We start from the raw sequence: 113,706 nt of genomic DNA on the forward strand, positions 1-113,706 counted from the left end.
GTAGCCCGGGAGCCAAAACGATGACGTCGTGGTCGTCGTAGGCCCGGCGCTGACCGCACACTCCGGTGGCGAGCGGGGTTTCCAGATCGATCTCGATCGGGCGCCCGCGCTCTCGGGCGACTGTCTGCACCACCGTAAGCAGTGACACAGCCTCCGACGACGCTGCTGCGTCACATACGGCATCCACCGCGGCCAGAACGCGGCGATGTGAACGTCTGTCCGGCACGACTCACGCACCTCCCTGTGATCCGGGTGCCAGGAATTCGGCACGTGCGGCAGCCAAACGTGCCTTCTGCAACGATGCTCCGCGGAAAGTCATTGCTCCCGCACCGGCCGCTACGACTGCCATTCCGCCCACACCGCCGGCGACGGCGGCAGCGTTGAGAATCGGTGGAAGGCCTTGAGTGAACGCCGTCGGGAATGCCTGCGGGTTCTCACTGGGACTCGCGACGTTCGGAGCGTTCGACGGTACCTGGGGAGCTACGGGTGCCGGTGCGGCCAGAACCTCGGGCGCGGACGGTGCTGCGACTGCGCCCGGCGCAGCGTTCGCCGGTCCACCGGCAGAGGGTGCAGGTGCTCCGCCGCCCGCTGACGGCCCCTGCGGATCAGACGGTCCAGCCGGCGGAACCGCGGCCTCCGAGGATGGCTCGGAACTCGACTGCGACTCGGAAGGGGACTGCGTCTCGGAGGGTGCTTCGCTAGATGAACTCTCAGTCTGCGAAGTTGCGTTGGTCGCAGGGGAAGCGCTGCTGCTCGGACGTTGCGACGCCGAAGGGTTGGTCGAGGCCTCAGTTGTCGTGGGCTCAGTCGTCGTCGTGGGCTCAGTCGTCGTGGGCTCAGTCGTCGTGGTCGGCTCAGTCGTCGTGGTCGGCTCAGTCGTCGTGGGCTCAGTCGTCGTGGTCGGCTCAGTCGTCGTGGGCTCAGTCGTCGTGGTCGGCTCAGTCGTCGTGGGCTCAGTCGTCGTCGTGGGCTCAGTCGTCGTCGTGGGCTCAGTCGTCGTGGTCGGCTCAGTCGTGGTCGGCGTCGGAATTACCGTTGTACCGCAGTTGTGATGGTGGCAATGCCAGCCGTAGTTGCCGTTGCCGTTGCCGTTGTTACCGCCACCGTTGCCGTTGTTGCCGTTGTTATTGCCGCCGTTGTTGCCGTAATTGCCGTTTCCGTTGCCGTTGTTTCCACCGCCACTGTTGCCGCCAGGTTGGGCGGCGACGATGGCAGGGAAGACCGATACGGCAAGGACGCCGATACCCATCAGGCACATCACAGCAACAAGCATCATCGCTAGCCGTCGTGGCTGGCTCATCGACATTCCTCCCCGACACATACGTCCGACCTGCGGAAAACTGCGGCAGACTCATCGTGCCTATCGCACCGGACACACCCTCGTTACATTTCCGGCAAACATGTATCCGCCCAAGGATCATCCCTCACTTGGAAGCTCAACGGTCCGGATCAGCGGTCGCAATCGTATGAAACGGCGCACACTCGAGCTAAATATTCACAATTCGGGCAGGCTCTGAAAATGCAGGAAAGGGCCGTTCAACTTTCGTTGAAAGACCCTTTTTGCTGGTACTTCTTGGTGGAGCTGAGGGGAATCGAACCCCTGACCTCTTCGATGCGAACGAAGCGCGCTACCAACTGCGCCACAGCCCCGTGCCACCGCCTCAGCGGTGCTCGGCAACTCTAACAGGAACGAATACTCCCGTTGGAATCACCCGACACGAACTTTCGACCTGACAAGATCGGCCCAGAAGGTCACTGACCGGATGCGCGACGCATCTCGGTGTGCCTGATCTCTTCTTCGTAGTGATCCAGGTGATCGAACGCCGGATCTTCGTCGTCGACCTCGAGGACAACCGCTCCTGGTCGGCGCAGTCGCGCCGGAATCAGGCGCAACTCTTCGTCGGTGTGCGATTCGACTCCGAGTCGCGATCGGTTGAGGCGTTCGGTACGACGGCGGCGAATCTCCTGCTCGATACGAACCTGCCGACGTAGGTACGCCATGTACCCACCGAGGCCGCACACGGTCAGCACAAACAACCACCACACCATCGGCGAGATGATCAATGCGAGAGCACCCGAGAGAATCGCGACGAATGCCAGGCCCAACAATGTCCGCTGACGGAATGCGTACCGCGCCTCCCGGGCGATGGCATCCGCTTCGGGGTCGAACCCGCCTCGGCCGCGCCGAACGGGAACAAATTCTCCGACCGGTGCACGACCGCCGGCGTAGTCGTCTTCTGCGTGAGTGTCCATCTGGTCCTCCGCGTCGTAGCTGCTGCGCACTGGTTCTGGTTGCCAGTTCGGATCGCTTCGATGTCCTGCTGCCGGCCCGCGCTGAACAGGGTTGCTGTCGCCGCGGTGGAGTACTCGAGTCGCGAGCGCCGCGTCACTCGTCTGCCGGATCCTGGGGCGCTTGTTGACAAGCATCGGCACCAGGACGAACAGCCACACGGCCACCAGCCCGATCCACACGAATGAGCTAGGCATGCCGCGGCCTCCTCCCGATCACCTACCAGCACCTATGCCAGCCGTTGACGAGTCAAGGTTAACGGCCGACGCCCTCGCATCGTTGCCGACGCGCCGAACCCCACCATACTCATGTGTCACACGCGTACCGAACTGAACTTCCGGTTCAGTCCCAAAAGTCTCAAGTTCTGGTTGAATCAAAAACCACATTTTTCCGGTCGAAAGTAGGACTACTCAGCGGTAACTGCCGTTTAGCTCGCGTTTCTCACGCTCGTGGCGCCGTATTGGTCACACCCACGAAGCGCGTCCGGACCGCACCAATCTGTCGACGACGGTGGTGGGTACTTCCTCGATGGTCATTCCGACCAGAAGATGATCACGCCATTGGCCGTCGACATCGAGATAGCGCTTGAGAAGACCTTCCTCCCGGAACCCAACATTTCGTAGGACTGCTCGACTCGACGCGTTCTCCGGCCGAACGGTCGCCTCCACTCGATGCAGACCGACCTTCGAGAATGCGTGATCGAGTGTGAGCGCCACGGCCGCTGTGGCTACGCCCCCACCGGTGACGTGCGAGGCGACCCAATAGCCCACCCAGGCGGACCGCAGAGCGCCGCGCACGACATTTCCGATCGTGACCTGCCCGCAGTACTTCCCGTCGAGTTCGATCACCAAGGGAAGGATCCGGCCCTTGCGCGCCTCGGAGCGAAGATTCCCGCACAGGGACGGCCAGACAGTGATGTGGTGGCGAACATCCCAGGGCGACTCTCCGGTGGGCTCCCACGGCTCCAGGTGCTCGCGATCGCGAATGCGGAGGCGACTCCACACAGCAGCGTCACGGAGCTTCACGGGGCGGACGGTCACCACTCCCGCGGGCACTCGCAGTGGGCCGAGATCTTCCGGCCATCCTGGATGGACTGACATCACACCCCACTCGGGTCGGCGTTACCCACGTTGGGCGAGAAAAGCTACGTCGACTTCTTCACCGATGTGCACTTCGGTGACGTCTCGATCGACAAGAACCAAGCAATTGGCTTCCGCCAAGGTCGCGAGGAGATGTGAGGACGCACCGGGCGCACCCCCGAGTGCCTGCACCAGGTACTCCCCCGTCGCTTCGTCACGCATCAGCTGACCACGCAGGAAACCCTTGCGATCGGCAATCGACGTGATCGTTCCCACCGTGCGCGCCTTCACTACTCGCCGCATCGGTTGGCGGCGTCCGAGCGCGATTCTGATCAGCGGGCGAACCATGACTTCGAATACCACCAGTGCGCTTACCGGGTTGGACGGTAGGAGAAAGGTCGGAACCTCGTCTCGTCCCAGCTTGCCGAAGCCCTGCACTGATCCCGGATGCATGGCAACGCGCTCCACCTCGAGTGTCCCAAGGTCGGCAAGCGCCTCACGAACCTCGTCGGACGCTCCGCCGCCCACGGCACCGGCGATGACAACGATTTCCGAGCGAATCAGCTGTCCCTCGACTACTTCGCGAAGACGGCGCGAGTCGTTGCCTGCGATTCCCACACGGTTGACGTCGGCGCCGGCATCGCGCGCTGCGGCGGCGAGGGCATACGAATTGACGTCGTAGACCTGACCAGGCCCCGGCGTGCGATCCACGTCGACAAGTTCTCCACCGACGCTGATGACGGAGAGACGCGGACGCGGATGGACGAGCACTTTGTCGCGACCGACCGCGGCAAGCAAACCGACCTGCGCGGCTCCGATGATGGTGCCTGCCCGAACGGCCACGTCGCCCGGCTGGACGTCGTCGCCTGCACGGCGAACGTAATCGCCCGAACGCACCGGCTCGAAGATCCGAACGCGAGCGCGACCACCGTCGGTGTTCTCGAGCGGAAGAACTGCGTCGGCCAGCGTGGGCAACGGCGCGCCCGTGTCGACTCGCACGGCCTGACGCGGTTGCAACCGGATCGGTTGGCGTGAGCCCGCCGTCACCTCGCCGACCACCGGCAAGCTGAGGTCCGTAGGCTCGCCGTCCTCGCCGCGGAGGTCGGCTCCAGCGCCGGCGACATCGACACTGCGAACCGCGTAACCGTCGATGGCAGCTTGATCGAATCCCGGCAATGGGCGTTCGGTCACCACTTCCTCGGCACACAGCAGTCCCTGCGCCTCCGAGATGGCGACCCGAACCGGACGGGGTGCCACTGCAGCAGCGGTAACCCTGGTCTGCTGCTCCTCAACCGACCGCATCTGGTCCGCGTCCTCCTGTGTCTGGAAATTCGGTGATATCCGTCAGCTCATGATGCCTTGCCTTCGAAAAGGGACAAGCACATTGATACTGCGTTATCGGGCGATCAACCACCGTGGCGACACGCTCAGCGGTCGAGCCGATCCGCGAGCCACTTACGCAAGGACGGACCGTAATCGTCGCTGTCGAGTGCCAGGTCAACCGAAGCGCGGAGGTACCCGCCGGGGTTGCCCAGGTCATGACGCGTTCCGCGGTGCACGACCACGTGAACCGGATGACCCTCGGAAATCAGGAGAGCGATGGCGTCGGTGAGTTGCAACTCACCGCCGGCTCCCGGCTTGATGCGGCGAAGTGCGTCGAAGATCGCACGATCGAGCAGATAGCGACCCGCAGCGGCAAAGGTCGACGGCGCGTCTTCCACAGCCGGCTTCTCGACCATGCCGACGACCTTGAGGACGTCGGGATTGACCGCGTCGGGAACGATCTCGACGTCGAAGACGCCGTAAGCGCTCACTGCGTCCTTGGGAACGTCGATTGCACAGAGAACGGATCCGCCGCGCTTGGCCCGAACTCGCGCCATGATCTCCAGGACGCCACGCGGGAGTACGAGATCATCGGGCAGAAGGACCGCGATGGCATCTTCGTCGTCGTCGAGAACCGACTCGACGCAACCGACTGCGTGCCCGAGGCCGAGGGGCTGCTCCTGAATCACGGAATCGACTTCGAGCAAACCCGGCGCTTTGCGCACCTTTGCCAGGGCAGCAAGTTTTCCGCTCGCTTCCAGCTTGCTTTCGAGCACGAGATCCTCGACGAAGTGCGCAACCACTCCGTCTTTGCCCGGGGACGTCACGATGACGAGCCGCTCGGCTCCCGAGTCCGCAGCTTCACCCGCCACCAGTTCGATACCCGGTGTGTCCACGACCGGCAGCAATTCTTTCGGAACCGTCTTGGTGGCAGGCAGGAAACGCGTACCAAGTCCGGCTGCGGGAACCACGGCCGTACGGAAGGCCCTCGTGCTGCTAGCGACAACGTCTGTCATGCCAACACCTTAGCCGCCGCTTGTTACCGCTCGGTCAGCACGACGAATATCGTTGCGGGGTGACACCTCAGACAAAAGCACAATGGCGACAAATCGCACTCGCAGCACGTGATGCAGTCTCCGAGCACACTCGAAATACGGAAACTGCGGCGTTGATCACGCACATACGTTCAGTGATTGTCGACGGCTCAACCGTCTGTGCGTACGTCCCCACCCGCACCGAACCAGGATCCACCGACTTGCTCGACGCCGTTGCCGAGATCGCGCAGCGTTTACTACTTCCGATCACCGGGGAACCCGGACCGTTGTCCTGGGTTCAATACAGCGGTGCCGACGGTTTACGCCCCGCGAAGTACGGCATTCGGGAGCCCGCCGGACCCGTCCTACCACCGGAAACCCTGTCCGACGTGGAATGCATGCTGATCCCTGCTCTCGCGGTGGATCTTCGTGGAACACGCCTCGGCCGCGGCGCAGGCTTCTACGACCGGACGCTCGGGTCGGTCGGACCGCAGACTCGGCTCGTGGCAATTGTCAGAGACTCCGAACTCGTCGAGACCTTGCCTGCCGACGACCACGACATTCCGATGGGATGGGCATTGACGCCGAGCGGCGGTCTCACGCGGCTCCAAGGCGATTGATCTGCGGGAATAGATCCCTGATTAGCGCTGTTGGCACTGTCACTTGTAGAGTGCTAAAGGCTGCGGTGTAAATACGCGGCTGCTCGAACATCACAGTGCGGAGGAAGCCCGGTGCCCACCTACTCATACGCATGTACGGAATGTGACAACCGTTTCGACATCGTCCAGTCCTTCAGCGAAGATTCGCTGACGGTCTGCCCAGCTTGCTCAGGCAAGCTCCGCAAGCTGTTCAACTCTGTTGGCATCGTGTTCAAGGGCAGCGGCTTCTACCGCACCGACAGCCGCGGCGGCTCCGGGACTGCGAGCGAGCCCGCCAAGAGTGATTCGGCACCCGCTGCGAAGTCCGAGTCCAAGTCGGACTCCTCTTCGACATCGAGTTCGTCGACCAGCACGCCGGCGCCCGCGAAGGCTGCCGCAAGCTGATTTCCACAACCTCCGGGTTGTCCACAGTTTCACATCGTTAGGGCCGGAAGCACCGCTTCCGGCCCTAACGTGCATGAATGCCGTCAGCACGTTCTCGCTCGCCGAGGCGCTCCGATCCACTGCGCGCCCAACTCGATCTCACCCAGAGCACCTTCGATCGCGTCGTCGAACTGACGCGCGGCACTCGGTTCCGCACGGCGACAGTCCGCAAGATCGCAGCCGTTGCGCTGGCCACACTCGGCGTTGTTCTCTTCTTCCGAGGCGATCCCGCAACCGATACGGTCGCCGTAGTTGTCTCGAGTCGCGATCTCACTCCCGGACAGGTGATCGCGGATTCGGATGTCGAGATCCGAGAGATCGACTCGAAACAGCTTCCCGAAGGAGTTGTCTCCGATACCGACCTGGTAGTCGGGAGAACCGTTGCCGGCCCGATTCGCTCCGGAGAAACCGTCACCGACGTGCGCGTTCTCAGCCCACGGCTGGCCGGGTTGTCCGTAGGAACCGACGACGCCCGTATCGTCCCCGTCCGATTGGCCGATGCAGCCGTCGCGGATATGTTGCGCAGCGGGGATGTCGTCGACGTACTGACCGTCGGCCCTGACACATCCCGCACTGACACATCCCACCCCGACACACCCAACGAATCAATTGCCGACAAGGCCCCGCAGATTCTTGCGGCGGGAGCAGTAGTCGCGCTGGTCACCACGTCGGAAAGTACACGTAACCAGCAGGAACAGGTGATTCTGCTGGCTCTGCCGACACCGGCAGCCAACGTCGTTGCCGCGGCATCCCTGTCCAATGCGATCACCGTGACATTCCGCTGACCGCACAAAGCGTCCGAAGCTCCTCTAGGATTTTTCCAGTCGGTTCGGTATCAACGGACCATCTGGCACTTGCCATCGGAGACTCGAGGGGACACCGACATGCTCAAGGGATTCAAGGATTTCCTGCTTCGCGGAAACGTGCTCGACCTGGCCGTCGCAGTCGTCGTCGGCGCAGCCTTCACCGCCATCGTCACGGCATTCACCAGCAACATCATCAATCCGCTCATCGCCGCAATCGGCGGTTCAAACGAGTTGGGCTGGGGCCGCGAGATCATCTCCGGCAATCCGGAAACCTTCGTGAATATCGGCGCTGTGGTCACCGCGATCATCAACTTCATCATCATCGCGGCGGTCGTCTACTTCGTGCTGATCGTTCCCGCGAATGCGGCGAAGAAGAAGTTCGTCTCCGAGCCCGAGGACAAGGAAGCCAGCGAAACCGATCTGCTCATCCAGATCCGCGACATCCTCTCCGCCAATGCCGGTGGCGCCGACACGGGAGCCCACGCCAAGACGCTCGAATAGGCAGCGCTCACAGAACAAATCAGGCCCTCGGACATTGTGTCCGAGGGCCTGATTTACTTCTCAACCGCCGTGGTGCGGGGGCCGCTGACTGCGCAGCCAGTCGTCGTCCGAGGATCGCGAGGAACCTTCAGGCCCCCGCTCGTCCGACGTCGTCTCGGGAAAGACGTCCCCGAAGATGCGTGCCAGGCGCTTCTTGTCGACTGGCGGCTTCTTCGGGGTATCTGGTTGCTCCGACAAGCTGTCTCAGCCCTCGAGGCTGGACAGCTCGGCGATGACGTGACTCGCCAAAGCCGTCAGGGTTGCCATGCCGTCGCGAATTGCCGGCCTGGTCGACGCCAGATTGGCGACCACGGTGCTTCCCGAAACCCCGACGAGGCCGCGGGACAATCCTGCTTCGAGCGATCCGGCCGACAGACCGGAAGCGCGAAGTGCTTCGGCAATTCCCGGGATCTCGCGATCGAGAACCTCTGCGGTCACGTCGGGAGTCACATCACGCGGGGATACCCCGGTACCGCCGACCGAGATGACGAGGTCGACGCCACCGATGACTGCGGTGTTGAGAGCGTTGCGGATCTCCACTTCGTCGGCGGCGACGGCGACCGTCGCATCGACGAGAAAACCCGCTTCGTTCAGCAGTTCCGTAACCAGTGGACCGATGGAGTCGGTGTTGTCGCCGTGGGCTGTGCGATCGTCGACGATGACGACCAGAGCGCGGCCGGCCGATGTGGCTTCGAGTTCCATGACTCCTACCGTAGTGTCCGATCCCGACGCCGTTGCGATCTGGCCGAAGATCGGGTCGATCGTCTGCTGATCGCCGAACATCATCGGCCGCCCTGCGCTGCCGCGGTTCCCAACGTGACGTCGACGGTCTTGGTCTGCCCGCCGTCGCTGTACGTGATCGAGACCTTGTCGCCGGGAGCATGTGAACGCACTGCCGCGATCAGCGAATCGCCATCTGCGACAACACGATCGTCGACTTTGGTGATGACTGCACCCTTCGGGATACCGGCCTTGGCGGCCGGCCCGTCAGCAGTGACATCCATGACGGTTGCGCCGTCGGCGTTGTCCTGCGACGGCACGGTCACGCCGATCATGGCCTGAGTCGCCTTGCCGGTCTTGATCAGTTCGTCGGCGACGCGGCGTGCCTGATCGATCGGGATGGCGAAACCGAGGCCGATCGAACCGCCCTGTGTACCCGACGAGGCTCCGAGCGAGGCGATCGCCGTGTTGATCCCGATCAGCTGGCCGTCCATGTTGACGAGGGCGCCGCCGGAGTTGCCGGGGTTGATCGCCGCGTCGGTCTGCAGAGCGTCGATGACGGTGTTCTGGTTGCCGGACTCGCCGCTCGTGGACACGGGGCGATCGAGTGCGGAGATGATGCCCTCGGTGACCGTGCCGGCAAGGCCGAGCGGGGACCCGACGGCCACAACCTGCTGTCCGACCTGAACGTCGCCGGAGTTCCCGAGATCGATGGGGGTGAGGTCGTTGCGGCCGTCGACCTTGATGACGGCGATGTCCGAGACGGGATCGGCACCGACAAGGGTGGCCGAGGCCTTGGTTCCGTCGGAGAACGCGACGCGAAGTTGCGCTCCCTGAGCACCGGCAACGTGGTTGTTGGTCAGGATCAGACCGTCGGAGGACAGGATGACACCGGAACCCTCACCGCCCTGACCCTGCGCGGTGGCCACCTCGATCTGCACGACGCTCGGCACCACCTTCGAGGCAACGGCCTGAACCGAGCCGGCGGGAGCGTTGGACGTGTTGGTCGCAGTGGGCTTCGGAGCGTTCAGAGAGTTGGTGACCGTCGCGGTTCCACCGTTGCGGTCCGCGACGACGGCACCGACCACGCCACCGACACCACCACTGACCAGGACCAGGGCGAGAGCGCCGGCAACCAGCGCCATGCGTCCCGACTTCGGCCTTGTGGTGGTCGAACCGGAGTTCGGCCCCTGTAGCGGTGCGGGGATCTGGTTGTGGCCGCCCGGACCGTTCGGGCCGCCGGGGCCACCAGGGTTGGGTGCGCCGTACGGGGCGCTCTGCTGGTACGCGGCCTCATGGGCACCGTGCGGGTGGCCGAAAGCCTGCGTGGGCTGCTGCGGCGCCTGCCCGAAGGCTTCGGTGGGTCGGCCTTCGGTGGGTCGGGCTTCAGTGGGTCGAGCAAAGGATTCGGTCGGCTGGTACGGCTGCTGAGGCGCCTGCCCCTGAGGCTGCTGTGGCGGCACGGGAGGCTGTGCTTGAGGTGCTGTCGGCTGCGCCTGGGTGGTGGGCTCGCTGTTGGGCTGCTCGGGCCGGGTCGGCCCGACGTTACGGTCCTCGGTCATCGGCTCGCTTTCGTCTACGGTGACCACCGGACGGGCAGTCACAACTGTTCTGCCGACAATGCTGCCTTGCGCTGCTGAGAAGGCGCTGAGACGTGCCTGTCACTTTACCCAGAGTTCGACGTGAAAATCCGGTGTTGTCGGTTCGGCGCGAAAGACTCTCGGGCCGAACGCATTAACTCGTGACGACAGTCACCGAAGTACGGGACCAACGGGTCTACAGAACACGCTACTCGGCACTCGGCCCTGGTTCGCCGGGAAGCACGATACGAACAAGCGCTCCCCCACGATCGGATTCGTCGATCGCGATGGTGCCGCCGTGCTTGACGACGACCTGACGCACAATCGCAAGTCCCAGACCCGATCCCGGCATCGAACGTGCCGCGGTCGACCGGTAGAAACGATCGAACACCAACTCCCGATCCTCCTCCGGAATGCCGGGTCCCGCATCACTTACGGTCAATTCCAACAATCCTTGGCCGACCGGACGCATTTCGACGCGTACCTGTTCGCCCTTCGGACTCCATTTCGCAGCGTTGTCGAGGACGTTCAGCACCGCACGCGACAGGCCCGCTTGATCTCCGTAGACGTACCACGGAGTGGTGACCGCTTCGAACTCGATTTCGTTGCGCCTGCGCCGCGCTCGTTCGAGCGCACGCTCGACGACGTCGCTGACGTCTACGCGCTCGTACACGGTTTCGGGCGCGTCTTCGCGGGCCAGATCGACAAGGTCACCGACCAGAGTCGACAGTTCCTCGATCTGCGCGACGACGTCGGCACGAAGTTCCGCCATGTCCTCGTCGGGAATCTGCGGCGCACCGGGGCGACTGGACGCGATCAGCAATTCCATGTTGGTACGCAACGAAGTCAACGGTGTGCGCAACTCGTGTCCGGCGTCCGCAACGAGGCGCGACTGACGCTCACGAGACTCGGCGAGCGCCCGCAGCATCGTGTTGAAACTCTCTGTCAGGCGCGCTAATTCGTCGCTGCCGGTAACGGGGATCTGCGTCAGATCGTCGGTCCGTGCAACGCGTTCGGTGGCGGCAGTCAGCCTGGCGATGGGCCGTAAACCGGTGCGGCCCACGGTAGTACCCGCCACCGCAGCAAGTATGACGCCACACCCGCCGACCACGAAGAGAACCCAGGCCAGCCGATCCAGTACCGCAACGGTCGGCGCGAGCCGCTGACCGATCACCAAAGTGCTTCCGTCATGCGTCCGTTGAGCCAGCACTCGCTGACCGTCGACGGTTCGCAGCGAAGAATCCGATTCACCACGCGCAACGGCATCTTCGGCCTCGCCGATCGGCACGTCGGAACCGGGCGGCTGGTACGTGCTCAGGTCCGAGAAGATCAGGGCCACACTGATGTCGGTGGTGTACAGCGTCGCACCGGAGATGTAGCGAGGATCGAATCGCACGACATTGCTGTCGATGAGCACCGCCGCCCTGGTACGCAACTGGTGATCGACGTCCGCGTAGAGCGCACGCGAAACCACCGCGTACGCCGCGATCGCCATGACTGCGACGGCAATGGCCACCACCGACGCAGCGAGGAGCGTCACACGCCAACGCAATGACACCGAACGGGTCAGTGGCATCGGCGGGCGCATTTCGACGGACGCTTGGGTGGTGGAGGATTTCTTCGGTTCGGCGTTCTTGCCGAACGGAGCGGTGATCACGGAGGCGTCTCCCGCAGGACGTAGCCGACTCCGCGGACAGTGTGGATCAACCTCGGTTCGCCGTCGGCTTCCGTCTTGCGACGCAGGTAGCCGACGTACACCTCGAGCGCATTGCCGGACGTCGGGAAGTCGTACCCCCACACCTCTTCGAGAATGCGTCCACGGGTGAGCACGCGACGCGGGTTGGCCATGAGCATTTCGAGGAGGGAGAACTCGGTGCGGGTCAGGCTGATGGATCGCTCTCCGCGCTTGACCTCACGGGTGACCGGGTCGAGGGTGAGGTCCTCGAAGGCCATCATTTCGGAATCGGCGTCCAGATCGGGCGCGGTGCGACGCAGTAGTGCACGCAACCTGGCAAGCAACTCTTCCAAAGCGAAGGGCTTGGGCAGGTAGTCGTCCGCTCCGGCATCGAGGCCGGCGACTCGCTCGCTGACCGAATCGCGGGCGGTGAGCACGAGGATGGGCAGGTCGTCGCCGGCACTGCGAAGACGTCGGCACACTTCGAGTCCGTCGAGTCGCGGCATCATGACGTCGAGCACAACGGCGTCTGGCCGGTTGGCGAGGATCTTCTCGAGTGCGTCGAGCCCGTCGACCGCGAGCTCGACCGTGTAGCCGTTGAAGCTGAGCGACCGCCGAAGCGACTCGCGAACCGCCCGGTCGTCGTCGACCACCAAAATACGCATACCGACAGTTTGGACTGAAGTGCTGAGATGCGGCTGAGAGGGTCCGATTCCGGCCTCCGGCGTGTCGCGGTCAGTCCCGGGTTCGCCTGGGCCCGGGCAGGCTCCAATGACGCCATAACGCAAGCAGTCTGAACACCGCGGCGAACGCCGTGCCGCACACCAGCGCGGCGTTGGTGGACAGTCCGGCTTGCGAGACTGTGACCACCAACGCAGCGCCGAGCAGTGCGGGAACCGCGTACAGGTCTTTGTGCAGAAGCAGCGGTACCTCGTTGACGAGGACGTCGCGGATCACTCCGCCGCCGATCGCCGCGGTCGCACCGATCAATGTCGCCGCCAGCGAACTGGCGTTGTTGTCCAGCGCGATGACGGCGCCGGTACTCGCGAACAAGCCCATCCCCAGTGCGTCGAGCGCCAGGATTTCACGACGCAGCCGATTGAGCGGCTCGTGTAGGTAGAACACGGCGAGTGAGGTGGCGGCGGCCGTTCCGAAGTACGGCCAACTGCTCAGCGAACTGGGCGGATGGACGCCGAGAAGGACGTCGCGGACGATACCGCCGCCGATGCCGGTGAACACACCCACCGAGCACACCCCGAAGATGTCGAGTCGCTTGGTGACGCCCACCAGGGCACCCGAGGCCGCGAACGCCACGATGCCCACCAGTTCGAGGATCCTCAGCAGCACCGGCCAAGGATCGCACGGTCAGATGCGGCTCGGGTCGATCACCCCGAGCCGAACTGCTTTGACCAGTCGCCGAGGAACCCGGTGGGTCTGGCCGAAGGCCGTGACCTCGACCAGATCGGGTGCCGTCGCCTTCCACTGGGCACGGCGACTGCGGGTGTTGGAACGCGACATCTTCCGCTTGGGAACGGCCATCAGAGTGCCTTGCGCTTTCCGTAGCGACGCTCGAACTTCTCGACGCGTCCGGCGGTGTCCATCACTCGTTGTGCTCCGGTCCAGAACGGGTGCGAGTCGCTCGTGACGTCGACGACCAACAGCGGGTATGTGCCGCCGTCTTCCCATTCGACGGTGCGCTCACTCGTCACGGTCGACCGGGTCAGGAAGCTCTTGCCGGTGCTGGCGTCCTGGAACACCACGGGGTGGTAGTCGGGGTGCATCTGCTTCTTCATTCGTTTCCCTCTCGCGTTGATTCGGTTTCGGCATAAGGTGATTCGGATTCGTCGCACGGGTCTTCGTGGAACTCTCCGAACGGGTCTTCCCAGGTGGTCCACGACGCTTCGTCGGCCAACTCCTCGTCGGTGACCAGGGCGTGCTGCAGTGTTCGGTCGATCTCGAGCGGGTTCGCACCGCACGTCAGAACGACCATCGAGGTGTCACGGTCGCCGAAACGCTCGTCCCATTTCAGGGCCGCGAGCGCACGGCGCTCGGCTGGAACGCGCTCGCGTTGCTGCGGCGTCATCGCGGCCAGCCAGGTGTCCGCGCTGGCAACTCGCAGGCCACCGCCCGCCGATTCGAGCCAGAGCGCTTCGCCCGGTTGCGTCGCCACCCAGACGCGCCCGCGGGAGTACACGACACCTTCGAGCAGGACGTCGATCGCCTCGTGCAGACGCCCGGGGTGGAACGGCCGGTTCGCAGTGAACTCGACGAGCATCACGCCGCCGTCGTCGTCGAGCGGCGGCTGACGACGCAACAGCGGTGAGTGAGCGTCGGCCAGCTCACCGCGTCGCGCATCCGCAGGCACCTCGAGGAGCAGTGCCTCGATGTCGTCTCCCTCATCGAAGACGGGTACGCGCGGAGCAATGCGCGCGAGAACCGCGTTCAAGCGGGACCGCTGCCAGCCGTCGAGTCCATCGGACCCGCGCAGTACGAGAGCGTCGGCGAAGTCGACCTGCCCGACGACGACCTGAGCCAGGGTGCGGTCGTCGTCGAGGGCTTCGTCGCCGGTGGCGTCGGCAAGCCAGGTCTGGGCGTCGATGCACGTCACGACGGCGTCGACGCGGCAGTCACGCTGCGCCGGTCCGTCCAATTGGCCGACGACGCCGGTCACGACGACATGCTCGATCGCCCAGCACAGCGCTTCGGGTTCGAGTTGGCGGTCAAGCAGCAAGACGATCCGCTGAACCGAACTGTGCGAGTGAAGGCGACGCAGCAGCGGCAGCAAGTCTTCGCGCAGGGTGCAGGAGACGCAGCCGTGCGCGAGCTCGAGGATCGTCTCGCGTTCGGACACCGTCCCGGCAGACCCGGTGCCCCCGGTCATCGAGGTGACCGTCCGCCGGACCACCCCTTCACGGACGTGGCTCAGGTCGTGGTGAACCAGAACAGTTCCGGTTCGCAGCAACGCTCGTGCGGTGTGTGGAGTGGATTCGCTCATGCCGGCGACCAGGACCAGCGGAGTCCTGCCGTCCAGGATCGTGTTCACAGCGGACCTTTCTGGGAATGATTGTCATTACCGGGGATGAACGCTACATTGATCTCACCGCATTGTCGAAAATGATTGTCATCTGCAAGTTGAAAGGAACACCCATGTCGGCTCACTGCCAAGTGACCGGACGTGTGCCGGGGTTCGGAAAATCCGTCTCGCACTCCCACAAGCGTTCGAATCGTCGCTGGAACCCGAACATCCAGCGCAAGACATACGTATTGCCCAGCGAGGGTCGTCGCATCACGCTCACCCTCTCGACCAAGGGCATCAAGACGATCGACCGCGACGGCATCGAATCCGTCGTCGCCCGGATCCGCGCGCGCGGCGAGAAGGTCTGAGCAGATGGCACGCAACGAGATCCGCCCGATCGTGAAACTCAAGTCCACGGCGGGCACCGGGTACACGTACGTGACCCGCAAGAACCGTCGCAACGACCCCGATCGACTCGTACTGAAGAAGTACGACCCCGTGGTGCGCAAGCACGTCGATTTCCGAGAAGAGAAGTAGGCATGGCCAAGAAGTCCAAGATCGCCAAGAACAACCAGCGACGGGTCATCGTCGAGCGATACGCGGAGCAGCGATCGGCGCTCAAGGAGACAATCCGCTCCCCGAAAAGCTCACCCGAGGAGCGCGCGACGGCCCAAGCGACCCTGCAACGTCTACCACGCGACGCCAGTCCGGTACGATTGCGCAATCGAGACGCTGCGGATGGACGTCCGCGCGGCCACCTGCGGAAGTTCGGGCTCTCCCGGATTCGCGTGCGAGAAATGGCGCACCGTGGGGAACTGCCTGGCGTACACAAGTCGAGCTGGTAAGGAAGTCGGATGGCAGTCAAGCGTTCACCGTCGAAGAAGCCACGCCCCGTAGAGGGTCGTAAGCCCAAGAAGAACCCGTTGTTCGCAGCGAAGATCACGCATGTCGATTACAAGGACATCAACTTGCTTCGCACGTTCATCTCGGACCGCGGCAAGATCCGCAGCCGTCGCGTCACGGGCCTGACCCCGCAGCAGCAGCGTCAGGTCGCCGTTGCAGTGAAGAACGCACGCGAAATGGCGTTGCTCCCCTTCACCGCCGCACGGTAGTCATACGTGCTCGGTAGTCACACGTAGAAGTACCGAAGAGGTCGCGCAGTCACTCGACTGCGCGGCCTTTTTGTTGCCCGGACTAAGATTTCCCGAAGTCGTTCATTCCAGTCGAGAGGTGCCCGCAGCGTGTCGGGAGTTGTTGCGGGTTTCACCGTCATTTTTGTCGTCATCGCGGTCGGGTATCTGCTCGGCCGTCTCGGCACCCTCGGTAGCCAAGGACAGTTCGTTCTCGGTCGACTCGTCTTCTTCGTCGCGACCCCCGCCCTGCTGTTCACCACCCTCGCGTCGTCCGATCTGTCGGTGATCTTCTCGCCGACGCTCGCGGTTGCGTCGGCTACTGCCTTTGCCGTCGGCGCTCTGTACGTCGTCGTTGCAAAGATCTGGCTCAACCGGCCGCTGCCCGAACTGACTATCGGCGCGCTGTCGGCGTCGTACGTGAATTCGGCCAACCTCGGAATCCCGATCGCGGTGTTCGTGCTCGGCGATGCCACCTTCGTCGCGCCGCTCCTGCTCTTCCAGATCGTCGTGTACTCCCCGATCGCCTTGACGATCCTCGATCTCACGGCATTGCGGGGCGAAGCCGAAAAACTGTCACTGATCGACACTGTCACCGCTCCGTTCAAGAATCCGATCGTGCTCGCGGGCGCTGCGGGGTTGATCGTGGCGTTGATCGGTTGGGTACCGCCGAGACCGCTGATGCAGCCTTTCGAATTGATCGGCGCCACGTCGGTCCCCGGCGCACTGCTGGCATTCGGGCTCTCGTTGTACGGCGTACGAGTGCTCGAGAAGGGCTCCAGTCCGCGCCGCGACGTCGCGCTTGCGTCGACCCTCAAGATCGTCGTCCAACCGGTGCTGGCTTACCTGATGGCGCACTTCCTCCTCGGCATCGACGGCCATCAGTTGTTCGCCATCGTGGTCGTCTCGACGTTGCCGACGGCACAGAACGTCTTCATCTATGCAAGCCGATATCGGCGCGGAATGGTCCTCGCCCGAGACAGCGCCTTTGTCACCACTTTGGCGTCGATACCGGCGATTGCGCTGGTCACGGCGCTACTCGCTTGAGCAGGGTTACGGTGGATTCATGCGTGTACTAACCCTCGCCGTTCTGGCCTGCCTTGCTGTGGCCGGATGCTCCGTCGGGGCCCAGACAACGGGGCCGGTTGCTGCGCCGAATCCGATGGCGGCCAACGAAGCAAGTCCCGCCGACTGGTCGCTCGGAACCCCCGTTCCCGACGAGGTCGACGACAGCGAGATGGGCACGGAGTTCGACAGCCGCACCGACATCGTGGGTGCGGCGGCCACCATGTTCGAATCGTGGTCCGAGGTCGACGATCACACGGTGGCAGTCCACTTCGTGACCGGCACTCCGGAGTGCTACGGCGCGTACGCAACCGTCGAAGAGACTGATACGACGGTGATCGTCACGCTCCGAACCGGAGCATTGCCGGAGGCCGCGGACAAGATGTGCATCTTGGTTGCCGTGTTCGGCAGCCTGGACGTTCCGCTGAGCCGACCGCTCGGCGATCGCCACGTCATCAACGGCTAGCCGCGCCTAAACGGCACAAGATCAACGATCGAACACTCCGTTTCGTCAGGTGTGGTGTGCGTCTCGTCGGGACAGACTGAAAACCGACACCCGTGCACTCGCTCGTCGGCAGCTTTCGACTCGAGCGGTGCTCAACATGAAGGAGCTCGCAAGTGCCTACTCTCCAGAGAGACGTTGCAATCGTCGGCGCCGGCCCCTCTGGCCTGGCAGCTGCAACCGCGCTGCGCAAGGCCGGTTTGACCGTCGCTGTGATCGAAGCGCGCGACCGCGTCGGCGGCCGCACGTGGACCGACACCATCGACGGAGCAGTTCTGGAAATCGGCGGCCAGTGGGTCTCCCCCGACCAGACCGCGCTGATCTCCTTGCTCGACGAACTCGGTCTGAAAACTTTCGAGCGCTACCGCGAGGGCGAGTCCGTCTACATCTCGTCGGCAGGTGAGCGGACGCAGTACACGGGTGATTCCTTCCCCACGAACGACACCACGAAGAAGGAGATGGACCGTCTCATCGACGAGATGGACGATCTCGCAGCACAGATCGGCGCCGAGGAACCGTGGGCACATCCCCTCGCCCGCGATCTCGACACAGTCTCCTTCAAGCAGTGGCTGATCAATCAGTCCGACGACGCCGAGGCACGTGACAACATCGGCCTCTTCATCGCCGGTGGCATGCTCACCAAGCCCGCCCACTCGTTCTCTGCCCTGCAGGCCGTACTCATGGCCGCTTCGGCAGGCTCCTTCTCCCACCTCGTCGACGAGGACTTCATCCTCGACAAGCGAGTGATCGGCGGAATGCAGCAGGTATCGATCCGCATGGCGGAGGCTCTCGGTGACGACGTCTTCCTCAACGCACCCGTGCGAACGGTGAAGTGGAACGAATCCGGTGCAACGGTGTTGGCGGACGGCGATGTTCGCGTCGAGGCAAGCCGAGTGATCCTGGCCGTGCCGCCCAACCTCTACTCCCGGATCTCGTACGATCCCCCGCTGCCGCGTCGTCAGCACCAGATGCACCAACACCAGTCCCTCGGCCTCGTCATCAAGGTGCACGCGGTGTACGAGACGCCTTTCTGGCGCGAAGCCGGCCTCTCCGGCACCGGCTTCGGCGCGTCCGAGGTAGTGCAGGAGGTGTACGACAACACCAACCACGAGGACGATCGCGGCACCCTGGTCGCTTTCGTCTCCGACGAGAAGGCCGACGCGATGTTCGAGCTTTCCGTCGAGGAGCGTAAGGCCACGATTCTGGCCTCACTTGCCCGCTACCTGGGCCCGAAGGCCGAAGAACCTGTTGTGTACTACGAATCCGACTGGGGCTCGGAGGAATGGACCCGCGGTGCGTACGCGGCGAGCTTCGACCTCGGTGGCCTGCACCGATACGGCGCGGATTCCCGCACACCCGTCGGCCCTATCCACTTCTCGTGCTCCGACATCGCGGCCGAGGGGTACCAGCACGTCGACGGTGCTGTTCGGATGGGGCAGCGAACCGCCGCCGACATCATCGCCCGCAGCAAGGCCTGACGGCCACTTTGCCAAGTCTCGATCATTGCCCGGCAGTCACGACTGCCGGGCAATGATCGAGAGCAGCAGTTCCGCACGAACTCTCGCTACCTCGAGTCGACAGTCGATCAAGCTCTCCACCTTCGCCATTCGGCTTCGCAGAGTGTGCCGGTGGACGCCCATCGTGATGGCTGCCGCTTCCCAGTGCCCGTTGGCCTCGAGAAATGCCCGCAACGACGCCAGCAGTTCGGTGCCGTTGTCACGGTCGTAGTCCTCGATCGGTGTGATCATCGTTTCCGCCAGCGTGTTGAGCACTTCACGCGTCGAATCGAAAGACAGCAGCACACTTCCGGTCAGCGCCGCGAATTCCAAAGGCTCGCCGCCGATTTCCGCGGCAGACGCACACAGCTGAGACTGCTCGACGGCGACCGCCAGCGCAGCGACCACCCGTCGCGCGCTCAAGCCGACTCGAAGCGCGCGAAGATCCGACCTCGATACCCCACCCAGTAGCTCTCGGGCGAACTCGACGTCGTCGGTTCCACGCAGCAGCACCGTGACGCGAGTGTCGTTGATCCGCGAGAACAACTGCCGCCCTGCCTTGTTCATGAACTCGGCAATCTCGACTCCGACGCGTCCCGCTACGTCGGACGTGTCGGCAAGAACTGTCAACCCTCGGATCATTCCCTCGCCGTCGGCGGCTTGCCGGATCTGTTGCCACGCCGGTGCCGGGTCGCGGTCTTCGGTGAGCAGCAGCCCGAGGGCATGCGAATTCAACTGATCCTGAGTGGCGCGCAGGCGCGCAGGTTTCTCGAAGTCCAACGCCAGCAACGAGTTCGCGTGACCGAGCAGTATCTGATCGACGTAGCTGAGCGCCGAAGCACTGATCACCGCCAGGTATCCGTACGGCGTTCGCCCGACGCTGATCTGCTGCACCGCGATCGACGCTCCAGACCTTGCAAGCGTCACGCTGCTGGATGCGCCGCCCCCGAGAGTTGCTCGCAGTTCGTCGATCACGTCGGCCGTCGGCAGTTGAGGTGCGCTCTCGAGAACTCGTCCGGCGACGTCGAGAAGAAGCACCGTCGCCGAGGTTGCGATCGCCAGTTCACGCACGGTTGCGGCAGTTCCGCCGGAAATGACGGCACGCGTCATCCGCGGTTGCGCCCGCGACGCCCGGAGGACAGCTTCATATTCCTGCTCTGCCAACCGGCTCATAACGCGCTTGACGACGGCAGCAAACGGCGTCGGCAGCGGCACCTCGATCAGCGGGAGTCCGATCTCGTCGGCGACGGCCACCAGATCGGCCGGGACCTCGGGGTACGACAGCCCGGTTCCGAATCCCACCGCCGCCACACCCGCCGCATCGAGCATCCGGAGATAGCGGCCGCGCTTTTGCTGAGTGGACGGCAATCGGATGCCGGTGGTGAGGATGAATTCGCCGCCGGTCAACCATCGAAACGGGTCGAGCAGCTCCGTGGCGTGCGCAAATGTGATCTCGCGACCGACACCCCGCGCCCCACCTTTGAGTTCCAGCGCGAGATCCGGCTGCGCCAACATCCACCGCACAGCGATCGTCATGGGCAGGACTGTACAACTCGGCGCGTCGGGGATCAAAGATTTCACCTTTTTGGCAGCTGCCTTTACTTGTGAGTCAGCGCACACTTGCTCACACACGCCCCACAAAGTGCGAGTTCCGTGCTGATCACCTCGGCCGGAACTCGTTCGACCTCGAGAGGAACCGGTACCGATGTCGATCGTCGTACTCGAGAACTACATCAACGGTGAATTCGTCGCCTCGGCCGCGACGGAAACACTCGACCTGATCAACCCCGTGGACGAGAGTGTGGTCGGGCGTACGCCGGTCTCCACCAAGGAAGACGTCGACGCCGCCGTCGAAGCAGCACAGCGCGCATTCGAGACCTGGGGTAAGACGACACCAAGCGTGCGGCAGGCCGCACTCCTCAAACTCGCCGACGCCATCGAAGCGCACAGCGACGAAATCGTCGCAGCCGAAAGCGCCAACACCGGCCAGGCCCACCAGATGATCGCCGACGAAGAGGTCAAGGTCGGAGCCGATCAGATGCGGTTCTTCGCCGGAGCCGCACGACTTCTCGAGGGCAAGGCGGCCGGAGAGTACATGGAGGGTTTCACCTCGTACGTCCGTCGTGAGCCGATCGGCGTCGTCGGTCAGGTCACTCCGTGGAACTACCCGTTCATGATGGCGCTGTGGAAGATCGGGCCCGCCCTCGCGGCCGGCAACACGATCGTCCTCAAGCCCAGCGACACCACACCGGGCAGCACGCTGGTCCTGGCGAAGCTCTCGAAGGGCATCCTGCCGGACGGCGTGTTCAACGTCGTGCTCGGCAACGGCGGAACCGGCGCGACGTTGGTGGAGAACCCGGCCCTCGGTCTCGTCTCGATCACCGGTTCGGTGCGGGCGGGCATCGCTGTCGCCGTGTCCGCAGCGCAGCAACTCAAGCGCGCGCACCTCGAACTGGGCGGCAAAGCGCCGGCGATCGTCTTCGGCGACGTCGACATCGAGAAGACCGCCACCGGTATTGCCGAGGCAGCGTTCTTCAACGGTGGCCAGGATTGCACCGCGGCCACTCGCGTGATCGTTCACGAGTCCGTCCACGATCAGCTCGTCGAAGCCCTCGTCCGGAACGCCGAGAAGCTGCGCCCCGGCGCGCCTTCCGATCCTGATGCTTTCTACGGCCCGCTCAACAACATCAACCACTTCAACGCCGTGAGCGACAAGATCGCGAACCTGCCGGCGTCGGCCAAGATCGTTACCGGCGGAAAGCGTTCGGGCGAAACCGGATTCTTCTTCGAGCCGACCGTCATCACCGGCGTCGCGCAATCGGACGACATCGTGCAGGAAGAGACTTTCGGTCCCATCCTCACCGTCCAGAGCTTCTCCGACGAGAAGGAGGCGATCACGCTTGCCAACGACGTTCGGTTCGGCCTGGCCTCGAGCATCTGGACCAAGGATCACGGTGTCACGCAACGCGTCTCCGCCGCTCTCGACTTCGGTGCGGTGTGGATCAACTGCCACATCCCGCTCGTTGCCGAGATGCCGCACGGCGGCTTCAAGTACTCCGGCTACGGCAAAGATCTCTCGGCATACGGAGTCGAGGACTACACCCGTCTCAAGCACGTCATGAGTTCGCACGACTGAGTTGCCACCCCTCCTGCTGTGCGCCTTTATTAACCCCCCGCGGTTAATAAAGGCGCACAGCAGATTCCTCCAATCCGGAAAAGAGCCACCATGCGCCTTATCGTCGGATACCTCGCCACACCCAGCGGTAAAGACGGGCTGGTCCTCGGGGCCCAGCTCGCGCGCAGTCTCGGCGCGCAACTCGACATCTGCATGGTCCTCCCACCGGATCGGACACTGCCGGCCAAGGTTCCCTCGGAAGCCGGCTACGACGACATTCTCGCCGCACGTGCACACGACTGGCTCGCCGAGGCGAAAGCATCGGTGCCCGAGGACATCCAGGTGGAAGTACACCTGAGCTTCCACGAGTCGTTTGCTCAGGGCCTGCTCGACGAGGTTGACCGACTGAGCGCGCTGGCGATCGTGGTGGGAGCTTCCGGCGACGGTCTGCTCGGCCGTCACGCGATAGGTTCGGTCTCGACCGAACTGCTGCACTCCGCCCACGTCCCGGTAGCACTGGCGCCTCGGGGAACGCGGCATTCGGCGGCTACCGCAATACGAGAGGTCACCTGCGCGCTCGGTACCCGCGTCGGCGCCGACGTCGTCTTGAACACCGCCGTACGTACCAGTGAACTGATGCAGGTTCCGCTGCGACTGGTCTCGCTCGTGGCACTCGACCCCCAGAACGATCTGCGCGATCACCGCGACACCGCCGAGTCCGCCAGGGAGCGTGCACGAAATCACGCTCAGGACACGCTTGACATCGCAAGAGCGGCGCTCCCCGCCGAGTTCCCCATCGAGGTCATCATCGCCGACGGTTCAACAGTGGAATCCGCAGTGCGTCAACTGGACTGGCAAGACGGCGACCTCGTGATGGTCGGTTCCAGCCGTCTCGCGCAGCCCCGCAAACTTTTCCTGGGCTCCACCGCCGCCAAGATGCTGCGCGTGCTGCCCGTTCCCATGGTCGTAGTGCCCAAGCACGAATTCACCCAGCCGGAGGCACTGTCATGACCAGCACCGAACTGAGTTCCAAAGGACTCGCTACCGGCAAGATCGGCATGATCTCCGGCGCCGTACTCGGAATCTCCTCCGTGGCACCGGGTTACACCCTGACCGCCAGTATCGGATTGATCGTCGCCGCGGTCGGCCTCAAGATGCCCGCCATCTTCATCGCCGGCTTCATCCCGATGTTCCTCACCGCGTACGCGTACCGCGAATTGAACTCCGACACACCTGACTGCGGCGCGTCATTCACGTGGTCCACCAAGGCATTCGGACCGTACGTCGGTTGGATGTGCGGCTGGGGCATGGTCATCGCCACCATCATCGTGCTCTCGAACCTTGCTGCCATTGCCGTCGACTTCTTCTATCTGTTCATCGCGCGGGTGGTCGACAATCCGTCGATCGCCGATCTGCCGGGCAACAAATTTGTCAATGTCGGCACCACACTCGTCTTCATCGCCCTGGCCACGTGGATAGCGAGTAGAGGAATCACTACCAGCGAGCGCGTGCAGTTCGCACTCGTCGGCTTCCAGATGGTGCTGCTGGTCGTCTTCGCCGTCGTTGCACTGGTTCACGTTGGCGCCGGCGATGCCCCGGCCGGATTGTCCTTCGACCTGAGTTGGTTCAACCCGTTCAGCGGACTCGCCATCGGTGCGTTTGTCATCGGACTCACCGGATCGATCTTCGCGTTCTGGGGCTGGGATACCTGTCTCACGCTGGGCGAGGAGTCGAAAAACCCCAAGAAGACCCCAGGCCGCGCCGGTTTGCTCTGTGTCGCAACCATTCTCCTGACCTACCTGCTGGTCGCCGTTGCCGCGATGATGTACGCCGGCGTCGGCGAGGAAGGCCTCGGTCTCGGCAATCCCGACAACTCCGAGAACGTTTTCGGCGCTCTGGCCGACCCGGTCCTGGGCAACTGGGGCGGAATGCTCCTCTTCCTCGCAGTCTTCGTCTCTTCCGTTGCGAGCCTGCAGACCACGTTCCTGCCCGCCGCACGAACCATGCTCGCCATGGGCGCATACGGAGCTTTCCCCAAGAAGCTCGCCGAGGTCTCGCCTCGATTCCTGGTGCCGTCGTACGCCACCGTCGTGGCCGGCGCGGTAACCGCAGTGTTCTACAGCGTCGTCACGTTCCTCTCCGAAAGTGCGCTGCTCGACACGATCGCCGCCCTCGGCATCATGATCTGCTGGTACTACGGCATCACGGCATTCGCGTGCGTGTGGTACTTCCGCAAGACGCTTTTCGAGAGCGTACGAAACTTCGTCTTCCGGCTCGCGTTCCCACTCATCGGTGGTCTCATGCTGCTTGCGGTGTTCGTCATTTCGGTCCAGGAGAGTATGAATCCGGACAACGCCAGCGGAGCATCCATCGGCGGAATCGGCCTGGTCTTCTTCCTCGGCTTCGGAATTCTCATCCTCGGCGCGGTACTGATGATGGTCATGCGAGTGCGCAATCCCGAGTTCTTCGAGGGCAAGACCCTCAACCGCGACACGGAGGCTCTGCGCGACGAGAACGACCTCAGCGTGTCCTAGGAGACAGTAGGTTCGGGGGCCTGCGCGATCAGGCCCGCCATCAATACGCGCAAGCCGAATTCGAAGGCGGCGTCGGCACGTTCGGGATTTTTCCCGGATGTTGCCAACGCCGCCTTCATCGCGTCGTTAGCCTCGGGCCCCGACGCCCACTGGACATCCGGCGCCGCCAGATCCAATGCCGAACCGAGAACAAAACTGTCGACGGTTGTGATTGCGTGCAGCGTTTGAGCCGGGTCGAAGCCACCATCGGCGAATGCCTGCGCCAACGCGTTGTACAGGGTGAACGCCACACCGGCCTGCACCGTCTGGGCGGTGAAGAGCGGAATCAGGCGAGGATGTGCTGCGTAGCTTCGCCGGTACTCGGCTGCCAGCGCAGAGACGGTCTCGCTCCAGGATCCCGAGGCCGACTCCACGTCGATTCCCGCCATCAGCTGAGCCCTCATCAGTTCGACGATCTCGGCCCGTCCGGAAACGTGGTTGTAGAGCGACGACGGTCGCACCTTCAGTCGTGCGGCGAGTCCCGGCATGGTGAAGTCGCCGGATTCGTCCACCGACTCGATCGCTGCCTCGGTGATGATCGCCGGTGAGAGCAGTCGTTGCGATGGCCGCGGCATATGTCCTCCTGTAGTGATCCACACCGTTCGGGGCGCCGCAAAAAACAATTCCTCGAAAGTCCTTGATCAATCAGCGCTCACCCACCATACTTAACGAATCACATTCGTTTTACGTTGAACGTCGAATACCCGAGCACCGAGGAAACCCCATGCTGACGATCACCGCCCTCACCCCACCCGAGTCTCTGGCCGCGACTACGCCGTCCACGTCCACACCTCTGCGTGTAGGTCTCGTGCAACATCGCTGGCACGAGGACCAAGACGACCTCTACACCGAATTGAGCGAGGGCATTGCGTCCGCAGCGAAGCTGGGCGCTTCCGTGGTCTTTCTTCCGGAGCTGACGCTCAGCCGCTACCCCGCCTCCACCCCGGCCGGCGACAATCCCGGACGCGAAGCGGAAGACCTGCTCACCGGACCCACTCTCGCCTTCGCCGCCAAAGCCGCCGCCGAGAACCAGGTCCTCGTCCACGCATCGCTGTACGAGCGCAGTGAGGCCGAGGACGGACTGGGGTTCAACACCGCGATCCTCGTCTCGCCCGAAGGTGAGCTTCTCGCCAGAACCCGCAAGCTCCACATTCCGGTGACGGCCGGATACTACGAGGACACGTACTTCCGCGGCGGTCCGGCGCAGGACGCATACCCCGTCCACGAGGCACTCGGCGCGAAGTTCGGCCTCCCGACATGCTGGGACGAGTGGTTCCCGGAGGTCGCACGTGCATACTCCCTCGCCGGTGCCCAGGTTCTGGTGTACCCGACGGCGATCGGCTCCGAGCCCGATCACCCGAACTTCGACACCCAACCGCTGTGGCAGCAGGTGATCGTCGGAAACGGTATCGCCAACGGCACCTTCATGGTTGTTCCCAATCGCCACGGCAGTGAAGGTCTCATCACCTTCTACGGTTCTTCCTTCATCTCGGATCCGTACGGACGCATCCTCGTTCAGGCTCCCCGCGACGAATCAGCAGTGCTGGTCGCCGATCTCGATCTTCGGCAACGTGAAGACTGGCTTGCGCTGTTCCCGTTCCTGTCCACTCGCCGACCCGACACCTACTCGGCCCTGACCGCACCGGTGAACACTGCAGGAGCCAACCGATGACCTGGCGCATGCCCGCGGAAAGTGAACCGCACGAACGCACCTGGATGGCGTACCCCAGCGCCGGATACTCCCTCGGCCACACCGCCGAGGAACAGCACGAAGCGCGCTCGACGTGGGCGGCCGTCGCCCACGCCGTCGCCGAATTCGAGCCGGTCACCGTCGTCGTCGATCCCGCCGAAGTCGAAGAAGCACGAAAGTATCTGTCCGAGAAGGTCGACATCGTCGAGGCGCCTCTCAACGACGCGTGGATGCGCGACATCGGGCCGACGTTCGTCCTGTCCGACGAAGGCCGTCTCGGCGGAGTCGACTGGGTGTTCAACGGCTGGGGCGCACAGGAGTGGGCGCAGTGGGACAAGGACTCGAAGATCGGCGCATTTGTCGTCGAACAATCCGGTGCCCAGTTGATCGACTCACCAATCGTCAACGAGGGCGGCGGTATTCAGGTCGACGGTCTCGGCACCGTCTTGGTCACCGAAACCGTCCAACTCGATCCGGGACGAAACCCCGACCTGACGAAGGCCGACATCGAGGCCGAACTCGCCCGCACCATCGGCGCCAAGCACGTGATCTGGCTTCCCCGCGGGTTGACTCGCGATCAGGAGACGTACGGAACGCGCGGACACGTCGACATCGTCGCTGCCATCTCTTCCCCCGGAGTGGTACTCGTCCATGACCAACGCAATCCGGTGCACCCCGACTACGCCGTCAGCAAGACGATCATCGAGTTGTTCGAAAGCTCGACGGACGTCGGCGGCCGGCCGTGGAAGGTAATTCGGGTGCCCGCTCCCGAAATTCTGCGCGACGACGAGGGATTCGTCGACTACAGCTACATCAACCATCTCGTGGTCAACCGTGGAGTGATCGCCTGCAGCTTCGACGATCCGGCCGACGCCGAAGCGGCCCGGATCCTGTCAGCCGCTTACCCCGGACGCACTGTCGTCACCGTCGACGCCAGACCGCTGTTCGAACGTGGCGGCGGCATCCACTGCATCACCCAGCACCAGCCCGCTGAACAAGACTGACGGCGGCAGAATTAGCGGCGACCTCGCATGTAGTCACTCACGACGGCTGCGCCGAGGCCGTCCAGGTCCGGTGCGATGACGCGTCCACCCACCCGGTGCGCCATCCGGTCGACCACCCTGGCCAGACCTGGATCCTCACCGAGGCGGAAGAACGTGACCTTGGCACTCAGCCTGGCCACGGCGTCGAGTGCTCGAACCGTCAAACCGAGGGTTCGCGCACTCGGCGGGTAGTCGAACCTGGCTTCTCCGTCCGCTTCGAGATGAGCCGTCGGCTCACCGTCCGTGACGATCAATACCACCGGCTGCGCATTGGAATGGCGTCGAAGGTGTCTGGCCGCCAACAACAGTGCGTGGTGCAGGTTGGTTCCCTGGTCCCACGCGCCGTCCAAACCGGCGAGCTCCGACGGGCTCAGTACGTGCGCGTGGCGTCCGAAGGCGATCAACTGCAGCTCGTCGCTGCGAAACCTCGTGCTCACCAGATGATTGAGTGCCAGAGCGGTGCGCTTCATCGGCACCCATCGATCCTCCATCACCATCGAGAACGACGTGTCCACCAACAGAGCCACCGCAGCCTGACTACGCTGCTCGGTTTCGGCCACCTCGACATCGACGACGCTCAGCCGCACCGGCATTCGGCCCGGGTCACGTAGGACGGCGTTGGTGATGGTTCTCGTGACGTCCCAGGGTTCGGTGTCCCCGAACTCCCATTCGCGGGAAGCTCCGGTCGGTTCGCCCATCGCACCTGCCCGACGCGTATCGCGTTGGCCGGTTCGCGACGACAGTTGCCCGGCGACGTCACGCAGAGCGGTCTGTCCGAGCTGTCGCATGGCTTTGGGCGACAAGCGCCATTGACCGTCTGGTGCGCGATCGAAGAAACCCTGTTCCTGCAAAGCCTTTTCGAGATCGGCCAGGGTGCGAGCATCAGCGGCGGCTTCGTCGCCGAGTTGCCGCGCAAGTAGCTCGGGGTCGATGTCGTCGAGCGCTGCGCCTGCATACTGCTGCGACAGTTGATCTGCCAGCGATTCCAGCTCGGCGATGTCCTGCAGGGCACCGGTCCCCTCACCCAACCCCATTCCGTTGTCGCCGCGGAACTGTTGCGAACCTTCCCAGTCCTCACCCGGCCGAGCCGCCTGAAGGAACTGGTCGAGTTGACTCAGCTCACTCATCAGGCTCGGATCGCCGAACGCCTGCTGCGCCAACGCATCCAACTCGTCACGCTGCTCCTGCGAGAGCGAGTTACGCAATCGTTGTGCGGCCGCCGCGCGCTGCGCCAACGAATCCAGAAGTTCGTCGACGTTGCGCGGGTTGTCCGGGAAATACTGCCCGTGCTTGTCCATGAACTCCGCAAACTGCTCCGGAGTGTCGACGCCCCGAGAGTGCGCATCGAGCAGTTGATTCAGATCTGCCAGCATCTGGCGAATCTGCTCACGATCCTCGTCGGTAGCGCCCTCGAGTGCCTGCTTCATTCCCGAGAAGCGTTGATCGAGGACCTCACGTCCGAGCAGATCACGAATCTTCTCGTAATCCGCGCGAGCCTGTTCGCTGCGCCAGTTGTAGTCGGCCAGATCTTGCACGGCCTGAGCTGTCGACGGTGGCAACTCCTCGATCCGCATTTCGTTGAATCGTGCGTCGTCGTCGAGAGCACGTGCCAGTTCTTTGCGCTCTTCGAGCACCGCCTTGTCGAGAAGCTTACGAACCTCGTCGAGCGTTCCGTCGAGATTGTTGCGGCGTAGCAACTCACGTCGACGCCGGTTCGCCTGAGCAGCAAGGTCGTCGAGCCCGCGCAGGTCTCGGTTTCCGCGGCGCAGGAGTTCCCGGAGGGCATGGCGCGGCGACGTGCCTGACAACACGTCGTCGCCGATTGCTGCCAAGGCATCGCGCAGATCTACCGGAGGCGCCAGCGGATCGGGACCACCGTCGTACGGCCCGTACCGCGGATTGTGGATCATCACTGCCCCTTACGAATACACCGAGCGGCCGCCCGGGCCTTGATCTTTGGAGATCCGGCGCGCGAGGTAAAGCCCTTCGAGGGCAAGTTCGGCACCGGCGGCACGCTCGCCGTCGGATTGCGCGCCGAGGCGTTCGGCTACTTCGTCCAGGACCTCGAGGTCCGGAAGCTCGTCGAGAAACGCCTTGGCCGTGACAGATTCACCGGTGACGATCGTATTGCCCGTCTCCACAGCAGCAACCAACATCCCGAGGTCGATTCCGCCGAGTCGTACCCGAACCGTATCGGCGGTCGCGCGACGCAGCAGGTGCTCGAGCACCTCCAGTTCCCGTCCCTCTTCACCGGATTCGAATTCGACCTTGCCGCGAAGAACCTCGACCACGGACTCGAGATCGACGGGCCGTGCAACAGGATCGGCCTCGCCGAGCACCGCCGCGCGTCGTACCGCCGCTGCACTGACGGTTTCCGCGCCGGCGACGGCAAATCGTGCCGACACACCCGATCGCTGATCCACCGAGGTGGATTCGCGTAGCAAGCGCGTGAACCTGGCAAGAATTTCGAGAAGGTAGTCAGGCACCTCCGCGGCCAGGTGCGCCTCCTGCTCGATCACCGCGATCTCGCCCGCCAACTCGGCGGGGTAGTGAGTGCGGATTTCGGCGCCGAAGCGGTCCTTAAGCGGTGTGATGATGCGCCCGCGGTTGGTGTAGTCCTCAGGATTTGCGCTCGCGACCAGAAGGACGTCCAACGGAAGCCGAAGCGTGTACCCGCGGACCTGGATGTCCCGCTCTTCCATCACGTTGAGCAAGGAGACCTGGATGCGCTCGGCGAGGTCGGGAAGCTCGTTGATGGCCACGATTCCGCGATGCGCGCGGGGCACGAGACCGAAGTGAATGGTCTCCGGATCGCCGAGGCTCCTACCCTCGGCCACCTTGACCGGGTCGACGTCTCCGATCAGGTCGGCGACCGAGGTGTCCGGCGTTGCCAGTTTCTCGGAGTACCGCTCGCTGCGGTGTCGCCAGGCGATCGGGAGGTCGTCACCCAGTTCCTTGGCTCGACGTATCGAAGCCGGTGTGATCGGCTCGTACGGGTGCTCCCCCAGTTCCGAGCCTTCGATGACGGGCGTCCACTCGTCGAGCAGGAGCCCGAGAGTGCGAAGCAACCTCGTCTTTCCTTGACCTCGTTCGCCGAGCAGAACCACGTCGTGGCCGGCGATCAGCGCCCGCTCGAGTTGCGGGGCGACCGTGTCCTCGAACCCGACTATCCCGGGCCAGGGGTCACGGCCGTCCCGCAACGCGGCGAGAAGGTTCTCTCGTAGTTCTTCCTTGACACTTCGCTGTACGTGTCCGGAGGCGCGTAGCTCTCCGAGGGTTTTTGCGACAGTCACCACTCCACGCTACGAGTGTTTGCGGGGTTTCGCCTCTCGCCGAGGAAGTTCGGTCGCTCAGCCCTCGATGTTCTCGGGATTCATCCAGATGATTTCCCAGATGTGGCCGTCGGGATCCTGGAAGCTGCGGCTGTACATGAAACCGTGATCCTGCGTCGCGTTTCCTTCGGAACCGCCGGTCGCGAGTGCCTTGTCGACGAGGGTGTCGACGGCCTCACGGGTCTCGGCCGAGAGACCGAGCAGCGCTTCCGTCGACGTCGAGGTGTCGGCGATGCCCTTGGTGGTGAAGGTCTTGAAGAAGGGCTCGGCCAACAGCATCACGACGATGGTGTCACTGATGACCATCGACGACGCATTCTCGTCGGAGAACTGCGTGTTCTTGGAGTATCCGAGGCCCTCGTAGAAGGTGGTGGCCTTGCCGAGGTCCTTGACGGGCAGGTTGAGGAAGAACATCGGCTGCGGGTTTGTCGCCATGAAAGGTCCTTTCCGAGACTTTGCTGTGCGCCTTTATTAACCGCCGGCGGTTAATAAAGGCGCACAGTAGACCTAAACTCCACCCATGGATACCTGGGTGTTGCCCGCCATGCTCGGTCTCGGACTCGCCGCAGCGTCCGGAATGCGAACCTTCCTGCCGCTGCTGATGCTCAGCGCTGCCGTCCACTTCGAACTGTTCGGGATCACCGTCGGCGAGTCGATGCGGTGGATCGGATCCACCGGCGCGCTGGTGGCATTGGCGATAGCCGCTGTGGTCGAACTGGGTGCCGACCTCATTCCCTTCGTGGACAACGCACTCTCGGTGATCGGGAACGTCACCGGGCCCATCGCCGGAGTGATCGCGGCCTGGGCGGCCTTCAGCCATCTCGACCCTGCGATGGCCGCGTTGGCGGGCATCATCGTCGGAGCGCCGACGGCGCTGACATTCAGCGCCGCCCAGACAGGCACTCGCGCGGTCAGTACGGCCACTACCGGTGGACTGGCGAATCCCGTCGTCTCCGTCATCGAGGATGTGCTGACTTTCTTCACCTCCATGATCGCGATGATCTTGCCGCTCCTGATCATTCCGCTGCTCGCCGCACTCTTGTGGTTCAGCTGGCGCGGATGGCGACGTGTCCGGAGTCTGCGCACCGCCTGAACCTGTGGACCTGGTAGACAAGTCGTCATGTCCGACACCGAGATCTCGTTCCAATCCGGCGACGTCACCCTGTACGGGAGTCTTCGCCTGGCAGCCTCACCCGACTCCTCGGCGCCTGCCGCGCTAATTCTGGCCGGCAGTGGCCCCACCGATCGCAACGGCGACAGCGCACTCCTCGAAGGCGACATCGGAACTCTGCGGTTCATCGCGGATCTTCTTGAAAATCAAGGCATTTCAAGCCTACGTTACGACAAGCTCGGCAGCGGCGAAACCGCCCTCGGCGACTACGAGATCGAGGACATCGCCGATCTCGGCTTCAACACATTCGTCGACGCCGCCTCCGACGGACTTGACTACCTCGCCGGACAACCCGGCGTCGATCCCGAGCGCTTGTTCGTCGTCGGACACAGCGACGGCGCCGTCGTCGCGCTGGCACTTGCCACGGCGAAAGAGGGCACAAGAGTCAGCGCCCTCGCACTGCTCGAGCCACTGAGTGTCCGGCTTCTCGATCTACTCACGACGCAGATTCACCGCCAGCTCGACGCCGTCGTCGGTGTCGGTCAGTTGCCGGTCGAACTGGCTGACGAACTGCGCGTCGCGCTCGCCGACGCCGTCGAGTCTCTTCGGACCGAGGGCACGGTTCCGGATGATCTACCCGAACCGCTGCAGAACGCGGGACTCGTTCACGCCAATGCCAAGGCACTCGCCGAGGAAGACGCACTGGACCCGGTTGCGCTCGTAGCGGCGCTGCCGGCAGGCATGCCCGTTCTCACCAGCTGCTCGGACAAGGACATCCAAGTAATTCCCTCCGACGTCGCGGCACTCGACGCCGCGCTCTCACATACCGCGCTGACGTCAGTGCGGATGCGCAACGCCAACTTCGTACTCAAGGACATCGGCGAAGAACAGTCCACCGGGGCCGACTACGTCGCTCCGCTTCCGTACTCGGCAGAGTTCGCGGAGCCCTTCACAGCGTGGGTCCGCTCGTTCTCCTGATCACGTACAGACCGAACGTCCTCTTTTTCGGGTAGAAAGTTCCCTCCGCGAACCATCGCGGAGGGACTTCTGCTTTCTACGCCTGACCTGCAACAAAGGCTCTCTCAATCCAGCGAACCCGGGGACAAAAGTCACCCGGAGTTTACGTTCGCGGCGCTTTTTATTGGTGCGAACCCTCGATCCGTGCTGTACGGTCATCCATTAACCAGCAACGCCACACAGAAAGGAACGGACGTCATGTCGCTACACCCGAACTTTGCATCCGTACCTTCGTGGCGCAGCTGCACCGCAGGCAAGCACATTTTTTCGGCCGCAATGTCGGCCAAGCACATGGGCAACAAGCGCGGTGTACCCCGAGAATGATCCCCAGTTTCACCGGATTCGTTCTCGGGCACCCAGGGCAAACGCCTCGGGTGCCTTTTCTTTTACCTTTCACACGCAGGAGCACCACATGAAACTTCGAGTCAACCAACTGTCCATCGCGCCGCCGTATGTCGATCTGCCCGGTGACCTCACCGGATACGCCGTCACCCTGGATCTTTCGCACTCCGATGCTGCCCACGAAGCCACCCTCGGCGCCCTGATCAGCGAGATCCGCAGTCGCGGAGCCTCACGCGTGGTCATCACCGGCTCACCCCGCGAACTCCAGGGCACCCACAGCAGCGCAGCCTGAAAGAACCGGGCCGCCTGAAAGCAGAACGGGCCCCGAACTCCCGTTGAGGAGTCGAGGCCCGCTACCGAAGCAGAAAGTCAGTGCGCGAAGTGGCGCGCACCGGTCAGATAAAGAGTGACACCGGCTTCCTTGGCCGCGGCAATCACCTCGTTGTCGCGAACCGAACCACCCGGCTGCACAACAGCCTTGACGCCGGCGTTGAGAAGAACCTGCAGACCGTCAGGGAACGGGAAGAACGCGTCCGAGGCCGCAACCGAACCTACGACGCGGTCACCGGCTCGCTGAACAGCAAGATGCGCTGCATCGACGCGGTTGACCTGGCCCATACCGACGCCGACGGACGCGCCGCCGGAGGCCAGCAGGATCGCGTTTGACTTCACCGATCGGCTGGCGCGCCAAGCAAATTCGAGGTCAGCGAGAGTCTCGGCATCTGCAGCCTCACCGTTGGCGAGAGTCCAGTTGGCCGGGTTGTCGCCGTCAGCGTCCAGAACGTCGCGCTGCTGGAGCAAGGTACCGCCAGAGATCGGACGCAGTTCGATTCCGGTAGCGGTCGGAGCCGCAGCCTTCAGAACACGAATGTTCTTCTTACGCTGCAGAACCTCGACAGCCCCGTCTTCGTACGAGGGCGCGATGACAACCTCGGTGAAGATATCGGCGATCTGCTCTGCCAGTTCGACGGTGACCTCACGGTTGGCTGCGATGACACCACCGAAAGCACTGACCGGATCGCAAGCATGCGCCTTGCGGTGAGCGTCGGCAATGTCGGTGCCGATGGCGATGCCACACGGGTTGGCGTGCTTGATGATTGCGACGGCCGGATCAGTGAAGTCGTACGCTGCACGCCACGCTGCGTCGGAGTCCGTGTAGTTGTTGTACGACATCTCCTTGCCGTGCAACTGCTCTGCTTGAGCCAAACCTGCAGGCGCAGCCGGGTTTTCGTACAGCGCGGCGTCCTGGTGCGGGTTCTCGCCGTAGCGAAGGACAGCGCTGCGGTTCCAGGTAGCACCGACCCAGGCGGGGAACAGCGAACCGTCCTCGTCAGCTGCGATCGTGCTCGTCATCCAGCTTGCAACAGCGACGTCGTACGACGCAGTGTGCTGGAACGCCTGCGCCGCAAGCACAGTGCGCTCACGCAAGGTGAATCCGCCACCGGCAACGGCAGTCAGGACATCGGCGTAACGAGCCGGATCGACCACGACGGCAACCGACGGATGGTTCTTGGCTGCAGCACGCACCATCGACGGGCCACCGATGTCGATCTGCTCGACGCACTCGTCCGGGCTAGCGCCCGAGGCAACCGTCTCGGTGAAGGGGTACAGGTTCACGACGACCAATTCGAAGGTCGCGATGCCGAGTTCCTCGAGCTGAGCGAGGTGATCCGGCTTGCGGGTATCGGCGAGAACGCCGGCATGGACGCGCGGATGCAGCGTCTTCACGCGGCCTTCGAGGCATTCCGGGAATCCGGTCAGAGCCTCGACCGGCGTCACGGGGATTCCGGCGTCGGCAATCTTCGACGCGGTCGAACCGGTCGAGACCAACTCGACACCGGCCTCGTGCAGGCCCGTGGCCAGCTCGATCAGACCACTCTTGTCGTAGACGCTGACAAGTGCACGGCGCACAGCCTTGCGTTCACTCACTGGGGATCACGGCCTTTCGTCCATCGGAAACCACTCCGCGCGTAGCAACAGCGGCGATGACGTCCGCCAACAACCGTCGCTCCACAACTTTGATGCGTTCATGCAACGAAGACTCGGTGTCGTCGTCATGCACCGGCACAGCTTCCTGCGCCAAGATCGGCCCGGTATCAACTCCGCCGTCGACGAGATGCACCGTGGAACCGGTGACCTTCACGCCGTACGCCAGAGCGTCGGGAACCGCGTGCGCGCCGGGAAAGGCAGGCAGCAACGCGGGATGAGTGTTGATGATTCGGCCGCCGAAACGCGCGAGAAAGCTGGGGCCGAGGATTTTCATGAAGCCTGCACTGACCACGAGATCGGGTTCGTGCTCGGCCACCGCTGCTGTCAGCGCCTCGTCCCAGGCGGCACGATTTTCATAAGTCTTGATCGAGACTTTGAAGGACGGGATCTTCGAATCCGCAGCGTGCTCGGCGGCGAGGCAGTCACGATCTACCCCGACGGCAACGATCTCGGCCGGGTATCCCTCGGCGTGCGAAGCCTCGATCAGCGAAGTCAGCAGGGTTCCCGCGCCGGAAGCGAGTACGACTACCCGCGCGATCGAGTCGCGAAATTGGACCCCGTCGGGCATTGTCGGCTGCGGATTGTCGGCCGAGGCAGTCAGCGCACTACTCCTGAGAACTGGAAGATGATGCGGCCGGAGTATCGGCCGCATGACAGCCTAGTCGCTGGACTTCTGCGGCTTCGAGGGCAGGTCGGTCTCCGGCTCGGCCCCGGCTGCGGAGTCGGCTGTGGGGTCCGCCTCGGGTGCCGCGACAACCTCGGCGTCGACTACTTCGATCTCGACGGTTTCCTCTGTCACTACCTGCACGGGTTCGCCTGATTCCTCGACGATTTCCGCTTCGACGACCTTGGTGACAACGACCGCAGATTCCTGGGCCAGCACTTCGCCCGTATTCTCGTCGTCCTCGTCTTCCGGTGTGGCCGCAGCCGTGATCGCAAGTTCGGGCTCGACTGTTCGAGCCGGTTCAGCCGTCGGGGGCGCAACCTCGTCCTTCATGTGTCCGCGGTGTGAGAACCACATCGCGAACAGCGCCGAGACGGTTCCGAACAATCCCAGCCACGCAAAAGTCAGAAGACCGAAGCCCCACCACAGCACCTCGACGGTGCCGAACTGCCCGAGGTCTCCCCCGGCAGCAAGAGCGAGCAGCGCCATGACGACGCCGGCACCAGCAGCTGCCGTCAGCACTGCGAGCACGCTGTCCTGCCCGGCGATGCGTCGAGCGCAATCACGGCCGAGCATCATGCCCACCGCTGCCGGAACGATCAACAACACGGGCCAGATTCCACCGGCGACGCCTTCCGGAATCGCTCCGAGAAGGGGCAAGGGTGGCAGGTCACCGCCGATGTTGCCGAACACACTGATGGAGACATTGCCGAAATCGGCCGTCGATCCCGTCATCACCGCGGCTGCGCCGACCACGAGGTTCGGCAGGTAGAGCAGCGACAACACCGTTAATCCCAGTACGCCGACAAACCCGTTGCCGCGCGCGAGTATGTCACCGACCGTCGACCACGACACGAGTAGTGACACCACGACGGCCACGGCGCCCGCAGCCAACAGCGCTGCCGACGCAGCCGTTGCCGGTCGAACAGCAGCAGATGCCCACGGCGGAATCTCGGCGACGACGCGATCCCAGTGCGCAGCAGCAACACCGACGGACGCGGCGATCAGGTGAATCCCGGCGACCCAGCCGAAAGCGGCCAACGTGTTGGGGCTAGACAGCGGAATGGCTGCGGAGGCGTCGGCGACCACGGCGAGAGCGATTGCCGTGATAGTCAACGGTCCGGCTACCGCGGCCCCCACCAGGCGGAGGGTGTCGTCACGGGAGTCGGTGTGCACCGCAGTCGACGCGCATCGGCGTGCAACCACCCACATCATGACGGCCGTCGGAAGCAATGGCAGTACACCGAGTTGGACGCCGCTGATAGTCGCCGGCACTTGGTGGATGACCAACCATGTGGTGGCAATGGCGCCGAAGGTTCCGGTCAGGTCGCTGCTCGCCGATACCAAGGTGACCACAACGACAGCCGCGATCAGCAGCATCGTCAGACCCGACGGCCGGAAGGCGACCGTCAGCAGCTTGCGCGCCAGGTCCGGGTTCGGTGCCGGGCGACCGCCGCCGACGCGGCCGCCGCCAGTACGACCACGTCCGGGTCGTGAGGACGCGGGACGGGACCGGGTGCCATCAATCAAAGAACTCATCCCCTCGAGGGTTTCACTCGATAGTGCGCCGCGCACTCAGGCGCGCCGTCGGGCTCACGGAATGTGGCCTCCACCCGCAGCGGGTCGGAGGCCACATTCATGTTCGTGAAACGAAGTAGTACTACTGCTGACGCTCGTCGGGGTTCTGCGAGCCGAAGACCTTGGTCTCGGCCGCGGAATCGCTGCTGCCCTGGTCAGGCTCAGCAGACGGCGTCGGCGCTTCGAAAGTGGGCGGCTCGAAGCCCGTCGGCTGCTCGGTCGAGTCAGTCTGCTGCTGGTTGTACGGCTGGCCGTAACCGCGCGGAGCGGTGAACTGATCCGACGAGTAACTCGGGTTCGGCTGACTCGCGGGCTGCGAGGTCAGCGGATAGTAAGACGACGTCGTCGCGGCCGAGTCGGTCTGTGCGGGATTCTGCACCGGGTTCTGACCGTAGGGAGACGCAGTCTGGCCGTAAGGCGGCTGCGAAGCAGTCGGGTCGGCGGGGGCGGCGTGCGCTCCCCCGTATCCCTGCTGCTGCGCCTGCCCGTACTGCGGGTTCTGCTGGTACTGGCCCGGCTGCTGAGCCTGCTGCGGCTGGCCGTACTGAGCCTGTCCGTATCCCTGTGGCTGACCTGGCGCCTGCCCCGGCGCCTGGCCCTGTGGCTGGCCATAGCCCTGCGGCTGACCGTACTGCTGAGCTACCGGACGCGGCGCGGGAGCCTTCAGGATTCCGATCTCGAACAACAACGCGGCGACTGCGACGACCGTCTGCACGAACGAGAGGATCAGCACGATGATCAGACCCCAGCCGAGGCTGATGTCGACGTAGTCGCTGGTACCTACGGAGAACGCGGCGAACACCAAAGCGAAGAAACCCGTGAGGGTGAGCGCTGCGGCAATGCCTGCATACGACTGCTTCGGGAGGAGCGATACGCCTGCGACCACACCGCCGGCGAAAACGAATCCGAGGCCGTAGATGCTCGACTCGAAGAAGCTCGAACTGGTGTCCAGACCGCTACCGATGCCGCTGCTGCTTCCACTGATCGACGTGAAAGGCGCAAAACCGAGTAGGAAATTGATCAGGCCGAGTGCCGCGACGGCGATGAGCAGGATGAATCCGAGATTCTTGGTTCCACCGCCCGCTGCCGGCTGATTCGGTGGCCCGAAGCTGGGCCCTTGCGGCGTGAACGTCATGACTTCTCCTCGTAGACGGTCTTCGATGGTTACCAGCGTATGTGTCTCGACTTCGCACGCTAACACCGACAGGAGACAATGGGCAGATGCCCTTCACCCTCGCGCCCGGCGCCGACCATGTCGTCGAAACCGAGGTAAAGCACTCACGATTCATCGCCGCGCTTCGCCGGATCGACGACGCCGAAGCCGCCACGGAGTTCGCCGCGGAGCAGAAGTCGCTGTATCCCGATGCGCGCCATCATTGTTCGGCTTTCGTGATCGGATACGAAGCGAACTCACGCGTCGAGCGTGCGCACGACGACGGCGAACCAGGCGGGACTGCCGGGGTGCCGATGCTTCAGGTTCTCAAGTCTCGAGATCTGGTCGATGTGATTGTTGTCGTCACGCGCTACTTCGGCGGAATCAAGCTCGGCGCCGGTGGATTGGTCCGCGCGTATTCGGGAGCCGTCTCGGTTGCTCTCGATTCGGCCGAGCTTGTGGCCAGGGAGAGGAAGATCCTGCGCACTTTGGCGATCCGGCACTCAGAGGCCGGTCGGGTGGAAGCGGAGCTGAGAGCGCGGGGCGTCTCGGTGCTCGGAACTGCGTATGGATCGAAGGCGGTGATGACGCTCGCCGCCGGTGACGCCGACGATCTCGACTCGATCGTCGCATCCATCACATCCGGTGCCGGGCAGTTGGAACCTGCCGGGTCGATGTGGGTCGATACCACTGTGCGTGGTTAAGGAGTCCGGAGACTCCCTAACCACGCACGGGGGCGAAGCCCCTTACAGGGACTGAAGAATCTCGCGAGCGAGAGCAGCAGTGGCGGACGGCGTCTTGCCGACCTTCACGCCTGCAGCTTCGAGAGCTTCCTGCTTTGCCTGAGCCGTTCCCGAGGAACCGGAGACGATGGCGCCTGCGTGGCCCATGGTCTTGCCTTCGGGAGCGGTGAAGCCTGCCACGTAGCCGACGACCGGCTTGGTGACGTTGGCCTTGATGTAATCGGCTGCACGCTCTTCCGCGTCGCCACCGATTTCACCGATCATCACGATGACCTTGGTCTCGGGATCCTTCTCGAACGCCTCGATGGCGTCGATGTGGGTGGTTCCGATGACCGGGTCGCCGCCGATGCCGATGGCGGTGGAGAAGCCGAAGTCACGGAGTTCGTACATCATCTGGTAGGTCAGGGTGCCCGACTTGGAGACCAGGCCGATGGGGCCGGTGCCTGCAATGTTGGCGGGCGTGATGCCGACGAGGGCCTCACCCGGGGTGATGATGCCGGGGCAGTTCGGTCCGATGATGCGCGTCTTCTTGCCCTTGGACTCGTTGTACGCCCAAGCGTAAGCGGAGTCCTGAACCGGGATGCCCTCGGTGATGACCACGAGGAGCGGGATCTCCGCGTCGATGGCCTCGACGATGGCGTCCTTCGAGAAGGCCGGGGGAACGAATGCGATGGAGACGTCTGCGCCGGTCTCCTTGATTGCCTCTTCGACCGTCGCGAAGACGGGGAGCTCGACAGGGGAACCGTCAGCAGCAACGTGCGAGACCGTGGTGCCGGCCTTGCGAGCGTTGACGCCGCCGACGACCTGGGTGCCGGCCTTGAGCATCAGAGCGGTGTGCTTGGTGCCCTCGCCGCCGGTGATGCCCTGGACGATGACCTTTGAATCCTTGGTGAGGAAGATTGCCATTGTTCTGTGAGTCCCTTACTTCGCTGCGTGAGCGAGTTCGGCGGCCTTGTCGGCGGCCTCGTCCATGGTTGCGACGACCGTGACCAGCGGGTGGTTGGCCTCGGCGAGGATGCGACGACCCTCTTCGACGTTGTTTCCGTCCAGGCGAACGACGAGCGGCTTGTTGGCCTCGTCGCCCAGGGTCTTCAGTGCGCCGACGATGCCGTTGGCAACTGCGTCACACGCGGTGATGCCGCCGAAGACGTTGACGAACACGCTCTTGACCTGTGCGTCGTTCAGGATGACGTCGAGGCCGGCAGCCATGACTGCAGCGGAAGCTCCGCCGCCGATGTCGAGGAAGTTGGCGGGCTTGACGCCACCGTGGTTCTCGCCGGCGTATGCGACGACGTCCAGGGTGGACATGACCAGGCCTGCGCCGTTGCCGATGATTCCGACCTCACCGTCGAGCTTGACGTAGTTGAGGTCGTTTTCCTTGGCCTTGAGCTCGAGGGGATCGGTAGCGTCGCGATCCTCGAATGCCTCGTGGCCGGGCTGACGGAACGCCGCGTTCTCATCGAGGGTGACCTTGCCGTCGAGGGCGAGGATCTGATCGTCAGGCGTGCGAACGAGGGGGTTGACCTCGACGAGGAGTGCGTCCTCGTTGATGAAGACCTCCCACAGCTTCTGGATCGTGACGGCCGCTGCGTCGAGCACCTCTGCGGGCAGCTTTCCTGCCTCGGCGATGCTGCGCGCGAACGCGAGGTCGACGCCCTTGACTGCGTCGACGGGGATCTTGGCGAGGGCGTCGGGGTTCTCCTCGGCGGTGACCTCGATCTCGACGCCACCCTCTACCGAGCACATGGCCAGGTAGGTGCGGTTGGTGCGGTCGAGCAGGAAGGAGATGTAGTACTCCTCGGCAATGTCACTTGCCTCTGCGACCAGCAGCTTCTTGACGACATGGCCCTTGATGTCCAGGCCCAGGATTGCCTCGGCGTTTGCCACTGCGGCATCCACGTCGGGCGAGTACTTGACGCCACCGGCCTTGCCGCGGCCGCCTACCTTGACCTGTGCCTTCACCATCACGGGCTTACCGATTTCTTCGGCAATCTCGCGTGCGCCGGCGACTGTGTCTGTAACACGTCCAGCCGAAGTCGGCACTCCGTGCTTGGCGAAGAGTTCCTTCGCCTGGTATTCGAAGAGATCCATCTGCTCACCGTCTCGTCTGCGTTGTCACCCGCTCGAGGGGTAGGAGCGGGTCTGTTCTGGACTTTAACCAGTTGCCGCGTTCGGTTTGCGCCCGCACTGATGCTATGTGGCCCAAGTCACGCGCAAATGCGCAATGAGGCACGCCTCACCGATCGAGCAAGGTGGCCACACCGAATTTGTCAAGCATCAGTCTCACTGATTCTTGCGCTCGAGAACGCTGCAACGAGAAGCAACACTATGCCCGTGGCCGCTGTGATCGCACCCACCCCCACGGTTGCGTCCGATATGCGCGATGACGTGAGCGGCCACTCACTGACGTACACCAGAGCTGCCACGGCAGATCCGATCAGCAATGCCGCGCCTCGAGCCGGCCGCGCAGACGCTGCGATCACCGCGGCGATCACGACGGTGACGCCGACGAGCAGTTGCCCCCAGACGTCAATTCCCCACGGCCACTCCAGAACTGACGCCGCTGTGTAGGCGTCACCCCGATAGAGGGGAAGCGCGGTCCCGATCAGGACAGCGACTGCGCCGATCCCACCGACGAGAAGCACCAGCCCTCTCGAACCGCCGTCTACCGACGTGTCGACGTCTTCACGTTCTGCGCTTCCCGCCAGCCAGACGAGCAGTCCCGTCGCCGCAGCGAGGAAAGCCGAGCCGCAGAGCACGAAGGCACCGGCTCCCAACCCGACGCCTGGTACGTCCGTCGCGATGACCGCCGACTGCATGACAGCGGCGACTCCCATCACGACCGTGGTCCACAACACTCCGACGGCCGGACGCACCACGGCGGCGCGGCCCGGGGCAAACAGGCCCAGCGCGGCGACCAGCAGTACAGCAGCCGCGAGCAGGACAACTCGAGACGACAGCATCGACGGCTCCGGGATTCCGTCCGGCAACGACAGGACAGGCAAAGCCGAGCCGACGCCCGCAACAGCCGCAGTGATGATTGCGGCGGTACTGGCGACGCGGTGAAGTCTGTCGACCCGCGCTTGCGCCGCCCGGGACTGAGCCACCATCGCTGCTTTGAGCGCACCCTTTGTTGTCTTCGCAGGTGCGCGGACCACACTTTCAGCGGGAATCGCATCTGCTTCACGCCTGGATGCGAGGTAAGGCGCTGAAACTCCGATCACGACGATGACCACGGCGGCCAGCGCCCCGACCACGGATCCCGAACCGACGCCGATTCGATCGCCGGCCGCGAACCCAGCCATCACCCTGGTTCCACTGACTGCGAGTGCGCCGAGGCCGACACCGATCAGGGCGCCGCAGCCCACCGGTAGGGAGATGGACGTCAATGCCGCCGCGACCGCAACGAGCACCGCGACGCCGACCAATCCTGTACCGACGGCGGTGGCCGACGCAGAGTCGACGAGCGGTTTGACCAGAAAGATCGGATCCTGCGAACTGAAGGAAGGACCGAACAGGGAGAGGACGAAAATCACAGCAGCCAGAATCAGCAGCGCTGTCGGCCACGCGCCGATCCGTCCGCCAACCGATCGCCCGTCGAATTCCGCGGCGCGAGCGCTGCCGTATCCGTCCCGTTCCGATTCACGATGGACGGCGACAAGTCCGAGCACCCCGGACAGGACAAGAAGGCAGTGTCCCGCGAGCGCGAGATAAGCGCCAGGACCCGCATCGATCGAACCCGCCGAAATCGGACGGAAAAGGTCCAAGCGGTTTGCATCGATTGCGTCAACGAACAACTGGACGTCGAGAATCGCCGCTCCGAGCGACACCGCTCCGATACCGGCCAGGAGTCCACCGGCCAAGGCAGGCCTGCGGCCCGAGGTGAGCACTGCAACCAACGGCACGATGATCGTGCAGACGGCCGCGAAGAGAGCGGCAGAAGCAAGAGCCCCCGTCGTGTCGACCCCGCGGCCACTCCCGACTCCGACGACGGGGCTGGCCGCCACTCCGACGGCACCGAGCAGTCCGATTACCGCCGCGAGTGGCGCCCCGGACTTCACTCCGGGGTCGTCGAAACGCGCCTGCGACGTAGTTCCAGGTGTTGTGGACACTCGATCGACGGTAGTGCCTGAATGGACCGGTGATCCGGTTGTGACACGCGTGATCACGAAACGAGATGATTCGTCCGTTTTGCCCGTATCGACATATTCCCAGGTCAAGCTGTGAGGCACGTCACATAATCGGACAGGTTTCCGCTACGGCTTGCGCCCATCGCAATCATTTCGTTACCGTCAGTCGGTCTAAGTCACGGGCTGATCACGAACTCGAGGAGAGAACCGGCATATGCATCACCGCAGCCAGTTCACCGCTAGTAGGTTCTCGAACTCAGCTCCAGACGAGGTCACGACCACTTATCCAACGCACTCGGCCAGGCGTTACACCGAGACCAAAAGTTCTGAGATCTCTGCCGATATGTTCACTCGAAATTCATCCTCCACGTCGTCAGATTCCGACTCTCACGAGTTCGTCGAGTCCGACGTGATCAGCACCCCCACTTACGCCCCTTCCGCACCGACAGTCGATGTCGAATCTCCGGTTCGCCGCAGCGGTGCTCACCGACTCCCCACCCCTCCCTCTGCTCTCAAGGGCCGCGCCGCCGTTCTGGCAGTCGCAGCCGGCGCGGTTGTCGCCGCGGGCCAGGCAGTTGTCAACGACGGTTCCTCTTCCGCCGCCGACCACTCGGAAGTTGCACTCGCCAACGAGTCCTCCGCGATCGGCACCACCGCAGAACCGCAGGCCGCTCAGTTCGCTCCGGCCACCTCCACGGCAGCCACCACCGAGGCCGACGCTCCCCAGGTCCTCAACGTCGCAGCACCGACCGACCTCTCCCAGTTCAGCAACCTGCTTGCCAAGGGCCAGCGTTTCAGTGACGAGCGCGCAGCACGCGAAGCAGCTGCCCGTCGCCCGCTGTTCGTCCTGCCGGCAGTCGGCACGTTCACGTCCAACTTCGGCACCCGCTGGGGCACCCTGCACGCCGGCGTCGACATCGCCGCCCCGATCGGGACGCCCATCGTCGCAGTCGCCGACGGCAAGGTCATCGATTCAGGTCCGGCTTCCGGATTCGGCATGTGGGTACGCCTACAGCACGCAGACGGAACGATCACCGTCTACGGCCACATCGACACGTCCACCGTCACCGTCGGTCAGCAGGTCATGGCCGGCGACCAGATCGCCACTGTCGGCAACCGCGGCTTCTCCACCGGCCCGCACCTTCACTTCGAGGTTCACCTCGCCGGCGAGAACAAGATCGACCCCCTCCCCTGGCTCGCATCACGCGGCATCAGCCTCGGTATCGAGCAGGACTGACCGCAAGCCCAACGCTTCTGACAAAAAACTTCCGGCCCGCACCTTTCCAGGTACGGGCCGGAAATTTTTTGTCTGTCTTCTACAGCTTGACCATCGGCACACCGCCGATGAGCATCAACCGCACCTTGCCCGCGCTACCGAAGTCGATGGTGACCGTCGCGGTGGGTCCGGTGCCCTTGGTTTCCAACACGGTGCCCAGACCGTACTTGTCGTGACTGACGCGGTCACCCGTGGCAAGGACCAGAACGTTGTTGCGGCCACGCGCGGCACCGAAACTGGGAGTCGACGCAGCCTTGCCGGACCCTCCCCCGTAGTTCTGCCCGCCACCGTATCCCTGGCCGCCCTGGCTGCCGTATCGGCTTCCGCTGCCGTAACCCGGCCTGCCGCTTCCGAATCCACCACCAGTGCCCGGATCCTCACGGCGCCAATTGATCAGGTCCTCCGGGATCTCCTGGATGAACCGCGACGCCGGGTTCTGGATCGGTTGTCCCCAAGCCGAACGCATGATCGCGCGCGTCAGGTACAGGCGCTGCCTGGCACGGGTGATGCCGACGTAAGCGAGTCGACGCTCTTCGGACAGCTCTGCCGGATCACCGAGGGCGCGCATGTGCGGGAACTGCCCGTCCTCCCAACCGGTGACGAAGACGACCGGGAACTCGAGGCCCTTGGCGGTGTGAAGCGTCATCATCGTCACGACGCCGTCGTCGGAGTCCGGCAGTTGATCGGCGTCGGCGACAAGCGATACCCGTTCGAGGAAGGCGGCAAGCGAACCCGGATCGGGTTCGCCTTCACGCATTGCTGCGGTTTCCTCGTCGTCCGGATCGATCAGTCCGGCCGCGTTTCGTGCGTCGGAGCTGAATTCTCTTGCCACGCTGACGAGTTCGTTCAAGTTGTCGAGTCGCGCGCCGTCCTGTGGATCGCTGCTGGCCGCAAGCTCGGCGCGGTAGCCGGTTCGCTCGAGCACTGCCTCGGCGACCTCACCGATGTCACCGAGTTCGAAGGGTTCGTCCTCGTCGGCGGCTGGTGTCGGCAGCAGGGCCCGCAGCCCGTCCATCATCTCGAGGAACGATGCGATGGCCTTCTGTGACCGCGTATTGAGCAGCGCCACTTTGCCTTCCGCGCCGTCGCGCAGTGCGGCGGCGAAGCTGATGTTGCGATGCTCGGAGTGCACGGCGACACAGGCTTCGGCTCGATCACCGATACCGCGTCGTGGCGTGTTGAGAATGCGTCGCAGGCTCACGGTGTCGTCTTCGTTGGCGAGGACGCGCAGATACGCGACGATGTCCCGAACTTCCTTGCGCTCGTAGAAGCGAACGCCGCCGACCACCTTGTACGGCACACCGAGTCGAATGAAGATCTCCTCGAGCGCGCGTGAGGAGTTGTTGGTCCGGTAGAACACCGCGATGTCGGCGAACTTGGTCTCGCCCTGGTCCACCAGCCGATCGATCTCCGAGGCGACAAAAGATGCTTCGTCGTGCTCGTTGTCTGCAACGTAGCCGACGATCAGTTCACCTTCACCCGAATCGGTCCACAGACGCTTTTCACGTCGGCCGGTGTTCTTGGAAATCACGGAGTTGGCCGCAGACAGAATGTTCTGCGTCGAACGGTAGTTCTGTTCGAGAAGGATGGTCCGAGCGTCCGGGTAGTCGCGTTCGAACTCTTCGATGTTGCGGATAGTGGCTCCGCGGAATGCGTAGATCGACTGATCGGCGTCACCGACGACGCACAATTCGGCCGGGGCAACGGCATGGTCGGACTCTCCGGCACCGCCGACCAGTTCACGCACCAGCATGTACTGCGCGTGGTTGGTGTCCTGGTACTCGTCGACGAGCACGTGACGGAAGCGGCGGCGGTAGTACTCGGCGATCTGGGGAAACGCCTGGAGAAGCGCAACGGTCTCACCGATGAGATCGTCGAAGTCGAGTGCGTTCGCCGCACGCAACCGCTGTTGGTAATGGCCGTAGACCTTGGCGATCAGTCGCGGCAGTTCGGCCGGATCCTGATCGGCTGCGACAACCGCCTCTTCCGGTCCGACGAGTTCGTTCTTCAGGTTGGAGATGTGAGTGGCGAGAAGCCGCGCGGAGAATCGTTTGGTGTCGAGCTCGAGGTCCTTCGAGATCATCGTCAGCAGTCGACGCGAATCGTCGGAATCGTAGATCGAGAAATTCGAGTTCAAACCGGGCAGGAGCGCCGCCTGTGCTCGCAGGATGCGCACGCAACTGGAGTGGAACGTCGATACCCACATGGCGTTGGCACGCGGTCCGACAAGGGCTGCCACACGCTCGCGCATCTCGGCCGCAGCCTTGTTGGTGAACGTGATGGCCAGGATCTGACCGGGGGTGACACCCCGTTCGGCCAGCAGATAGGCGATGCGACGCGTCAGTACTGCCGTCTTGCCCGAGCCGGCGCCCGCGACGATCAGCAACGGCGAACCGGCATGGACCACGGCCTCGCGCTGTTGCGGGTTGAGACCCTCGAGGAGGGCGTCCGAACCCGCGCCATGTCCCCGCGCGCCGCCCCCGTCGTGCTGGGAATGTCCGTCGTGCTCACCGAGTGCTGGGTACGTGTTCATCGCCTGTCCACGCTACCGGCGTCCACCGACACGGTCGTCAGTGCGTCCACCTGCTGGTAGAGGCACTTGGATTACCTGTGTCGAGCATGGCAAACTGGACGCTATGTTCAGCATTTCCGTTCGCGACAACACGGCCGACCCCGTCGGCCCGCTGTGGCGTTACTTTACGTGCCCCGGACCTCGGTGCACGTGATCTGAACAGCTCACCCGCCCCTGGTCCGAATCGGATCCGGGGCATTTTCGTCAGTGTGCCTGGATCGGTAACGACCCGAGCCGAGACCACGATCCACGCAGTAGGAAGAGGAGACGAATAGCAATGAGCACCCAGGCTGCAGCCCCCAATGGAAATACTTTAAATACTGTAAACACTGCTCCGACAGACGTCGAGATCCCCCAGAGTGAGGCGGAGATCGACGAACTACGGAAAGAAATCGACCGTCTCGACGCCGAGATCCTCGCGGCCATCAAACGCCGCTCCGAGGTCTCCCAGATCATCGGCCGTACCCGGATGGCATCGGGTGGTCCGCGTCTGGTGCACAGCCGAGAGATGAAGGTCCTCGAACGGTTCAACGAGCTGGGCCAGGAAGGCCACACCCTCGCGATGCTGCTCCTGCGCCTGGGCCGCGGACGCCTGGGCCACTAGCGCACACCCAGATCACTTGCGAACGGCTACATCGGATGCCTCTGGCAGTCCCGATGTAGCCGTTCGTGTGTGTATCAGTTCTCGAGCGCGATGTACTTCGTGTTCAGGTATTCCTCGATCCCCTCGGTCCCGCCCTCGCGGCCGAATCCGGATTCCTTCACACCGCCGAACGGCGCTGCCGCGTCCGAGATCACTCCGCGGTTGACGCCGATCATTCCTGATTCCAGTGCGTCGGAGACCCGAAGCGCACGGTCGAGATCCCTCGTGAAGATGTACGCAGCCAATCCGAACTCGGTGTCGTTGGCGGCCGCGATGCCTTCGGCTTCGGTGTCGAAGCCGGTGATCGCGGCAACGGGTCCGAACACCTCTTCCTTCAGTATCCGCGCGCTCGCCGGAACGTCGGCCAACACCGTGGCCGGATAGAAGTACCCCTCACCACCTGGCGCTTTACCGCCCAGTCGAACCTTCGCCCCGGCATCCACCGCATCTGCAACCAACTCTGCGACCGTGTCGAGCTGGTTCTGGTTGATCAGCGGGCCGAGCTTCGTCTCCGGGTCGGTACCCGGTCCCATCGTGAACGCCGCCATCTTCTCGGTCAGCTTGGTCGTGAACTCCTCACGCACGGCGTTGGCGACATGGAACCGGTTGGCGGCGGTGCAGGCTTCGCCTCCGTTGCGAAGCTTGGCCAGTACCGCACCCTCGACTGCCTTGTCGACGTCCGCGTCGTCGAACACGACGAAGGGTGCGTTGCCACCCAATTCCATCGACGTGCGGAGCAATCGCTTCGCGGACTTCTCCACCAGCATCTTGCCGACGCCGGTGGACCCGGTGAAGGTGAGCTTGCGCAGTCGAGGGTCGTCGATGAGAGGGCCGGTCACTTCACCGGATTTCGATGTCGGCAACACCGAGAGGACTCCATCGGGCAGCCCTGCTTCGGCCATGAGCTGAGCGAGTAGCAGCATCGTCAACGGGGTCTCCGAGGCGGGCTTGACGATGATCGTGCAGCCGGCGGCCAACGCCGGTCCGATCTTGCGGGTGCCCATCGCCAACGGAAAATTCCAGGGAGTGATGGCCAGACACGGTCCGACCGGCGCCTTGGTGACAAGGATCCGGCCGTTGCCCGCCGGCGCCGGCGTGTAGCGCCCGCCGATGCGAACGGCCTCCTCGCTGAACCACCGGAAGAACTCGGCGCCGTATTTGACCTCGGCACGGCTCTCGGCGAGTGCCTTGCCCATTTCGAGGGTCATCAGCAGCGCCACGTCCTCGGCGCGCTCGGTGATCTTCTCGAAGACGGCTCGCAGAATTTCACCACGCTCGCGCGCAGGTGTGCTCGCCCACTTCGACGAGACGGCCACGGCTTCGTCGAGCGCGCGCATCGCATCCGCGGGGCTCGCATCGGCGACGTCGGTCAACGATTTTCCGGTCGCCGGATCCGCCACCGGGAAGGTCGCGTTGTTCTCCGCGGGCACGAACCGGCCGCCGACGAACAACTGGGTGGGAACTGATCGAATGAATTCGAATGTGTCCATGGGTTCCATGATGCTCGTCGGAGCCGCGTCCGTCTGCCCGCCAGCGAGACTCACGCGGAAGTTTCCAGCTTGTGCCACTAAAGTCGATGATCGTGAGCACTGACATCACCGGAACCTCAGCCTGGCAGAAACTGCGCGCTCATTACGCCGACATCGAAGGCGTTCACCTGCGAGAACTCTTCCAGGACGATCCAGCCCGCGGGCGAGAGCTGACGATCGACGCCGGTGATCTTCACATCGACTACAGCAAGCATCGCGTCAGCCGCGAGACTCTCGCGCTACTCGTCGAGCTGGCCCGCGAGGCCGGCGTCGAGGCACGACGCGACGCGATGTTCGCGGGCGATCACATCAACAGCTCGGAAGACCGAGCCGTGCTGCACACAGCACTGCGTCTGCCGAAGGATTCTGCTCTGACCGTCGACGGTCAGGACGTCGTCGCGGACGTTCACGAAGTTCTGGACGCGATGGGCGCTTTCGCGGATCGGGTGCGCAGTGGCGAGTGGACGGGCGCCACCGGCAAGCGCATCCGCACCATCGTCAACATCGGCATCGGCGGTTCCGACCTCGGGCCCGTGATGGTCTATCGCGCGCTACGGCACTACGCGGACGCCGGGATCAGCGTTCGGTTCGTCTCCAACATCGACCCGGTCGACCTGGTCGGGCAGCTCGACGACCTCGATCCGGAGACGACGCTCTTCATCGTCGCGTCCAAGACGTTTTCCACCCTCGAGACGCTCACCAACGCGACGGCGGCAAAGCGTTGGCTGTTCGCCGGTCTGGGCAGCGAAGACGTCTCGGCCGTAGCCAAGCATTTCGTCGCAGTCTCCACCCATGGTGATCGCGTGGCGGAGTTCGGCATCGACACCGCGAACATGTTCGGATTCTGGGATTGGGTCGGCGGGCGCTACTCCGTCGACTCGGCGATCGGACTGTCGGTCATGTGCGCCGTCGGACCCGTTCGTTTTGCCGAATTCCTCGACGGTTTCCACCAGATCGACACGCACTTCCGAAACCAACCGCTCGAGCAGAACGCGCCGGTTCTCCTCGGGCTCATCGGGCTCTGGTACTCCAACTTCTTCGGCGCTCAGTCCCGCGCAGTGCTGCCCTACTCCAACGACCTGTTGCGCTTTCCCGCGTACCTGCAGCAGCTGACCATGGAGTCCAATGGCAAGTCGGTTCGCGCCGACGGCTCACCGGTGACCACGTCCACCGGTGAGATCTTCTGGGGCGAGCCGGGGACCAACGGCCAACACGCGTTCTATCAGCTCCTGCATCAGGGCACGTGGCTCGTGCCCGCCGATTTCATCGGCTTCGCGGAATCCACCGACGATCTGCCGACGGCGGACGGCACCGGATCCATGCACGATCTGCTCATGAGTAACTTCTTCGCTCAGACAAAGGTTCTCGCGTTCGGCAAGACCGCCGAAGAAATCGCTTCAGAGGGCACGGCCCCGGAGTTGGTGCCGCACAAGGTGATGCCAGGCAACCGGCCTTCGAGCACCATCCTGGCCAAGGAATTGACGCCCTCGGTCGTCGGTCAGTTGATCGCACTCTACGAGCACCAGGTATTTGTCGAAGGTGCTGTGTGGGGTGTCAATCCGTTCGATCAGTGGGGCGTCGAACTCGGCAAGACGCAGGCACTGGAACTGGGACCTGCACTCTCATCCGAAGAGGCACCCGGCGACCTCGGCGACACGTCCACCGACGCACTCGTGCACTGGTACCGCAAGGAGCGCGGACGGGCCTGATTCACGCGGCAGCAGGGCCGAACCAACTCTCCGTCGCGTACACACGTCCGGATCGGTCGACGAGCCGAGCGCGAAGCTCTTGCTGTTCAACCCATTTGATGGCGCTGATACCCCGGATCAACGCTGCTTCGCTCGCGGCGTACGCCCACACCGCGTCGTCCGCGATCACCGAGACTTGCGCCCACTCCGTGGAGGGACGCTCCTGGTTCGGCTCCCAGGAGGGCAGCTCTACCGCCCGCGCCGTCGCCATCGCGGTTCCGTTGATCAGTTCGACTTCCTCGCTGCCCGGTACCGGAATCTGCCAGCCACCGGCCGGTGCATGGCCGGCCGTGGCGATCACGTCGCCGATCCGTACGGCAACACCACATTGCAGTTCGGCAGCCACGATCTGCGCGGCGCGATCGACGGTGTCTGCCTTGGCAACTCCGGTGATGTCGAACGACGCACCCCAGGGCGCGTACACCACGTCGCCGTGGAGCTGTACGTCCTCGAACGTCGGGGTCGGGTGGACCGGAGGGATGGACTCGTCCTCGGAGTAGTTGTCGGCAAGCGGATTGACTGCGCCGCCGGTCATACGGGCCGCCCACAGCGCCGACCGCAAGAGAGCAGACATACGCCGAGTCACTTTGACCGGAGTTCCCTGAGCGAGGTTGACGGCGTGAATCTCGGCGTCGCCCCGGCGAAGGTCGCACACCGCCTCGGTCTCGTCGATGGCAGCTGCGATCAACGCGTGCGCAGTGGGCAGCGCAGCGCCTTCGGTGACATCCACCTCCACGGCGGAATCCCACATCGCCCACTTCTCGACACTGACCATGTCAGTCCTGCCCTTCGAACACACCGCGTTGTAACCAGTATGCGCCGGTCAGCAAGCCCCGTGCCATAAGCCGCTTCCGAGGCCGAGGCACGCATCCTGCAGGAGGAGCAGCGCACGGCAGGGGCTGATGGTAGATCTGTGCGACAGAATTGCCGCCCTCCCTGTGCAAGCCGCGTAGTCCTTCGAAGGGTCCTGACACGCACCCGATGTCGACGGACGTCGACTACTACCGGCGCAGCGGGCTATTCCGATCCGAAAGACGCAGAGGCGACGCTCGACATGTCGTGCCGAGACGCTGCGCCTCGAGCTCGGTCTGCCGCAAAACACGTCCGGGCGACGCTGATATCACCGCAGGAGATAGCGGCGACTGACGAGAAGCACTGTGTTCCAACGTCGATGACATACCAATCGGCCGCTTTCGACGCGCGCCACTTTCGACAGGTCGACACACCTGCCCGCTCACTCTCGACTGCCGAGAAAAATACGCGCCCATCACTACGCGCGAGCGTCGAGCAGAGCACCTAGAAAGAGTTCCGAACACGCGGCGCGCCAACCGCCGGAGAGAGTGACGTCCGGCGCCCGGCGGCAGCGCTCGCACGTTACAGACAGGGCCACAATGCATCGACGCAGCTACATAGGACCGGCCGAAAGAACCTGCAGCGCAACGGCGTAACCACTGACATTTTGCTTATACGCCACCCGCACGCCCGTTGGCAAAACGAACGGTCAGTACGCGGCGTAAATCACATACTTTACAAAGTCTTTGGAATCTCTCCGCGCCAAATATCCGCAGGTGAAAGGACTTTCGACCGGAGTCCAGAATAACCGTGTCGTCTACTATGTGAAAACTGCGAAGTAGCTGTGACGCTGGGTCACGCTCGAGGGAGGAATTGTGACCGATTCATTCAAGGACCGCTTGAACGCCTTGTACCCGGCCACAGCCCCGAGACTCACCAACGCACAAGTTGTGGAAGCCCTTTCACAACGCGGATGCAAGATTTCGACACCGTACCTCTCTCAGCTCCGGAGCGGTGTGCGCACAAATCCGTCAGAGCAAGTCGTTTTGGCATTGGCCGATTACTTCGGCGTAGCAGCAGAGTACTTCTTCGGCCCGACGCCTCGCCAAGATCCCGAACTGATTCCGGAAGAAGACCGTTCGGTTGTCGAAGAGTTCCACGACAGCGAATTGCGTTCTCTGGCTATGAAAGCGGTCGATCTCTCCCCTGAATCGCAGGACCTACTCTCGTCGATTGCGGAGAAACTTCGCTCGTCCGAAGGACTCCCGGCCGTACCTCCGGATTGCAGCACGTACGCCCCACCGTTCACTCGTGACTGATCCAGCGCGAAGATCAGCGAGTCAAGCGGCCCAATAGTGCCGAGGCGGTGACGATTCCGAGCAGCGCTGCCCCGATCAGCACGCCGAAGTCGACGACATAGTTGGTCGGCATTCCGATGAGTAGACCGCGCAGTGCTGACACCTCGTAGCTCAGCGGGTTGATGCGGCTGAGCCACTGAACCCACGTCGGCATGAGTTCGACCGGGTACAGCGCGTTGGACGCAAAGAACAATGGCATGGTGATTGCCTGCCCGATGCCCATCAATCGATCTCGTTTGAGCACGATTCCCGCGATCGCGACCGACAAGCAGGCAAAGAACGCGGAACCCAGGACAACGACCAATACGACCCCGAGCAGTTTGAGCGGGTTCCACGTCATACTCACCCCCAACAGCGCCGCCACGATGACGACCACCATTGCCTGGGCGACTGCGCGGATCCCGGCGGCAAATGCCTTACCTGTCACCAATGCTGCGCGCGGCGTCGGCGTGACCATCAATTTGGTGAGGACTCCCGCGTCACGCTCCCAGATGATCTGGATTCCGTAGAAGATCGCAACAAAAAGAGCGGACTGCGCAATGATGCCGGGCGCGAGAAAGTCGAGATACGGTACGTCGCCAGTGGGGATCGCTCGGATATGGCTGAACGTCTGGCCGAAGATCACCAACCAGAGGATCGGCTGGATTGCGCGCGTAACCAATTCAGATCGGTCGTGCCGCAACTTCTGAACTTCCACGAGGCAGAATGTGTAAATTCTCGAGAGCAATCGAGCGAAACCGTTGGTAGTGGGATCAGCCCAAGCGGCGCGCTGTGCGACGGGCACTGCGGACATCGCGGAGACCTCCTGACTTGTCGCCGGTGAGGTCGTCGCCGGTGTAGTGACGGAACACGTCTTCGAGAGTGGCCTCCGGCCCCAGTTCGGCGGCCAACGCGCTCGGCTCGCCCACCGCCCGAAGTTCACCGTGATGCATCAACGCAACACGATCACACAGCTCCTCGGCTTCTTCCATGTAGTGCGTCGTCAGCAGCACAGTCATGCCGTACTGCTTCTGCATCTCCGCCACTCGCTGCCAGACAGATTCGCGGGCAATGGGATCCAGCCCCACCGTCGGTTCGTCGAGTACCAGCAGCGACGGTCGGTTCACCAGCGCCTGTGCAAGTTCGAGCCGTCGCACCATACCGCCGGAGAAACTCGACGCCAGACGATCACCTGAATCGAGCAGGTCCACCATCTCGAGCGCCTGGTCGACGCGCTCGCGTCGTTCGGACCGCGGAACGTCGTACAGTCTCGCGAACCAGGTCACGTTCTCGCGTGCGGTCAATGCGCTTTCGATCGAGAGCTGTTGTGGCACGTACCCGAGGTAGCGCCGAATGGTCATCGCCTCGGTACGAACTGAGCGACCGAGAATCCGAATGTCACCGTCTTGCAGAGGAAGTAACGTGTTGAGCAACCTGATCGTCGTAGTCTTTCCTGCGCCGTTGGGACCGAGCAGGCCGAAACACTCCCCCGCATTGATGACCAGACTCAGGTTGTCCACCGCGCGGTGGTCGCCGAACTTGTATGTAACCGAGTCGATCTCGACCGCGTGTGCGCCAGGGTCGGGAGAACCTGCCGCTCGGCTCTTCCACCACTGTGTCAGCATCTCACTGCCCCTCACCTTCTGATCCGGCTGCTGCCAGAGCGCTCGCCAATCGCGACAGGGCTGGTAGCGCAGCCTCGATCCTCGCCCTGTCTTCTCCGGTCAGACTCGACAATGCCTGACCGACAATCACACTCCGGCGATCACGCCACACTTCGACGCGGGCGCGCGCCTCGTCCGAGAGGACCAATCGCGCGACGCGTCGATCAGCCTCGTCGGCAACCCGTTCGATCACTCCATCGTCGACGAGCTGCCGAACCAGGGTGGACACCGTGTTTGCCGCGACACCCAATCGCCCGGCAGCCTCAGCCACCGACAGACCCGGGTTGCGCCGTAGCAGCCTGACGAGTTCGATTTGGGCGCCGCCGAGCGGTCGTTCTGCAAATGGTCGCCCCGATGCCTTCCTCGTGCCCCGGCGCAATTGCCCGAGCGTCTCCAGGACATCATCCGAAAGCCTGTGATCTGCTCCGATTTCATCCACACCTCACAATAGCTCTGTAACAGAGCTATTGTCGAGGAATCCAGACGCCCGGCGTTTTCAGCTCGTCCGCAACGGGTATCCCCGATTGCTTGTCCCGAGCACTCCCGCCCAGAACGGAGACGTCATGCGCAGACAGTGGTTGTTCGCGACGGTTGCGAGTAGCGCCCTGATCCTCACCGGTTGCTCGCCCGACGCCCTCGATTCCGGGGACAGCGCAGACAACGTCACTGCCATTGCGACGTCGCTGTCGCCACCCGCCGCCGCTGATGCACCCCTGCTGAAGACCGCCGACTCCCCACTCGGGACGATCGCCGTCGACGGCGAAGGCATGACCGTCTACGTCTACAACCCGGACGAGGAGAACTCACAAGCCGGGTCGTGCGACGAAGCGTGCCTGCGTTACTGGCCGGCGGTCACCTCGGTCACGGATTCGCCGATCGTCGAAGGAATCGACGCCGTCATCGACACTGTCGACGGGCCTGAAGGATCTTTCCAGATCACCGTCAACGGCAAGCCCGTCTATCGGTACCTCGACGACAAGGTTCCCGGCGACATGCTCGGACAGAGCGTCGGCAGCCTGTGGTGGATGATCGACGCCGCCGGAAACCCCGTGTTCAAGACTGAGTAACCCTCAGTTGTACGGCTGCCGCGCGGTTTCGGGGTCGCCGTACGTGATTGCCCGTTCCCGACGCGTTTTCGACGCCAGAGTTGCGCCCCAGTTCAGCACCGTGCTGGCGCGATTGCGGAAACCCGCGAGGAACGCGATGTGGATGATTCCCCATGACACCCATCCGATGAACCCGGACAACTGGACCGGCCCTGCCTGAAGCAACGCGTGGCGTCGCGAAATGTAGGCCGCAGTTCCAAGATCGCGGTACTTGAACGGTTTTCGGCTGGGCACGCCGTTTTCCACGGTTGCAGCGATCCGGGCACCGGCGTGCCGACCACCCTGCATCGCGACCTCGGCCACCCCGGCAAGTTTGTCCCGCGAGATGAGGTCGCCCACCACGTAGACGTTCGGGTGGCCGGGAACGGTCAGATCGGCTTCCACCTCGATGCGGCCACCGCCGACCTGCTTCACACCCAGCGCCGTGGCCAGTGCCTCGGCGAACGGCACTGCTTCGACGCCCGCGGTCCACAGAATCGTGCGGGTCTCGTACTGCCGCTTCTCTTTTGTCTTCTTGTCCGTCGTCTCGATGCTGGTCTCGCACACGTCGGTGACGTGCACGCCGAGGTGAGTCTCGACGCCGATCCCGTCGAGAGTACGTTTGGCGGCGGCCGAGAGCTTGCGACTGAACGAAGGGAGCACCCGATCGTCGCCGTGGAAGAGCAGTACCCTTGCCTCGTCCGGGTCGATGGACCGGAACTCGTTTGTGAGCGCGTGCATCGCCAATTCGCGGATCTGTCCGGCCAATTCGACGCCGGTGGGTCCGCCGCCCGCCACGGCGAATGTCAGCCACGGTCGACGTTCTTCCGCTGTCGGGAGCGATTCGGCCATCTCGAACGCAGCAATGAGACTGCGTCTGATCGCCAAAGCGTCGTCGAGGGTTTTCATGCCGGGCGCCCATTTGATGAACTCGTCCTGGCCGTGGTACGACTGGCGCATTCCAGCTGCCACGATCAGGTAGTCGTACGGCAATTCGAAGGTCGACCCGTCGAAGCGACTGGCAGTCAGTATCCCGGCGTCGGCGTCCACCGACTTGGCCTCGCCCAGAACGACGTTCGTGTTCTTGTTGTCCTCGAGCAGATGTCGCAGCGGACTTGCGATCTGCCCTTCGGAGAGCAGACCCGTGGCGCACTGGTAGAGCAGGGGCTGGAAGACGTGGCTGGTCCCTCGGTCGATCAGAACCACCTCGACGTCGGCCTTCTTGAGTCGTCTCGCTGCGTACAGTCCACCGAAGCCGCCACCGACGATCACTACGCGGGGCTTACCGTTCGAGATGTGGATGCTCATCAGACAAACCTCGCTGTCACGGAGTTGGGCAGGAATCGTAGGGCCGCATCTATCCCTTGCCACTTGAGGCCGGGTAGCGCCGCTCGGGTGGTTTCCTTCTCGATGGCGTCGACCATGGCACTGACGCCTTCGTCCAAACTGGCCATGAGCGCTGCGTCGTCGCCGGCGCCGGCGGACATGTCGGTCTTGATGAAGCCCGGCAGCAGGGTGGTGACGCGAATAGGTGTGCGCGCCAACTCGATACTGAGCGCCTCACCCAGAGCCGCTACCCCGGCCTTGCTTGCCGAATAGGCCGCTTTTGGCCCTGGCAGCCCCCGATCGGCGCTGATCGAGGACACGAGAACGAGGTGTCCGGAGTCCTGCGCGCGGAAGATCTCGAGCGCAGCTTCACACTGCGACAGCGCGCCGAGAAAATTCGTCTGCGCTGTTGCAAGATTCGCGTGCGCTTTTCCGGTTCCGATCTTGGCGCCCTTGCCGAGCCCGGCGTTCACGATCACCCGGTCCAGGCCACCCAACTCGTCGCGCAGCTCACCGAAAACCCGGACGACGGAATCGTGTTCGGTCACATCGAGTTCGCGCACTGCGACGCTGATCGACGGGTACTGCGCCACCAGCTCCCCACGCAGCGTGTCGAGACGATCCGTCCGCCGGGCACACAACGCGAGGTCGCGACCGGCCGCGGCGAATCTCCTGGCCATCTCCTCACCCAGACCCGAACTGGCACCGGTGATCAAAATCTTCTGCCGCGTCATGGGTGCAACTGTAACCATCTTCGAGTTCTCGTACCCGGCGGTAACCGAGCGAACTCGGACCGATCCGACATACCGTGGAAGCATGACCGACGAATTCGATGTCATCGTGATCGGCGGTGGGCCCGCCGGCGAGAACGCCGCCGCGTACGCCATCGCCGGAAGTAATCGCACCGCCGCAATCGTGGAACACGAACTGGTCGGCGGTGAATGCTCGTATTGGGCCTGTATGCCCAGCAAGGCGCTACTGCGCCCGGGGCAGGTCCTCGAGGCGGCCGACGCTTTGCCCGGGATCCCGGCCGGACCGCTGGACGTCGAGGCCGTCCTGAAACGCCGCGACTCGTTCACCCACAACCACGACGATTCGTCCCAGGTCGACTGGGCCACCTCCGCGGGAATCACAGTGATCAAAGGCCACGGGGTGATCGACGGCGAGCGCGCTGTGACCGTCGACGGGACCCGTAAGCTCCGCGCCCGCCAAGCCGTCGTACTCGCCACGGGCACAACTGCCACTGTCCCGAAGACGCCGGGGTTGCGTGAAGCACTCCCGTGGACGTCGCGCGATGCGACCAATCTCCACGAGGTTCCGTCGCGGGTGGCGGTCATCGGCGGCGGAGTCGTCGCAACGGAGTGCGCAACGTGGTTGTCGTCGTTCGGCGCTCACGTGACACTGCTCGTGAGAGGCGATGCTCTGTTGAAATCGGCAGAACCGTTTGCCGGAACGATGGTTGCCGAAGCACTCGGCGCCCGCGGCGTCGACGTTCGACTGAGCACCGCCGTCAACTCGGTGTCGCGACCCGACGCCAAGGACACCGGTGAGGGCCACATCCACGGTGGACCCGTCAGCATCGAGACCTCTTCCGGTGTGATCGAGGTCGACGAGGTCATCGTCGCGGCGGGCCGCGGGCCGACATCGGCCGATCTCGGCTTGTCCGTCATCGGCCTCGAGGACGGCAAGTACGTCACCACTGACGATCACCTCTGTGCCCAAGGTGAGTGGCTCTACGCCGTCGGCGACATCAACGGTCGCTCTCCCCTCACCCACATGGGCAAGTATCAGGCGAGAGTCTGCGGAGACGTCATCGCCGCGCGGGCCGAGAGCCGCGGACTCAGGGGACCTCGGTACACGGCGTCGGCGGACAACGGACAGGTCCCCCAGGTGGTGTTCACCTCACCCGAAATCGCCTGGGTGGGACGCACCGAGAAGAAAGCTCGCGACGACGGCTACGACGTCGAAGTCGTGGAGATCGAACTGGCCGTCGCAGGATCCTCGCTGTTGCGCGACGACTACTCCGGGCGCGCGAAGTTGGTCATCGACAAGGCCACCGAGGTGATCCTCGGCGCTACTTTTGCCGGGCCCGAAGTATCCGAACTGGTGCACGCGGCGACAATCGCGGTCGTCGGCGCCGTCCCACTCGAAACTCTCTGGCATGCGGTGCCCTCGTATCCGACGGTCAGTGAGGTCTGGCTTCGATTGCTGGAGGCTCGCCGCTGACGCGATCCCGAAGTACGTATAGTCGCGACATGGCGTCCGACATACTTGTGACCACGGCCGACGGCACCCTACGCGGCCGCCGGGTGGGAAAACTCCGTGCCTGGCGCGGAATTCCCTACGCCCGGCCGCCGGTCGGAACACTGCGTCTGACGCGGCCACAGCCGGTCACACCATGGACCGGAGAACGCGACGCGACCAGGTTCGGCGACGCCTCGGTCCAGCACAAGAAGGGGCTGCTGCTTTCGCCCGGGAAGTACCAGCCGAGCAGCGAGGACTGTCTGACACTCAACGTGCTCGCTCCAGCGAACGCCGGTAACACCCCGCTTCCGGTCATGGTCTTCATCCACGGTGGGGCAAACACCATCGGGACCTCGGCTACCGGCTTGTACTCCGGTGTGTCCCTCGTCGAACGCGGCGACATCGTCTACGTCTCGATCAACTACCGCCTCGGTGCTCTGGGGTACCTCGATTTCACACCCTTCTCCACGGCCGAGCGGGCATTCGATTCCAACCTCGGACTGCGCGATCAGGTCGCGGCCCTGCAATGGGTGCAGCGCAATATCGCTGCCTTCGGTGGGGATCCTGAAAAAGTCACGATCTTCGGTGAATCCGCCGGAGCCACTGCCGTCACCACCTTGATGGCTACTCCGGCTGCCAAGGGACTGTTCGCTGGTGCGATCGCCGAGAGTTCGGCTCCTGATCTGGTCTCGAGCACGCAGCGATCGCACGCCTGGGGCGCGCGTTTCGTCGAGATCCTCAATTCCGGTCTACCGCCCGCGAAGGCTTTGACCTCGGCGACTGCCGTCGAATTGGGCCGAGCAGGCAGCAGACTCGGTGCCGAGGTACTGGCGAACACGCCTGGACTACATCCCTTCGGTCCGGTCGTCGACGGCGACTTCCTGCCGCGCTCCCCCTTGGACGCAGTCAATGAAGGATCGGCACACCAGGTTCCGATGATCATCGGCACCAACAGACGGGAGGGAACGCTGTTCCCGAAGGTGCTCGACGCACTCCCGACCAACCCGTCGCGCATCGACACCATGTTCGCTCTCACCGATCCCGAGGCCGGAAAGCGCATCCTCGCAACCTATCCCGGCTATCCCGACGAGCAGTCCGCGATCGACGTCGGTGGAGACGTCACGTTCTGGCACCCTTCAGTGGAGTTGATGCAGGCTCACGCACAATCGGCGCCGACGTACGCCTACCGATTCGACTTCGCGCCGACGATGATGCGTTGGCTCGGCCTCGACGCCACTCACGGTTTCGAGATGTTCGCGGTCTTCGGTATCGGCGACACCCTTGTCGGGCGCGGCCTCACCCTTCCCTGCGGTCGGCGCGGACTGCGCGCAGTCACCGAATCTGTTCAGGGACACTGGCTTCACTTCGCCAAGCACGGCTCGCCGCGTGGGTCGTGGCCGCGTTACGACGCGCAGGAGCGTAGGACCATGATCTTCGACGAGATCGTCCGCGTCGAGAACGATCCCAGACGTGAACAACGCTTGGCCTGGTCGGGATACAGCGGTTACCGTAGCCACGGCACCGACATCTCCCTACCGTGACGAGCCCCCTCGAGATCACTCTCGATTCCGGGGTCGTACGCGGGCGCCTCGATCGAGGACTGCGCACCTGGCGAGCAATCCCCTACGCAGCGGCCCCGACCGGCCGCTGGAGATTTCGCACACCACAGCCGGTCGAGGCTTGGAATGGTGTCCGCCCGGCGGAAGCATTCGGCTCTCCGTCTCCGCAGCGCAAGAGCAACTTCGACGAGAACTCACTCTTCGTCAATGTCGTGGCCCCGCAGGTACCGTCGGATTCGTTGCGACCGGTCATGGTCTTCATTCACGGCGGCGCGTACAACGGCGGGAATCCGTCGACGCCCATGTACCGCGGAACGAGCCTGGTCGAACGTGGCGACATCGTCTACGTCTCGATCCAATATCGTCTCGGCGCGTTGGGCTACCTCGATTTCAGTGAGTATTCCACTGCTGAACAATCATTCGACACGAACCTCGGATTGCGCGATCAGATCGCCGCGCTGACGTGGGTCCAGCGCAACATCGCCTCCTTCGGTGGCGTCCCGAACGCCGTCACCGTCTTCGGTGAATCGTCCGGCGCCAACGCTGTCACCACTCTGATGGCAACGCCCGCGGCCCGAGGGTTGTTCGCTCGGGCCATTGCTCAAAGTCCGCCGGCTGCTTCGGCATACGGAAAGGATCGAGCGCAGCGATGGGCGCGCGAGTTCCTCGAGATCGCAGACGCACCGGAAACCGATCCTGCCTCGTGGCTGCGCTCCGCTTCGGTGAAGGAACTGGTCGACGCCGGCGAAGAACTTGCGCGACGCGGCGCGGACGAAGAACCCGGAACACGGGCATTCGCCCCTGTGGTGGGTGACGACATTCTTCCCGAACACCCGCTCGACGTGTTCGCCGCCGGACGGGCCCACCCCGTTCCGCTGCTCGTCGGTTCGAATCTCCATGAGGGGCGGATCTTTCCGCGCGTTCTCGACATCTTGCCTACCAACCCGGTTCGGATCGAGAAGATGTTCTCCCACACCACCCCTGAAGTGAAAGCACGTGCGCTCGCGGCGTATCCCACGTATCCGCATCGTTTCGCTGCCGCCGATCTCGGCGGCGACATCACCTTCTGGGAACCGGCAATACTGTGCGCACAGGGCCATTGCCAGGTAGCTCCTACCTACAGTTACCGCTACGATTTTGCGCCTCGCCTGCTCAGACTCATCGGCATGGGCGCTACCCATGCCACCGAATTGCTTGCGGTCTTCGGCCGTTCGGATGCACTCACCGCGGCCTTGACCGCGGTCGGTGGACGTCGCGGACTGGCCGCGGTGACCTCCACCGTGCAGCGCCACTGGATCCATTTCGCCCGACACGGAGTGCCGGACCAGGATTGGCCCGCCTACTCCGTCCCGGAGCGGCAAACGATGATCTTCGACGAGACGTCCAGAGTGGAGAACGACCCGATGGGTGAGCGTCGACGCGCCTGGATCGGCTACGAGCACCGACGCTGAAGCCCGGTCAGAAGAACTGGCCTTTCACGAAACCTGCGAGCAGGACCGCGAATCCGCCCACCTCACCGAGAATCAGCAGGAACATTCCGAGGTGCAGGGGCGGACCGGCGGACTCGAACTGATTGTCGGTGTCCTTCATCGCACCGTGAGCGATGTAGCTGAAAATCGCTGCGAGAAAGAAGAACACGACCACTGCGGCACTGGTCAGGTTGATCCACGTCGGCCACGCACTGAGTTCGACGAACACCGCGATCAGCAGCGTCGCAAACGAGTACATCAGGGCTGCGCGGTGGGCGATGTCGACATACGGATGGGCGAGGTGATTATCCGAGGTGGCCATCTGTCGGTACTTCCAGATTCCCAGGCACAGGGAGAGAAGGAAGATCAGACCGGCCGCGAGCAGCGTCAGTGTCGTGTCGATCCCCAGGGTCATCTGCTCACCCCGCAGTGCGCTTCCAGTGAGTCACCGCTGGGTGATCCAGTCGAAGGCTTGTCGTAGACGACAACCAGCACCACCGCACGATCTGCCGACACCGATCGCATCCGGTGTGGCGTATTCGCGTCGAAATACAGGCTGTCGCCGGCGTCGAGGTGCATCGTCTGTCCGGGGATTTCGAATTCTACGGATCCGGAGTGCACGAACACGAACTCCTCTCCCGTGTGGTCCATGAACTTGGGACCCATCACCGACGCCGGATGAACCACGAACGGCTGCATGGCCTTTCCGACCATGGAGGGCGCGATCGGATCGTAGACGGAAGACTGCACGGAGGAAGCCGGGTCGATCACGCGGTCCTTGGCGCGCACGATCGTCATGGCATTGCCCTCCATACTGTCCGAGAACAGTTGTCCCACATCGGCATCGAGCACCCGTGCAATTTTGAGCGCCACCGCGATCGACGGGGTACTGATACCCCGCTCGACCTTCGAGAGATAGCTCTTCGTCAGACCGGTCTGCTCGGCCAGGCCCTCGAGCGTCAGACCGGCGCGACGCCGATGTGTTCGCAAAAACGCTGCCATTCGGTTCCCCTCACGAGACTTTGTGTCATCACCCTACCAACACATTGACCTGCGACGATCAGCGACGCTCGCACTGAGGGTTGCACATTTCCGTCCTATATGACACTTTGTGTCCTATAGGTGACTGAATGTCATTGATTCCGGGCCCCGAGAAAGGCACACCCCATGACCGACACGATGCATGCGAGCAAGCAAGAACTCATGGCCACCGCCGAGACGAAAATGCTCACCGAAGTAACCACAGGCAGTTGGACACTTCGACAGAAGATCGCACTGACCTGCCGCGCACTGTCGGACGCCGGCCACGATTCCGGTCTCGCCGGCCAGATCTCCGCCCGCGGTGAGCAACCTGGCACGTTTGTCACCCAGCGACTCGGCCTCGGGTTCGACGAGATCACCGAGGACAACCTCCTGCTCGTCAACGAGGACCTCGAAGTCCTCGACGGGGAGGGCATGCCGAACCCCGCCAACAGGTTCCACAGTTGGATCTACCGCGCCCGACCCGACGTCAACTGCATCGTCCACACACACCCACTGCACGCGACGGCGTTGTCGATGCTCGAGATTCCCCTCGTCGTCTCCCAAATGGACATCGCGCCCCTCTACGACGACTGCGCATTTCTCGCCGACTGGCCCGGAGTTCCCGTGGGAAACGAAGAGGGCGAGATCATTTCGGCTGCGCTCGGCGACAAGCGGGCAATTCTGCTCGCCCACCACGGCCAACTCGTCGTCGGCAACACGGTCGAAGAAGCATGCTCCCTCGGGCATCTGATCGAGCGGGCCGCGCGGCTGCAGTTGCTGGCAATGGCTGCCGGCGACATCAAGCCGCTACCGCCTCGCCTGGCGAAGGAGGCTCACGATTGGACACTGACCCCTCGGCGCAGCGAGGCGAACTTCGCGTACTACGCCCGTCGGGCTCTCCGCAATCATCCCGACGCACTGACCAACTGAATTTCGTTTCCCACCAACAGAACAGAGAACCCCATGAGCAGCACAATCAAGGGAATCGTCGCCTACCCCATCACCCCGTTCGACCGGGACACCGGAGCATTCGATCCCAAGCCGCTACACACGCTCCTCGACAGCATGATCAGCAGTGGTGTCGACGCGATAGCCCCACTCGGCAGCACCGGCGAGAGCGCCTATCTCGACGACGCCGAATGGGAGTCGGTCGCCCGGGAAACTGTCGACTACGTCGACCGACGAGTCCCCACCGTCGTCGGAGTGTCGGATCTGACGACGGCGGGAGCACTCCGCCGAGCATCGATCGCGGCAGACGCCGGTGCCGACGCAATGATGATCCTCCCCACGTCGTACTGGCTTCTGGGTGAGCAGGAGATTCGTGAACACGTCAGTGCGGTCGCCGATTCCGTCGACATTCCCACGATGATCTACAACAATCCCGCGACCACAGGGATCGACATGTCGCCGGAGTTTCTCGTCGACCTCGTCTCCACCGTCGACGGCATCACGATGATCAAGGAATCCACCGGCGACATCACCCGCATGAACCGCATCAACGAACTGAGTGGTGGCACGATTCCCTTCTTCAACGGCAGCAATCCTCTTGCACTGCAATCTTTCTCTGCCGGCGCAAGCGGATGGTGCACGGCAGCACCGTGTCTGGCCCCCGAACAGGTGGTGCACTTCTGGCGTCTACTCGAATCCGGTGATCGGTCGGGTGCCGCCGCTGTGTTCGAACAGATCGAGCCACTACTGAAGGTCCTCGTCAGTCGCGGACTGCCGTCGACGGTCAAAGCCGGGTTGGAATTTCTCGGCGTCGACGCCGGCCTTCCCCGCCGGCCCCTGCTGCCCCTCGACGACAACACCAGGACAGCTTTGTCCGACGCTCTGTCGATGGCTCGCGGTGTAATCGTCGCGTCGTGACCTGATGTGGGAGTGGGTTCCGGCAAGATGGAATGCACACCGACCGAAGGAGGGACACCATGTCCGTAGATTCACGGTCTGCGAGGATCGCCGTCACCGGCGCTACCGGTCATATCGGCGGACTGGTGGCCCGGTCGTTGGCCGACGCCGGTGTCCCGCAGCGGCTGATCGCGCGTTCGGTCAACCGATTACCGCAGCTCCCCGGTGCCGATTCGGCCCAGACCACGTACGGGGATCAGGAGAGCGCTCTCGCGGCTCTGGCCGGAATCGACACCCTCTTCATGGTTTCGGCGGCCGAAAGCGCAGATCGCCTGGATCAGCACCGCACCTTCATCGACGCCGCAGCGGAGGCCGGGGTCAGGCACATCGTCTACACGTCTTTCCTCGGTGCCGCTCCGGACGCGACGTTCACGCTCGCTCGCGATCACTGGATCACCGAAGAACCTATCCGCGCTTCCGGACTCGCATTCACCTTCCTGCGCGACAGCTTCTACCTCGATTTCCTACCCGCTCTCGCCGGTGAAGACGGTGTGATCCGCGGACCCGCAGGTGACGGTCTTGTCGGCGCGGTAGCGCGGTCCGACATTGCTGCCGTCGCCGTGTCGGTTCTGCAGGATCTGGATTCTCATGTCGGACAGACGTACAACCTGACCGGACGCGAGGCACTGACGCTCTCCGAGGCCGCGAGCATCATCACCGAGGTCACCGGCAAGCGGACCACGTACGTCGAGGAAACGCTCGAGGAAGCCTACGAGTCGCGGGCGTCGTACAACGCACCCGCTTGGGAGCTCGATGCTTGGGTGTCGACGTACACCGCAATCGCGCAGGGTGAATTGGCGATGATCACGAGCACCGTGGAGGACCTTGTCGGCCGGCCTGCGCTCACGCTGCGTGAATTCCTCACAGCAGAAACCGCCTGATGCCACCACGCAAAGCAACCACGGCACGCAAGGCTGCCGCAAAGAAGGCTGCACCGAAGAAGGCTGCTCCCAAGAAGAGTGCAACCAAAAAGACCGCCGCAAAGAAGACTGTCGCAAAGAAACGATCACGCGCTGTGATGCCCGACGTTCCGACATCCGCTCCGGGCGAACGAGTCTGGCTTCTCGACGTACCCTTTCGGACGCCGGCGCCTGGTGCGCAGTTCGTCAAGAAATGGAAGAGCTACGCGTGGGTCGGCACGGAGTTGCCTGTAGAACTCGCTCCGTTCAAGGCACTCCCCTTCTCGTATCAGCAGTGGGTCGAGGACGACATCAATGACAGCACCGGCGAACGCCCGGTTGCTGCACCCAAAATTCCTCGGCCCGAGCAGGTTTCGGGGGCTGCGGCCGTCGTCGACGCTGCTCGGGCCGGCAAACGCGGATTTCTGTTGGCAGACAATGCCGGCCTGGGTAAGACGCTGATCGCAGTGATGTCGGCCAAGACGATTGCCGAGGAACGCGGCGAAACCAACATCCTCGTCCTCGTCGATCGACCCGCACAGATCACCATTCCGCATTGGCGCTATTCCATCGCCTCGGTGGGCGACGGCGGATTCCGCTGGCTGATCATGTCGCCTGACCAATTGAAGAAGCTGATCGCGCGAAACGGCCGTCCCAAGTACACCTTCGGCGTGGTGATCGCGGACGAGGCCCAGCTGTACAGCAACGACACACAGCGCACAGCTGCCTTCGAGAAGGTTGCGCGCTTTTCCAATTCACACGAGCAAGCGCCGTTCGTCCTGTCCGTGACAGCAACACCGGGACATACGCCGGCAGATCAGCGTTACCTGGCGCCGCTTTTTGCGCAGCTGCATTCAGAACCTTCGGAGTACTGGTCCGACCTGGGTGCCAGGCTTGTCGAGTCCGGCCTTCCGCTGGACAAGTCCTACGGGAAGTGGACGTGGAGCGCAGAGGCGAAGGAATCAGCGACCCTGCAATCCCAGGCGCTCGAGACCGTGCGTGGATGGATGTCGAACAGCAAACCGCCCTTGATGATTCATCGACCGACTCCATGGGGACCCGTTCCGCTCGACGGTATGCCGATCGACCTCACCCATGCCCAGCGCGCCGAGTACGAGACCGAGTGGGCCGAGTACGCCTACGAAATGGGATTGGCCCGCAAGAGCCGCAACATCGCGCGGGGCCGTGCGCTTGTTCTGCGCTATCGACAGAAGGCGGGCATGATCCGCGCCGAATCGACGGCCCAGTGGGCGCAGGCGCAGGTCAAGGCAGGCAAGCAGGTGCTGGTGGCCGTCGAATTCGTCTCCACGGCAGGCGATCCACTGGTCGAGATGATCGAAGACGCCGGGATCTCGGTGGCAAAACTGTTCGGCGCGGTGCCGGACAAGGAAGGTCAACGTCTGCGGTTTCAACGCGGGGATGCACCGGTCATCGTCTTCAATGTCACGACCTCGATCTCGCTCCACGCCAACGAAGCACTCCCCGACGGCACTCACGCGTCCTCGTTGCCACGGACGGGAATCTTTCATCAACCGCGATACTCAGGGATCGCGGCAGAACAGACATTCGGTCGGTCACACCGCGACTACCAGACGTGTCCATGGGTCATACCCTTCGGCGTGGGCACCAAGGAAGAGGACGTCGCCACGGTCATGTTGCGCAATCTCAATTCGGTCACAGGTCTGAAAGGCGGTGATCGATCCGGTCTGCGGTCGCTGTCCGAACTGCTCGGCGTCGAATGGCTAGAGCCCGATGTCTTGACCACAGAGACTTGACCTCGGAGGCTTGACCTCGGGGGCTTGACCACGGAGGCTTGACCTCGGAGGCTTGACCTTCCAATGGCCATCCAACGCGCGCACACGAACGGTTTCGGAGGTATGCCCCAATTCCACTCCACCAGAACCGAATTCGGCTGACCGCTTCATTCCTTTCGGGACCTTGGGACTCAGGTATCTGTGACCTGACGTGGCAGACTCTTTCGAGTCGAGGTGCACCAGCCTCGAAACAGTGCCGAGAAACCGAGGGGTCCTATGCGCAATATCTACCGGTCATTGATGCGCAATGTCGGCCATACACAATGGTTCTCGGATCTCGGCAAGGATCTGGTTCCGCTCGATCGAGCAGTGCAGAGAGTGTCGGGCGGCAAGCTCTCACTCGTCGGCGAGAACACGGTGACCCAGCTACTGCTCACCACCACTGGCCGCAAGACCGGCCGTTCTCGCACCACACCACTCCTGTACGCACCCGACGGCGATGCGTTTGTCGTCGTCGGATCCAACTGGGGGCAGGATACGCATCCAGCGTGGACACTCAATTTGATGGCAAATCCCACCGCAATCGTGACAGTGAAGGGCGTCGAAATACCGGTCGGTGCGAGTCTGGCGGAGGGCGCCACGCGTAAGAAGTTGTGGAAGCTCGCGACCACCACGTGGCCACCGTACGAAACCTACGCCGATCGAGCATTCGGGCGCCAGATCCGCGTATTTCGACTCCAACCTGTCAAATAGCTGCTGGCGAGCGCAGGATGGGAAGGACCACCCTGCCGATCTCAGGAGCATTCGCGAATGTCCACAGCACTGACTCACGCAGAAGACACACAGATCACAGCTTCCAACGGGCGGATCGCACTGGAGCCGAACCCCCGCCGCATTCGAGCATTCTTCGCTGGTCACGCCGTCGCGGACACCACTCGTTCGGTGTACCTTTTCGAACGCGGCCGCCTGCCGATGTACTACATCCCTCGCGCGGACGTTCGCACCGAATTCCTCGTCCCGACGTCGACGACCACCCATTGCCCCTGGAAAGGCGACGCCACCTATTGGACGATCGAGATCGGGCATCGCCGGGCCGAGGACGCCGTCTGGTCCTACCCTGAACAGTTCGACGGTTCCCTGGACCTGAGTGAGTACGCCGCGTTCTATTGGGATCGCATGGACGCCTGGTACGAGGAGGATCAACAGGTCTTTGTCCACGCCCGCGATCCATACGTACGTATCGACGCACTCCCCTCGTCCCGACACGTCCAGGTTTTTGTCGGCGACGTACTGGTCGCCGAGACGACACGACCCAGACTGCTGTTCGAAACCGGACTGCCCACGCGGTACTACATTCCGAGAATCGACGTTCGCAGCGAGTACTTTGTGCCGTCCCCGACCACCACGGCCTGCCCGTACAAGGGCACTGCGTCGTATCTGTCCTTCACCGGCACAACCGAACTCGCACCGATCGAGGATCTGGCGTGGTTCTATCCGTTCACCACCGCCGAAGCGTCCGGGATCGACAACCACGTGTCGTTCTATCCCGAACGCGTCGGCAAGATCCTGGTGGACGGTACCGAAATCTGACAGGCGCCGAAATCTGACAGGTGCGGGGATCCGAGAAGGTGCGGGTGCCTATCCCACCGAGACAAGGGATTCCGGGATTCGCAGTTCAGCCTTTTCCAGCCGGCGATCGTGCATCCACACCAACGCCGTTGCAACGGAGAAGACCAACCCGGCGATGCATACTCCGTTCCAGCCGTACGACTTCCACACCATCGACCCCACAGCCGAGCCCACGGCGGCACCCACGAAGTAGGTGGTCATGTACACCGAGTTCACACGCGAACGCGCTTCGGGGACAAGGGCGTAGATCACGTTCTGGTTGCTGACGTGCACGCCCTGCAGCGCGAGGTCGGCAAGAACGATGGCAACAAGAAACCACACTATATGCGTGGCACCGGAGGCAAAGGGAAGCCACGACACCAACAGAATCGCGATAGCTCCGCCCGTCGCCACCTGACCCAATCCCCGATCGGCCAGTCTGCCCGCCACGGTCGCCATCAACGCTCCCGCCACGCCGAGTAGTCCGACCAGGCCGATTTGAGTATCGCTGTAGCCGAATTCGCCGGAGAGAAGAAAGGCCATTGTCGTGAAGACTGTGCTGACGGCAGCAAAAGCCAGCCCGCCCATGGCCGATCGAGTTCTCAGGCGCGGCAAGGTCGCAGCCAACTTCCCTACCGACGCGAGCGTCGCGCCGTAGCTTGCCTTCGGTCGATCGGCGGAATCGGAAGGCAGAGATCGCCACAGTGCCACGGCCATCACCACCATCAGAACCGCCGCAACCTTGTAGACCGTCGACCAACCTCCCAGTCCGGAGAGCACGCCGGCAACACTGCGCGCCAACAGGATTCCGATCAGCAGTCCGCTCATGATCGTTCCGACCACCTGACCGGACCTCTCAGGTTCGGCCAGTGAGGCGGCAAACGGAATCAGTACCTGGGCAGCAACCGAAAAGACCCCTGCCACTGCGATTCCCACGGCAAGCGTGGCAAAGTTGGGCGCAAATCCGCTGACCGCTTGACCGGTAGCCGCCAGCAGCATGAGCCCTACCGTCAGCTTGCGTCGGTCGACCATGTCGCCTACCGGAACCAGAAGTATCAATCCGAGTGCATACGCGACCTGTGCGATGGTCACCGTCGCGGCCGCTGCGGAGGCCGAGACGTTCAAGTGGTCCGAGATGGAATCGAGGAGTGGCTGATTGAAGTAGTTACCGCCCGCGCACAGACCCGTCGCTGCAGCCATCAGCAGCACTATCGGTAGTCCGAGCCTCGGACGCGCGTCGCTTGAAATCATGTCGTCAAGCATGACCGCTCACACCGACGCGCGTCCAATAGATAGATATGCATGATCTATCTCCAGAAGCGATAGATTTGTGCAATGGAACTACGTCACATCCGCTACGCCCTGGCAGTGGCGGAAGACAGACACTTCAGCCGTGCTGCCGCGCGGTTGCACGTTTCACAGTCCGCGTTGAGTGCCCAGATCAGAGACCTCGAAAAGGAACTGGGAGTCGAATTGTTCAACCGCAACAGTCGAAACGTCGGCCTGACTGCTGCCGGGGAGGTTTTTGTCGCCCGCTCTCGTGAGGTGCTCGGCGCCGTGTCGAGACTGGTCAGTGATGTCTCGGCACGGAGCAACGAGCAAGTGCGGCTGACGGTCGGCACCATCACCTCGGCGGGGCGCGTCGACGTCGGTCGTGCGCTGGCAGATCTGACACGCCGCCACCCTGCAATCAACATCACCGCGCGACCGTACGGCAGTGAAGTAGTTATCGAAGGAGTCCGGTCCGGCGCAATCGACGTCGGCATCGTCGGATTGGCCGCAGGTCGCTTACCCAAGAGCTTTGCCGCCGCACCGTTGTGGAGTGAACCCACCGCAGCGTTTGTTGCTCCCGACCATCCCTTTGCCCAGGCCTCGTCGATCAGACTCGAAGACCTACGGGATCACACTCTCGTGGACTTCGCCTCCGGCAGCGAGGCCCGTGTCCAAACCGACCAAGCCTTCGCCGAATCACAGGTCCCACGCGGAAAAACGCTCGAAGCCAACTCGGTGGACCTGATCTGTTCACTGACCGCCAACGGCCTGGGTGTCGGTTTGCTCCCCCAGTCCATGAGCGCCCTACATCCCGAACTGGTCTGTATTCCGATCACCGATGCCCCGCATCGGATCGTCCACGCAATTACCGAACCCACCCATTCGTCGGCGCTGGCCCGTGAATTCGTCGAACTACTCGCGGCGCAGTTCGCTACTTGAGCAGTTTCGACATTCGCCTGTCCGCCAACGGCTTACCGCCTGTCTGGCACGTCGCACAGTATTGAAAAGAACGCTCCGCGAACGACACCTCGCGTACGACGTCACCGCACACCGGACAGGGAAGTCCGGTGCGAGCATGTACTCGCATCCCCGAGCGTTTCTCACCTTTGAGCCGCGCCGCGTCCTGACCTTCCGAACGCTCGATCGCGTCGGCCAGCGTGGACCGCATCACGGCATACAGCGTCGAAATCTGCTCCGGCGTCAGCCGCGACGAGGTCGCGAATGGCGATAGTTTCGCGGTGTGGAGGATCTCGTCCGAGTAGGCGTTCCCGATGCCGGCGATCAGCGACTGATCGACTATCGAGTTCTTGATCCGCGCCGACGTCCCGCCCAGAATCTCTGCGAACTCAGCTTCTGTCACAGCCATCGCGTCCGGCCCCAACCGGGCGATGCCCGGAACCTCCTGCGGATCGTTCACCACCCACACGGCGAGGCGCTTCTTGGTGCCGGCTTCGGTGAGATCGAACGCCGGCGTCAACCCTTCAGGTGTGAAGAAATGAACGCGCAGCGCCAACGGCCCCTTCCCCGGCTTCGGCGGCGTTGGCGACGGATTATCGAGCCACCGCATCCAACCGGCACGGGAGAGATGCGTGACCAACCACAACCCGTCGCAATCCAGAGCCAGATGCTTCCCGAAGCGGGCGGCGCCCGTGACGTCACGCCCTTGCAAAGCCGTGATCGGCGGATCGAAGGTCTTGAGCACACTCAATGCAGCGATATCGACGCGTCCCACTACTGCGCCGACCGCGTGCTGACGAAGGAACCCTGCCAGCGCTTCCACCTCGGGTAGTTCAGGCATGGCATCAGACTAACGCCGACCACGGACACTCACCGTGTGCTCAGTCCGTTTCGGTCAGCAGAACCACCGAGTGTCCACCGCGCGCCTTCGCTGCGTACATCGCGCGATCTGCACGTCGCAGCAAAGTGGGATAGGCGATGAGTGCATCGTCCGGCGATTCGAAAGGACCTGCGACCTTCGCGATTCCGACGCTCAGGGCGACCTCGGAATGGTCGGGAGCAGCGACCGTTGATCGCTGAAGTTCTTGTTCGAGTCGATCGACCGAGCGTTGATCGCCCGAATCGACGATGATGAACTCGTCGCCGCCGATCCGTGCGATCAAGGCCGCCGGGCCGGCGCATTCGACCAGTCTCGATCCGACCTTCTCGATCACAGCGTCCCCGACTGTGTGCCCGTACTCGTCGTTGATGGTCTTGAATCGATCGATGTCGACAGCGGCGACAACGACAAGCGCCGAATTCGCGTACGACCGCTCCAGTAGCAGTCGCACCTCGTCGGCCAGTCCCCTCCTGTTGAGTAGTCCGGTGAGTGGGTCCAACTGCGAATTCAACGCATCGGTGCCGAGAATGGAGAAGATGAACTGACAGGCAAAGGGGATCACGTAGATCGCGGCGCCGACGAGAACTGTCAAAGCGACCAGAACCGGAACATCCGAATAGTTCTCGACAACGGAAATGCGCGTCACAATGCCGATGACTACGACGAATACCCACAGCATGTGCAGGCTCTGTATTCGAGCATTGTGGAAGAACGCGATGTATCCACCGATCACCGAGAACATCACGGCATGGGCCAGTGCCGCAAGTGGATTGGAATACAACAGCATTGCGGCCGCTATTCCCACTTCCGAATAGAGCACAAAGGCGTATGACCAGGAACGGGAGAGGTTGCGCCTCGTCGAGAGGGCGACGGCCATCATCACGGTTATGACGATGATGACTGCGTTCGCGGTGCGCGCGTGCGGAGTGGTCGGTCCCTGTGGACTGAAGCGAGTCAAGAACATGATCACCGTGACCAGCACCAACGAGCAGACGACAAGAAACCGCGAGGCGACGGTCAACCCTTTGTCCGCGAGATAGCGATTGAAGGTGTCGAATTGGTCCGGACGCCGATACCAATCGACAAGTTGAGAAGAGATCAGCCGGAATGCGGGACCGGAGAGCGGCCGTTGAGACGCGACGGCGTCCGAACGCTCCACACCCTCGGCAGATTCCATAGGGTCAGGGTAATCCAGTCAACTCCCCGCAATCAGACAATTCTCACTGTTTGCCGTCCCACATCACAACTCGATCGCCGCCGGCGGCCTTCGCGCGGTACATCGAGGCGTCTGCTACTCGAAACAGTTCCGTCAACTCCTCGTCGGAAATGATCGAAGACCATTCGGCAGAGGTGATCGCGACTCCGACGCTGGTCGTCACCGCCGGATCACGATCGTCGATTCGCAGGTGCCTTCGCAGATTGTCCTCGAATGCGGGCGCTGCACCGACGTCGATCGTGTCCACCAAGACGAACTCGTCCCCACCGAATCTGGCGAAGAGCGCCTTCTCACCGCCGCACCACCGCAGTCGATCAGCAATCTCACGAAGTACGAGATCGCCTTCTTCGTGCCCCCGCGAGTCGTTGACGCTCTTGAACGAATCGACATCGACGATCGCAACGACATACGACGACTTGCTCGACGCATGCCCCGTTGCCCCCATTTCGACAACAGCTCGCTGCAGCCCGCGCCGATTCAGAAGGCCGGTCAACGGATCCACATCCGAACTGTCCGCGTCGGAGCCGAGAAGTGAGAGGACGAACTGGCAGGCGAACGGGATGACCACGATCCCGGTGGCGATGATCAGACACAGTGCGGTGGCCAACGCAGGATCCGCGTAGACCGCGACCTTTCGTCCGACCACTGCCAGAACCACGATGGACAGGGCGATGTGAATCGCCTGGAGTCTCGCGTTGTGAAAATACGCGATGTACCCACCGATCAGTATCAAGAGCACGCACTGGATCAACCCGATGAAGGGGTCACTGTTCAAGAACACACCGACAAATACGCCGACCTCGCAGTAGGCGACAAAAAAGTACGACCACCGACGCGTGATTTCGGGCAGAAGGCAGAAGAGCACGATCACCGCGACCGTGACTCCGATGATGACGGCGTTGACGACGCTGGTGACGTGGTTGTGCACGCCCGCGTCGCTGAAGCGCAGCAGAGTCATCGCAACGATGACCGTCGTCAGGGAACCGATGACCAGCAATCGGACGGCTAGCTCCAGGCCCTTCGTGGCGAGGTATCGATTGAAACTGTCGAATTGATCAGGACGCCGATACCACTGAACGAGAAGATCGAAAGCCGACTTCACAGCTGATTTTTCACGGCCACGCGGAGCGGGCAGAATCGACTGCAGTCGGTCCTGCCCGAACGATGTCATGCGCAGATCATAGGTGCGCAGACCGTCGTTCGGGATCAAGAGCGCAGGATCGAGGCCGCAAATCCGCGGTCGGTGTCAGCGCCGAACGAGGTACGTGTCCATGATCCAACCGTGCTTCTCGCGCAGCTCCGCCCGGCGCGCGACGATCCGATCTTCGACGTCGCGCAGGTTGCCGGAAATCAACTCCTCGTCCGCGGTTCCGAGGTATGCCCCCCACCAGATTTCGGCATGGTCTTCGGCCACCTGAGTGAAGGTGCAATGCGCGTCGAGCATGACGACGGCGTTGTCCACGCCGTCGGGTAATCCCTCGGCCAGTTTGCGGCCGGTCGTGATGTGGATGGGTTCGCCGATTCGGTTGAGGACGATTCGGTGCTGTGCGGCCAACGACTGCACGCTGGTGATTCCCGGGATGACGGAGTAGTCGAACGTCGCTCTCCCGCGAGCGAGCACCCGCTCGACGATCCGCAGAGTGCTGTCGTAGAGGGAGGGGTCACCCCAGACGAGAATCGCTCCGACGCCAGGTTCGGCCGCGAATTCCGCTTCGAATTTCGCGGCCCGACGCTCGTGCCAGTCCTCGACAACCCCCTCGTAATCGGTCGGGGTTCGGTCCCGCGGCGGGTCCGTGATCTCGACCACCTTGTAGTCGAGGTGAACGTGCTCGTCGAGGATGCCGGTTCGCAAGTCGACCAGAGCCTGCTTCTCGTCACCCTTTCCGATGATGAAGAACGTATCGGCCCTGTTCATAGCCTTGATCGCCTGAACCGTCACCTGGTCGGGATCACCCGCACCGATACCGATCACCAAGAGTTCGCGCATGTGCCGAGGCTATATTGCCGTGCGCCTTTATTAACCGCGGGAGGTTAATAAAGGCGCACAGCAAGGCAGGCCCTAGACTGATTCCCGTGACTGTCTCCACTGCGTACGAAGACCTCCTCCGGCTCGTCATGGAGACGGGCACTGCCAAATCCGATCGAACCGGAACCGGCACCCGCAGCATCTTCGGTCACCAGATGCGTTTCGATCTTGCCGACGGCTTTCCGCTCGTCACCACCAAGAAGGTCCACCTCAAGTCGATCGTCAACGAACTCCTGTGGTTCCTGCGCGGCGACTCCAACGTGGCGTGGCTGCACGAGCACGGCGTCTCCATCTGGGACGAGTGGGCCGACGAGAACGGCGAACTCGGCCCCGTCTACGGCGTCCAGTGGCGTAGCTGGCCCACCCCTTCGGGCGAGCACATCGACCAGATCACGCAGACCGTCGAGACCCTGCGCTCCAACCCCGATTCGCGGCGAATCATCGTCTCGGCGTGGAACGTCGCCGACATTCCGCAGATGGCGCTGGCTCCATGCCACGCGTTCTTCCAGTTCTACGTCGCCGACGGCAAGCTCTCCTGCCAGCTGTACCAGCGCAGCGCCGACATGTTCCTCGGCGTTCCGTTCAACATCGCCAGCTACGCGCTGCTCACCCACATGATGGCCCAGCAGGCCGGACTCGATGTCGGCGAGTTCGTCTGGACCGGCGGCGACTGCCACATCTACGACAACCACGTCGACCAGGTCACCGAGCAGCTCGGTCGCGAGCCCCTTCCGTTGCCGACCCTGAAGCTGAACAAACGCGACTCCATTTTCGACTACACCTTCGAGGACGTCGAGATCGTCGATTATCAGCACCACCCCGCGATCAAAGCGCCGGTAGCGGTCTGACGATGACCGATCGCACAGTCACCCTCATCTGGGCGCAGGCCCACGACGGCGTCATCGGCGTCGACAACACGATCCCGTGGCGCGTGTCCGAGGACATGGCTTACTTCAAACGCGTCACCATGGGACATCCGGTGATCATGGGACGGCGCACCTGGGACTCCATTCCGCTGAAGTTCCGGCCGTTCAGCGGGCGTCGGAACATCGTCGTCACGCGCGATCCGCAATGGCAAGCCGAAGGCGCCGAGGTAGTCCACAGGCTGGACGACGCCTTGGCGTTGCCGGACGGTGACGTATTTGTCGTCGGCGGCGGGCAAATTTATTCGGCTGCACTGCCATTCGCGACGCATCTCCTGGTGACCGAGGTCGACCTCGACATCGCCGGTGATGCCTTTGCTCCCGAGATCGGCCCCGAATGGAACCTGAAGTCCGACGAGCCCTGGCAGACCTCGGAGAAGAGCGGGCTGCGCTTCCGCTGGCTGGAATACACGCGCTGACCGACTTCCGCCGATAACGAGGCACCTCGCGAGTGAGTCGGTCATACTCCAAGAACGACATTCACCGCTTCCGAGAGGTCTTCGATGGACAAGAAGTCACTGACCGCTCTCGCTCGCCAACAGTTGAAACTGGCGGGCTCGGCGACCAGCGGTCGCAGTTCACAAACCGTCTACGGCGGCCACCAGCGCAGCCTGCGACAGACGGTGATCGCGCTGAGCGCCGGCAAGAGTCTCGCCGAACACGACAGTCCGGGCGAAGCCACACTGTTGGTCCTGAGCGGGAAGCTGAATCTTGTGTGTGGGAGCGACCAGTGGAAAGGATCCACCGGTGATTTCCTCACCGTGCCGGCCGACCGCCACAGCGTCGAAGCGCTCGAAGACGTTGCATTTCTGCTCACCGTCGCGATGAAGGGTTGAAGTCGGTACCGTCTTCCGGGTGAGCGAAACCGTGATCGAAGTGTCCATCGTCGCAGCCCCGTCCGTTCTGTGGCCCGCCCTGCGCGACCCGTCGCTGATTCGTCGTTGGTTCGGCTGGGAGTACGACGGTCTCGACGACGAAATCACCCAGATCTACTCCACCGCTGAGGCCGATCCCGAAGCACTGACGCTGAAACTCGGAAACGGTGACCGCTTCTCACTTCTCGAACAAGACGGCAAGACGGTCGTCCGCATCGATCGGCCGGCCAAATCTGCCGACGACGACTGGTACGACGACATCACCGAGGGATGGACGACGTTCCTCCAGTTGCTCAGATTCGCAGTGGAGCACCACGGACTCGCTGAGCGAAGAACCATCTATCTCGACGGCCTGCTGCTCCCTGGCGAGAATGCGGCAACCGTCCTCGGGCTCACCGAAATCGGTTTGGAAGCGGGAAGTCGGTACGCGGCGACAATCGCTCCCGGCGACTATTTCGAAGGCGTCGTCGACTACGTCACCGATCACCAATTCGGGTTGACAGTCGAAGATCTCGGCCCTGGTCTACTCTCTGTCGCGACCCAGTCGGTGACTCCGCAGCGGCCAGACGGAGGCATGTCCATCCTGCTGACCACCTACGACCTGAGCGATGACGAGTTCGACGAAATCAAGCATCACTGGTCGTCGTGGTGGGAAGGTCGCCGTCAGGAGGGCTGACGTCCTGCAAGGCGATATGCTTCGACCATGGTCGAAGCATCGGGTCACAGTCCGGCACGCACGTTCGGCGAGTTGCTCGACCGCCTGGGCGATTCCAATGCAGACATACCGACACTCCACCGTCTGCTCGAGGCAGTCCTGGTGGTCGGTTCAGGTCTGGATCTCGACCTGACTCTCCAACGGATCATCACCTCTGCGACAACGGTTCTGGATTGCCGCTACGGCGCCCTGGGGGTTGCGGCGCCAGGGGGCGGGCTCTCGGAATTCGTGTACGAGGGAATCTCCGGGTCCCAACGCGCGACCATGGGGCATTTCCCCGAAGGTCATGGCGTTCTGGGTGTTCTGATGAATCACCCGCAGACTTTGCGTGTGGCGCATCTCGGCGACCATCCCGAATCGGTGGGATTCCCCGCGAATCATCCACCGATGGAGAGTTTCCTCGGGGCGCCGATCATGATGCGAGGAAAGGTGTTCGGAAGCATCTACCTGACTGAGAAGCGCGGAAAAGCCGAGTTCACCCAAGAAGACGAGGTCATTCTCGAGGCCCTCGCCATCGCAGCCGGCATCGCTGTGGAAAATGCTCGACTGTTCGAGCAGTCACGAACTCGTGAAAGATGGCTCACCGCAACATCTGCCATTCGCTCGCGATTGCTGGCCGGTGACTCGCTTGAGGACGGCCTGCAACTTCTTGCCAGTCGCGTTCGGGACCTGACCGGCGTCGACGACGTGATCGTGGTGATCTGCGAGAACGGATACGCACAGGTTCACGCTGCAGCCAGCGCCAGAACCACGTCACGTGGAGTCAGAATTCCAGCGACGACCTATCCGTTCGACGTGGTGCGGAGCACTCGAAAGCTACAGGTACTCACCACTTTAGGTGCGCTCACCGAACTGGTGCCGTCGGCCGGAAGTGCGGTCGTGGCACCGATGTGCGTCGCCTCCGGTGTAGTCGGCGCGGTCATCGTGGCGTCGAACTCGACCAACACGCACTGGGATCACGACGAACTGACCCGGATCGAGTCGATGGCCGAACTCGGCTCCGTTGCAATCGAGTTCGACGAGAAACAAAAGGCGCAACGCCTGTTGTCGGTTCTCGCGGACCGCGACCGCATCGCACGAGACCTGCACGACAACGTCATCCAGCGACTGTTCGCGAGCGGAATGAGCCTGCAGAGCACGCTTCCGGACGAGACCCTCCCGGAGTCGGCGCGCGCGATTGTCAAACGATCCCTCGAACAGCTCGACAAGACAGTCCGCGAGATTCGGACAACCATCTTCGATCTGCAGACTCCCACAGCCACCGATTCGTCGAGCCTGCGCCGACGCCTCCTCGATGTCATCGGCGACGCCACCGCACAGTCCGCCGTGACCCCCAGCGTCCAATTCTCCGGCGCCATCGACACTCTGGTGAATCCCGGGATCCACCAGCACGCCGAAGCTGTGCTGCGTGAGGGGCTGAGCAACGTCCTTCGGCATGCACACGCACACCACATCACCATCGCAGTCACCGCGGACGTCGAATTTGCGATCACGATCGAAGACGACGGCGTCGGACTCCCCTCCGACTTCCACAAGAGTGGACTTCACAATCTCGAGCGCCGTGCCGAACATTGCGGCGGTACGTGCACGATCGTCAACCACGATCCGAGCGGTGCACGCCTGCTCTGGCGAGTACCGCTCGGGCGCACCAACTCGAATCGACCGAAGTCCGGTCGGTAGACCTACCGACTGCCGCTGCGGATTTCGGTGGCCAGCACCGCAGCCTGAGTACGACGCTGCATGCCCAGCTTCGAGAGCAGACGCGTCACGTAGTTCTTGACTGTCTTCTCCGCGAGGAACAATCGCGCGCCGATCTCCCGGTTGGTGAGTCCCTCTCCGATGAGGTCGAAGACTGCTCGCTCCTGATCGGAAAGTTCGGCCAACGGATCAGCGGTGCGGTCGCTACGGATCCGCTGCATCAGCGCCTCCGTCGCCCGACTGTCGAGCAGTGAACCGCCGCGCCCGACTGTGCGGACCGCAGCGACCAGATCGGTTCCGAGAATCTGTTTGAGGACAAATCCCGAGGCGCCCGCCATGATCGCGTCGAGTAGTGCCTCGTCGTCCGCGTACGACGTGAGCATCAGGCAGCGCAGGTTGGGCAGCATCGAGCGCAGTTCGCGGCACAGTTCGACGCCGTTGCCGTCCGGCAGCCGTACGTCCAGAACCGCGACGTCGGCATTGCTCTGCGGTACCGCAGCCAATGCTTCTCCCACGGATGCGGCCTCACCCACCACCACGAAGTCTTCGACCCCGCCGAGTAGGTCGAACAATCCGCGTCTGACGATCTCGTGATCGTCGACCAGGAATATCCGCGTTGTCATCGAACCCCTCCAAAAGACATCTCACGTCGAACGGTACCGGAGATGGTGGACTCAAAAGTCATTGAATGCATTCTCTTCACTTGTTGACGTGCCGGACGATGAGAACCGGGCAATCCGCAGTATGGAGCAGTGCCCGACTGGTCGATCCGAGGAGCATTCCCGCGAATCCGCCGCGCCCACGGCTGCCGACGACGATCAATTGCGCCGTCTCCGCGTATTCGCTCAGCACTCGGACCGGACGGTCACGCGCGACGACTCTCTCGACGACGACGTCCGGGTAGCGCTCGGTGAAACCAGCCAATTGCTCGGCAAGGACAACTTCCTCACCTGTCTGGATGCTGCTCCACAGTGGATCGTCGGGGGTGGCGCCCAGGGAGGGCTGCACGCTCACATCGCTCCACACGTTGACGGCGATCAACGTTGCACCCCGAGCGGATGCCTGTTCGAAAGCATGCTCGACTGCCTCGATGCTGCTTTCGGATCCATCGACGCCGACGACGACAGGACCTTCGGTCGGCGGTCGACCATCGAGGGTCCGGCCCCGGACTACCGCCACCGGAGATTCGCCGTGCGAGACGACCGACACCGTCGCGGAACCGACGACCAATCCGGTGAATTCACCATGCCCGCGGGGCCCGAGCGCAATGACGTACGCGCCCTTGGACAATTCGATCAGGCGATCGGAGACGCTGCCGTCGAGTAGTTCGGTGACGATCTGGAGGTCGTCGTCGATGCTTTGCCGCGCGAGGATCTGCGCGCTGTCCAGACGAGCGGTGGCAGTACGGCGAAGTTCGTCCTTGAAGCTCTCGGCGAGGTACGGCTCGGAGTAGTAGAAAGCGGGGATGTGCACCACCGTCGCGATGTGCAGCGGACGACCGAGCGCCACCGCCGTTCGAGCGGCCCAGACGACAGCCGACGACGCCGATTCCGAGCCGTCCACTGCCACGACTACGGGTTTGGTTGCACTCATGTTCGTCCCTCCACGATCGACCAGAGAATCTCTTCGCCCTCACACTATTGCCCAATGACGGCAAAAAGGATTCATCAGCCGACGCGAGTCCCGAATCGGACATTCGGAGTTCGGGTGGACTGCGGCAACGGCCCCGCCAACATCCCTTTCGGGCGTCAACGAGGCCACCGGTGCCGGATTCGCACGCAAACCCTGGCTACTCGATCCACGTTAGGCGAAGAACCCGACCGGTCAGAAGTGAAAAAAGTCCCATATGAAAGCGCCGAAAATCGGGTTTCGTGCGCAAGAGATCCCGAATCACCCGATCTGCTGTGCGCCTTTATTAACCGCCGGCGGTTAATAAAGGCGCACGGCAGGGTCAGTCACAAATCTTGCGGAACTTCTCGATCAGCTGAACACGGCCGTTGCGATCGGCCGCCAACGGCGTGACGTTGAGCGTCGTGACGCCAGCTTCGGCGAAGGCTGCGACGCGTTCCTTGACGTAGCTCTCGGGACCGATCAACGACACGGCGCGAACCAGCTCGTCCGGGACCGCTGCTGCGGCCTCGTCCTTCTTGCCCGCGAGGTAGAGATCCTGAATCTTCTCGGCGGCCTCTTCGTAGCCGTATCGCACCGCGAGGTCGTTGTAGAAGTTCTTGCCCTTGGCGCCCATACCGCCGATGTAGAGCGCAAGGCTCGGGCGTACCCAGTCGAGCATGTGGTCGACGTCGTCACCGATGGCCAGGGCCGGCGACGCGTACACCTGAAGCTCGCCGAGGCTCGGATCGCGCTTGGCCTTGCCCTTCGCAATCGGCTCGCCCCATACGCTTGCTGCCTTTTCCGGATGGAAGAAGATGGGTTCCCAGCCTTCGGCGATCTCAGCCGTCAGCTCGACGTTCTTGGGTCCGAGCGAAGCGATCAGGATCGGGATGCGCTCACGCACAGGATGATTGATCAGCTTGAGCGGCTTGCCCAGTCCGGTGCCCTTCTCGGCAGGGAGCGGAACCTGGTAGTACTTGCCCTGGTATTCGACCTTCTCGCGGCGCCACACCTGACGGCAGATCTCGACGACCTCACGCGTGCGTCCCAACGGAGCGTCGTACTTGACGCCGTGGAATCCCTCGATCACCTGCGGTCCGGAAGCACCCAGGCCCATAACGAAGCGACCGTTGGAGACGAAGTCCAGGCCCGCTGCCGTCATGGCGGTCAACGAGGGCGTACGGGTGTAGATCTGGAAGATTCCCGAAGCGAGTTCGATGGTGGACGTCTTGGCCGCCAGGTAACCGAGCTGGCTGACCGCGTCGAAGGAATACGCTTCCGGAACGAAGGCGATGTCCAGGCCCGCCTTCTCCAGGTCACCGACCTCTTCGACGGTTTCGGCGAACCCGCCGCTGTAGTTCAAACCCATACCGATACGCACGTTGTAACCCCAATCCAGACGATTGCCGCCGTGTGCGACGCGCACACAGCCTTGGTACTCCCATCGAACACCTAACTCACATCGAACACTACGGAACATGAGTCCGCATTCATGTGACTACCCCGTTCGTATTCGATGACCGAAACGAACGGGGTAGCGGGAGAACTTGGAGAGGTCAGGATTCTTCGGGGCGAACCACCATGACGGGGCACTTGGCCGAAGCGATCAGAGTATTGCTGGTCGAGCCGAGGAGCATGCCACGGAATCCACCACGGCCACGGCTGCCGACTACAACAAGCTGCGCCTTTGCCGACCAGTCGAGCAGCCGTCCTCGTGGGTTGTCGAGGTATACCTCGCGCCGGACCTTCACGTCCGGGTACTGCTCGGACCAACCGGCCAAGCTCTCGCTGAGTACTGCGTGCTCTTCCTCTTCGAGAGACTGCGGGGCAAGCGCAGCTGCCCTCGGGTCTTCGAATGCCGCGCTGCCGAGGTCACTCCACACGTGCAGCGCCACCAACTCGGCGCCGCGGAACGCTGCTTCCTCGAATGCCGCGCCCACTGCTTGCGCGCTGAGCGCACTGCCGTCGACGCCGACCACGACGGGTCCCTCCGAAGGCACTGCGCCGTCGCGGTCCCGCACGACGATGACCGGGCACTTGCCGTGACTGGCAACACCGACCGCTGTATTGCCGAGAACTGCCGTCGCCGCCTTGCCTGAAGCGGACGCTCCGACAACGACCCGCCTGGCCTGCGCCGAACTCTCGATCAACCACTGAGTTGCGCTGCCGATGGCGATTTCGGTGTGAACTTCGAGTTTCGGATCGATCTCATGGGCGAATTGTTCCGCCTCTGCCAAGATCGCTTTTCCCGCCTCTTCGACCCATTCGTACACCCCACCCGCGTCGACGTACGGTCCGCCGAAACCGTAAGGCGCGAAGTCGAGAGCATGGATGATGTCGAGTCGCAATTCGCGCTGGGCGGCGATCTTCGCGGCCTCGCGGAGCGCAGTGGACGCAGTGTCCGAACCCTCGACTCCGACAACAACACTGTTATGTTCGCGTGAACTCATGTGCCCACCTTCCTGAAGAAGTAACCGAGCCACTTTCACTCTAACCATCCCACTTGTCCGGCTTTTTTGGGGTCGCCCCCTCTTCATTTCGGGGACTTAGGTCCCCGAAACTGTTGACGGATAGGAGAATTAGCAGAGCAATCAGGACCAGGTGTGAACAGGATCTCCCGCCCGCATGTTCTCGACGTAACCGCGGAGCATTCCGGTGAGCGCAGTCGAGCGGTCCGCGCCCGAAGCCTCCGCGCGCGCCACGTGCTCTCGTTGCCAGGCGGCACCGGTCTGCCGATTCAGGCACCGCCCCTCGATGACGCCGAGATACCGATCGCGGGCCGCGGCGGACAATCCGAAGTCCGCCAAACCCTCGTCCGCCAACGGCAGCAGCCTTCGCAGGACCAACTCGTCGGCACCGACCCAACCGATCTCCGGCCAGTACAAGGTTGCGTCGAGTCCGTACTTGGCGCCGATGTGCAGGTTCTCTTCTGCCGCATGGAACGACATGTGCGACCACAGTGGCCGCTCCGCGTTCACCAGCGCCCGAACTGTGCCGTAATAGAAGGCCGCATTGGCCATGATGTCGACGACAGTCGGTCCGGCCGGCAGCACTCGATTCTCGATACGCAAGTGCGGCTTGCCATCCGAGCAGTCGTACACCGGACGATTCCAGCGATAGACCGTACCGTTGTGCATCTGAAGCTCGCTCAACTCCGGAACCCCGCCCGCCGCGAGCACTTCCAGTGGATCGATGTCCGACACGTCAGGCAGCAGGGCCGGAAAATACCGCGAGTTCTCTTCGAACAAGTCGAGCACCGAGTGGATCCACCGCTCACCGAACCACACCCGCGGCCGCACACCTTGGTTCTTCAGCTCGAAAGTTCTTGTGTCCGTGGCCTGCTCGAAGATCGGGATGCGCGATTCGTGCCAGAGTGCCTTGCCTGCCAGGAAAGGAGAATTGGCAGCCAACGCCACCTGTACGCCGGCCAGACACTGCGCGGCATTCCAATGCGCGGCAAACTCTTCCGGCGCAACGCGAAGATGCAACTGCATGGACGTACATGCCGCCTCCGGGACTACCGAATTGGTATCGGCCCGAAGAATTTCCACGTCGCTGCCAGGTAGCGCGACACCTTCGACGTCGAGTTCGATGTCCTCGCCTCGAGCGGTGAAAATTTGCTCGTTGAGCAATTCGTAGCGCGGGTTCGCGGTGATCCACTCTCGATCGAGATGCTCGAGTTGCAGGGTCGGCAGCATCCCGATCATCACCATCTCGGCGTCGTGCGCATGGATTCGCGCGTCTGCGACGTCGAGGGAGGCGCGCAGTTTCTTTTCCAATTCGAAAGTTGCATCACCGGTGAGTGGGCCGGGTTCGACGTTCATCTCGACGTTGAACTGTCCGAGCTCGGTTTGGAAAACCGCAGCGTCGTCGATGGATTCGAGCACTTCACGGTTGGACATCGCAGGAGCCATGTCCCCGTTCACCAGGTTGAATTCGATCTCCATGCCCAGCAGCGGCGCCGGCTTGTCGACGGCGTCTCGGAAGTCACCACCATCGAGCATCTGCTTCATGGCGTCGACGCATGACCGCACTTTCTTGCGAAAGAGCCTACGGTCCGCCCGCGTGAATTCTCGCGCCGTGACTTCTGCACCCATCGCGCATTCCCCCTTCGACGATCAACGTCACTGAAGGCTATCCGGCCGGTGTCACCGACAAACGAGAACTGCGGTGGCACCGGGAAGAATTTCCCGACGCCACCGCAGTTCTCCGAAAGTTTCTCTTACGAGTTGTCTACCCAGGTGACAGCCACGCCGCGAGCCTGCAGCCACGCTGCGGGATCGACCTTTGCGCCGTTCTCGGCAACTTCGAAGTGCAGGTGCGGGCCGGTGGACTGTCCACGGTTACCCACTGTGGCGATCTGCTGGCCAGCATTGACGCGCTGGCCGACGTTGACCTGGTAGTCGTTGACGTGGCCGTAGGTGGTGACCGTGCCGTCGTCGTACTGGACGCGAACCCAGAGGCCGAAACCTGACGCCGGGCCGGCGTCGATGACCTGGCCGTCTGCGGCAGCCAGAATCGGCGTACCGATCGGAGCCGCGATGTCGAGACCGCCGTGGTGTGCTCCCCAGCGCGAACCGAAGGTGGAGGTCAGCGTTCCGGACACCGGCTGCACGGTGCGAGCAGAGGTGCCGGGGTTGATCCCCGCGAGGAACTGCTGTGCCTGCGTGTTGAGATCGGCAGCAAAATCGGGAAGCTCGGGAATGTCGAGAGCGGGAAGTGCCGCCAATTCAGCCGGAACGACAACGCCCTCGGGGAGCAGACCCTGCGGGATTTCGATGCCGGCGATGGTCTGTGTTGCCGGCGCCGCAGCAGCGGTTCCTGCACCCATCTGGCCTGCACCGACGAGGAGTGCACCGGTAGCCGCAGCTACGACACCCGCCTTGACACCGGCACCAGGGCCAGCCGACGGGGTGCGGTGGCGGCCGCTTGCTGCCTCGGGATCGATCTCGAAGACAACATCGTCATTGCCCGTGCGGTGGTGGTTTCCCACAGTGTGTACTCCGTCAGTCGTCGGCGTGCAGCGTCCTTCTGATGAAGCCCGCTCCTCTGTCTGCCGAAGAATGTAACAGTTTGATCAAGGCGGCCGCCACCGTTACCCGATCTTGACCAAAACTATTTCTCGCCGTTCTGTCGGCTGGCGTCCAGTTCTGACTTGAATGCGTCGTATCGTGCCCGGTGAGCGGGTCGGCGACGAATGATCGCCCACGCGATACCCAGAACCACGAACCAGATCGGTGTGACGACAAGTGCCTGCAGGGTGTCGTCCTTGGTTGTCAGCGCCCAGAGGATGAAGACGAAGAACGCGAGCACGACCCAGCACATCACGATGCCGCCGGGCATCTTGAACTTCGACGCCTCGTGCAGGTGCGGACGACGCTTCCGGTACACCATGTAGCTCGCCAGAATGATCGTCCACACGAACATGAACAGCAGCGCCGAGATGGTCGTGACGACGGTGAAGGCCTCGATCACGGAATCGCCCGAGAACAGCAGGATCAGCGACGCCAGCAAGAAGATGCAGGAAAACATCAGGGCGTTCGCGGGGACCTTGCGCGAGTTCAGCTTGCCGAGTGCCCGCGGTGCGTCGCCCTCCTGCGCAAGACCGAACACCATGCGCGAGGTGGAGTAGATACCCGAGTTGGCCGAAGATGCCGCGGAGGTCAGCACGACGAAGTTGATGACAGATGCAGCGATGCCGAGGCCGGCGAGTGTGAACATGGCGACGAACGGACTCTTGTCTGCGCTGATTTCGCGCCACGGAGTCACCGCGATGATCACGGTCAGTGCAACGACGTAGAACAGCAGGACACGAATGGGGATGGAGTTGATGGCCTTCGGCAGGTTCTTCTCCGGGTCCTTCGCCTCGGCGGCGGTGGTGCCGACCAGTTCGATGCCCACGAAGGCGAACACGGCGATCTGGAAGCCGGCCACGAAGCCCATGAATCCGGTCGGGAACATGCCGCCGTCGTTCCAGAGGTTGTCGATACCCGAGGTGGCACCGTTCGGCGCCGTGAACCCGGAGACGACCATGACGATGCCGACGATGATCAGGCTGACGATGGCGACGATCTTGATCAGTGCGAACCAGAACTCTGTTTCACCGAAGGCGCGAACGGTCGGGAGATTGAGGAGCAGCAGCGCCGCGATCGTCAGCAAAGCAGGTATCCATGCCGCGAGACCTGGCCACCAGTATTTGAAGTATCCGGAAATCGCGATGACGTCCGCGATGCCGGTGACGATCCAGCAGAACCAGTAGGTCCATCCGGTGAAGAACCCCGCCCAGGGGCCCAGCAGATCCGCGGCGAAGTCGGAGAACGACTTGTACGCCATGTTCGAGAGCAGCAACTCCCCCATTGCCCGCATGACGAAGAAGAGCATGAAGCCGATGATCATGTACACGAAGATCACGGAGGGCCCGGCAAGCGAGATCGTCTTGCCCGATCCCATGAACAGTCCGGTGCCGATGGCACCACCAATGGCGATCAGCTGGATATGCCGGTTGGACAGCTGACGTGAGAGGTGGGGGTCTTCGCCGGACGGCTTCGTCAGGTCTGGTGTATTCGCGTGGTCGGACACGGAGGATCCCCCTCGTCATACGGTTCATCCGGGGCATCGAAATCGTGCCCGTCGGGGGAACCTCGGAAAATGTGCTCTCTCAAAGTACGCGTGCACTGGCTCACATCAAGCATCGGAATGCGGACGCCGATAACCTGTCGAGGTGAACACTGACAGCACGGCCCATCAAGACGGACATATCGCCGCGACGCTGTTCGATTTCTCCGGAACCCTCTTCCGTTTGGAGGAGAGCGACGATTGGACCGAGCACCTCGTCGATCATCAAGGCGATCCGCTCGACGTGCACGCTCAAGCCGAGTTGATGCGTCGGATGACCGCGCCGGTGGGCAGAACCGTCGAGATGGACGAAGCCGGGATCTACGCGTGGGAGAACCGCGACCGGGATCCGAAGTTGCATCGTCAGGCGTACCTCGACGTGTTGAGCAAGTCCGGAGTGCCCGATCCGGTTCGGGCCGAAGCTTTCTACGCGCTGCTGGTCGATCCGGACCAGTGGTCGCCGTACCCGGATACCGGTGAGGTCCTGAAGTCATTGTCGGAGAAGGGCGTACGCACTGCCGTCTTGAGCAACATCGCCTTCGACATCCGTCCGGCGTTCGTCGACCGCGGCTGGGACGTCTGGGTCGACGAGTTCGTCCTGTCGTTCGAGGTGGGTGCAGTCAAACCGGAACCCGCGATCTTCGAATACGCCCTGGCACAGCTGGATGTGGATGCGGCGCAGACCCTGATGATCGGAGACAGTGATGTCGCCGACGGCGCGGCCCGAGACATCGGTTGCCAGTTCGCACTCGTCGATCCCCTGCCGACGACCGAACGTCCGCACGCGCTACTCGACGCAGTGCGGAAGTTCGGGCTTCTGTAGGGAGCGCTCAGCAGTCGCCCGACTTACCGACTGTCTCGTATTCGCCGATGGCAGCAACCTTCTCGGCAGAGGCGCTCTGAGCGTCGAAGTGGTAGCCCAACCACTCCTTCGCCAGCCGTCTGGCGAGTTCGAGGCCGACCACTCGCTGCCCGAAACACAAGACCTGTGCGTCGTTGCTGAGAACTGATCTCTCCACAGAGAAACTGTCGTGGGCAGTCACCGCCCGGATCCCCGGGACCTTGTTGGCGCTGATAGCGACGCCCAATCCTGTTCCACACACGAGGAGCGCCCGGTCGGCTTTGCCGTCGGCCACCAACCTCGCGGCAGTAACAGCAACGTGCGGATACGCAGTGTGCTCGTCGTTCCCGACGCCGACATCGGTCACGACCTCCACGCGGTCGTCGGCTTCGAGGTCGGCCTTGAGTGCCTGCTTGTACTCCAAGCCGGCATCGTCGCAACCGACGACGATACGAAGTCGCTCAGCCATGATCGTGCTCCTTGCGTTCAGAGTTCGTGTTCAAGAAATCAGCGACGGTACGGACACACATCGCCATGGATATCGCGCCGGCGTCCGGGGTCCCGACGCTCCGTTCTGCCAGCGGTCGTGCCCGACCCACCAGCGGGCGCAATTGCGCCGTGGCGTCGGCTGCGGTCTGGGCAACGTCGGCGGCTTCGTCCCACGCTTGCGCCGTGAGGACCCCGTTTCCGACTGCGGCACTCAAGGTTTCCACGAACGGCCACAGAGCATCGAGCATCGTTTTGTCGCCTAGTTTTGCTCCACCGAGCGCCACTATCGCGTCATAGCCCGCCCGTACACCGTCAGCCAGATCATGGGCGCCTGGTTGTCCCTTGTCACCCAACCGGGTCCCCATCGCCGTAAGCGCGGCACCCCACAGCACGCCGGACGTCCCGCCCGCCTTTGCTGCCCAGGCTTCACCCGCTGCAGTCAAAACTCCTTGTGGACCGGCACCCTGCGCGGCTGCGGCCTGCGCTGCCAGCGTCGCGTATTCGGTTCCGCGAACCATCCCGCGCCCGTGGTCTCCATCACCTGCCACCGCATCGATGCGACCCAGTTCTTCTTCGTTGACCGCCATCACCCGAGCGAGAGCATCGATCACCGTAGCCACAGTTTCTCCGCACAGCCGTCCCCGGTCGTCGCCCGCAGCGCTCACACCGGACGTCTCTTGCACGGAAGTGGTAGTACGACGCTCCCCCGATCGTGTTGCCACACCGAATGTTCCGCGCCGAAATGCCGGAGTGTCCGCGGCTGCGGTCCAGAACGATTCGAGTTCCTCGTCCAGCCACATGAGCGTCAGTGAACAACCGGCCATGTCGAGGCTGGTCACCAACTCTCCGACCTCCGGCGAGACAACCGTGTATCCGGCCTCCCGCAACAGCTTCGCCGCGGTAGCCCAGACCACGAACAGTTCCTCGTACTTGGTACGCCCGAGTCCGTTGAGGATCACTGCGACGCGGGTCCCGGAGCCGTCCGGCCGTTCGGCAAGCACACCGTCGACCAATAGCTTCGCCAGTTCTGCGGCACTTGGCATCTCGTGCGTGGACACACCCGGTTCTCCGTGAATGCCCAGCCCCAGATCCATCATTCCGGTTTCCACGGCGAACAGTGGGTGATCTGCGCCCGGCATGGTACATCCGTCGAAAGCAACACCGAGTGTTCGCGTGTTGTCGTTTGCCGCGCGTCCTACTCGCTGTACCTCGTCGAGGTCGTATCCTGCTTCCGCAGCCGCCGATGCGATCTTGAACACCGTGAAATCACCGGCGATTCCGCGCCGCTTCGTGATGTCCTCCGCGGATGCACTGGCAATATCGTCGGTGACCGGTAGGTACCGAGCGTCGATTCCCTCGTGCGCCAAAGCTTGCACTGCGAGCGAGAAGTTCATCACGTCACCCGCGTAATTTCCGGTCGTCAGAAGCACGCCGGCACCGCTGTCTACAGCGCGAGCGACGGAGGTCGCCTCCGCTGCGGAGGGAGACGTGAAGATATTTCCCACTACTGCGCCGTCGGCGAACCCCGGCCCGACAACACCACAGAACGCGGGATAGTGGCCGGAACCGCCACCTACTACGACCGCAACCTTGCCCGGTCGAGTCTCCTGGGCACGTACAACACCGCCTGGCACACCGACAACATAGTCGGAGTTGGCGTCGAGGAAACCCTCGAGCATGTCTTCCGTAAATGTCGCGGGGTCGTTGAATAGCCGAGTCATGACAAAATACCTCTAACGCAGTCGATTTCCGGTTTCGGGGTCGAATAGATAGACACGTTCAGGAAGAGCAGTCGCCGCGCACTCGTCGCCTGCCGCAAACCTCTCGTGGGCCGGTGTCTGAACCATCAGCGTTGATCCCGAGCCCGTCGACTCGGTTCCCGCTGCATTCACCTGCACCAAACCGAACTCCATCAGGTGCTCGAAATGCTTCACGTGCACCGTGATCTGCCGATGCCCGGCAGGCCCCGACACCATAGTCATGTCTTGGGGGCGAACTCCGACTCGAACCGACTGACCCTCAACAACATTGCGTGTCGAGACCGGCAAGGTACCAGCCGAGCCTATGGCAACAACCGCAGATCCGTTCTCGAGGCGCACAATTCCGTCGAACATGTTGATCTGCGGTTCGCCCACGAACTCCGCCACGAAAATGTTAGCCGGATCGTCGAACACCTCGTCAGGAGTGCCGTACTGCTGGATGATGCCACCGTCCATCACCGCAAGCCGGTCGGCCAAGCTCAGCGCTTCGACCTGGTCGTGAGTGACCACGATTGTGGTGTAGCCGAATTCGCGTTGCAGCATCTTCAGTTCACGCCGAACCCGTTGCCGTGCCGACGCGTCGAGGTGCGAGAGCGGTTCGTCGAGGAGCAGCACCGGCGGGTTGCGCACAAGCGCCCGAGCGAGTGCAACCCGCTGCTTCTGTCCGCTCGACAATCCTGCCGGACGCAAGTCGAGTAGGTCCTCCATCTCCAGACGACGGGCAATGGTGGACACCAGTTCGTCTGCGCCCGCTACTTTTCGGGCTTTCAATCCGTACGAGAGGTTGTCGCGCACCGATAGCGGCGGATACAAAGCGTAGCTCTCGAATCCAACCCCGACGCCTCGTTTCCCGGGTGCCAGCTGACTGATCTTCCGGTCACCGATCAAGATCTCCCCGCTCGAGACGGTCTCCAGTCCGGCGATCATCCGAAGGGTTGTCGTCTTGCCGCATCCCGAAGGACCCAGTAGCGCAACCAATTCACCGGGTTCGATGTGCAGGTCGATTCCTTTGACCGCGTGGAATGTTGCCCGCCCACGCGAAGAGTAGGTCTTCTCCAGGTTGTCCAAGGTCAGTGATTGCGCGACCTTCGCGCCGCTACGACTATCGGCGGTAGTGGTCATCGCCCATCCTCCTGTGCTGCGTAGGTCGTTACACTTTCGCCGGTCCTACCGGCGCCGACGATCGCGCTGCCGAGTCGTCGACTGTCTGTTCCTTCTGGTGCGCCCTCGAACAGGTGAATGTTCTGGCGAGCCACTTCCACAACGATCTCGGCACCTTTGACCGCGAGCGAACCACCCGACGACAGACCGATCATCGTGACCCCGCCGCCGAGATCTATCGAGAGTTCGACATTGCGGCCAAGCCGCTCTACCAGTTGAATCCGGCCGCGTACGCCCACCGCGGCGGAGTTTCCCGAGTAATCTGCGCGAATCTCGATGTCACACGGTCGGATACCGATTCGAGCGCCGACCGACGACGAAATCGAGATGTCGGCCGGAATCTCGACCTCCAGCTCGGTGCCCAGAACCCGGAGCACCGCGCCGTCGACTGCTGCGTCGAACACGTTGATCTCGGGTTGACCGAGCGAGCGTGCCACGAACGTGTCAGCGGGCGCATGCCAGATGTTGGCCGGGGTGTCGATCTGGACCAGCCGCCCTTCCCTCAGGATTGCGATTCGATCACCCAGCGCGAGTGCTTCCTGATAGTCGTGCGTCACGTACACCGTTGTGGTGTTGGACATCTGGCCGAGCTGACGCAATTCTGCACGCATCGCAGCACGTAGTTTGGCGTCGAGGTGTGAGAGCGGCTCGTCGAGGAGGTACACGTCAGCCGGCCGCACCAGCACACGACCGAGTGCGACACGCTGCCGTTGTCCGTTGGACAACTCTCGCGGGAACCGCTCGAGCAAGTGGTTGATTCCCAGCGTTTTCGTGACCGCGTCGATACGGCGCTTCTGATCGTCCTCCGAGTATTTTCCGGTTCGACCGGATTTGAGTGGTGACGCCAGATTCTCCGACACCGTCTTCTGCGGGTAGAGGGCGTAACTCTCGAAGGCCATGGCGACGTTACGGTGGTATGGCTCGACGAGAGTCATGTCCACTCCACCGATGTCGACGGTACCGTCGTCGACTTCGACGAGTCCGGCTATCGACTTGAGCGTCGTGGTCTTGCCTGCGCCGGAAGGTCCCAGAATGACCAGGAATTCACCGTCTGCCACGTCGAGGTCGATACCGTCGATGCCCACGGTCTTTCCGTAGTGCTTCGTCAATGCTTTGACAGTAAGTGCGACCATCAGGATTTCACCGCCCCAAACGACAGCCCGCGGACAAGGTATCGCTGAATCGTCAACGCCAGAATCAGCGGTGGAAGAGCAGCGATCACCGCCGCCGCAGCTGTCAGGTTGTAGTAGGCCTGTCCGCCGCCACCGAGGAACTTGGTCACCGCGACGGTGACGGTTCCTGCGTTACTGTCGGCCAGGATGAGAGGGAATACGTAGTTGTTCCACGCGAAGATGAACGAAAGCAAAGCTGCCGCAGCGATTCCGGGACGAACAAGTGGCAGTGCCACCATCACGAAGGCGCGCTTACGGGTGTATCCGTCCAACAATGCTGCTTGCTCGAGGTCTTCGGGAAGGTCTTCGAAGTACGAGCGCAGGATCCAGACCACCAGAGGCATCGTCACCAGTTGAAGAACCCACACCATCCCGAGTTTGGTGTCGAACAACCCGATCTGGTTGTAGATGACGAACAGCGGGACGATCACCATCAGCTCCGGCGCAAAGCGGAAGGAAAGCATGTTGAACATCAAATCGTTGGATCCCTTGTACTTCCAACGCCCGGCAGCATACGCCGCCGGAATTCCGATAGCCAACGAAACAAGAACAGCGCCACCACAATTGATCAAGCTGGTCAGCAGGGCCGACTTGAAGTCGACACTCGTCAGATCCGTGCCCTTCTGACTCAGCACGGTTCCGAAGTTCTCGAACGTGGGACTGAACTTGAAGTATGTGGTGGTCTGCTCGGCCGGAGTCTTCAGCGCCAGCAGAAACATCCACAGGATGGGAAAGAGCGAGAAGACGAACCACACGACCAACACGATGTCCGCGGCTACGGCACCGATGGTGAATCTCTTCTGGCCTGGCATCAATTCACTGGCCATGACTTTACGACTCCGCTCCGGCAGCACGACGCTGCGCTTTGCCCAACACGCTCACCAGATAGCGCGCGGTGACGAACACGATGATCCACAGCAGGAACATGTAGGTGCTGCCGCGGGAATAGTCGAGATTGATGATCGAATCCTCGAATGCACCGATCTGGAGCGTTCGGGTGGACAGTCCTGGTCCACCCGCAGTCAGGACGTACACCGCGTCGAACACTTTGAGGTTGTCCATGAATCGGAAGATCACGGCGACCAGAATGTAGGGCCACAACATAGGCAGCATGAGCCTGCGGAACATGTAGAACCAACTGGCACCGTCCACCTCGGATGCTTCGAACGGCTCCTTCGGCAGCGAACGCATTCCGGCGAGAACAAGAATCGCCACGAAGGGAGTGAAGATCCACAGGTCCACCAGAATGACCGACCACAGTGCATTCTGACTGCTCAACCAGTCGAATGTGTTACCCAGTCCAAGAACGTGATTCAAAATTCCGAACTGCGGATTGAACATCAGTTTCCAGATCACACCGGCGATGACAGGTGCAATCATCAATGGAAGGATCAGCACCTTCTCGAAGATCTTCCCGATCAAGCTCGAACGGTTGAGCAGCAACGCGATGCCGACGCCGATCACGGTTTCGACCGCTGTGGCAACAATCGCGAAGACTCCAGTCACGCGCACGCTGGTCCAGAAGCTCGAGTCGCCCAGGACACTCGCGAAGTTCTTGAACCACACGAACTGTGGATCAGGATTCACCGCTGCGTAATTCAGGAACGAGTAGTACGCGCCGATCACGAACGGGTAGAGAATTCCGACAACGATCACCACAGCCGGAATCGAGAGGATGTAGGGTCGCAGCTTGCGTCGCCACATCGGCACTTCGGGAGGTTCGACGTTGCGGGGCGATGCGTCTGCCGGTTTCGCGGAGGTTGCCTCCGACGGCGGACGGGTGGATTGGGTAGTCACTATTCCTTACTCCCTTGCTCCGGTGATCCGCCGCGGATCAGAGGTTTACCTTGGATGTGTTGGTCTTGGCGAGCGAGGAGAGCGTCGACTGCGCATCCTTGCCGCCGTAGATGTCCTGCAGCGCCACGGCCCAGTCCTCCGTGGTGTCGAAGAACTTCTTCTGAGGCGTGAACTGGATTTTGGAACTGCCGATCACCGTCTCGAATGTTTCGAGGTAGCCCGGCATACCATCGCCGACTTCCTGTTTGAAAGTCTCGTCGAACACGGACTTGCGTACTGGGTTCGCGAAGATACCCGATTTGACGGCGTCGTTGAGTGTTCCCTTGCTGGTGGCCCACTGCAGGAAAAGCCAGGCCGCATGCTTTTTCTCGGAACGCGCATTCATCGCCAGCGACCACGTCCACAAGTTGGTCGCATAGCTGCCGTCCGGCCCGGCCGGCCCCGGGTACCAAGCGAGGTTCCCGGCTTCCCGACTCGCTCCGGGCTTGTTCTTCGGGTACGTCGCACTGTCTGCGTCGTACACCATCATTGCCTTGCCGTCACCGAGATCGCCTGTTGCCTGCGGATAGTCGTACGTTGTCCACGAAGTCGGTCCGGCAGCGTGCATCATGTCGATCCACTTCTGCGTGAAGGCCACCGCCTTGTCCGAATCCATGGTGGCGACCAGTTCGCCATCGCGGAGTTCGTAGTCCTTGGCACCCTCGCGGCTGAACTGCGTCATGAATCCGGGGTGAATCGTCGCCCAGGACTTCGACCCTCGCGTGGCGATTCCGTAGACGTTCTCACTTCGATCCGTGAGATCCGTTGCAAGTTCGATCAATCCGTCGAATGTGTCAGGGAGTGTAATTCCCTTGTCGTCGAAGACCCTCTTGTTGTAAGTGACGACATTGTTCTCGAAGCCCAACGGTAACGCCCACTGTCCCCCTGTTCCGAGAGGGGATCCCAGTTCGAAATCCCAACGGGTAGAAGTTCGCAGCCCCTCGTAGATATCTTCGAAGTCGTATTCGTCGCTCGTGGCGGACGTGTTCTCGAGCCACGGTTTCAGGTCCTCCAGCCAAGCCGGTGGACCGTACTGCCAGATGAAGTACGCACCGAGCATGAACACGTCGTGCTTACCGGTTCCGCCTGCGAGTTCGGTGTTGAGTTTGGTGAAGTAGTCCGCCTCCGGCACCAGATCCGCCTTGACCGTGATTCCGGTCAGCTCGGTGAAATCAGCAAGGAGTGGCTGCAACGCCTGCTGATACGGGTGCGGAGTCTGCAGGATGTTGATGCTCGTGCCTTCCAGCGCCCGCCAATTGAATCCGCCGGTCACCTCGGACGCGCCGTTAGTCGGCTTCTCACCACCGCCGACACCACAGGCGGAAAGTATGGGCACACTTGCAGCAGCCATTCCCGCGATACCGAACGCCCGCAGCATCTCTCGACGAGAGAGCTGCGGGCCACCGCTGAATGGGACGCGGGGTGTGAAACGACTCATGTGGATTCTCCGCTGAATGGATGAGTGGGATCTCGAACGACCTGCGGCACAGGTCGGTTGTGCGAACTGTCAGGGAATGAGTGAGACCTTCACGGACTCGGCACCACTGGCGACCAGATCGAGCCCCTTCTGGAAATCTTCCAGCGGAAGCTGATGCGTGCAGATCTTGTCCATCGGGAGCAGGCCGGACTCGATCATCCGGATTGCGGCAGGCCAGCAGTCGGGCCCCAGGTGCGCCCCGAGGACATCAAGTTCCTTGTCGTCGCTGATGATGCTCCAGTCGACGCTGACGTCGTCTTTGAACACCCCGTATTCGACGTAGGTGCCGAGCTTACGCAAGATGTTGAGGCCCTGGGGAACTGCGGACGGATGGCCTGTCCCTTCGAGATAGACATCGGCCCCGTACCCGTCGGTGAGATCCTTGACGATCTGCACGGCGTCCTCGTCGGCGATGTTGATGACGATGTCGGCTCCGCACAGTTTGGCGAGCTCGAGCTTTTCCGGTGCCATGTCGAGAGCGATCACGTGCGCGGGGCTTTTTGCTCGCGCCCCGGCGACCATTCCCAGCCCGATCGGCCCGCAGCCCGCAACCACAACAACGTCGTCGAAGGTAATGCCTGCTCGTTCGACTGCATGTAGTGAGCACGACAGCGGCTCGGCAAAGGCGGCATGCGCTGCCGGCAGATCCTTGGATACCTTGTGCACCAGAGCTTCCACTGGGTAGACCATGAATTCGGCCATCGCGCCGGGGGTGACACGCTTGAATCCGTACAGGTTGTGCGGCTGGCACATGTGATACTGCCCGCGCTTGCAGTAGCGGCACTCCCAACACGGGACGATCTGTTCGGAGACCACACGGTCGCCCACCTGGATCCCCCAGCGCTTCGACCCTGCCGCATCGATCGAGACAACCTCACCGACAAATTCGTGCCCCGGAATGACCTCGGTCTCGGCCCAAGCCGGACGGTTTTCGTCGCCCCAGAATTTTGCTGCACCGTGGTAGCACTTCAAGTCGCTCGCACAGATTCCGACTGCTTCGACCCGAACCAGCGCTTCACCGGGGCCCGGTACAGGCTTCGGCACTTCTTCGAGTCGATAGTCGCGCGGACCGTGGCAGATGACCGCCTTCATCGTCTCGGACATCTTTGTCTCCTCTTGGGATCAGGTCTGGATGGGGCGCAATGCGCTGGTCCAGTAGCTGCACATGAACACAATTTCATGTGTCGGCGGTCACAGTATCGGATCCTTTTACATATGTCCAGCACAATTGTTCATCTGAACTAGGTGCGTGAGCATCTGTTCATGCGGTACCTTTCTGTCATGCCGATCAGCAGCTCAGACGCGATGCCACTACCCGCATCCACGCCTGCCGGCTCGACATCGACCAGCACAAACAGCACATTCACGCGCGCGTTGCTCTACACCGCGGCCAAGCTCTACTACGACGAAGAAGCTACTCAGGCCGAAGTCGCAAAAGCCCTCGGCACCAGCCGTGCCACTGTCAGTCGCATGCTTTCCGAGGCGCGACGGCAGGGCATAGTCCGCATCCAGGTCGTACCGCCGCAAGAAGAAGCACACGGAAGCCTTGCCGAGCGGTTGCGCGTCAAACTCGGACTGCACCGCGTGTACCTGTCTGGACCTCTGCCCACTCCGGCGCAGCAGAAGGGCACGGTCGACGTCATGGGCTCGGTACTTGCCCCGGCGACAGCCGAGGCCCTCGCCGGGGCCGGCCTCATGCCAGGTGACGTACTGCTCGTGTCCTCCGGGCGCACGGTATACGAAGTCGCACAATATGATCTGACACCCATCCCAGGGGTCCTCGTCGCTCCCACTGTTGGTGGCAACGACCAACCGGAAGAGTGGTACCAGACCAACGAGATCACCCGCTTGATCTCGAACAAGATCGGCGGACGTCCGAATTATCTTTTTGCGCCGGCGCTTCCAGGACCCGATCTGTATCCGACCCTCACCAAGGATCCGGCCATACAGCGAGTTCTCGGCCTGTGGCCACAGGCTCGGGCTATCCTCATGGGCATCGGCGCTCCACCTCTACTGCGCGCCGACATTCCGCAGTTCGTCCCGATAACGTCGTCATCGCTTCGAGAAGCCGTGGGCGACATCTGCTCTCGATTCTACGATCGCGACGGCAACACCGTCGACTTCCCCGGTAGCGAACGCCTTATTGCGCTCGAACTGTCTGCACTGCAAGATATCCCGGTGGGCATCGCCGTGGCCGTCGGCGCCGAGAAAGTCGCTCCTATCATTGCCGGTGCGCGCAGCCGGTACTTCAATCAACTTGTCACCGACCCAACCACCGCACAACAGATACTTGCGGTCGAGTAACTTCGAAAGGCTTTGCCATGCCTACTGCGTCAGCTCGCCCGCTCGCCGGAAAACGCGCTCTTGTCACCGGAGCGTCGAAAGGCATCGGCGCGCAAATCGCACACGCCTTTGCCCAGGCCGGCGCGGACGTAATCGTCTCCGGTCGTAGCCGCTGCGAACTGACAACGCTGGCCGACCGACTCCGCGACAGTTTTGCCGTCCGCGCCGAGATTCTCGTTGCAGATCTCGCATTACCCGACGCACCGACACAGGTCGCACAGGAGTCTCTCGCGGTATTCGGTGGCCTGGATGTGCTGGTCAACAACGCTGGAATCTCGTATCCCGAATTTGTCACCGACATCACCGAACCCAACTTCGACGCGGTTCTGAACGTCAACCTCCGTGCGCCGGCCTTGCTCGCCGCGAAGATCGGCTCAGCCATGGCCGATGCGGGCGGCGGAGCCATCGTGACGGTTGCTTCGGCAGCAGCCTTGCGCGCGTTGCCCGAGCACTATTCGTACTGCATCGCAAAGGCCGGGTTGGTGATGGCCACCAAAGTGCTTGCCTTGGAATTAGGTAGCCGCGGCGTCCGGGCCAATTCGGTCTGCCCGACGGTTGTACTCACCGAGATGGGCCAGACGGTATGGGGTGAACACGACAAGGCTGCACCGATGTTGAACCGTATCCCGACTGGGCGCTTTGCCATGCCGGACGAGGTATCCGAAGCCGTCGTCTGGCTGGCGTCGGATGCCGCCGCCATGGTGAACGGAACCGACCTTCCCATCGATGGCGGCTACCTCGTAAGCTGAGCGGCCGCAGCCATCGGGCCGTTCAGCCGAACTCGGCGAGGGCGTGGATCTGTTCTTTCGTCGACGGGTACAGCGTCAACCACGTTTGATACAAATCCTCGTACATCGCCTTGTTGGCTGCGTTCGGCACTACTTCGTGCGACAGAGTCGTCCAATCGGTATCCGGCGCAACAAGTCCGGTCCCGATCGCAGCCAACAGCGCATCGCCGTAGCTGGCGCCGATGGTCTGAGCCGGAACCAACTGCGTGTGTCCGGTGATGTCGCTGATCGCCTGTGTCCAGACCCGACTCTTGACCCCGCCTCCCACAGCGATCGTGCGGCGAACAGGTTCATCTGTGTCACCGAACATTTCGAGTATCTGACGGATTCCGAAGGCGATACCTTCATAGGCGGCCCGAAACAGATGCCCCCGGCCGTGGCGCAACGACAGTCCTGCGACGACGCCTCTGGCTTTGGGGTCGAACACGGGGGTACGTTCGCCGGCGAAGTACGGCAGGATCAGCAGCCCTTCGGCGCCGGCCGGCACGGCCTCGGCCTCGGCGAGCAACTGTTCGAATGGTGCATCACCGGTGAGCTTTTGAAGCCATCCGGTCAGGCTTCCGGCAGTGGAAGTGCCGGCCGCGAGTGCCAGAGTATTCTCCTGAACCCCTGCGGTTGTCCACAGTGCCGGATTGCTGTGAAACTTGTCGAGCACCTGTACCAGGAACATCGTCGACCCGTACATGAGCATGAGATCCCCGGGATGACGGGCCCCCACACTGAACCCCTCGGAAAAGGCGTCGACAGTACCCGCGACAACGGGCGTCCCGGCAGGTAGTCCGGTCTGCTCGGCCGCATCAGCATGTACCAGTCCGACAACATCACTCGGCCATACCAAACGAGGCGATTCCAGATGCCCCAGAATGCGATCCAGCCAATCGGATTTCCAGCTGAAGTCTCGGACCGAATAAAGCGGATCACACTGACTGGCCGTGTGATGATCCTGAACGTACTCACCGGTCAGCTTTGCGGCGATGTACGAATTCGAGCCGTACCACCGCGTCGCCGCGGCAAAAGTTTCCGGTTCATGGATGCGTACCCACTCGATCTTCGGTCCTACGGCCTGACTCGACAGGAGTTTGCCACCACAATCGAGTATTGCCTCCTCGCTGAACAATTCGGTCAGCGAGGCCACTTCTGCCGAGGCTCGACTGTCGATTCCGTAGAGGATAGCCGGACGAACAGGACGAAGTTCACTGTCGCACAACACCAGTGCCGGACCGACGCCACTGACACATACGCCGGCCACCTTGGCAATCGTGGGAACCTGTGCCACAAGACGTTTCGAGATCTCACAGACCTCGGACCACCACATCTTCTCGGCGTCCACCTCGGCCCACCCAGGGCGGGGCATCGAGATCTGGTGATCGATCTGCTCGGTCGCCAGGACCACACCGTCAGGGGTCACCAGAACCCCTTTGCTGCTACCCGTCCCCATGTCTATACCTACCAACAAGTCCACGGAGTCACCCTAACCGAGCGAGCGGTGTCAGGCTCTGTGGTTACACACCTTCGGTGAGTTCGCGCAACGACGCGTAGCGCTCGCGCACGTGGGGAGCTGGTTCGGCGTCGAATCGTCGCTCTTCCGGTTTCGGCCACACCGGCGGCTGCGTGTCCCCGGACAGTGCCCATGCTGCTTGCCTGCATGCCCCTTCGGCGACGTACTCACCCGGGGCAGGGATTACGACCGGAACTCCGAGAATTGCCGGCGCAATCTCACAGAGAGCGCGAGACTTCGCTCCGCCTCCGACGAGGAGAACTCGCTTCACCTCGACGCCCTGACGAACCAGATCGTCGACGCCGTCGGCCAAGCCGCACAGGAGCCCTTCGACTGCGGCGCGCGCGAAATGCGCCGGCGTCGAGTTCTGCAGCCGGAAGCCGTGCATTGCTCCCGTGGCGTCAGGACGGTTGGGCGTCCGTTCGCCCTCGAAGTACGGAATCATGACCAGTCCGTCGTTTCCGAGGGGTGCGGTCAACGCCAACCGGGACAGTTCGGCGTGATCGACACCGAGAATGGACGCCGTCGCATCAAGAATGCGCGCGCCGTTGAGAGTGCACACGAGCGGCAGGTGCAGACCGGTTGCGTCCGCGAATCCTGCCACGTTTCCACTGGGATCGTGCGTGGGGGTGGCCGATACAGCCGACACGACGCCGGATGTTCCGATCGAGATGATCACGTCACCGGGGACTGCTCCCAAACCCAGTGCGGCTGCGGCATTGTCACCCGTACCCGGTCCGATGATTCCCCCGGAGTCAGTGCTTCCGATCTTGTCGTTCGGCGATGCAACTCGGGGAACATGGGGGGTGCGATCGCGAAATGCCAACGCCAGCAAGTCGGTACGGTATTCGCGCGTCGAGGCAGCGTAATAGCCGGTTCCACTTGCGTCGCCCGCGTCTGTGGCGAGCTCCTCGATTGAACCGGACCCGCCCAATTTCCAGGACAGCCAGTCATGCGGAAGACACACCGCGGCAGTGCGATCGGCGTTGCCTGGCTCGTGATCTGCGAGCCATCGAAGCTTGCTTGCCGTGACCGCGGCGACCGGAACTACGCCAACCGCGTCGGCCCACGCCTTCGATCCGCCGAGTTCTTCGACCAGATCCGTCGCAGCCTTCGCCGAACGAGTGTCGTTCCACAGCAGCGCCTGCCTGACGACCTCGCCGCCGCTGTCCAGACACACCATGCCGTGCTGTTGAGCTCCGACGGATACCGCTGCGACGTCGCCGAGCCCACCCGCCGCGGCGATTGCATTGTCCATCGCCTCGAGCCAGCATGCCGGATCTATCTCGGTACCGACGGGATGGGCCGCCCGTCCTTCTCGTACCAGTTCTCCCGAATCGGCATCACGGACAATGACTTTGCACGACTGGGTAGACGAATCGATACCGGCTACGAGGGTCACACTGGCGTCCTTTCCGAAGGACCGTCAGCTCGCGTTGGCGACCGCGGGCATCCGGTTGCTGCGCTTACGCAGCGATCGCACATATTCTGCGCGCTCGGTCTCCGTCATTCCACCCCAGATGCCGTACGGCTCGTGGACGGAGAGTGCGTGTTCGCGGCACTGCTGGAGCACGGGGCACGTCGCGCAGACCTTCTTGGCGTTGCGTTCACGGTTCTCGCGAGCGTGTCCACGCTCGCCGTCCGGGTGGAAGTACACCGCGGAATCGTGCCCACGGCACGCTCCCTGCAGCTGCCAGTCCCACACTTCGGCGGTCGGGTACGGCATCGGAAGGTGCTTGTGCATGATGGCGACCTCAATTCCTTACTCGGGTGAAACGGATTCGGGTAACTCGGGGCTGACGCCGGGTCGGACTTATCGACGCCTGGCCGATTGGCCGAGTCGATGTGCACAGACCGTTGCGAGTTCGCCGGTGACCGGCGGAGTCAGCGCTACGACGCCGTCGTCGAGAATTGCCTGCAGCCTGCGGAAATACTCGTCCGGGGCGAGGCCGAAGGTTACAAAGATCTCTTCGTCAGGTCCACCGTCGAACTGCTGCCACTTACGTGCGAACTCGACGATCTCTTGTGTATCGGTGCGGCTCATCAGGTTCTCCCCTGTTTGTGCGCCCTGCTTCACAGAAACTGCGACTCGTCTCCTCGGACGCCCGTGGCAGTGAGTCAAGACACAGACTATGCCTACTTCTGCTTTTTCACAAGACCTACTTACGTCTTTTTGTGGACAAAGTAAGCGAACTTTCGCACGCTGAAGTTACCGACGAGGAATGCTTGAATAGGACAATGACCCGACCGTCCACGACTCCGGCTACCGCGGGAGAGGTATTCACGCTGATACGCAGCGGTTCCGCGACCACGCGCAGCGAGATCGGGAAGCTCACCGGCCTGTCCAGGACGGCGGTATCGGCCAGGGTTGCAGCACTTCAATCGCTTGGTTTGATCGCCGATGACGACGAGGGCCCGTCGACGGGCGGCCGGCCGCCGTCCACTCTCACCTTCGCGAACTCGTCCGGCGTGGTTCTCGTCGTGGCAATCGGTCGATCGCGGGCACAACTTGCCGTCACCGACCTGGCGGGCACGATCCTCGCCGCAGAAGACATCGACAAGTCGGTCGGGGTCGGCCCCGACGAACTGATGCCCGAAATTGCCGAGCATCTTTCGTCACTACTGGCCCAGGTCCACCGCGCGTCTACCGAGGTCATCGGAATCGGACTGAGCATTCCCGGAACGGTTGACGTCGCCGCGGGAGCGAGCCTCGACTCTCCGATGATGGCGGGATGGGACGGCGTCGCTCTTGCCCCCTACCTGGCATCGGTGACCACGGCGCCACTGTTTGCCGACAACGATGCCAACGTGATGGCCCTGGCCGAATTGAGCGAACGACGCGAGAGCGCGCCCAACCTCCTGATGATCAAGGCGTCAACCGGCCTCGGCGCAGGAATCGTCATGGGCGGAATCCTCCAACGCGGTTCACTCGGAGCATCCGGCGAGATCGGGCATACCAAAACCGCTGCAGCGCGGGGCATGAAGTGTCGCTGCGGTGATGTCGGCTGCGTCGAAACCGTCGCCAGCGGTTGGGCTCTCGTGCACGCCCTCCGAGATCAGGGCCGAAGTGTCGGGCACGTGCGTGACGTCGTCCGCCTCGCCCTGGACGGCGACAGCGAAGCCCGCCGGCTCATCAGAAGCAGCGGCCGACTGATCGGCGACGTCATTTCCGGCGCGGTCAACCTCCTCAATCCCGAGGTCCTGATCATCGGCGGCGACATGGCCGAGGCAGACGAGCTCTTCCTCGCCGGACTTCGGGAGTCCGTCTACGGCAACGCAACGGCGCTTGCCACCCGAAAGCTTCAGATCGCTTCGGTCAGCCACGGCGCACAATCCGGGATCCTCGGTTGTGCGGTTCTCGTCCTCGACCATCTGCTCAGCGCCAGGGAAATCGATCTGCGGATCGCCGCGTCGCTCCACACCTGAGCAACTGATTTCTCGCATGCTCTGCACCAGATAATCAGACCTTTCCGGCACCCCTTGTGTTGACGCTCACACTTCTGCATAATTCATTACCTACCGATCATTCGGTTGCCAATATCGACAATGAGATCGCGCAGGAACGCTCCGAGTCAGCCAAAAGCATGCACCGAGCACACCGGCAACGTCGCAGATCGAACAGCGTTTCTCCCCTGTTCCGACTTCGCAGTTCACCGCGCCGGTGAACCACGTGACTGGCAGAAAGTAGCTCGATGACCACAACCAGAACTGGCACCAAGCCCGCCGCGAAGGAGTACGACCGCGCCGCGATGGCGTCGATGGTCGGCACCACCGTCGAGTGGTACGACTTCTTCATCTACGCCCAAGCCGCAGCCCTGATCTTTGCCGACCTGTTCTTCAAGCCGATGGGCTCGGCAGGCCAGATCGTCTCCTACGTCACGGTCGGCATCAGCTTTGTCTTCCGTCCTCTCGGCGCCATCGTGGCCGGATATCTCGGCGACAGACTCGGCCGTAAACGTGTCCTGGTCGCGACGTTGGCGATGATGGGGGCCGCGACGGTTCTCATCGGCGCGCTGCCGACGTATGCCTCGATCGGGATCTGGGCGCCGATCCTGTTGATCCTTCTCAGAATCGTGCAGGGATTCTCGACGGGCGGCGAATGGGGTGGGGCTGCTCTTCTTGCCGTCGAACACGCACCCACCAAGCGTCGAGGATTCTTCGGAGCGTTCGTCCAGATGGGCGTACCGCTCGGAATGTTGCTCGCCACCGGCGTTTTGGCACTGTGCACGTTCACCCTCACGGACGAACAGTTCACCACCTGGGGATGGCGAGTGCCGTTCCTGCTCAGCGTCGTGCTGATCGGCGTCGGCTTCTACATTCGAAGCAAGGTCAGCGAGTCACCCGTGTTCGCCGAACTCAAGGAACGCCGCACCGAGAGCAACACGCCTATCCGAACTCTGTTCAAGAAACACCCGAAGCAGGTCGTACTCGCGGCCCTCTCCTTCATCGGCACAAACGGCAACGGCTACATGGTGATCGGCGGATTCATCGTCGCGTACGCAACCAAGACCTACGGCCTGGGTAAGACCGAACTACTGATTGCCACGCTCGCAAGTGCAGTCACGTGGGGCGTTTTCACCATGATCGGCGCTTACTGGTCGGATCGGCGCGGCCGCACCACGGTGATGAACGTCGGCAACCTCGCAATGATCCTCTTCGCGGTGCCGTTCTTCCTCCTCATCGACACCGGCAATCTCGGCTGGATCTACGTGGCAATGATCCTGTTCTCGGTCGGACTCGGACTGTCGTACGGACCTCAACCGGCATTGTTCGCCGAACTGTTCCCAGCTTCGATCCGCTACAGCGGCGCGTCGATCTCCTACGCCGTCGGCACCATTTTCGGCGGCGCCTTTGCTCCCACCGTCGCCCAATGGCTCCTCGGCAAGACCGGTGGCACTCTTGCCATCTCGATCTATCTCGCCCTGTTGGCCGCAGTGTCGTTCGTCGCCACGATGCTCATCAAGGACCGATCTGGACGAGATCTGATGGTGTAATCGGCCTGAATGAGAACGCCCCACGGCGACGCGATGCCGGAGTTTGTCAGCCGAACTTTCGAATGGCGAACTCCGGCAACGTCTTCGCAGTATTCGCGGAGCGTACGATCTTGTGGTTCTTGCCTCTCATCAGCGCCAGTTGGATCCGCGATTCGATCCAGAACGCACCGCGTGGCGATCGGTTCCAGGTCTTGTGCAGCAACGTCTTCGTCGCTGCGACGGCGTCCGGCGAGCGAGTCATGATCTGCGACAACAGTTCCTGTGCCGGTTTGATCGGATTGTCACTTACTCCGCTCACGAACCCCCACTCGAGAGCCTGATTTCCATCGAACAGTTCAGCAGTCATGGCGAGGCGTTTCACGACGTCCATCGCCGCGAGTTCGCGCATCGTAACCGTTCCGGTCATGTCGGGGATCAATCCCCACTTCGCCTCCATCACCGAGAACGTGCAATCAGGGGTGGTGAATCGAAAGTCTGCGGCGAGCGCCAATTGCAGTCCCCCGCCGAAGCAGTGGCCGTGAACGACCGCGATGACCGGCACGGGCAATTCGCGCCACACCCAGCACGCACGTTGAAAGAGGTTGGTCTTCTGACCGGGAAATTTCGCAAAGGCCTTGGCCATCCGGCTCGGCTGCTTGCCGGCAGAAGCGAAGTCCAATCCGGCCGAGAATGCGTCGCCCGCGCCTTGCAGAACCACGCCCCGGATCGAACGATCAGTTCTGATCGTTCGGGCCGCGTCCACCAGCGCGTCGAGCATGTCCAGATCGAGACCGTTGAGTTTCTCCGGCCGGTTCAACGTCACGTACGCCACCGACTGCACTACCTCGACACGAACACGATCACTCACGGCAACTCCTCCGATTCGACATATCCCCGACGAACTTACCTGAGAGTAAGTTCGTCGGGGATTCGTCATACCATCTCGGCAAGAAGTTCCATCGTCACTTGCCCGGCCGGATCCGAATCAGTGGATGAAGGCACGGCCACGACGGTGTCCACACCGACCGCTCGATACGCCTCGAGTTGCTCGCGCGCATCGGCCGCGGTTCCCACGATTCCCACTGTCGCGACCATCGCGTCCGAGACCTGACTCAAGATCTCTCGAGGCGCGGTCCCGGCCCTGGCTGCCTCGATCACGGATGCAAACCCTGCTCGTACGAACATGTCCGAGTACCCGGGGGCAGCGAGATACGGCACAAGCCCACGTCTGAGCTGATCGATCGACATCTGAGTTGGGCCTTCGGTTGCCACGGCCGCCGGCGCCCAAACCGACACCTGGGGCATCGGCGTTCCCATTTCAGCCGCGATTTCCTTGCACCGTGCGATCAGGCGCCCCGCTTGCTCCGGGCTGACCAGATTGAGCACCAGTTCGTCGCCCAACTCCACCGCGGCGCGAAGGGCCTTGTCTCCGAAAGCTGCAACGATCAGCCGCCCACCCGGCGGCTGAAGTCGCAGTCGATATCCGCTGGTCCGCATCACCGTTCCGGCGACTTCGCCCCGCTCGCCGTCCATCAGCGCTCGCACAGCGCAGGCTGACTCCGCGAGTGCACGTGCGGCCCCCGATCTGCTTCGCCCATGCCATTTTTCGACCACGACAGTGCTGGACGTGCCCAACGCTATCGACACGTGACGCCCGGTCAGGTCGGCAACCGACGCCGCCCCGATCGCGATCATCGCCGGATCACGAACCGTCACCGCGAGCGGACCGACCACCAACTCGGAGTGCTCGAAGCCGGCGCCGACTGACGTCGCCAGAGCAAAGGCGTCGTACGTCGCCATCTCCCCCACCCACACTCGGCCGAACCCCAGTTTGTCGGCGAGGCGTGCAGTAGTGGTCACCTCCCGCGGCGGACGGTCCTGCCACAAACCCAAGGAGATGTCGATCGTCGGCAGTCGGCTCCTCGAAATCCCGCTTTTCGAAATCCCGCTATTCGAAATCGGAGACAAGACCCATTCCCTTCAAGAGTGTCGGACGGTCGTAGTACTCGAGCCACTCTGTGACCAGCCCGTCTGCCATGCTGAGGATTCCGACAACAGGAACGACGCCGTGGGTCCCGTCGAAGTGGAAATCGTCCACTCGCTGTACAAAAACCCTGCCGTCGATCACGCCGAGCGACTCGATCTTCAGGGTGATCCGTTCACACTTACTTGCCAGCAATGCAATTCGGCCCGCTACAGCCTCCTTGCCGACAAGAGGTTCCTGCATCACGCTGTGGAGCACACCGTCTTCGGCGAACAGGTCGACGACGCGTGCCCAGTCCATGACGTCCCACGCCTGGAACATCTCACGCGCCAACGCAAGCTTGTCACTGTCGTTCATCACACTCATGCCACACTCTTCTGTCGAAGCTCACGCTTGAGGATCTTTCCGGTCGAATTGCGCGGCAGTTCTTTCCGAATCTCCAGCCGCTCGGGAAGTTTGTACGACGCGATGCGCTTGTCCTTCAGGAACGCAACCAGAGCATCGAGTTCGAGTTCCGTCTCGGGTCGAAGTGTCACCACTGCTGCGACGCGCTCACCGAGCACTTCGTCGGGGTCGCCGATGACGGCCACGTCCGCGACGGCCGGATGCTCGGCGATCAACCCCTCCAATTCGGCTGGAGCGATGTTCATTCCACCGCGGATCACCAGGTCCTTGCCTCGATCCAGGTAGCGGAGGAATTGTCCGTGATCACCGGCAATCTCGAAGATATCTCCGGTGCACAGGAATCCGCGTTCGTCGAACGGTGACGGCCGATCGCCGAGATAGCCGGCAAAGACCGTCGGTCCGCTGATTCGCAACTCACCCGGGTGCCCGACTTCGGTGATGTCCTCGCCGGTGACCACATCGACCAAGCGAACGTCCATCCAGTCCGAGATCCTGGTGCTCCAGCGGAAGTTCTCGACACCGAAACGAGGGAAGTACCGTGCGCGGTCGTCCGGATCCGGCATGTCCGCAGGCGAGGAGAGCAGACTGATGCCTTCGTTGGACCCGAAGAAGTTGATGACTCCGATTCCATATCGCTCCTGCCATCCCCGCACCATCGGAGGTTGCAGTGGCACCGAACCCGAACCGATCCGCGTCAAGCTCGACAGATCGACCGCCGCGAGCATCGACTCGTCGGCGAGCAGCATCCACAACAGAGCAGGCGGCGCTACCGTGTATGTAACCCGCTCGGCCTCGATCTGCCCGAGGAACACTCGAAGGTCGAACGGGTGGTGCTGTACCAGTACACATCCCGTGCGGAGCCAGGGCAGGAACATTCCGTTGATTCCGGCCATGTTGACCATCGGGAACGGGTTCAGCAGGACGTCGTCGACGACGATGTCGGGAGCATCGATCGTGGCCCAGCAGATGGCCAGTCACTCGTAGTGCGAACGTGGGACCCCCTTCGGCTCGCTTTCGGTTCCGGAGGTCCAACAGATCGTCATCGCGTCGTTGGGGTCGTTCGGATCTTCGGTGTTTCGTCTGTCCAGAGCACTTCGCTGCGATTCGGTGGCTGCCCGAGGACTCAGCCCCACGACGCCGGTAGGAAGCTCAGCCGGAAGCTCTGATTCGGGAGCGTAGGCGAATACCGATCTCAGAGAGGCAATCCGGGATCTGATTGCAGCGATCTCGGTAGCCGGGAATCTGTCGCCGAAGCTGGGCACGGTGACAAATGCTGCAAACGCCGCCTGGTTGGCCATTCCTTCCACTTCACGTTCGCGGTACTGCATGGGCAAGGGTGAGACCACGATCCCCAGCGACCACGCTGCAAGGTAGACCTCGACCAGTTCGACGGTGTTAGGCATCTGAACGCCCAGAACGTCTCCCCGGCCCAAGCCTGCCTCGGTGAAGCGCGCAGCGAGCGAGATGACTTCGCTCTCCAGTTGGTTCCAACTGAGGCGTCGTGGATCTCCGCCGGACAACTCGCTGCGGTTCGCCGGATCAACTACGGCAAGCTCGTCCCCTCGGGTCCGCACCTGCACCCGGAACACGTGATCGATCGTCTCGTCGGACCACCACCCTTTCGAGGTGTATTCGTCCACCTTGACGCGAGGATGCAATCCCCTGTGTGTCTTGTTCATTCGCGCACTCGATTCAGTTCTCGTAACGGCCGGAAATGTCGATCACGTCGCCCTGCTTCTCGAACGCCTGAGTAGCGGCATTCCACTCGAACGGCTGAAAGGCCAGGATTCCCAACGCATGGTCCGCGGTCATCGTGAACTTGATTCCGTCGATGAACATCGGCGGGTGGTAGTCCTGCGTTCGCGCGGCACTCATGATGGTGGCACGTGAGAGTCCGTCGGATGACTGAGAGGCCCGAGTGAAGTTGTCCACCAAAAGGTCACCGATGGCCCAGCCGTTCACGGTGTAGCTGTTGGTCGGGGAATCTGCACCGTGAGCCGCTGCACCGGCGAGATAGTCGCGCACCGCCGCGTCATCCTTGTAGAGAGCGTTGTTGGGATCCTTGAGCCACACCATCACCTGCTGCCCGTCCGCAGCATCACCGGCGGGTGCATACAGGGTCGCACCGTCGACGCAGTTCGACGGCTGAATCACGGTGTCGGGCTTCCATCCGACACGTCCGATCGCCTGAGTGATCGCGAGGCAGTCGGTAGTGACACCGGCGACCACCAAAACCTCGGCGCCGCTGGCCTTGAGAGTCGAAGCCGCCGTCTTGGGGTCGGTCAGCGCCTCCTCCGCCGCGATCTCGAAGTTGGTTCCTTCGATCGCGGACTTGAAGCCGTTGGCGATTCCCTGTCCGGACTCGGTCTGGTTCGTGGCCAGTGCGACCTTGGCGCCGTTCGGATACTTCTTCTTCAAGCTCTCGACCACTACCTCCATCTCGACGCCCGGATCCGGTAGATACTCCGTGGTCCACGGGAAGTCTTCGATGACCCGGAACTCGGGCATGCCTGCCTGCGCGAAGAGCAGCGGCACGCAGGCAGTGGTCTGATCGTCCGCGATGGCGTTCAACTGTCCGGCCCCGAAGGTACCCAGAACGTCGACCTTGTCCTTCTGAATGAACTCTCCGACGTTGGCTTTGGCGCGCTCCGGGGAGAATGCATCGTCCTTGACCACGACGTCGAGCTTGACGCCGCCGACGCCGCCGGCCGCGTTCTCCACCTCGAACCGTGCTCGCATTCCTTCGATCACGTTGCCGACGGCATCGGCGAGAGGGCCGGACGTCGGCCCACTCCATCCCACCGTGAGTTTGTCGGTGATCGGCGCTGCGGCACCGCTGGGATCACTGCAGTCGTCGACCGATACTGCGCCGGCCGATGTCGACGTGTTGCTCTCTGCGTCGGAGCTACCTCCGCAGGCCGAAAGGAGTAGTGCCGCAGCGGCGATGACTGCGGGAATCGTGGTCTGCCTTTTCATATCGTCCAGTTCCTTGCTGTGAGTTGAGGGAAACGAGAGTGGGCGAGGGAGACGGCGCTCAGGTGCGAGGTTCACCCTCGCGATACTTGGGATGATCTGCGGGAACCACGAGGACGAACCGTCGGAGCACGCTGTTGATCCGTCCGACGATTCCGTCCGGCATCAAGAACACGATCGCGATCAGCACCGCGCCGAACACCACTCCCGACACGGGGCCGTCGGTGACGCTTCCGGTGTAGTACGGCAAGAACACCACTGCCGTTGCCCCAACGATCGGGCCGAATTGGGTTGCGATTCCGCCCAACACCAGTCCGGTGATGAACTCGATCGACTTCATCAGCGAGAAGGATTCGGGTGAGAGCGCGCCGATGTACATCGTGAACAGCGAACCTGCCAGGCCTGTGATCGCGCCGGAAAGCCCGAAAGCGAGAATCTTGACCCGCGCGACGTTGATGCCATTTGCGCTCGCCGCGATCTCGTTGTCACGCACCGCGACCATAGCCAGACCGAATCGACTCTTGACGAGATTGCGAATCAGGAGCATGACGATCGCCAGAGTCACCACCGACACCCAAAAGATCCAGAGGTAGGTGTCGGCTCGGGTCAACCCCGTCCATTTCGGCGGAACGAGCAGATTTGCGCGAACCACCATTCCGGCGGCACCACCGGTCAGATCCCCGGTCTTGCGGATCACCTCGGGAAATGCAACAGCGACGGCGAGTGTCACGAGAGCGAGATACAGCCCCTTGATCCGCAACGAGGGAAGACCGACGAGAAGCCCTAGTGCAAAACACAATACGACCGCCATCGGGATCGTGGTCAACGGCGAGTATCCGCGATCGACGATCAGAACGCCGGTCGTGTACGCGCCCAGGCCGAAGAAGGCAGAATGGCCGATGGACAGAAGTCCGGTGTATCCGCTGACGATATTGAGTCCCGCAATGGCAATCGCGATGATGAAGAC

113 protein-coding genes, 1 tRNA gene and 1 pseudogene (2 of these 115 running past the window's edge) are annotated in these 113,706 nt (G+C 62.7%); 47 read left to right on the top strand and 68 right to left on the bottom strand.

The window, feature by feature from the left end:
• Positions 1–226, bottom strand: partial view of an ImmA/IrrE family metallo-endopeptidase gene (locus H7C86_RS01085; protein WP_003946241.1) — the 5' portion only. It extends 275 nt beyond the left edge of the window; only the first 226 of its 501 coding nucleotides appear in the window; the start codon lies at positions 224–226; its stop codon lies beyond the left edge, outside the window.
• A gap of 178 nt (positions 227–404) precedes the next feature.
• On the opposite strand from H7C86_RS01085, the gene H7C86_RS01090 reads away from it, so the two are divergent.
• Both H7C86_RS01090 and H7C86_RS01095 read left to right on the top strand, forming a co-directional pair.
• Positions 405–1,052 (top strand): hypothetical protein, encoded by a 648-nt coding sequence (locus H7C86_RS01090; protein ID WP_182260954.1) that lies wholly within the window; start codon positions 405–407, stop codon positions 1,050–1,052.
• Positions 1,052–1,282: a hypothetical protein gene (locus H7C86_RS01095; protein ID WP_182260955.1), complete on the top strand. Its 231-nt coding sequence runs from the start codon at positions 1,052–1,054 to the stop codon at positions 1,280–1,282. Before H7C86_RS01090 ends, H7C86_RS01095 begins: the two co-directional genes overlap by 1 nt.
• Positions 1,283–1,574: 292 nt before the next feature.
• Here H7C86_RS01095 and H7C86_RS01100 read toward each other — a convergent pair.
• The 5 genes from H7C86_RS01100 to H7C86_RS01120 all read right to left on the bottom strand — a co-directional run bounded on the left by H7C86_RS01100 (position 1,575) and on the right by H7C86_RS01120 (position 5,708).
• Positions 1,575–1,650: transfer RNA gene (locus H7C86_RS01100), tRNA-Ala, on the bottom strand.
• A gap of 102 nt (positions 1,651–1,752) precedes the next feature.
• Positions 1,753–2,487 carry a gephyrin-like molybdotransferase receptor GlpR gene (gene glpR / locus H7C86_RS01105; protein WP_182260956.1) on the bottom strand — a complete coding sequence of 245 codons (735 nt, stop codon included), beginning with the start codon at positions 2,485–2,487 and terminating at the stop codon, positions 1,753–1,755.
• A gap of 267 nt (positions 2,488–2,754) precedes the next feature.
• Positions 2,755–3,390 carry a GNAT family N-acetyltransferase gene (locus tag H7C86_RS01110; protein WP_182260957.1) on the bottom strand — a complete coding sequence of 212 codons (636 nt, stop codon included), beginning with the start codon at positions 3,388–3,390 and terminating at the stop codon, positions 2,755–2,757.
• 21 nt (positions 3,391–3,411) lie between these two features.
• Entirely contained in the window at positions 3,412–4,671 is a 1,260-nt protein-coding gene (gene glp / locus H7C86_RS01115) for a gephyrin-like molybdotransferase Glp (protein ID WP_003946353.1), read from the bottom strand.
• 125 nt (positions 4,672–4,796) lie between these two features.
• Entirely contained in the window at positions 4,797–5,708 is a 912-nt protein-coding gene (locus H7C86_RS01120) for a UTP--glucose-1-phosphate uridylyltransferase (RefSeq protein WP_019744725.1), read from the bottom strand.
• A 59-nt stretch (positions 5,709–5,767) separates the two neighbouring features.
• On the opposite strand from H7C86_RS01120, the gene H7C86_RS01125 reads away from it, so the two are divergent.
• From H7C86_RS01125 to mscL, 4 genes are all read left to right on the top strand, one after another.
• Positions 5,768–6,346, top strand: a complete 579-nt coding sequence (locus H7C86_RS01125; RefSeq protein ID WP_182260958.1) for a 5-formyltetrahydrofolate cyclo-ligase — start codon at positions 5,768–5,770, stop codon at positions 6,344–6,346.
• 111 nt (positions 6,347–6,457) lie between these two features.
• Complete coding sequence (locus H7C86_RS01130) at positions 6,458–6,769, top strand: FmdB family zinc ribbon protein (RefSeq protein ID WP_003946378.1); 312 nt, start codon at positions 6,458–6,460, stop codon at positions 6,767–6,769.
• A gap of 77 nt (positions 6,770–6,846) precedes the next feature.
• Positions 6,847–7,593 carry an SAF domain-containing protein gene (locus H7C86_RS01135; protein WP_182260959.1) on the top strand — a complete coding sequence of 249 codons (747 nt, stop codon included), beginning with the start codon at positions 6,847–6,849 and terminating at the stop codon, positions 7,591–7,593.
• Positions 7,594–7,692: 99 nt separating this feature from the next.
• Positions 7,693–8,115: a large conductance mechanosensitive channel protein MscL gene (gene mscL, locus H7C86_RS01140; RefSeq protein ID WP_019744728.1), complete on the top strand. Its 423-nt coding sequence runs from the start codon at positions 7,693–7,695 to the stop codon at positions 8,113–8,115.
• Positions 8,116–8,175: 60 nt separating this feature from the next.
• Here the strand turns inward: mscL and H7C86_RS01145 are convergent, their stop codons facing one another.
• The 9 genes from H7C86_RS01145 to mrf form a co-directional block, all read right to left on the bottom strand.
• Positions 8,176–8,352, bottom strand: coding sequence for a hypothetical protein (locus tag H7C86_RS01145; protein WP_019744729.1), 177 nt, complete (start codon positions 8,350–8,352; stop codon positions 8,176–8,178).
• 6 nt (positions 8,353–8,358) lie between these two features.
• Entirely contained in the window at positions 8,359–8,856 is a 498-nt protein-coding gene (locus H7C86_RS01150; RefSeq protein ID WP_176720912.1) for a molybdenum cofactor biosynthesis protein B, read from the bottom strand.
• Positions 8,857–8,936: 80 nt separating this feature from the next.
• On the bottom strand, positions 8,937–10,436 hold the full coding sequence (locus tag H7C86_RS01155; RefSeq protein ID WP_259349012.1) for a S1C family serine protease: 1,500 nt from the start codon (positions 10,434–10,436) through the stop codon (positions 8,937–8,939).
• 226 nt (positions 10,437–10,662) lie between these two features.
• A complete protein-coding gene (locus H7C86_RS01160; protein ID WP_020908630.1) occupies positions 10,663–12,042 on the bottom strand; it encodes a HAMP domain-containing sensor histidine kinase in 1,380 nt (459 codons plus the stop codon).
• 65 nt (positions 12,043–12,107) lie between these two features.
• Positions 12,108–12,794, bottom strand: a complete 687-nt coding sequence (locus tag H7C86_RS01165; protein ID WP_003946387.1) for a response regulator transcription factor — start codon at positions 12,792–12,794, stop codon at positions 12,108–12,110.
• 70 nt (positions 12,795–12,864) lie between these two features.
• Positions 12,865–13,476 (bottom strand): trimeric intracellular cation channel family protein, encoded by a 612-nt coding sequence (locus H7C86_RS01170; RefSeq protein ID WP_003946409.1) that lies wholly within the window; start codon positions 13,474–13,476, stop codon positions 12,865–12,867.
• An 18-nt stretch (positions 13,477–13,494) separates the two neighbouring features.
• Positions 13,495–13,668: a 50S ribosomal protein L32 gene (gene rpmF, locus H7C86_RS01175; protein WP_007727540.1), complete on the bottom strand. Its 174-nt coding sequence runs from the start codon at positions 13,666–13,668 to the stop codon at positions 13,495–13,497.
• Positions 13,668–13,922, bottom strand: coding sequence for a type B 50S ribosomal protein L31 (locus H7C86_RS01180; protein WP_003946367.1), 255 nt, complete (start codon positions 13,920–13,922; stop codon positions 13,668–13,670). Before H7C86_RS01180 ends, rpmF begins: the two co-directional genes overlap by 1 nt.
• On the bottom strand, positions 13,919–15,172 hold the full coding sequence (mrf, locus tag H7C86_RS01185) for a ribosome hibernation factor-recruiting GTPase MRF (RefSeq protein WP_021345156.1): 1,254 nt from the start codon (positions 15,170–15,172) through the stop codon (positions 13,919–13,921). Before mrf ends, H7C86_RS01180 begins: the two co-directional genes overlap by 4 nt.
• Positions 15,173–15,276: 104 nt before the next feature.
• Here mrf and rpmB point away from each other — a divergent pair, with 104 nt between their 5' ends.
• The 7 genes from rpmB to H7C86_RS01220 all read left to right on the top strand — a co-directional run bounded on the left by rpmB (position 15,277) and on the right by H7C86_RS01220 (position 19,320).
• A complete protein-coding gene (gene rpmB / locus H7C86_RS01190) occupies positions 15,277–15,513 on the top strand; it encodes a 50S ribosomal protein L28 (protein ID WP_020908631.1) in 237 nt (78 codons plus the stop codon).
• Positions 15,514–15,517: 4 nt separating this feature from the next.
• Positions 15,518–15,682 carry a 50S ribosomal protein L33 gene (rpmG, locus tag H7C86_RS01195; RefSeq protein ID WP_019744734.1) on the top strand — a complete coding sequence of 55 codons (165 nt, stop codon included), beginning with the start codon at positions 15,518–15,520 and terminating at the stop codon, positions 15,680–15,682.
• A gap of 2 nt (positions 15,683–15,684) precedes the next feature.
• Positions 15,685–15,990 (top strand): 30S ribosomal protein S14, encoded by a 306-nt coding sequence (gene rpsN, locus H7C86_RS01200; protein WP_182260961.1) that lies wholly within the window; start codon positions 15,685–15,687, stop codon positions 15,988–15,990.
• A 9-nt stretch (positions 15,991–15,999) separates the two neighbouring features.
• Positions 16,000–16,257 carry a 30S ribosomal protein S18 gene (gene rpsR, locus H7C86_RS01205; RefSeq protein WP_003946414.1) on the top strand — a complete coding sequence of 86 codons (258 nt, stop codon included), beginning with the start codon at positions 16,000–16,002 and terminating at the stop codon, positions 16,255–16,257.
• Between the two features lie 129 nt (positions 16,258–16,386).
• Positions 16,387–17,322 (top strand): AEC family transporter, encoded by a 936-nt coding sequence (locus tag H7C86_RS01210; RefSeq protein WP_019744736.1) that lies wholly within the window; start codon positions 16,387–16,389, stop codon positions 17,320–17,322.
• Between the two features lie 19 nt (positions 17,323–17,341).
• The gene (locus tag H7C86_RS01215; RefSeq protein WP_020908633.1) at positions 17,342–17,806 is read left to right on the top strand and encodes a hypothetical protein; all 465 of its coding nucleotides are present in this window, start codon (positions 17,342–17,344) and stop codon (positions 17,804–17,806) included.
• A gap of 152 nt (positions 17,807–17,958) precedes the next feature.
• Complete coding sequence (locus H7C86_RS01220) at positions 17,959–19,320, top strand: NAD(P)/FAD-dependent oxidoreductase (protein ID WP_020908634.1); 1,362 nt, start codon at positions 17,959–17,961, stop codon at positions 19,318–19,320.
• Positions 19,321–19,356: 36 nt separating this feature from the next.
• Here H7C86_RS01220 and H7C86_RS01225 read toward each other — a convergent pair whose 3' ends face one another.
• Positions 19,357–20,874 carry a PucR family transcriptional regulator gene (locus H7C86_RS01225; protein ID WP_020908635.1) on the bottom strand — a complete coding sequence of 506 codons (1,518 nt, stop codon included), beginning with the start codon at positions 20,872–20,874 and terminating at the stop codon, positions 19,357–19,359.
• 169 nt (positions 20,875–21,043) lie between these two features.
• Here H7C86_RS01225 and H7C86_RS01230 point away from each other — a divergent pair, with 169 nt between their 5' ends.
• The 3 genes from H7C86_RS01230 to H7C86_RS01240 all read left to right on the top strand — a co-directional run bounded on the left by H7C86_RS01230 (position 21,044) and on the right by H7C86_RS01240 (position 24,987).
• Complete coding sequence (locus tag H7C86_RS01230) at positions 21,044–22,474, top strand: gamma-aminobutyraldehyde dehydrogenase (RefSeq protein ID WP_020970345.1); 1,431 nt, start codon at positions 21,044–21,046, stop codon at positions 22,472–22,474.
• 90 nt (positions 22,475–22,564) lie between these two features.
• Positions 22,565–23,464, top strand: a complete 900-nt coding sequence (locus tag H7C86_RS01235; protein ID WP_020970346.1) for a universal stress protein — start codon at positions 22,565–22,567, stop codon at positions 23,462–23,464.
• Positions 23,461–24,987: an APC family permease gene (locus H7C86_RS01240; protein WP_007727566.1), complete on the top strand. Its 1,527-nt coding sequence runs from the start codon at positions 23,461–23,463 to the stop codon at positions 24,985–24,987. The genes H7C86_RS01235 and H7C86_RS01240 overlap by 4 nt, the downstream gene beginning before the upstream one ends.
• Here the strand turns inward: H7C86_RS01240 and H7C86_RS01245 are convergent.
• A complete protein-coding gene (locus H7C86_RS01245) occupies positions 24,984–25,601 on the bottom strand; it encodes a TetR/AcrR family transcriptional regulator C-terminal domain-containing protein (protein ID WP_019744741.1) in 618 nt (205 codons plus the stop codon). The genes H7C86_RS01240 and H7C86_RS01245 overlap by 4 nt on opposite strands.
• A gap of 149 nt (positions 25,602–25,750) precedes the next feature.
• Here H7C86_RS01245 and H7C86_RS01250 point away from each other — a divergent pair, with 149 nt between their 5' ends.
• Both H7C86_RS01250 and H7C86_RS01255 read left to right on the top strand, forming a co-directional pair.
• The gene (locus tag H7C86_RS01250) at positions 25,751–26,698 is read left to right on the top strand and encodes a nitrilase-related carbon-nitrogen hydrolase (RefSeq protein WP_041815132.1); all 948 of its coding nucleotides are present in this window, start codon (positions 25,751–25,753) and stop codon (positions 26,696–26,698) included.
• Positions 26,695–27,720 carry an agmatine/peptidylarginine deiminase gene (locus H7C86_RS01255; RefSeq protein ID WP_182260962.1) on the top strand — a complete coding sequence of 342 codons (1,026 nt, stop codon included), beginning with the start codon at positions 26,695–26,697 and terminating at the stop codon, positions 27,718–27,720. Before H7C86_RS01250 ends, H7C86_RS01255 begins: the two co-directional genes overlap by 4 nt.
• 11 nt (positions 27,721–27,731) lie before the next feature.
• Here H7C86_RS01255 and H7C86_RS01260 read toward each other — a convergent pair whose 3' ends face one another.
• Genes H7C86_RS01260 through H7C86_RS01270 form a run of 3 tightly spaced genes read right to left on the bottom strand, consistent with a single transcriptional unit; the run spans position 27,732 to position 31,526 of the window.
• Positions 27,732–29,669 (bottom strand): VWA domain-containing protein, encoded by a 1,938-nt coding sequence (locus tag H7C86_RS01260; protein ID WP_182260963.1) that lies wholly within the window; start codon positions 29,667–29,669, stop codon positions 27,732–27,734.
• 9 nt (positions 29,670–29,678) lie between these two features.
• Complete coding sequence (locus H7C86_RS01265) at positions 29,679–31,055, bottom strand: ATP-binding protein (protein ID WP_182260964.1); 1,377 nt, start codon at positions 31,053–31,055, stop codon at positions 29,679–29,681.
• 54 nt (positions 31,056–31,109) lie between these two features.
• Positions 31,110–31,526 (bottom strand): VOC family protein, encoded by a 417-nt coding sequence (locus H7C86_RS01270; protein WP_019744746.1) that lies wholly within the window; start codon positions 31,524–31,526, stop codon positions 31,110–31,112.
• 85 nt (positions 31,527–31,611) lie between these two features.
• On the opposite strand from H7C86_RS01270, the gene H7C86_RS01275 reads away from it, so the two are divergent.
• From H7C86_RS01275 to H7C86_RS01285, 3 genes are all read left to right on the top strand, one after another.
• Positions 31,612–32,184, top strand: a complete 573-nt coding sequence (locus H7C86_RS01275) for a DUF4126 domain-containing protein (RefSeq protein WP_182260965.1) — start codon at positions 31,612–31,614, stop codon at positions 32,182–32,184.
• Between the two features lie 27 nt (positions 32,185–32,211).
• Positions 32,212–33,180 carry a S9 family peptidase gene (locus tag H7C86_RS01280; protein WP_182260966.1) on the top strand — a complete coding sequence of 323 codons (969 nt, stop codon included), beginning with the start codon at positions 32,212–32,214 and terminating at the stop codon, positions 33,178–33,180.
• Positions 33,181–33,631: 451 nt separating this feature from the next.
• Positions 33,632–33,853: a hypothetical protein gene (locus H7C86_RS01285; RefSeq protein WP_003946391.1), complete on the top strand. Its 222-nt coding sequence runs from the start codon at positions 33,632–33,634 to the stop codon at positions 33,851–33,853.
• Positions 33,854–33,930: 77 nt separating this feature from the next.
• Here H7C86_RS01285 and purH read toward each other — a convergent pair whose 3' ends face one another.
• The 4 genes from purH to H7C86_RS01305 form a co-directional block, all read right to left on the bottom strand.
• Positions 33,931–35,490 (bottom strand): bifunctional phosphoribosylaminoimidazolecarboxamide formyltransferase/IMP cyclohydrolase, encoded by a 1,560-nt coding sequence (purH, locus tag H7C86_RS01290; protein WP_003946407.1) that lies wholly within the window; start codon positions 35,488–35,490, stop codon positions 33,931–33,933.
• On the bottom strand, positions 35,483–36,202 hold the full coding sequence (gene purN / locus H7C86_RS01295; protein ID WP_182260967.1) for a phosphoribosylglycinamide formyltransferase: 720 nt from the start codon (positions 36,200–36,202) through the stop codon (positions 35,483–35,485). The genes purH and purN overlap by 8 nt, the downstream gene beginning before the upstream one ends.
• Before the next feature lie 6 nt (positions 36,203–36,208).
• Positions 36,209–37,753 (bottom strand): DUF6350 family protein, encoded by a 1,545-nt coding sequence (locus H7C86_RS01300; protein WP_182260968.1) that lies wholly within the window; start codon positions 37,751–37,753, stop codon positions 36,209–36,211.
• Between the two features lie 121 nt (positions 37,754–37,874).
• Positions 37,875–38,927 carry a DUF5336 domain-containing protein gene (locus H7C86_RS01305; protein WP_182260969.1) on the bottom strand — a complete coding sequence of 351 codons (1,053 nt, stop codon included), beginning with the start codon at positions 38,925–38,927 and terminating at the stop codon, positions 37,875–37,877.
• An 86-nt stretch (positions 38,928–39,013) separates the two neighbouring features.
• On the opposite strand from H7C86_RS01305, the gene H7C86_RS01310 reads away from it, so the two are divergent.
• Positions 39,014–39,649 carry a YigZ family protein gene (locus H7C86_RS01310; protein ID WP_182260970.1) on the top strand — a complete coding sequence of 212 codons (636 nt, stop codon included), beginning with the start codon at positions 39,014–39,016 and terminating at the stop codon, positions 39,647–39,649.
• Between the two features lie 42 nt (positions 39,650–39,691).
• Here H7C86_RS01310 and sucD read toward each other — a convergent pair whose 3' ends face one another.
• The 3 genes from sucD to H7C86_RS01325 form a co-directional block, all read right to left on the bottom strand.
• Entirely contained in the window at positions 39,692–40,594 is a 903-nt protein-coding gene (sucD, locus tag H7C86_RS01315) for a succinate--CoA ligase subunit alpha (RefSeq protein ID WP_003946432.1), read from the bottom strand.
• Between the two features lie 15 nt (positions 40,595–40,609).
• Positions 40,610–41,779: an ADP-forming succinate--CoA ligase subunit beta gene (gene sucC, locus H7C86_RS01320; protein ID WP_019744753.1), complete on the bottom strand. Its 1,170-nt coding sequence runs from the start codon at positions 41,777–41,779 to the stop codon at positions 40,610–40,612.
• Between the two features lie 179 nt (positions 41,780–41,958).
• A complete protein-coding gene (locus tag H7C86_RS01325; protein WP_259349017.1) occupies positions 41,959–43,800 on the bottom strand; it encodes a hypothetical protein in 1,842 nt (613 codons plus the stop codon).
• 232 nt (positions 43,801–44,032) lie between these two features.
• Between H7C86_RS01325 and H7C86_RS01330 the strand changes: the two genes are divergently transcribed.
• On the top strand, positions 44,033–45,055 hold the full coding sequence (locus H7C86_RS01330) for a M23 family metallopeptidase (protein WP_069146409.1): 1,023 nt from the start codon (positions 44,033–44,035) through the stop codon (positions 45,053–45,055).
• 79 nt (positions 45,056–45,134) lie between these two features.
• On the opposite strand, the gene pcrA is transcribed toward H7C86_RS01330, so the two are convergent.
• On the bottom strand, positions 45,135–47,627 hold the full coding sequence (pcrA, locus tag H7C86_RS01335) for a DNA helicase PcrA (protein ID WP_020908650.1): 2,493 nt from the start codon (positions 47,625–47,627) through the stop codon (positions 45,135–45,137).
• Positions 47,628–47,943: 316 nt separating this feature from the next.
• Between pcrA and H7C86_RS01340 the strand changes: the two genes are divergently transcribed.
• Positions 47,944–48,270 (top strand): chorismate mutase, encoded by a 327-nt coding sequence (locus tag H7C86_RS01340; RefSeq protein WP_182260972.1) that lies wholly within the window; start codon positions 47,944–47,946, stop codon positions 48,268–48,270.
• A gap of 74 nt (positions 48,271–48,344) precedes the next feature.
• On the opposite strand, the gene H7C86_RS01345 is transcribed toward H7C86_RS01340, so the two are convergent.
• The gene (locus tag H7C86_RS01345) at positions 48,345–49,799 is read right to left on the bottom strand and encodes an NAD-dependent succinate-semialdehyde dehydrogenase (protein ID WP_182260973.1); all 1,455 of its coding nucleotides are present in this window, start codon (positions 49,797–49,799) and stop codon (positions 48,345–48,347) included.
• Between the two features lie 92 nt (positions 49,800–49,891).
• Here H7C86_RS01345 and pgi point away from each other — a divergent pair, with 92 nt between their 5' ends.
• Entirely contained in the window at positions 49,892–51,547 is a 1,656-nt protein-coding gene (gene pgi, locus H7C86_RS01350) for a glucose-6-phosphate isomerase (RefSeq protein ID WP_021345178.1), read from the top strand.
• A 1-nt stretch (position 51,548) separates the two neighbouring features.
• On the opposite strand, the gene H7C86_RS01355 is transcribed toward pgi, so the two are convergent.
• Positions 51,549–52,361, bottom strand: a complete 813-nt coding sequence (locus tag H7C86_RS01355) for an FAD:protein FMN transferase (RefSeq protein WP_182260974.1) — start codon at positions 52,359–52,361, stop codon at positions 51,549–51,551.
• An 892-nt stretch (positions 52,362–53,253) separates the two neighbouring features.
• On the opposite strand from H7C86_RS01355, the gene H7C86_RS01360 reads away from it, so the two are divergent.
• Positions 53,254–53,697 carry a helix-turn-helix domain-containing protein gene (locus tag H7C86_RS01360; RefSeq protein ID WP_019744761.1) on the top strand — a complete coding sequence of 148 codons (444 nt, stop codon included), beginning with the start codon at positions 53,254–53,256 and terminating at the stop codon, positions 53,695–53,697.
• A gap of 13 nt (positions 53,698–53,710) precedes the next feature.
• Here the strand turns inward: H7C86_RS01360 and H7C86_RS01365 are convergent, their stop codons facing one another.
• Genes H7C86_RS01365 through H7C86_RS01375 form a run of 3 tightly spaced genes read right to left on the bottom strand, consistent with a single transcriptional unit; the run spans position 53,711 to position 55,818 of the window.
• Complete coding sequence (locus H7C86_RS01365) at positions 53,711–54,529, bottom strand: ABC transporter permease (RefSeq protein ID WP_019744762.1); 819 nt, start codon at positions 54,527–54,529, stop codon at positions 53,711–53,713.
• Positions 54,489–55,340 (bottom strand): ABC transporter ATP-binding protein, encoded by an 852-nt coding sequence (locus tag H7C86_RS01370; RefSeq protein WP_021332293.1) that lies wholly within the window; start codon positions 55,338–55,340, stop codon positions 54,489–54,491. The genes H7C86_RS01365 and H7C86_RS01370 overlap by 41 nt, the downstream gene beginning before the upstream one ends.
• Before the next feature lies 1 nt (position 55,341).
• The gene (locus H7C86_RS01375) at positions 55,342–55,818 is read right to left on the bottom strand and encodes a MarR family winged helix-turn-helix transcriptional regulator (RefSeq protein WP_020908655.1); all 477 of its coding nucleotides are present in this window, start codon (positions 55,816–55,818) and stop codon (positions 55,342–55,344) included.
• A 124-nt stretch (positions 55,819–55,942) separates the two neighbouring features.
• On the opposite strand from H7C86_RS01375, the gene H7C86_RS01380 reads away from it, so the two are divergent.
• Positions 55,943–56,446 (top strand): hypothetical protein, encoded by a 504-nt coding sequence (locus H7C86_RS01380; protein ID WP_019744765.1) that lies wholly within the window; start codon positions 55,943–55,945, stop codon positions 56,444–56,446.
• A 3-nt stretch (positions 56,447–56,449) separates the two neighbouring features.
• Here the strand turns inward: H7C86_RS01380 and H7C86_RS01385 are convergent, their stop codons facing one another.
• Together H7C86_RS01385 and H7C86_RS01390 are read right to left on the bottom strand one after the other, a co-directional pair.
• Complete coding sequence (locus tag H7C86_RS01385) at positions 56,450–57,772, bottom strand: NAD(P)/FAD-dependent oxidoreductase (RefSeq protein WP_182260975.1); 1,323 nt, start codon at positions 57,770–57,772, stop codon at positions 56,450–56,452.
• Positions 57,772–58,524 (bottom strand): SDR family oxidoreductase, encoded by a 753-nt coding sequence (locus tag H7C86_RS01390; protein ID WP_182260976.1) that lies wholly within the window; start codon positions 58,522–58,524, stop codon positions 57,772–57,774. The genes H7C86_RS01385 and H7C86_RS01390 overlap by 1 nt, the downstream gene beginning before the upstream one ends.
• A gap of 82 nt (positions 58,525–58,606) precedes the next feature.
• Between H7C86_RS01390 and H7C86_RS01395 the strand changes: the two genes are divergently transcribed.
• The 3 genes from H7C86_RS01395 to H7C86_RS01405 are packed head-to-tail and all read left to right on the top strand — an operon-like array spanning position 58,607 to position 63,044.
• A complete protein-coding gene (locus H7C86_RS01395; RefSeq protein ID WP_030244277.1) occupies positions 58,607–60,016 on the top strand; it encodes an NAD(P)/FAD-dependent oxidoreductase in 1,410 nt (469 codons plus the stop codon).
• Positions 60,017–60,045: 29 nt separating this feature from the next.
• Positions 60,046–61,575, top strand: coding sequence for a carboxylesterase/lipase family protein (locus H7C86_RS01400; RefSeq protein ID WP_182260977.1), 1,530 nt, complete (start codon positions 60,046–60,048; stop codon positions 61,573–61,575).
• Positions 61,572–63,044, top strand: coding sequence for a carboxylesterase/lipase family protein (locus H7C86_RS01405; RefSeq protein WP_182260978.1), 1,473 nt, complete (start codon positions 61,572–61,574; stop codon positions 63,042–63,044). The genes H7C86_RS01400 and H7C86_RS01405 overlap by 4 nt, the downstream gene beginning before the upstream one ends.
• 7 nt (positions 63,045–63,051) lie before the next feature.
• On the opposite strand, the gene H7C86_RS01410 is transcribed toward H7C86_RS01405, so the two are convergent.
• A complete protein-coding gene (locus H7C86_RS01410; protein ID WP_003946354.1) occupies positions 63,052–63,477 on the bottom strand; it encodes a hypothetical protein in 426 nt (141 codons plus the stop codon).
• Positions 63,474–64,064 carry a helix-turn-helix domain-containing protein gene (locus H7C86_RS01415; protein WP_019744771.1) on the bottom strand — a complete coding sequence of 197 codons (591 nt, stop codon included), beginning with the start codon at positions 64,062–64,064 and terminating at the stop codon, positions 63,474–63,476. Before H7C86_RS01415 ends, H7C86_RS01410 begins: the two co-directional genes overlap by 4 nt.
• A 165-nt stretch (positions 64,065–64,229) precedes the next feature.
• Between H7C86_RS01415 and H7C86_RS01420 the strand changes: the two genes are divergently transcribed.
• The 6 genes from H7C86_RS01420 to H7C86_RS01445 all read left to right on the top strand — a co-directional run bounded on the left by H7C86_RS01420 (position 64,230) and on the right by H7C86_RS01445 (position 70,233).
• On the top strand, positions 64,230–65,015 hold the full coding sequence (locus H7C86_RS01420) for an aldolase (protein ID WP_019744772.1): 786 nt from the start codon (positions 64,230–64,232) through the stop codon (positions 65,013–65,015).
• 33 nt (positions 65,016–65,048) lie between these two features.
• On the top strand, positions 65,049–65,951 hold the full coding sequence (locus H7C86_RS01425; protein ID WP_182260979.1) for a dihydrodipicolinate synthase family protein: 903 nt from the start codon (positions 65,049–65,051) through the stop codon (positions 65,949–65,951).
• A gap of 59 nt (positions 65,952–66,010) precedes the next feature.
• Complete coding sequence (locus H7C86_RS01430; protein ID WP_182260980.1) at positions 66,011–66,871, top strand: SDR family oxidoreductase; 861 nt, start codon at positions 66,011–66,013, stop codon at positions 66,869–66,871.
• A complete protein-coding gene (locus H7C86_RS01435; protein WP_020970369.1) occupies positions 66,871–68,664 on the top strand; it encodes a DEAD/DEAH box helicase family protein in 1,794 nt (597 codons plus the stop codon). The genes H7C86_RS01430 and H7C86_RS01435 overlap by 1 nt, the downstream gene beginning before the upstream one ends.
• A gap of 255 nt (positions 68,665–68,919) precedes the next feature.
• Entirely contained in the window at positions 68,920–69,396 is a 477-nt protein-coding gene (locus H7C86_RS01440) for a nitroreductase/quinone reductase family protein (protein WP_019744776.1), read from the top strand.
• Positions 69,397–69,453: 57 nt separating this feature from the next.
• Positions 69,454–70,233, top strand: a complete 780-nt coding sequence (locus H7C86_RS01445) for a DUF427 domain-containing protein (protein WP_084325267.1) — start codon at positions 69,454–69,456, stop codon at positions 70,231–70,233.
• 48 nt (positions 70,234–70,281) lie between these two features.
• Here H7C86_RS01445 and H7C86_RS01450 read toward each other — a convergent pair whose 3' ends face one another.
• On the bottom strand, positions 70,282–71,514 hold the full coding sequence (locus tag H7C86_RS01450; RefSeq protein ID WP_041815142.1) for an MFS transporter: 1,233 nt from the start codon (positions 71,512–71,514) through the stop codon (positions 70,282–70,284).
• A gap of 72 nt (positions 71,515–71,586) precedes the next feature.
• On the opposite strand from H7C86_RS01450, the gene H7C86_RS01455 reads away from it, so the two are divergent.
• Positions 71,587–72,462, top strand: coding sequence for a LysR family transcriptional regulator (locus tag H7C86_RS01455; protein WP_019744779.1), 876 nt, complete (start codon positions 71,587–71,589; stop codon positions 72,460–72,462).
• Here H7C86_RS01455 and H7C86_RS01460 read toward each other — a convergent pair.
• The 4 genes from H7C86_RS01460 to cobF form a co-directional block, all read right to left on the bottom strand.
• The gene (locus H7C86_RS01460) at positions 72,455–73,321 is read right to left on the bottom strand and encodes an Fpg/Nei family DNA glycosylase (protein WP_019744780.1); all 867 of its coding nucleotides are present in this window, start codon (positions 73,319–73,321) and stop codon (positions 72,455–72,457) included. The two genes, H7C86_RS01455 and H7C86_RS01460, sit on opposite strands and share 8 nt — an antisense overlap.
• A 40-nt stretch (positions 73,322–73,361) precedes the next feature.
• The gene (locus H7C86_RS01465; RefSeq protein WP_020970372.1) at positions 73,362–74,537 is read right to left on the bottom strand and encodes a diguanylate cyclase; all 1,176 of its coding nucleotides are present in this window, start codon (positions 74,535–74,537) and stop codon (positions 73,362–73,364) included.
• Between the two features lie 43 nt (positions 74,538–74,580).
• Entirely contained in the window at positions 74,581–75,747 is a 1,167-nt protein-coding gene (locus tag H7C86_RS01470) for a GGDEF domain-containing protein (RefSeq protein WP_024487188.1), read from the bottom strand.
• A 75-nt stretch (positions 75,748–75,822) separates the two neighbouring features.
• Positions 75,823–76,563: a precorrin-6A synthase (deacetylating) gene (cobF, locus tag H7C86_RS01475; RefSeq protein ID WP_019744783.1), complete on the bottom strand. Its 741-nt coding sequence runs from the start codon at positions 76,561–76,563 to the stop codon at positions 75,823–75,825.
• Between the two features lie 86 nt (positions 76,564–76,649).
• Here cobF and H7C86_RS01480 point away from each other — a divergent pair, with 86 nt between their 5' ends.
• From H7C86_RS01480 to H7C86_RS01500, 5 genes are all read left to right on the top strand, one after another.
• Positions 76,650–77,450, top strand: coding sequence for a thymidylate synthase (locus H7C86_RS01480; protein ID WP_003946427.1), 801 nt, complete (start codon positions 76,650–76,652; stop codon positions 77,448–77,450).
• Between the two features lie 2 nt (positions 77,451–77,452).
• Positions 77,453–77,944 carry a dihydrofolate reductase gene (locus H7C86_RS01485; RefSeq protein WP_019744784.1) on the top strand — a complete coding sequence of 164 codons (492 nt, stop codon included), beginning with the start codon at positions 77,453–77,455 and terminating at the stop codon, positions 77,942–77,944.
• 84 nt (positions 77,945–78,028) lie between these two features.
• Positions 78,029–78,361: a cupin domain-containing protein gene (locus tag H7C86_RS01490; RefSeq protein WP_003946336.1), complete on the top strand. Its 333-nt coding sequence runs from the start codon at positions 78,029–78,031 to the stop codon at positions 78,359–78,361.
• Between the two features lie 19 nt (positions 78,362–78,380).
• A complete protein-coding gene (locus tag H7C86_RS01495; protein ID WP_070795877.1) occupies positions 78,381–79,076 on the top strand; it encodes a hypothetical protein in 696 nt (231 codons plus the stop codon).
• Between the two features lie 27 nt (positions 79,077–79,103).
• Positions 79,104–80,795: a GAF domain-containing protein gene (locus H7C86_RS01500; RefSeq protein WP_021332279.1), complete on the top strand. Its 1,692-nt coding sequence runs from the start codon at positions 79,104–79,106 to the stop codon at positions 80,793–80,795.
• Between the two features lie 2 nt (positions 80,796–80,797).
• Here the strand turns inward: H7C86_RS01500 and H7C86_RS01505 are convergent, their stop codons facing one another.
• The 7 genes from H7C86_RS01505 to cycA all read right to left on the bottom strand — a co-directional run bounded on the left by H7C86_RS01505 (position 80,798) and on the right by cycA (position 89,003).
• The gene (locus H7C86_RS01505; RefSeq protein ID WP_019744786.1) at positions 80,798–81,436 is read right to left on the bottom strand and encodes a response regulator transcription factor; all 639 of its coding nucleotides are present in this window, start codon (positions 81,434–81,436) and stop codon (positions 80,798–80,800) included.
• 76 nt (positions 81,437–81,512) lie between these two features.
• Positions 81,513–82,406 (bottom strand): universal stress protein, encoded by an 894-nt coding sequence (locus tag H7C86_RS01510; protein WP_182260981.1) that lies wholly within the window; start codon positions 82,404–82,406, stop codon positions 81,513–81,515.
• A gap of 358 nt (positions 82,407–82,764) precedes the next feature.
• On the bottom strand, positions 82,765–83,805 hold the full coding sequence (locus H7C86_RS01515; protein WP_007727670.1) for an LLM class F420-dependent oxidoreductase: 1,041 nt from the start codon (positions 83,803–83,805) through the stop codon (positions 82,765–82,767).
• 175 nt (positions 83,806–83,980) lie between these two features.
• Positions 83,981–84,874, bottom strand: coding sequence for a universal stress protein (locus H7C86_RS01520; RefSeq protein WP_019744789.1), 894 nt, complete (start codon positions 84,872–84,874; stop codon positions 83,981–83,983).
• A 141-nt stretch (positions 84,875–85,015) separates the two neighbouring features.
• Positions 85,016–86,521: a glutamate-cysteine ligase family protein gene (locus H7C86_RS01525; RefSeq protein WP_021345194.1), complete on the bottom strand. Its 1,506-nt coding sequence runs from the start codon at positions 86,519–86,521 to the stop codon at positions 85,016–85,018.
• Between the two features lie 125 nt (positions 86,522–86,646).
• Positions 86,647–87,417, bottom strand: coding sequence for a M23 family metallopeptidase (locus H7C86_RS01530; RefSeq protein ID WP_182260982.1), 771 nt, complete (start codon positions 87,415–87,417; stop codon positions 86,647–86,649).
• A gap of 122 nt (positions 87,418–87,539) precedes the next feature.
• Positions 87,540–89,003, bottom strand: a complete 1,464-nt coding sequence (gene cycA, locus H7C86_RS01535; RefSeq protein ID WP_019744791.1) for a D-serine/D-alanine/glycine transporter — start codon at positions 89,001–89,003, stop codon at positions 87,540–87,542.
• 142 nt (positions 89,004–89,145) lie between these two features.
• On the opposite strand from cycA, the gene H7C86_RS01540 reads away from it, so the two are divergent.
• On the top strand, positions 89,146–89,862 hold the full coding sequence (locus H7C86_RS01540; protein WP_135000461.1) for an HAD family hydrolase: 717 nt from the start codon (positions 89,146–89,148) through the stop codon (positions 89,860–89,862).
• Between the two features lie 7 nt (positions 89,863–89,869).
• Here the strand turns inward: H7C86_RS01540 and H7C86_RS01545 are convergent, their stop codons facing one another.
• The 8 genes from H7C86_RS01545 to eltD form a co-directional block, all read right to left on the bottom strand.
• Entirely contained in the window at positions 89,870–90,349 is a 480-nt protein-coding gene (locus tag H7C86_RS01545) for a ribose-5-phosphate isomerase (RefSeq protein ID WP_021345197.1), read from the bottom strand.
• Positions 90,342–92,090, bottom strand: a complete 1,749-nt coding sequence (locus H7C86_RS01550; RefSeq protein WP_021345198.1) for a dihydroxyacetone kinase family protein — start codon at positions 92,088–92,090, stop codon at positions 90,342–90,344. Before H7C86_RS01550 ends, H7C86_RS01545 begins: the two co-directional genes overlap by 8 nt.
• Positions 92,091–92,102: 12 nt before the next feature.
• Positions 92,103–93,251, bottom strand: coding sequence for an ABC transporter ATP-binding protein (locus H7C86_RS01555; RefSeq protein WP_021345199.1), 1,149 nt, complete (start codon positions 93,249–93,251; stop codon positions 92,103–92,105).
• Complete coding sequence (locus H7C86_RS01560) at positions 93,248–94,423, bottom strand: ABC transporter ATP-binding protein (RefSeq protein ID WP_182260983.1); 1,176 nt, start codon at positions 94,421–94,423, stop codon at positions 93,248–93,250. Before H7C86_RS01560 ends, H7C86_RS01555 begins: the two co-directional genes overlap by 4 nt.
• Positions 94,423–95,289 (bottom strand): carbohydrate ABC transporter permease, encoded by an 867-nt coding sequence (locus H7C86_RS01565; protein ID WP_172933015.1) that lies wholly within the window; start codon positions 95,287–95,289, stop codon positions 94,423–94,425. The genes H7C86_RS01560 and H7C86_RS01565 overlap by 1 nt, the downstream gene beginning before the upstream one ends.
• Before the next feature lie 4 nt (positions 95,290–95,293).
• Complete coding sequence (locus H7C86_RS01570) at positions 95,294–96,259, bottom strand: carbohydrate ABC transporter permease (RefSeq protein ID WP_182260984.1); 966 nt, start codon at positions 96,257–96,259, stop codon at positions 95,294–95,296.
• Between the two features lie 37 nt (positions 96,260–96,296).
• Positions 96,297–97,676: an ABC transporter substrate-binding protein gene (locus H7C86_RS01575; protein ID WP_021345203.1), complete on the bottom strand. Its 1,380-nt coding sequence runs from the start codon at positions 97,674–97,676 to the stop codon at positions 96,297–96,299.
• 129 nt (positions 97,677–97,805) lie between these two features.
• Entirely contained in the window at positions 97,806–98,879 is a 1,074-nt protein-coding gene (eltD, locus tag H7C86_RS01580; protein WP_037249529.1) for an erythritol/L-threitol dehyrogenase, read from the bottom strand.
• Positions 98,880–99,056: 177 nt separating this feature from the next.
• On the opposite strand from eltD, the gene H7C86_RS01585 reads away from it, so the two are divergent.
• Both H7C86_RS01585 and H7C86_RS01590 read left to right on the top strand, forming a co-directional pair.
• Positions 99,057–100,079 carry a sugar-binding transcriptional regulator gene (locus tag H7C86_RS01585; protein WP_372461226.1) on the top strand — a complete coding sequence of 341 codons (1,023 nt, stop codon included), beginning with the start codon at positions 99,057–99,059 and terminating at the stop codon, positions 100,077–100,079.
• Between the two features lie 17 nt (positions 100,080–100,096).
• The gene (locus H7C86_RS01590) at positions 100,097–100,867 is read left to right on the top strand and encodes an SDR family NAD(P)-dependent oxidoreductase (RefSeq protein ID WP_021345206.1); all 771 of its coding nucleotides are present in this window, start codon (positions 100,097–100,099) and stop codon (positions 100,865–100,867) included.
• A 22-nt stretch (positions 100,868–100,889) separates the two neighbouring features.
• Here H7C86_RS01590 and H7C86_RS01595 read toward each other — a convergent pair whose 3' ends face one another.
• The 4 genes from H7C86_RS01595 to H7C86_RS01610 all read right to left on the bottom strand — a co-directional run bounded on the left by H7C86_RS01595 (position 100,890) and on the right by H7C86_RS01610 (position 104,448).
• Complete coding sequence (locus tag H7C86_RS01595) at positions 100,890–102,368, bottom strand: FGGY-family carbohydrate kinase (RefSeq protein ID WP_031333752.1); 1,479 nt, start codon at positions 102,366–102,368, stop codon at positions 100,890–100,892.
• A gap of 40 nt (positions 102,369–102,408) precedes the next feature.
• Positions 102,409–103,806 (bottom strand): xylulokinase, encoded by a 1,398-nt coding sequence (gene xylB, locus H7C86_RS01600; RefSeq protein ID WP_182260985.1) that lies wholly within the window; start codon positions 103,804–103,806, stop codon positions 102,409–102,411.
• A gap of 24 nt (positions 103,807–103,830) precedes the next feature.
• A complete protein-coding gene (locus H7C86_RS01605; RefSeq protein WP_003946343.1) occupies positions 103,831–104,148 on the bottom strand; it encodes a WhiB family transcriptional regulator in 318 nt (105 codons plus the stop codon).
• Between the two features lie 69 nt (positions 104,149–104,217).
• Complete coding sequence (locus H7C86_RS01610; protein ID WP_020970382.1) at positions 104,218–104,448, bottom strand: DUF3263 domain-containing protein; 231 nt, start codon at positions 104,446–104,448, stop codon at positions 104,218–104,220.
• A gap of 194 nt (positions 104,449–104,642) precedes the next feature.
• Between H7C86_RS01610 and H7C86_RS01615 the strand changes: the two genes are divergently transcribed.
• On the top strand, positions 104,643–105,830 hold the full coding sequence (locus H7C86_RS01615) for an ROK family transcriptional regulator (protein WP_019744795.1): 1,188 nt from the start codon (positions 104,643–104,645) through the stop codon (positions 105,828–105,830).
• Positions 105,831–106,096: 266 nt separating this feature from the next.
• Positions 106,097–107,398: an MFS transporter gene (locus H7C86_RS01620; RefSeq protein WP_019744796.1), complete on the top strand. Its 1,302-nt coding sequence runs from the start codon at positions 106,097–106,099 to the stop codon at positions 107,396–107,398.
• 46 nt (positions 107,399–107,444) lie between these two features.
• Here the strand turns inward: H7C86_RS01620 and H7C86_RS01625 are convergent, their stop codons facing one another.
• From H7C86_RS01625 to H7C86_RS01650, 7 genes and pseudogenes are all read right to left on the bottom strand, one after another.
• Positions 107,445–108,245: a crotonase/enoyl-CoA hydratase family protein gene (locus tag H7C86_RS01625; RefSeq protein WP_020970383.1), complete on the bottom strand. Its 801-nt coding sequence runs from the start codon at positions 108,243–108,245 to the stop codon at positions 107,445–107,447.
• 65 nt (positions 108,246–108,310) lie between these two features.
• Positions 108,311–109,270, bottom strand: a complete 960-nt coding sequence (locus H7C86_RS01630; RefSeq protein WP_182260986.1) for an LLM class F420-dependent oxidoreductase — start codon at positions 109,268–109,270, stop codon at positions 108,311–108,313.
• Positions 109,271–109,325: 55 nt separating this feature from the next.
• On the bottom strand, positions 109,326–109,727 hold the full coding sequence (locus H7C86_RS01635; protein ID WP_019744799.1) for a nuclear transport factor 2 family protein: 402 nt from the start codon (positions 109,725–109,727) through the stop codon (positions 109,326–109,328).
• Positions 109,724–110,011, bottom strand: coding sequence for an AMP-binding enzyme (locus H7C86_RS37120; protein WP_259349027.1), 288 nt, complete (start codon positions 110,009–110,011; stop codon positions 109,724–109,726). The genes H7C86_RS01635 and H7C86_RS37120 overlap by 4 nt, the downstream gene beginning before the upstream one ends.
• A gap of 141 nt (positions 110,012–110,152) precedes the next feature.
• Positions 110,153–111,445 (bottom strand): annotated as a pseudogene (locus H7C86_RS01640) (AMP-binding protein); the annotation flags it as partial.
• 13 nt (positions 111,446–111,458) lie between these two features.
• Positions 111,459–112,742 (bottom strand): ABC transporter substrate-binding protein, encoded by a 1,284-nt coding sequence (locus H7C86_RS01645; protein WP_020908683.1) that lies wholly within the window; start codon positions 112,740–112,742, stop codon positions 111,459–111,461.
• 58 nt (positions 112,743–112,800) lie between these two features.
• Positions 112,801–113,706: the 3' portion of a branched-chain amino acid ABC transporter permease gene (locus tag H7C86_RS01650; RefSeq protein WP_070385535.1), read on the bottom strand. Its footprint extends 183 nt past the window's final position; 906 of the gene's 1,089 nt are visible here — the last part of the coding sequence; its start codon lies off the right edge, out of view; its stop codon occupies positions 112,801–112,803.

It is taken from the genome of Rhodococcus sp. UFZ-B548, from assembly GCF_903819475.1.
Lineage (GTDB): Bacteria > Actinomycetota > Actinomycetes > Mycobacteriales > Mycobacteriaceae > Rhodococcus_F > Rhodococcus_F erythropolis.

What these genes read in the sequence shown, in the direction of transcription:
- H7C86_RS01095 (WP_182260955.1), top strand. Translation starts at nt 1,052, where the DNA reads ATGGTGGCAATGCCAGCCGTAGTTGCCGTTGCCGTTGCCGTTGTTACC.
- glpR (WP_182260956.1), bottom strand. Translation starts at nt 2,487, where the DNA reads ATGCCTAGCTCATTCGTGTGGATCGGGCTGGTGGCCGTGTGGCTGTTC.
- H7C86_RS01110 (WP_182260957.1), bottom strand. Translation starts at nt 3,390, where the DNA reads ATGTCAGTCCATCCAGGATGGCCGGAAGATCTCGGCCCACTGCGAGTG.
- glp (WP_003946353.1), bottom strand. Translation starts at nt 4,671, where the DNA reads ATGCGGTCGGTTGAGGAGCAGCAGACCAGGGTTACCGCTGCTGCAGTG.
- H7C86_RS01120 (WP_019744725.1), bottom strand. Translation starts at nt 5,708, where the DNA reads ATGACAGACGTTGTCGCTAGCAGCACGAGGGCCTTCCGTACGGCCGTG.
- H7C86_RS01135 (WP_182260959.1), top strand. Translation starts at nt 6,847, where the DNA reads ATGCCGTCAGCACGTTCTCGCTCGCCGAGGCGCTCCGATCCACTGCGC.
- mscL (WP_019744728.1), top strand. Translation starts at nt 7,693, where the DNA reads ATGCTCAAGGGATTCAAGGATTTCCTGCTTCGCGGAAACGTGCTCGAC.
- H7C86_RS01150 (WP_176720912.1), bottom strand. Translation starts at nt 8,856, where the DNA reads ATGGAACTCGAAGCCACATCGGCCGGCCGCGCTCTGGTCGTCATCGTC.
- H7C86_RS01155 (WP_259349012.1), bottom strand. Translation starts at nt 10,436, where the DNA reads ATGACCGAGGACCGTAACGTCGGGCCGACCCGGCCCGAGCAGCCCAAC.
- H7C86_RS01160 (WP_020908630.1), bottom strand. Translation starts at nt 12,042, where the DNA reads ATGCGCCCGCCGATGCCACTGACCCGTTCGGTGTCATTGCGTTGGCGT.
- H7C86_RS01165 (WP_003946387.1), bottom strand. Translation starts at nt 12,794, where the DNA reads ATGCGTATTTTGGTGGTCGACGACGACCGGGCGGTTCGCGAGTCGCTT.
- rpmF (WP_007727540.1), bottom strand. Translation starts at nt 13,668, where the DNA reads ATGGCCGTTCCCAAGCGGAAGATGTCGCGTTCCAACACCCGCAGTCGC.
- H7C86_RS01180 (WP_003946367.1), bottom strand. Translation starts at nt 13,922, where the DNA reads ATGAAGAAGCAGATGCACCCCGACTACCACCCCGTGGTGTTCCAGGAC.
- rpmB (WP_020908631.1), top strand. Translation starts at nt 15,277, where the DNA reads ATGTCGGCTCACTGCCAAGTGACCGGACGTGTGCCGGGGTTCGGAAAA.
- rpmG (WP_019744734.1), top strand. Translation starts at nt 15,518, where the DNA reads ATGGCACGCAACGAGATCCGCCCGATCGTGAAACTCAAGTCCACGGCG.
- rpsN (WP_182260961.1), top strand. Translation starts at nt 15,685, where the DNA reads ATGGCCAAGAAGTCCAAGATCGCCAAGAACAACCAGCGACGGGTCATC.
- rpsR (WP_003946414.1), top strand. Translation starts at nt 16,000, where the DNA reads ATGGCAGTCAAGCGTTCACCGTCGAAGAAGCCACGCCCCGTAGAGGGT.
- H7C86_RS01215 (WP_020908633.1), top strand. Translation starts at nt 17,342, where the DNA reads ATGCGTGTACTAACCCTCGCCGTTCTGGCCTGCCTTGCTGTGGCCGGA.
- H7C86_RS01225 (WP_020908635.1), bottom strand. Translation starts at nt 20,874, where the DNA reads ATGACGATCGCTGTGCGGTGGATGTTGGCGCAGCCGGATCTCGCGCTG.
- H7C86_RS01230 (WP_020970345.1), top strand. Translation starts at nt 21,044, where the DNA reads ATGTCGATCGTCGTACTCGAGAACTACATCAACGGTGAATTCGTCGCC.
- H7C86_RS01235 (WP_020970346.1), top strand. Translation starts at nt 22,565, where the DNA reads ATGCGCCTTATCGTCGGATACCTCGCCACACCCAGCGGTAAAGACGGG.
- H7C86_RS01240 (WP_007727566.1), top strand. Translation starts at nt 23,461, where the DNA reads ATGACCAGCACCGAACTGAGTTCCAAAGGACTCGCTACCGGCAAGATC.
- H7C86_RS01245 (WP_019744741.1), bottom strand. Translation starts at nt 25,601, where the DNA reads ATGCCGCGGCCATCGCAACGACTGCTCTCACCGGCGATCATCACCGAG.
- H7C86_RS01250 (WP_041815132.1), top strand. Translation starts at nt 25,751, where the DNA reads ATGCTGACGATCACCGCCCTCACCCCACCCGAGTCTCTGGCCGCGACT.
- H7C86_RS01255 (WP_182260962.1), top strand. Translation starts at nt 26,695, where the DNA reads ATGACCTGGCGCATGCCCGCGGAAAGTGAACCGCACGAACGCACCTGG.
- H7C86_RS01260 (WP_182260963.1), bottom strand. Translation starts at nt 29,669, where the DNA reads ATGATCCACAATCCGCGGTACGGGCCGTACGACGGTGGTCCCGATCCG.
- H7C86_RS01270 (WP_019744746.1), bottom strand. Translation starts at nt 31,526, where the DNA reads ATGGCGACAAACCCGCAGCCGATGTTCTTCCTCAACCTGCCCGTCAAG.
- H7C86_RS01275 (WP_182260965.1), top strand. Translation starts at nt 31,612, where the DNA reads ATGGATACCTGGGTGTTGCCCGCCATGCTCGGTCTCGGACTCGCCGCA.
- H7C86_RS01280 (WP_182260966.1), top strand. Translation starts at nt 32,212, where the DNA reads ATGTCCGACACCGAGATCTCGTTCCAATCCGGCGACGTCACCCTGTAC.
- H7C86_RS01285 (WP_003946391.1), top strand. Translation starts at nt 33,632, where the DNA reads ATGAAACTTCGAGTCAACCAACTGTCCATCGCGCCGCCGTATGTCGAT.
- purN (WP_182260967.1), bottom strand. Translation starts at nt 36,202, where the DNA reads ATGCGGCCGATACTCCGGCCGCATCATCTTCCAGTTCTCAGGAGTAGT.
- H7C86_RS01300 (WP_182260968.1), bottom strand. Translation starts at nt 37,753, where the DNA reads ATGAGTTCTTTGATTGATGGCACCCGGTCCCGTCCCGCGTCCTCACGA.
- H7C86_RS01305 (WP_182260969.1), bottom strand. Translation starts at nt 38,927, where the DNA reads ATGACGTTCACGCCGCAAGGGCCCAGCTTCGGGCCACCGAATCAGCCG.
- H7C86_RS01310 (WP_182260970.1), top strand. Translation starts at nt 39,014, where the DNA reads ATGCCCTTCACCCTCGCGCCCGGCGCCGACCATGTCGTCGAAACCGAG.
- sucD (WP_003946432.1), bottom strand. Translation starts at nt 40,594, where the DNA reads ATGGCAATCTTCCTCACCAAGGATTCAAAGGTCATCGTCCAGGGCATC.
- sucC (WP_019744753.1), bottom strand. Translation starts at nt 41,779, where the DNA reads ATGGATCTCTTCGAATACCAGGCGAAGGAACTCTTCGCCAAGCACGGA.
- H7C86_RS01330 (WP_069146409.1), top strand. Translation starts at nt 44,033, where the DNA reads ATGCATCACCGCAGCCAGTTCACCGCTAGTAGGTTCTCGAACTCAGCT.
- pcrA (WP_020908650.1), bottom strand. Translation starts at nt 47,627, where the DNA reads ATGAACACGTACCCAGCACTCGGTGAGCACGACGGACATTCCCAGCAC.
- H7C86_RS01340 (WP_182260972.1), top strand. Translation starts at nt 47,944, where the DNA reads ATGAGCACCCAGGCTGCAGCCCCCAATGGAAATACTTTAAATACTGTA.
- H7C86_RS01345 (WP_182260973.1), bottom strand. Translation starts at nt 49,799, where the DNA reads ATGGACACATTCGAATTCATTCGATCAGTTCCCACCCAGTTGTTCGTC.
- H7C86_RS01355 (WP_182260974.1), bottom strand. Translation starts at nt 52,361, where the DNA reads ATGGTCAGTGTCGAGAAGTGGGCGATGTGGGATTCCGCCGTGGAGGTG.
- H7C86_RS01365 (WP_019744762.1), bottom strand. Translation starts at nt 54,529, where the DNA reads ATGTCCGCAGTGCCCGTCGCACAGCGCGCCGCTTGGGCTGATCCCACT.
- H7C86_RS01370 (WP_021332293.1), bottom strand. Translation starts at nt 55,340, where the DNA reads ATGCTGACACAGTGGTGGAAGAGCCGAGCGGCAGGTTCTCCCGACCCT.
- H7C86_RS01380 (WP_019744765.1), top strand. Translation starts at nt 55,943, where the DNA reads ATGCGCAGACAGTGGTTGTTCGCGACGGTTGCGAGTAGCGCCCTGATC.
- H7C86_RS01385 (WP_182260975.1), bottom strand. Translation starts at nt 57,772, where the DNA reads ATGAGCATCCACATCTCGAACGGTAAGCCCCGCGTAGTGATCGTCGGT.
- H7C86_RS01390 (WP_182260976.1), bottom strand. Translation starts at nt 58,524, where the DNA reads ATGACGCGGCAGAAGATTTTGATCACCGGTGCCAGTTCGGGTCTGGGT.
- H7C86_RS01395 (WP_030244277.1), top strand. Translation starts at nt 58,607, where the DNA reads ATGACCGACGAATTCGATGTCATCGTGATCGGCGGTGGGCCCGCCGGC.
- H7C86_RS01400 (WP_182260977.1), top strand. Translation starts at nt 60,046, where the DNA reads ATGGCGTCCGACATACTTGTGACCACGGCCGACGGCACCCTACGCGGC.
- H7C86_RS01410 (WP_003946354.1), bottom strand. Translation starts at nt 63,477, where the DNA reads ATGACCCTGGGGATCGACACGACACTGACGCTGCTCGCGGCCGGTCTG.
- H7C86_RS01415 (WP_019744771.1), bottom strand. Translation starts at nt 64,064, where the DNA reads ATGGCAGCGTTTTTGCGAACACATCGGCGTCGCGCCGGTCTGACGCTC.
- H7C86_RS01420 (WP_019744772.1), top strand. Translation starts at nt 64,230, where the DNA reads ATGACCGACACGATGCATGCGAGCAAGCAAGAACTCATGGCCACCGCC.
- H7C86_RS01425 (WP_182260979.1), top strand. Translation starts at nt 65,049, where the DNA reads ATGAGCAGCACAATCAAGGGAATCGTCGCCTACCCCATCACCCCGTTC.
- H7C86_RS01430 (WP_182260980.1), top strand. Translation starts at nt 66,011, where the DNA reads ATGTCCGTAGATTCACGGTCTGCGAGGATCGCCGTCACCGGCGCTACC.
- H7C86_RS01435 (WP_020970369.1), top strand. Translation starts at nt 66,871, where the DNA reads ATGCCACCACGCAAAGCAACCACGGCACGCAAGGCTGCCGCAAAGAAG.
- H7C86_RS01440 (WP_019744776.1), top strand. Translation starts at nt 68,920, where the DNA reads ATGCGCAATATCTACCGGTCATTGATGCGCAATGTCGGCCATACACAA.
- H7C86_RS01445 (WP_084325267.1), top strand. Translation starts at nt 69,454, where the DNA reads ATGTCCACAGCACTGACTCACGCAGAAGACACACAGATCACAGCTTCC.
- H7C86_RS01450 (WP_041815142.1), bottom strand. Translation starts at nt 71,514, where the DNA reads ATGCTTGACGACATGATTTCAAGCGACGCGCGTCCGAGGCTCGGACTA.
- H7C86_RS01455 (WP_019744779.1), top strand. Translation starts at nt 71,587, where the DNA reads ATGGAACTACGTCACATCCGCTACGCCCTGGCAGTGGCGGAAGACAGA.
- H7C86_RS01460 (WP_019744780.1), bottom strand. Translation starts at nt 73,321, where the DNA reads ATGCCTGAACTACCCGAGGTGGAAGCGCTGGCAGGGTTCCTTCGTCAG.
- H7C86_RS01465 (WP_020970372.1), bottom strand. Translation starts at nt 74,537, where the DNA reads ATGGAATCTGCCGAGGGTGTGGAGCGTTCGGACGCCGTCGCGTCTCAA.
- H7C86_RS01470 (WP_024487188.1), bottom strand. Translation starts at nt 75,747, where the DNA reads ATGACATCGTTCGGGCAGGACCGACTGCAGTCGATTCTGCCCGCTCCG.
- cobF (WP_019744783.1), bottom strand. Translation starts at nt 76,563, where the DNA reads ATGCGCGAACTCTTGGTGATCGGTATCGGTGCGGGTGATCCCGACCAG.
- H7C86_RS01485 (WP_019744784.1), top strand. Translation starts at nt 77,453, where the DNA reads ATGACCGATCGCACAGTCACCCTCATCTGGGCGCAGGCCCACGACGGC.
- H7C86_RS01490 (WP_003946336.1), top strand. Translation starts at nt 78,029, where the DNA reads ATGGACAAGAAGTCACTGACCGCTCTCGCTCGCCAACAGTTGAAACTG.
- H7C86_RS01500 (WP_021332279.1), top strand. Translation starts at nt 79,104, where the DNA reads ATGGTCGAAGCATCGGGTCACAGTCCGGCACGCACGTTCGGCGAGTTG.
- H7C86_RS01505 (WP_019744786.1), bottom strand. Translation starts at nt 81,436, where the DNA reads ATGACAACGCGGATATTCCTGGTCGACGATCACGAGATCGTCAGACGC.
- H7C86_RS01510 (WP_182260981.1), bottom strand. Translation starts at nt 82,406, where the DNA reads ATGAGTGCAACCAAACCCGTAGTCGTGGCAGTGGACGGCTCGGAATCG.
- H7C86_RS01520 (WP_019744789.1), bottom strand. Translation starts at nt 84,874, where the DNA reads ATGAGTTCACGCGAACATAACAGTGTTGTTGTCGGAGTCGAGGGTTCG.
- H7C86_RS01525 (WP_021345194.1), bottom strand. Translation starts at nt 86,521, where the DNA reads ATGGGTGCAGAAGTCACGGCGCGAGAATTCACGCGGGCGGACCGTAGG.
- H7C86_RS01545 (WP_021345197.1), bottom strand. Translation starts at nt 90,349, where the DNA reads ATGGCTGAGCGACTTCGTATCGTCGTCGGTTGCGACGATGCCGGCTTG.
- H7C86_RS01550 (WP_021345198.1), bottom strand. Translation starts at nt 92,090, where the DNA reads ATGACTCGGCTATTCAACGACCCCGCGACATTTACGGAAGACATGCTC.
- H7C86_RS01555 (WP_021345199.1), bottom strand. Translation starts at nt 93,251, where the DNA reads ATGACCACTACCGCCGATAGTCGTAGCGGCGCGAAGGTCGCGCAATCA.
- H7C86_RS01560 (WP_182260983.1), bottom strand. Translation starts at nt 94,423, where the DNA reads ATGGTCGCACTTACTGTCAAAGCATTGACGAAGCACTACGGAAAGACC.
- H7C86_RS01565 (WP_172933015.1), bottom strand. Translation starts at nt 95,289, where the DNA reads ATGGCCAGTGAATTGATGCCAGGCCAGAAGAGATTCACCATCGGTGCC.
- H7C86_RS01575 (WP_021345203.1), bottom strand. Translation starts at nt 97,676, where the DNA reads ATGCTGCGGGCGTTCGGTATCGCGGGAATGGCTGCTGCAAGTGTGCCC.
- eltD (WP_037249529.1), bottom strand. Translation starts at nt 98,879, where the DNA reads ATGTCCGAGACGATGAAGGCGGTCATCTGCCACGGTCCGCGCGACTAT.
- H7C86_RS01585 (WP_372461226.1), top strand. Translation starts at nt 99,057, where the DNA reads ATGCCGATCAGCAGCTCAGACGCGATGCCACTACCCGCATCCACGCCT.
- H7C86_RS01590 (WP_021345206.1), top strand. Translation starts at nt 100,097, where the DNA reads ATGCCTACTGCGTCAGCTCGCCCGCTCGCCGGAAAACGCGCTCTTGTC.
- H7C86_RS01605 (WP_003946343.1), bottom strand. Translation starts at nt 104,148, where the DNA reads ATGCACAAGCACCTTCCGATGCCGTACCCGACCGCCGAAGTGTGGGAC.
- H7C86_RS01610 (WP_020970382.1), bottom strand. Translation starts at nt 104,448, where the DNA reads ATGAGCCGCACCGATACACAAGAGATCGTCGAGTTCGCACGTAAGTGG.
- H7C86_RS01615 (WP_019744795.1), top strand. Translation starts at nt 104,643, where the DNA reads ATGACCCGACCGTCCACGACTCCGGCTACCGCGGGAGAGGTATTCACG.
- H7C86_RS01620 (WP_019744796.1), top strand. Translation starts at nt 106,097, where the DNA reads ATGACCACAACCAGAACTGGCACCAAGCCCGCCGCGAAGGAGTACGAC.
- H7C86_RS01635 (WP_019744799.1), bottom strand. Translation starts at nt 109,727, where the DNA reads ATGAGTGTGATGAACGACAGTGACAAGCTTGCGTTGGCGCGTGAGATG.
- H7C86_RS37120 (WP_259349027.1), bottom strand. Translation starts at nt 110,011, where the DNA reads ATGAACATCGCTCCAGCCGAATTGGAGGGGTTGATCGCCGAGCATCCG.
- H7C86_RS01645 (WP_020908683.1), bottom strand. Translation starts at nt 112,742, where the DNA reads ATGAAAAGGCAGACCACGATTCCCGCAGTCATCGCCGCTGCGGCACTA.